Consider the following 115,343-nt stretch of genomic DNA (forward strand, 5'->3'; position numbering starts at 1 on the left):
CTGTAGTAGGTAACCTTGCGGATACCTATTCTTTACCTGCCGCTATGATGACACTCGTACCATTCCTAGTAGTGGGTCTTGGGGCTTCATTGATACTTAAAGATCCTAAAAAATTACAATAAAAAAGGCCGTTGTTTCTAAATTGGAAACAACGGTTTTTTAGTATCAAAATATTTGAATTTTTGCCAAATTATATATTTATACCTTATCTAGTTCTTTCAGTCTATCTTCCATAATAGATATTTTAATCAATGCCCTTTGCTTCTTTAAATCTGCTACAATTCCCAGTAGTATAGCTATGCAAAATGTATTTAACAACAAAAAAACAAAATCAATAATTATTGTATGCTTTAAATATCCTATTACGACAAGGAGAACACTAATCACAAAGAAAATTCCGTAAAACCACCAAGCACGCCCTCCTGGAAGCTCCATAAATAAAGCTACTAACCATCCAGCAAAAGAGACAACAAGAGTAAATAAAGAAATCATAGATAAAAAATCAAAATAAACAGTAGTAATCATAAACTCTTTAGTGGCTGGTCCTAATACAATTACTTGAGTAGCTAAATCTAATCCATAAGTGAAAATTCCCGCACTTATCACACCAAATACAACGGAACTCCATATAAAAGTAAACTTACTGTCTAATTCTGCTCGTCCTTTAATTATTTCCCAGCTCAAATCACGCACTGAAAGATTTTTTATCTCATCGCAAATTTTCAATTTGTATGTACGCCAATATCTTTTATCTGCACTCGGAAATACTTTATGATAAAAATAAACAAACTTTTGGGGAAAGCTAGCTTTTTTAGGTAATAACACACTCATATAAACACACCTCAAACTATCTAGATTATAATTAGAATATCTTATTCTAATATACCTTTATATATCACCAACTATACATCATATTCTTAGTAAGGCTAAGAAAACGACCCCCTTTGCAAAAATTTTTCTGCATCGGGGGTTAATTTATTTTAAAACTTAGTGTTTTAGCATTTCATTCAATATAACTACGTCCGTTTCTTTCATGCCTTGTGCCACAGCACCAATACTGCGGATAGTTTCATCAACGGAGTATGCTACAAGTCCATCGCCTTTTTGGTAGTTTTTGTTAAGGCGAGCTTGTTTATATCCCATAAAGGCGCCATCAAGGGAAATTGCAATTTTACCTGCACAGGATGGTTTCGCACCATCACATACGATACCAGATAAACTTGCAAGACCATTTACAAGAGTGTTCTCGATTATATCTTTACTATCACCCTTCAAGAAGGCAATACCTGCTACACTTACCACACCGGCAGATACAACGCCACAGTATGCAGACAATTTACCAATACCAGATTTAACGTAAAGCGTTAGCAAGTTAGCAAAGACGAGAGCGCGATACAATTCATCTTCACTTTTACCAAGTTCATCGGAAGTCGTAATGATTGGTACAGACACGGTTAAACCTTGATTACCAGAGCCAGAGCAGATAACGACAGGCAATGGGCAACCACTCATACGCGCATCAGAGCCAGCTGCGGCACGAGCCTTACATTTCGTTTCGAGAGATGGATTTTCTTCATCTAACAATAACAATTGTCCAATATTAGATCCATAATCATTGGACAGACCTTCCTTAGAAATTGCAGTATTATACTCAACTTGCTGTTTAATTTGAGGTAGGATACCAGAAATATCACCTGTTAAAGCAAATTCGTAAATGCTATCGAAGGTCATGGCATATTCTGTTTTAGCCGCTTTCTTAATTTCATTGACTGTTTCAGAGACAATCTCACCATCTACTGATACATAGGTTACATTCGTATGGTCATTTTCAATGCGAACAACCGCTGTATGTTCATCTGTTTCTGCAGTGATTTCTATATATAGATTATCTACGCCTTCAGCAAGTGAAACGGTACAGAAGTTAGCATCAAGCAATGTACCAAGCCATTTGCGATCTTCGTCTGTAGCAGATTCCAACACCTCTAGTTCACGCTCTGGATGACCTACAATAGCACCCAGTGTAGTGGCCGCCGTTAGTCCTTTTCGCCCCCCAGAATTTGGAATGACTACAGATTTTACATTTTTGATAATATTCGCGCTGCATCTTGCGTGAATATGGTTAGGAAACTCATCTAAAACAGAGACTGCCTTCGCAGCCGCATAAGCCAATGCAATTGGCTCAGTACAACCGAAGGCAGGACGCATCTCTGACTGTAACAAAGAAATATAATCCATCTTATACTTCCGCAATAATTTCCACTTCTACAATAACGCCTAATGGAAGGTCTTTTACTGCTACACATGAACGAGCTGGTTTAGAAGTGAAATATTTAGCATACACTTCATTAAATGCTTTGAAATCACCAATATCAGCTAAGAAGCAAGTTGTTTTAACAACCTTGGAAAAGTCTGTACCAGCTTCAGTCAATACGGCTTCAATATTTTTGCATACTTGTTCAGTTTGCTCTACAATGCCCCCTTCAACAACTGTACCAGTTGCAGGATTGAGTGGAATTTGACCAGAAGCAAATAATAAACCGCCAATAACTTTAGCTTGAGAGTAAGGGCCTACTGCTGCTGGTGCTTTGTCTGTAGAAATTGTTTTCATGATAAATCTCCTTTTATAAATAAATATAAATTAATATGACTATATTTAAGGTGCGAAACTCATGTTGATGCCTCGATATATATGACTTACCTCAATATATCACATATTACACAAAAGTACGTATATAACCAATTATTTAATTGATTTAAATGCATTATCAAATATTGGTTTGAAATAATCACGTTGTACATCAGTTGTTATACCTACATACAACACTGGTTTTCCTGGCTTCAACACAAATGCAGCATTTGCATAGAGTGGAGTTTGTACATTTCCATCTGCATATAACAAGCGAGAGCTTGCTGCATATGTTTGATATTTTGTACCAGCCACCGGATGTACTTGTTCTGCATTTTCTACGGTTAGAGTTTTAAGTGTTTTAGGCATAATCGTTGCTTTTTGGGAATCACGACTAGACACATTAATAGGTCCATTCAAAGGAACTACTGTTGTGCTAGTGGGAATCTGTTTATTTATTGTTCCTAATAGAAGTTGCTCTGTTACAGGATCAATTTGACCTTTATCAAGAGCGGCCATTGCCGCTATAAACATAGGGTCATTAGCCTTTTCTTTAGCCACTTGTTGCGCTATTTGTTTAACATCTACAGCCACTACGAATGCATCTTTTTGACCAGTTTTATCTGCCCCTTGCAATTGGTATATATCAAAATTAGTACCAAAGTTTTGGAAAAATTCCTTTGCCATCATATTCGCCATCGTAGATTTTGAGGGATTCTGTTGCATTTGTTTCTCTACAAAATCACGTGTATTTGTTTTAGACGCAGAAACAATATTTACATTATTAGGCACTACCATGGATCCTGCAATTGTTTGTACATCCTTAGCAAAACCTACGCCAGATACAGTACCCATTAGGCAAGCTGCACAAGCCAATACTTTCAAAGATTTCATATTATTTACCTCCCTTGAGAGATTGTGTTTGATACATATGATTCAACTCATTAGCCCAATAATCATAGCTAGAGTCATCAGACATTAAAATCTGTAAAGATACACCTTTATCTGTAGGAACAGCATAACCAATTAAGGAATAAGTATTTCTAAAGCCATCATATTTTAGACTACCGCGTAAATCGCCTGTCACAGCTGTACCATAGCGTGTTTGAACAGGTTTATAGGCCACATGCGTTGCATCTAGGCTTACTTGTTTTGCCATAAAGTCTACATAAGAACGGATCTCTTCTATACTTTTAGGAGATGATTTCTTATCTGTGGCAAGCATTTTATCAAAGACACCTATAATTTGAGAAGGTAACTTATCATTTATCGTTTTTAGATCTTTAGCTAATTTAGCACCTTCAATAGTATTGCTCTTCAGGCCTTGTAATTGTTGTTGGGCCGTCTCTTTAGAGTAAGATTCTACATATTTAGAGATAGAATGCTTTAATGCGGCTTTTTCCGCATCTGCCCCCTTCTCTAAAATAGTCTTATTCATACCTATAACTTGATCAATTGCATTTTTAGAATAGTTAATAACAATTAAACCACCTATATGATGTCCTTGTTTATCAGTACCTTGCAATTGATAGAAGGAGTAACCATCAAGAAAGTCCCCCTTCACTGGTTCAACAGCTACACCAGTCTGTGCTTTCACAACATTATTAATAGTATCAACAGCAGATTTATTTGCTACTTTAAGAAATTTATCTTGTTCTTGATTACGCAATCTTGTATCAGTAGAAATATGCATAACTTCTACAGCTTTCACAGTTGGGGAAGTTGTGCCGTACATACCATAACCTAAATCTACCGTATCAGCACATGCCACTGCCCCCATACCCACAGTTAAACAGGTGGCACAAGCCAATGTCATCAACTTTTTATTGAGAGTTCTCATAAGACACCTCACCTTTTTAACAATACACTATGTATAGATTGTTAGATAATCTGTGCAGTATATATTAAGAGTTTAAAGGAGAATCTATACTGCATATATTAATTATTATACTATATCGACATATATAACTGTATAGTATAATTTACAAGCTTACCTTTCTGCTATACAATACATAAATAGACATGTAAAGATGATATATGTATGAGAAATGGAAAGGAGTGCACACTCGGTGTGCTTTTAACATGATACAAGAATTAATTCCCCTCACTAGGCCTCGCACATTAGCTGCTACATTGGGGCCTACCATTTTAGGTGCCGCCTTTAGTTATTATGCATTTGGTGCTGCTCAGGGTACAGGTCTTGCCATTTTCCATACAATGCTCATATTTTTAGCTGTTGTAACAGCCCAAATTGTAGCTAATTTATGGAATGAATATAAAGACTTTAAATCTGGACTCGATGCTGGTCAAAAGGTAGGTAATGCTGGTTCTATCACACGTGGCGTTATAACACCAGAGCTCATTATAACGATGATTAAAGTACTCATGTTTGTACCCATTATTATTGGTCTTTATTTATCTGCTACTATAACTTGGTACTACATCCCGGTAGGCTTCTTATGTATTCTAATTAGTTTCCTTTACTCTGGCGGTCCAAAACCAATTTCTCGAACACCATTTGGGGAAATTTCCTCTGGTATCGCCATGGGTTTTGCTATCGTACTCATTACAGGCTATGCCTGGATACGAGAATTATCCTTAGCCCTGTTAATTCCTGCAATTCCATCTACATTGCTAGTTGGTTCCATCATGTTGACGAATAATATCCGAGATATTCGTAATGATGAAAGCCATGGACGTCACACGTTGCCAATCGTGCTTGGTCGTGAAAGAGCACTCAGCTTAATGAGTATCTCATATATTTTCAATTTTATTTGGATCATTGCTTGGATTATAGTAGGCCATATGACATGGTTCGCCTTATTAGCGTTCCTTGCAGCACCACTAGCTTTCAAAACAATTCATACATTATCTACCAATACAGATGAGTTCCAATTAGATAAGGCTATGGGTACTACCGCTGGAGCCGCTATGATTTATCAACTAATGTGGGCGATTGGACTTATCATGGGCAAATTAATTTAAAAAATGAACATACTTATATTATAGGTTCTCCATAGTTTTTAGTTATGGAGAACCTATAATAATTCCTTCTTGATAGATAGGAAATTATTTAGTACTATAGATTTAATATTTTATATGTAATTATTGTATAAGGAGTGTGTCTAATGAGAAAATTTTTAGCATTAGCAGCTACTGTCATCCTTGGCGGCGCTTTATTAATCGCAGGCTGTGGTAACGACAACAAACAAGCTGCTAGCGATGGCAAACAAGTATTAAAAATTGGGGCAACAGCAGTACCTCACGCAGAAATTTTGGAACAAGTTAAACCAATCTTAGCAAAAGATGGTATCGAATTAAAAATCACAGAATTTACTGATTACAACACACCTAACTTGGCTTTAGGGGACAAAGAGATTGATGCCAACTTCTTCCAACACGTACCTTACATGGAGGAATTCGCAAAAGCTCACAAACTTGACTTAGTATCTGCCGGTGGTGTTCATCTTGAGCCAATGGGTTTATACTCCCGTAAAATCAAAGATTTGAAAGATCTTCCAAAAGGCGCTAAAATCGCTATTCCTAATGACCCTACAAACGGTGGCCGTGCATTATTGTTATTACAAAAACAAGGTCTAATTACATTAAAAGACTCTACAAACATCTTATCTACAGTGCAAGATATTACTGCGAACCCTAACGAATATCAATTCGTAGAATTAGAAGCAGCACAAGTACCTCGTTCCCTTGACGATGTAGCCTTAGCCGCTATCAACACTAACTTTGCATTAAACGCAGGTCTTAACCCTGGCAAAGATGCATTGGCAATTGAAAATAACGATTCCCCTTACGTAAATATCGTAACTGTACTTAAAGGCAATGAAAATGACCCTCGCATCAAAAAATTGATGGCTGCACTTCATAGTCCTGAAATTATCAAATTCATCCAAGAAAAATACCAAGGTGCTATTGTTCCTGCATTCTAAGCATCAAAAAGCTAGCCTCAGCGGCTAGCTTTCTTCATATACTAGTCAAAATTATGTTTAAAGGTGTCTCCATTGAGACGCCTTTTTTATTTAATATTTTATACTATTGTTTTATATAATTATCCCATTTATGGAAACGATACCCTACACCCCAAACAGTATCAATATACTCTTCATTTTGGAATTGTTTATCAATTTTAGCTCTTAATCTATTTATATGAACCATAATTGTTGAAGTTTCTCCTAAAGAGTCTATCCCCCAGATACTTTCAAATACTTCTTCTTTTGTAAATACACGATTAGGGCTAGATGCAAGAAGAACTAAAATGTCATATTCACGTGGAGTCAAATTCACCTCAGTACCACCTAAAAAAACTTGATGAGAATCAAGCAATATCTCTAAGCTACCTGCAGTAATTTTTGCGTCCAACACAACTGTAGGGCTTAGACTATTACGGATGCGATTATAACGCTGAATGTGTGATTTAACACGTGCTACAAGCTCTGCCGGACTAAAAGGTTTAATCATATAATCATCAGCACCAAGTCCTAGCCCCCGAATTTTATCAATATCTTCACGTTTAGCACTGACCATAATAATAGGTATTTCTTTTTCCTTACGAATATCTCGACACACAGAGAATCCATCCTTTTTAGGAATCATAATGTCAAGAATAATTAAGTCATATTCATAATCAAGGGCTGCCTTTAACCCATCAACGCCATTAGTTTGAATGTCTACTTCATAGCCTTCGATTTCTAAATAATCTCGCTCTAACTCATAGATACCCATATCATCTTCAATAATTAAAACTTTTCCCATACTTTTACTCCTTATCCAAAGGAAACTCCATCACAATGGATAGTCCAGGTCCACTATCATTATGTTCAGCATGAATAGAACCATTCATATCTTCAACGATTTGTTTTACAATAGCCAGCCCAATGCCATTACCATTAGCTACCTCTGTACGTGCTTCATCAGTACGGAAAAAAATATCAAACAAACGATTTAACATTTCTGTAGGAACACCTTTCCCATCATCTGAAAAAGTCAGTTTACAGCCATTATCTATCTTAGCTGTAGATATATCAATAGATACAGATTCGCCACGTCTATACTTTATACTATTGGATACAAGATTATCCAAAACACGATAAAACTGTATCCGATCAATTACTATTAAACTATCTTCGGCACTATACGATTCATGTAAAACGATAAGTTCATGATTATTTAAATGTCGCTCTCTAATATACTCTCGAATTAAATCATCTAATGCATATGTATCTCGATTGTAGTGAATTTGTTTTAACTCTAGTTGCGAAAAGTCCGATAGCATATTAACTAAATGTTCAATACGCCCCGCCATATCATAAATCCGCTGCACATAGCGTGCTTGCTTCTCTTCTGTATTTGCAATACCTTCAATAATACCACTAGCATACCCCTTTACCGATGTAAGTGGTGTTGAAATATCATGACAAACCCCTGCTATCATTTCGCGCCTACGCTCTTCATAAAGGTCTTGCTCTTGACGGGCTTTAAGCAATGATTCCTGCATATTATTAAATGCCTCACAAGTAACCCCTAATTCATCGTGATTTCTTACAGCAATTCTTTTTGGCACTATCCCATTTTTGAGATCATCAGCAGCTTGCTTCAAATCTATGACAGGTCTCAAAATATACTCACCTAATCGATTGGATATATATAGGCCTATACCAATGATAATAGCTATTATCATTAAAATACCTATACCAAAAGCGCCTTCCACCATTTTCTTATCCGTTGATTCTGGCCCCATACTTTTAGTCATAAATGGGATTCTACCAGCACCATACACTGTAAGTCCCATATCATAGGAATTCACATAGGTAAATTGGTTGCCTTCCCAGTTCAAATAATGATTAGACTCTAAGCCATTTATCATATTTTTAACGTTCGATAACATTATATTAGGCTCTATATCTGGCGTAGCATAAACTATTTTATTATCTTTGAGAATGACTATATCTAAGCCTTGTGCTTCTAAAACAGCACTACTATCCAAAATATCACTTATTGATGTAGACTCTTTTGAAAGTTTCTTATTTATTTGTTCTAACCCCAATTGAAATACTTGAGACTGAATTGTACTAGGCGCTAGCATCATCCACTGACGATGATTTACAGGATTAGTATAACGAATAACCCCCCATACTATAGATAAGGCGGTAAGTAAAACAATAAAAGGTATGATAATAATTAATAAATTACTAATTATCATCTTTCGCCGTACGCCTAAGCTATTAAACCAGTTAAAAAGCATAGATACCTCCTTTTTAACTATTATACAAACCTATATCTTATCTGTCATGATATAGAAATCAATCTTTTAGAAGATGTAATTTCATCGTTATATTTTCGTAATATTTCTCCTTTATGATGTATTCATACAAGAAAGTCATCAAATAAAAAGGAGATATATATGAATTACGAAATCTTTCAACTTATCAACAGCCTAGCAGGTACATATACGTGGCTAGATACAAGTATGATATACATTGTAAAATACCTTTCAATAGTCTTTGCTTTATTACTGATACTCTTATCTGGATTAGGCCTCTATTTTAAAGATAAAAGACTTATAAAAACCTGCATACATACTATCGCATTTCTTGGTATTACCATGATAGCTCATAGTATCATTGGTTTCATAGTGCAAGAACCAAGACCATTCGTCACACACACAGTAAATCTACTTATTCCTCATGTAGCTGATTCTAGTTTTCCTAGCACCCATGCTATGGCAATGACTGCTATTTCATTACCAATTTTAGCAGTTTATAAGAGACTAGGTTCTATTCTACTAAGTGGAACCATTTTAACAGGTTTTGCGAAAGTCTTTGTTGGTCATCATTATCCTCTAGACGTTATCATGGGTATCCTCATCACATATTTGTTATTTAAAGTCTATCAAAACTATTTATCTTCTAAGATTGATACGCTATTAAATCACCCTAAATATAATATTTTCCGATTACTCATAAATACAAAACTAAGCCTATATCTTATAAAAAAAGCAAACCAACCATTGAGTAAACAATTTAGCATGAAAGGTTAAGGCTATGAAGTATGTCTTAAAAAATAAGAACTATCATATTTTGATAGTCCTTATCTTCTCTGCCATCATTTATTTTATTGGAAATGCATATCTTAGTATTACGGATCCTGTAGAGTCTAATTATGCGCTAACCGCAAAAGAAATGCTTCTAACCAAAAACTATTTATCTCCACAAATTTTTGGTCATTATTGGTATGATAAGCCTATATTTTATTATTGGGAACTCATTGTTGGTTTCAAACTATTTGGCATTACAAACTTTGGCGCTAGATTCTTTTCTAGCCTTTTAGCTCTCTGCAATATTTTTCTAATCTATCGCTTTGTAAAAGCACAAACAAACCACGTTATTGCTCTTGTGAGCGCCATTATCGTATCCGTGTCAGCAGAATATTGGATTATCGCAAAATCTCTTATAACAGATATGACCCTAGGACTATACTTTAATGCTACCTTAATGAGCTTTTACATAGGATACATACATCATAAAACAGGTCAACGAGGTTATAAACGTTACTATCTATTAGCCTATATAGCATCTGCTTTTGCCGTATTGACTAAAGGTCCAATTGGATTCCTATTGCCAGGTCTCATCATATTAGTTTACCTTGCAATCAGACGAGATATTCGAGAATTATTTAGTCTACAGATTATACCTGGACTGTTACTATTTCTAAGCCTCGGTGGTAGTTGGTATTATTATATGTATATCACCCATGGAAATGACTTTATCAATGTCTTTCTAGGTGTCCATAATTGGCTTCGTGCTACAGTGTCTGAGCATCCAAGATTCAATGTTTGGTACTATTACATTCCTATAACAATCATAGCATTATTACCTTGGTCCATTATATTACCGAAGTCAATTTATAGTAATCGCAAGAATTGGTTTACCAATATTCCATTCCATAGCTTTTTAGCTGTCTGGGCTGGTATAGTTATCCTATTTTTCACTTGTATGGCAACTAAGTACTCCACCTATAGTTTTCCTGCTTTAACACCGTTAACTATATTAATAGCTGTTATGTGCTACAAACGTATCAACTTAATTTATAAAACGGCATTCGTTATGGGTATTGCTTATATAGTGCTTACATTTGCAGTAGCAGTACCACAAATGAAGAAAGCCTCAACACCTAGTATTAGCCAATTTATTAGCCAGTCTATTAGTGATGACTCCATTCTTGTACAAGGTAGTGGTAGATATCGCGTTTCACCTACTTACTATAGCGGTCATGAAGTATATCAATTACTCGGCCCCAATGAAGTAGCCCCTGATCCAACTACTATTTCTTGGAACGCTAAAGATGTCATGCCGTTTATATCTATAAATGACTTACCAACAAATAAAAAAATATATCTACTCGTTTATGGTGACGATTATCTTCCAGATACAATAAATTCAGATAATTTGTCTTTGGAATATTCCAATGCTGAAGGTACTATCTATCAATTACATCGTTAGATGAAAAACTAAATGGTAATAACGCTTCAATAGATACTACTTTTATATTGCCCTTCATGTTTCTCATAATGATAATAGGAATGTTAAACTCTCCCATTACCTGACGACAAGCACCACATGGTGCACAAGGCCCTTCCGTATCAGCAACTACGGCAAGAGCCTTAAAATTTGTATGCCCTTCTGATACAGCTTTAAATATAGCGGTTCGTTCTGCACAGTTCGTTAAGCCATAAGAAGCATTTTCTATGTTACACCCTTCATAAATAGTCCCATCCTCACAGAGAATAGCTGCACCTACGCCAAAATGGGAATACGGACTATAAGTTTTCTCACGAGCAACGATGGCGCGATCTATAAGGTTTTGAATTTCCTGTTCTGTCATATGAGTTTCCTTTTCTATCATATGGATCTCCTCATTCCACTATATCAAGAATCGTATCCGCCATGATTGGTGCAGTTTCGCCAAAGGTAATCGCCTCTAAATATGTCTTTGCAGCATTAGAAAGCAAGCTCTCATCAGAAGCATACAAGGTAGCTATACATTCACCTACTGTAACTGAGTCGCCTGTTTTCTTGTGCATCAAGATGCCCGCACTATAATCGATAGGACCATCCTTAACAGTGCGACCGGCTCCAAGCATAACGGATGCAATCCCGCATTGTTCTGTATTCATATGGGTAATATAACCGTCTTGAGGCGCTGTAACATCATAGGTGAATTTGCCAATGGCTAATAGGCTTTCATCATCAATAACTCGGCTGTCGCCATCTTGAGCATCAATCATCATACGCAATCGTTCTAATGCGGCACCAGAGTCGAGTGCCTCTTGCACACGACTGAGAGCCGTTTCATAGTCGCATATATGACTCAATACGAGCATGTGGGCAGCCATGATAATACATTCATGCGTTAAATCTTCTGGACCATGACCTTTCAACGTATCAATAACCTCGCGAATCTCCAACGCATTTCCAATAGCATGGCCTAGCGGTCGATCCATATCCGTCAAAATAGCCTTAACTGAACGGCCATTTTCCTTTCCAATATCTACCATTGCTTTAGCCAATTCACGAGCATCCTCTATGTTTTTCATAAAGGCACCACTGCCAACCTTTACATCTAACAAAATTGCTTGAGCACCAGAAGCCAATTTTTTGCTCATAACAGAGGATGCAATAAGAGGGATACTATCAACAGTTCCCGTCACATCGCGCAAAGCATATAGCTTTTTATCAGCAGGTGCAAGCCCTTCCGACTGACCAATAACAGCAAGACCAATTTTATTAACTTGATTGATAAAAGCATCTTGCTCTAAAGATACCTTTAAATTTGGAATAGATTCCATCTTATCAATAGTGCCACCTGTATGACCAAGTCCACGTCCAGACATCTTAGCCACCTTGCCGCCAGAAGCGGCTACGAGAGGTGCAATAATAAGTGTTGTCTTATCTCCCACGCCGCCTGTACTATGTTTATCTACGGTAATCCCATCAATATTTGACAAGTCTACCATATTACCTGATTGAGCCATAGCCAAGGTCAAAGTTCCTAGTTCGCGAGCATTCATACCATTAAAAACTATGGTCATCAAGAGCGCACTCACTTGGTAATCAGGGATTTCCCCCTTTACATAACCATCTATGACAAAGCGGATTTCCTCATCTGTTAACGGCAAGTTCGCCCTTTTCTTCAGAATAATATCATACATACGCATAGTTACACCGCCATTCTAAGAAACCACCTAAGCATAGCCTAGGTGGTTTTCTATTATACTTCTTCGTTCAAGTGATTCTTTAGTAACTCTACAGCTGCACTGGCTCCAATTCGGCTACAACCTTCTGCAATATAGGCTTTCATATCCGTAATAGAGCGAATACCACCTGCAGCCTTAATCTGTACATTAGGACCAATATGCTTTTTAAAGAGTCTAATATCTTCAAGGCTTGCACCGCCGCTACCAAATCCAGTAGATGTTTTAATATAGTCTGCGCCACCATTTGTAATACATTTACAAAGCGCCACCTTTTCAGAATCTGTAAGATAACAAGTTTCGATAATAACTTTTAAAATTTTATCACCACAAGCCTTCTTAAGCGCCTCAATTTCGCTAGTTACCGCTTCAAAATCACCTTGCTTTACATCTCCAAGATTAATAACCATATCAATTTCAGAAGCGCCCTCTTCAATAGCCTGTTTCGTTTCTGCCACCTTTACCTCTGTTGTTTCATATCCTAAAGGGAAGCCGATAACGGTACATATGTTAAGTTCTGGATATGCTTCATGGGCAGATGCTACAAAATCTGGAGGAATACAAACAGATGCGGTTTTATACCTTATACCATCCTCACAAACTTCTTTAATATCATCCCATGTAGCTGTAGGACGCAATAATGTATGATCTACATAAGCTAATAATTCTTTCCCCAACATAGTACCTCTCCTTACTAAAAGAACGACATTTGTTCTGGTTCTGGCTCTTTATGTAATGCATCTTGAGCAGAGCGATTTTTATCATCAATGAATGGTTCTAACGGTACGCCTGTAGTCTTTAATAAATCTGGTAAACTATTAACGCCTTTCAACTTAGCAGCTTCTAATACAACCTTTGCACAAGTCTCTGCATCATCCAGTGCATAGTGATGTTTAAACTCAACTCCAATATATGCGGCCATTGTATTCAACTTATGATTAACTAAATCAGGCCATACCGCACGTGAAAGTTTAACTGTACATGCATAATCTAGTTCTGGCCAAGGGATTTTATAATAATCTAAAGTAGCACGCAATACGTTCATATCGAATTTCGCATTGTGAGCCACCATAATATTCCCTTTTAAATGGTTTTCATAAATGGCATTCCACAACTCATCAAAGGTCTTTTCATGAAGAACATCCTTCGGTTGGATACCATGAATTTCAATACATTCATCATCAAAACTCATAAACGGAGGCTTGATGAGGCTATATGCCTTTTTGGTAATTTGTCCGTCCTTTACGGTAATAACCGCCAAGGAGCACGCGCTATTTTTAAATTTATTTGCTGTTTCAAAGTCTAATGCAACAAAATCTAACATAGGACTCCTTTCAAAATCTATATATAAGAATTATATTCATTTACTCTACTTATTATAGCATGAAATAGACTATAATCTACTGTTCAAAGGTGACCAATAATCACCTCATTCACACCAATTTTAATTGACAGATAGGCCCTCAGTATGTGAAAATTATTTAGATATGTATGTAGTATGGAGGTTGCAACATGGCAGATGACAGATTAATCGTTGCCCTTGACGTATCCACGATGGATGCAGTGAAAGAAATCGTATTATCCCTCGGTGATTCGGTTAGCTTTTACAAGGTCGGCATGGAGCTATTCTACGCCGAAGGAGCAAAAACAATTCGTTTTTTACAGGAGCAAAACAAACAAGTATTTCTTGATTTGAAATTGCACGACATTCCAAATACCGTAGCCCATGGCGTAGCTTCCTTAACACGTCTCGGTGCTAGTTTAATTACTTTACATGGTCAAGGTGGTCCTGTCATGATGAAAGCTGCTGTTGAGGCAGCTCATGAGAGTGGCAAAGAACTAGGCGTGGAACGCCCAAAATTATTAGCCATCACCGCATTAACTAGCTTTGACGATGAATCTTGGACTGCTATTGGTGGTCAGCTACCAATTTCCGACCAAGTCATTCGCCTTGCAAAACTCGCTAAAGACTGTGGTATGGATGGTGTTGTATGTTCCGCATTAGAAGCCAAAATGATTCGTGAAGCATGTGACGATGACTTCCTCATCGTTACCCCTGGTATTCGCCCTTCCTTTGCAACAACAGACGACCAAAAACGGGTTGCTACACCAGCTAGTGCACTACAAGATGGAGCATCTCGCCTTGTTATCGGTCGACCTATTACACAAGCCGAAAACCCTCGTGAAGCGGTTCGTTTAATTATTGAAGAAATGGAGAAAGTATCCAAATGATGACAGAACAAGAAGTAAAACAATTACTGATCGACACTCAAGCTATTTTAGAAGGTCACTTCCTTTTGACATCTGGTCTCCACAGTCCAATGTACGTTGAAAAATTTAATGTATTACAACATCCAAAATATACAGAAAAACTTTGTAAAGAATTAGCTGAACGCTTCCGCGATCAAAATGTGGAACTTGTTATTGGACCTATGACCGGTGGCATCTTACTTGCTCACGAAGTAGGTAAAGCGCTTGGCACCCGTGCTATCTTCACAGAACGCGAAAAAGGCATTATGACATTACGTCGTGGCTTTAAAATCGAGCCAGGCACAAGAGTACTTATCGTTGAAGATATCGTAACTACTGGTGGTTCTGTACAAGAAGTAGTAAATGTGGTAAACCAATCCGGTGGTGAAATCGTAGGTGTAGGCCTTCTTGTTAACCGTTCTGGGGGTAAAGCAGAATTCGGTGTACCTCACGAAAAGGTACAAGCATTACTTAATCTTGAAGTTCCAACTTATAAACCTGAAGAATGCCCTCTTTGCAAAGACGGCGTAGCTATGACAGAACGTGGCTCTAAACATATCAAATAATTTTTTAACGACCTATATACATGTATAGGTCGTTTTTCATTGAGAAGTTAATAATATATTCCCAAACCATCAAGTACTATCTAATATTTATAAATAGATACAAAAAGAGCTCCTTCGCTAAGGAGCTCTTTTTGTTTGTGTGTAGTTATTGTGTGTAAGAGAGAGATTCTGATACGAATGTATCACATAGAGTGTGTGACTCTATGGTGGCCATGAATGCACTTTCATGACCACGTTCTCTATATCTTATGAGAGAAATGAACTCATAAAGTATCATTAGTTTTGTGTAGTTTGCGGTGCACCTTGATCAGTTTGTTGTTGTGGTGCATTGCCATTAGGTTGTTGAGGTGGTTGGCCTTGCATAGGCATTTGACCTTGCGGAGGCATTTGACCATTTGAGTGCATATGCTGACCACTATTTGGTCCCATACCATCTTGAGGCATCATTTGATTTTGACCATTTTGGTGCATATGTTGGCCATTATTTGGCCCCATACTATCTTGAGGCATCATATGATTATTTCTATCCATCATATGTTTATCCATATACTGATTAGGACCATCATGTCTATGTGGTTTTCTAAACTGTTGTTCATTCGTTTTCATCCATTCACCAAAATTAGGTAAATCATTAACAGCAAAAGATGTACATGCTCCAACAGCACAGATTACTGTTAAAATTGCTGTAATTATAATACGTCTCATAGGTCCTCCTTAATTTAAATTGCGGAAATAACGTTCACGTACGCCACGAAGCTCTGTACCAACAAAGACGCATGTAAGTCCACCAAATAAACCTACACCCCCAAGTGCCACTAAAGTTACAATGGACAATACTGGAAATGCAGTAACATTCTCAAATGGTTGCCATGAGCTACCTAGTAAGAACAAGATAGCCGGTGTAATAATGAATATAAGAGCACCTACAATATAGGATAAGGCACTTCCAATAGAGAGCAAAGTCTTAGATGCTTTTTTAGCCATCCCCGGTAATTGAGGTAAAAGACGCTCTTTATAATCATCAAATCGTGCATAAATTTCCTGCATATTAACGGATTTACTTTCACTACCATCTTGATTCATTGTGTCAGTAATAATACCTGCATCTACGTAGGATGCATATATTTCCTCTGGAGACCCTAAGGATTTAATGATCTCACTATCGGTAAGCCCTTTTTCATAACCTACCGCAAAATGCTCTTCATAAACCTCTATAATACTCTCTACATCTGCAACACGCGCTTTTTTAAATATATTACGCAATGCATCCAAAAAGCTATTTTTGTTCATTATTATCGACTCCTTTCAACAGCATATTGATAACACCAGAAAAATCATCCCATTCTTGACGCATCTTGTTATATGCTGCACGGCCTTCGTTCGTGATATAATAGTATTTCCGTGATGGGCCTGTAGAAGACTCCTTTAAATACGTTTCAACATACTTTTCTTTTTTCAGTCTGTTAAACAATGGATATATCGTTCCTTCAGATATTTCAATATATTCCGAAATGGTGCTTACGATTTCGTATCCGTAACGATCATTTTGTGTTAATAATGCTAGCACCAGCATGTCCATAACACCTTTTTTTAATTGAACTTGCATAGTTCCTCCCTTTTAGGCTGTGCTTGCCTGCCAATGTGAAAGCTCTCTTACGGTCACTATCATGTACTGACAAATACATAATAACATAAGGTACCTCGGAACGCAAGGTACTTTGTAAAAAAATATTGAAATTTAATATATTTTTTCTTATTTCTAATCTATAAACACAGTTAATTTCTGCGTTTATAGGGAAAAATTTTTTCAAAAAAATTTTCTTATTTATGGTATTTTTTATACAAAATCTATTAAAGCACCCTATTATAACTAAAAATCCTCATCTAAAAGATGAGGATTTTCTAACACTACAAAAGAAATTAGTGCATTATTGGAATACTTAATTAAGTTTTATTTACTAGATTCTAATTTGAAGACGCTTCCCCTAATTTAAGCTGTGCACTCTTCATTTTGCCGTTATGAGTATAGGATACCAAAATTGTATCTCCAGGGCTCTTAGCATCAATTTGTTCTTTTAATTCAAGTAATGTAGTAATATCTTTACCATCAATTTGTGCAATCGTATCCCCTTCTACGAGACCAGCTTGTGCAGCAGGACCATTAGGATCAAGTTGAACAACAAGAAGTCCATCACCTTCATAGGTTACATTATTGCGCGCTGCAGTTTGACGGTCTACAGCCCACACCCCAATATAAGGGCGAATGACCTTACCATTTTTAATAATAGAATCAACAATTGTCATCGCAGAATTAATTGGAATAGCAAAGCCCATACCTTCAATTCCCTCTTTAGAGATTTTAGAGCTATTGATACCAATTAACTCACCATCTGCATTAATAAGCGCACCACCTGAGTTACCTGGATTAATGGCTGCATCAGTTTGAATCAATGGGAATCGTTGACCTTGATCATCAATTGTACGTGCTAAGGCACTAATAACACCAGAGGTAACTGAACCTTTAAACTCAAGACCTAAAGGATTGCCAATAGCAATAGCTGGCTCCCCCACTTGCAAGGAGTCAGAGTCACCAATTTTGATAGGTTTAATATCTTTTGGAGGTTTAATTTTTACAACTGCTAAGTCCGTCTGTGAATCTGAACCTATAACAGTCCCCGTCACCGTACTGCCATCAGACAATGATACTGTAACCTCCCCATTTCTAGCCCCTGCTACCACATGTTTATTGGTTACAATATGTCCATCATTATCGATAAGTACACCAGATCCGACACCTTCTCCAGCATAGATTGTACGGTTAAATATATCCTTTTGAAATACTTGTGTTGTAATCCCTACTACAGCTGGCCCAGATTCTTTAGCCGCTTGCACTACATAGGTATTACGCGCTTCAGTAATAGGCTTAGTCTGTTTAGTTTGTTCTCTCACGTTTGTTGGTTGCGTATTAACAGGGCTGCCAAAGAAATAGTATCCTCCGCCTACCCCAATACCCAAAGCAAGAATACACGCAATTACTGTTTTCTTATATTTTGAAAATGTCATGTAGATCTCCTTATATTCTTCTTAATATTCTTCTACATCACCCATAACATCTTAATGATGATTATAAAAGTTAAAATAAGAATCAAATCATAAATCATATAATTATGATACTTTATAAATACGCCACGTCTCACACTAATTCAAATCATCTCAAAATTAATTTTATAAAATTGATTTTGATGAACCTATTATAGTACGCCTGCTTTTACAATGCAAGATATCAATTTATAACTTTTCTTATGAAAGTATAATTATTATAACCGTATATCCTCCACTAGATAAATACCTAGAATCCTGAAAGAAGCTGTATAGAATGTATTCAAATATCTAAAATCTAAAAAACATAAAGGGCATTTACTAGCCGTCGCTAGCAAATGCCCTTTATGCATATAGTTTGAGAGTGTAAGGACTGTTGAGAGAGAGAGTATATGTGATCTAGATAAGCTTTAGAGAGAACTTATTAAGAGAGAGAAGTTAAAATATTACTTATCTAGAGTCATAGTCAGCCTTACTTAAATAAGTATACATGGAATATCTAAACTATCAAAGTAACTATATAAACAATTCTTAAACCTTTGATTATATCTCTATAATAAAATCTCTATAAAGTCATATCTAATCAACAGCCACGAACAACGTGAGTATAATGTGAATGCATATTCTCGATACTAAACGAATTTATACCCTACACCCCACACTGTAATAATATGCTTACTATCGGATGGATTATCCTCAATTTCTTCACGTAAACGATTAATATGAACCGCTACAGTTGCATAATCACCATAGGAGTCAAGTCCCCATACACGAGAATACAATTCTTCTTTGCTAAATACAATATCACGGTTACGCATCAAGAACTCTAACAACTGGAATTCTTTCTTTTTAAGATGAACCTCTTTTTCATTCACCCATACTTTCATCATTTTAGGGTCGAGACGGATTTCACCGGATTGAATAGCGTTTGTTTCCATTGCATCGCGCTCTGTTAAACGTTTATATTGCGCCAACATAGCTTTAATCTTCGCAATCAATACAGATGGAGAGAATGGCTTTTCAATATAATCATCAGCGCCTACGCCTAAGCCACGGATTTTGTCGATATCATCAAGACGCGCAGTTACCATAACGATTGGTACACGAACTTTGTCACGAATTTGACGACAAACTTCAAAGCCATCCATTTCTGGCAACATAACATCAAGGATAATAAGGTCTACAGGAGTATTTAATGCTGCTTCAATGCCATCTGTACCATTAGTCATAATCGTTACATCATAGCCCGCCACCATTAAATAATCACGCTCAATATTGGCAATATCCAAATCGTCTTCAATAATTAAGATATGTTCACTCATGATTCTTCTCCTTGCTTAGGAAACTCTAATATAATACGTAGACCATGTGGCCTTACATTTTCAATCATAACTCGGCCTTCAAAGATTTCCATAATTCGACGGATAATCGACAATCCTAGGCCACTACCTTCTTGAGGATTCGTACGAGACGAATCTACACGATAGAATGGGCGCATCAGACGCTCTAGAGATTCTGGCGGCACACCTGGTCCATCATCACTGATGACACAGTATACAAAATCATCATCACTCGTTACATCTATGACGCAATGACCAATATCGGTCATTTTATACTTAGCACTATTGTTCAACACATTCTGCAAAACACGTTGTAACAATTGTGGGTTAGCATTGATAAAAGGTGTTTCCGTAGCTATACGGGCCTTAATCTCAAGTCCCTTCGATTGATACGGAGCTAAATGATCTTCTACAAAGTCACGTACAAACTGACCTAATTCAATTCGTTCAGATGGACGAGATTCTTTTTTATAGTTCAATGTTGTTATGAGGAATAGTTCCTCTAACATAGAATCTAAATCATTGGCCCGTTTCAAAATAATTCCCATGTATCTTTTTTGTTGCTCTTCCGTTGGTGCAATACCATCACGAACACCTTCAGCATACGCTTTAATAGCCGTCAATGGAGTTCGTATATCATGGGATATACCAGCGAGTAGCTCTTTTTGTTGCTCCTGTTCCATTTCAATTTGACGATTCGCCATTTCTAACGACTTTGTCATATTCTTAACGTGAATCATGATAAATCGTGTAACAAATCGGTTAATAGCAAAAAATGTAACAATAAAGAGCAATATGGAAACTACGATAATATAGAAAGATACGGATTCCATTAAGCTATCACTACCATGAGTAGCACGCCTAATCGCAATATGGTATACATAGGAATGACGTCCATCGTACTTTCTCATTTCATAAACGAAAGTATTATTGGATTGATATACGATGCCCTGTAATTCAGGGTTAACATCAATAAGACCAACAATGGCAGAAGCACTATAGATTTGTGGATTACCGTAGTTATACACCATACTTCCTTGATCAAGTACTTCAACATATACTTCCTTTGGATCAAGTAAGCTATAGCTAGGCTTAACCAAGCTATTAATTAGATCATTTTCTAACCCATAAAAGGTAATGGTTTCAGTTATTCGACTGACACTTTTAAACTGTTGTTCCTGCTCAATACGCAAATAGTAACCGGCATTGGCCAATATGCGCAAACCTGTAAAATATAGCAAAAATAAAATAATTGCTATTAAAATAGGTACAACAAACAGCACAACATTGGATATCCAAATTCGTATTTGTAAATTCACAGGATTACCTCAATATCATAAATAGTAGATACTCTCTATAGTTTACGCTATTTTTATAACTTAACGCAAGTAAAACACGCAAATATCCAACATATTTTTCACTATTCTTTCATACGTAGTTTATAATTGACCGATTATTCAAAGGTATCTCGACCCTTTTAATATCTAATACTTTTCGTAAAAATTATATTTTCACACGCACCCATGTATCTTATGGCGATATGAAAATTGGTAATATCTGATATTTCATAGTTCCTTAGTCTCCCCTTTTAATAGGAACTCGTCTATACTGTTTATAAAAAAGCTAAAATATAAAAAATGAAACAACTATTGAATCTCTTCATTTAATAAAACAAAATATATACTGAATTATACTATTTCTCTATGAGGATAGTTTAAATATGGTCAAAAAAAAGAGGATTCCTAAGAATCCTCTTTTAAAATTTGGATTAACGACGATTTGCATCGAAGAAGTTAATAGCAACTTCTGGGAACATAGCGTAAGTCAATACGTCTTCGTCAGTGATGCCATTGTAGCCTTTAGAAGCTAAATCTTGACGGTAACCTTCCAATTCAGGTTCGATAAGATCTGCTGGACGGCAAGTAATAGGTTGTTCATCACCAATGATAGTTTGACGAATTTCATCAGAAATTGTACCAGGTAATTGACCATATTTACCACGAACAAGATCTTTAACTTCGTTAGGAACCATTTTGTAACGGTCACCCATCATAACGTTCATCATAGCCATTGTACCAACGATTTGGGATGTTGGAGTTACCAATGGAGGGTAACCCAAGTCTTCACGAACGCGTGGCATTTCATCCATAACGTCAAAGAAGCGATCGCCCATACCCATTTCGTTCAATTGGTTTTGAGTATTGGACAACATACCGCCAGGAATTTGGTAACGACGAACAGCAGGGATTACATCACTAGCTGGTTTCAAGTTGAATTCTTCAGCGATTTGTTGTTTTACTTTACGGAAGTGGTCAACTAATGGAATGTATTTATCAAGGTCAAGACCAAGATCCCATTCAGTACCTTTGAACATTTCAATCATAGTTTCAGTAGCTGGTTGGCTAGTTGCATGAGCGAATGGAGAGATAGCAGTATCGATGATATCTACGCCAGCTTTAGCAGCTTCCCAGTATGTAGTACTAGCAAGACCGCAAGTGAAATGGCTATGCAAGTCGATTGGCAATTCGCCAAAACGTTTTTTGAAAGTAGAAACCAAATCATATGCATCAGCAGGTCCTAACAAACCGGACATATCTTTGATACAAAGGGAATCAGTACCCATTTCTACCAAAGTTTCAGCTACTTTCAAGAAGCTTTCAGTTGTGTGAACTGGAGAAATTGTGTATACCATAGCGGATTGAACGTGTGCACCAGCTTTTTTGGAGTACTTAATAGCAGCTTCCATATTGCGTGGGTCATTCAATGCGTCGAAAATACGGATACGGTCGATACCATTTTTTACAGCCGCATTACAGAATGCTTCTACTACGTCGTCGGAGTAGTGTTTATAGCCCAACAAATTTTGACCGCGAAGCAACATTTGCAATGGGGTATTTTTCAAATTAGCTTTCAATTTGCGAAGGCGTTCCCATGGATCTTCATTCAAGAAACGAAGACAGCTGTCATAAGTAGCGCCGCCCCAACATTCAAGAGCTTCATAACCAATATCATCTAAAAGGCCGAGCACTGGCTCCATTTGTTCGTAGCGCATACGTGTTGCCAAAATAGATTGATGACCGTCACGAAGAACGGTTTCGCAAATTCTTAATTTTTTAGCCATGTTAATCCTCCAAATCGAAATAGTCTGTGTATGTAACTTTATACACTCATCAAGCAACTATCTCATACCTATTTTTTTTACGATTTTTTCGATGTCTGCTCACACTAGCCAAACGCGCTAAAATCGTAATACATACTTATATTAGACTACTTATAAAATTCTTTGTCAACAACCACATTATGCTATTTACTCATAATTTCATGTATACAAAGATGATTTTTTCGTGATGAATATCACAAAAAACTGCAGAGGAACTAGAGTTTAGCATGTATGTTTAATCAAATTAATTTTTTTGTAATTGCTCATTTTAATGAGAAACTAAAAATTATATCGTAATAATTTTTAGTTATTATTAAATACTTTTCAAAATATATCGGTATTTATAAATGTAGTAATTCGATAAACATCGGTATGCTTATGAGTTCATCAATTTTATTAATAACTTAGTCGATATTTTTAAATGCATAAACATACAAAAGAACCTGTCCATTTACGGACAGGCTCTGACGTAATCTTTAAAATTTAAGAGTTCCCATTATACGCATTACTTCTCAGGCTTAACCTTTTTAGGCGCAGTTTCAAGGACAATATTTTTACCTTCCCGTTTTACTTGAATAGAAAAGGCCCCTTCTCCTTCTTTAAAATACTCCATCTTGATATCAAGGAGCATTTTACCAATTATAGTCTCTACTTTTTCAGTTAAGAACTCACGGTAAAATGCATCTTCTTTTTGCTTTGGACTTTGGTAAACTACTGGCTTCTTAGCATCTCGCTCCATATTGAGCATAGTATCTTCAAAATTTTCCGTATCCTTAAAATTTTTCATCATATCCGCATCGGATAAACCTTTTTGGATTTTAAACTTTGCCATGTGTATCTCCTATCAATTCAAAAATTGCTTTTTTTACGCGTACTGGTTCAATACCAGACATACAATATTGATCAGGCTTAGGACAACGTCGTTTTCGGCAGCCCAAGCAATCTAATTCATCATTTACGAGCACCTTAAAGGTTCCCGTCAGAGGTCCCCATAATTTAGGATCCGTAGGGCCAAAGAGTGCTACTACAGGCTTATTTAAAGCTAACGCAATATGCAGAGCTCCAGTATCAGCAGTAACTACTACATCACAACTTTCAATTAAAGCCCCTAATTCTTGAAGCGTCGTTTTCCCTAACATATTCAGTACAATTTTATCAATGCCCTCATCTGTTAGCGAGTCCATCAAGGGTTTGTATTGAGTAGCCTCTTTAGGGCCACCTAAACAAACAAAATTTGCTCTATATTGAAGGGATTTAATGAGGGAGTACCATTTTTCCTGAGGCCATTCTTTCGTTGCCCAAGAGGTGCCTAATACAAGCCCAACTCGTAGAGGTGTATCCACCTCCCCACGATTCAAAGAAATGTCGTTATCAATCGTTTTCCACTGTTCTTCTGCCCAACTATGTAAATTTGATGGCACCTGAAAATCCATGTGGTACAGCGTATTAGCACTAGATTCATTTAGTGGAGAACTGCTTTCAACACCGCATTTAGCTATGTTAAGCGATGTATCTAAATTTGCATGTTCAGTAACAGCCTTTGTTAACAACTGAGCTACCTCTACATAGCGCTTAATCATGTGTTCTGTACTAGGCTTCGTTTTATAGTTAGTAAACAACCAATTCAACTCTTTTGTGCCACCAAGGCCAAGTCTAATGGGGGCTCCTGAAGCTAATAGTACTAACCCTGTTATAAGACGTCCTTGTACATCAATGGCTACATCAAATTTATAAGGTTCTAATTTGGCCTTAAGATCCCACCACATGCGCCACATTGTAGGGATATGTAGTTTTTTAGAATGAGCCTCGTATTCATCCCGTTCCCAGGGAATTATCTCATCTACATAGGGATTGTCCTGTAAAAGCTCTACCATACTAGGCGTTACAATCCAATGCAACTTAGCATCAGGATACTGTTTCTTAATCCACCGCGCAGCAGGTGTAGCATGCAAAATATCACCTATGTAACTAAGGCGTACAAATAATATATTCATAGATATCCTTAGGGTACATACTATTATAGGAATAAAGCCTTTATAATGAAAGAACATTATAAAGGCTTTTTCTTAAGATTTCTTTTTACTACTACTATTGGATGATTTAGAAGATGTAGTATCTTCTGTTACCTTAGTAGTTTCTTCACTACCATTCTTAATGATGTTTTTTACATCTGATAATGTCAACTCATTAAATGTAGTAGGGTGGTTGTATTTGTAAACTGGATTGAAGCCTACACCTAGTTTACCAGTGTAAACAGTCAATGCATTATTATCCTCATCAACACGAGCGATATAGATAGTTTTGTCCATATCAACACCGATAAAGCGGAAGCGCCCTTCAGGGTTGATAACACGCCAACCACCTTCAATGCCATTAAACATGAAGACATCCCCAGTTCTCACATTATCGTAGAAGAAGTTATCCTCATCGTAGAATACGCCGATATGACCGATATCAGTAGCTTGCATGTAAACACGACGTGTATCGTAGTTAGCATCGGTACGATAAATACGATATGTATGTTCTTGAACTTTTACCTTCATATAAACCACATTCGTCGCTTCAGAGTACGCAGCATCTACGATTTTACTGCCCCGAGGCAAGTCTTCAAGTTTCGTATCAACCTCATGTTCTGGATCATCCGCATTAAGACGAGCCATGACAACATCTCTGGAGTCATATAAACCCATGATAGCATAGTTACGGTCTGGCATCCAGTTGAAGTAACTAATCGAACGCCCCTTCAAATCAATATTCGTAGGGGTACTTTCATTAGCCTTGTAAATTTTCAAAGAGTTTTCTGTAACAACGGCCATGAATTGACGGTCATAGGATACATATTTAGTGCCTTCCTTCACATCAGGGAAGTTTTTAGTATCATCTTTTGATGCGCCTGCTACGTTAAACTCTGTAGTCGGCGCAAACATATATTGATCAAGGTATAGGTATACCCCACCTTGCAGAAGAATACCTACCGCAAAGGCGCTCAGTACACGCGTAAAAGGTTTCATCTGCCCTCCTATTTCACGATAAACGCCGTTGGGATCATGCGTTCCCCTAACAAATCGGCAGGTTTATTTACGACTTTACCATTTAGGTACAAAGTTGAACTAGAACCGCCATCTAAATTTGCTGCAATGTAGCAACCTTTTTCAAATAGAATATCTTGTACGTCACGCAAGGTAGCCCCAATAGAATACCCTGGTTGGCGACCATCGATTACAAGGAATAGCACTGTGCCATCTTTCTTTTGACCGATAGCAGTACGAGGACCTACGCCCCAGCCACCATCACCTTCGGTAATCATCTTCTTACCATCAACGATAAGAGGCGGACCAAAGGTAATACCTTCCATGGCCTTCATATCACTAAGCTGAGTTTTATCATAGTTACCAGCGATAAGATTACCAGATTTAGAGAAACCTACAAAGTCTACGTCTTCATCAGGGCCTACATCCTTACCGATAACGTACTCACCGTCATGCAAGATGAAACCATATGGCAAACGGCCTGTACCAGTACCATTAGGGTCGTGGAAACCACCGCCATTAATCGCTGCTACAGCATTATTCATTTTTGCAATATTACTTGTAGTATCGCCTTTTTCTTGAATATTAGCCGCTGTACCTACTTGGATACGACGAGGATCAGGAATTTCTAAAATATAGCCTACATAACGAGCAGACTGGATTTTTTCAAGATTTAAAGTCTTATCTTCACGAGCATTAAACTTGAACAAATCTTGGCTTTTAACAACCCCTACAGTCCCCAAAATAGATTGTAACTCGTCTTCATTAAACAACCACGTAATGTAATGAGGATGGCGAGATTGTAAGATAGCACCAATAACGGCGCGCTTTACATTATTAAATGGTCCAAAGAGCACCACGAAGGGTGATGTGACAACGGTAAATAAGAACACCATAATGATGAACTTTACCCAATTCTTTTTGAACAATGTATTTCTCCTTATAAATCAGTGAAATGTTCAGTGCTAATGCGCTCTTCAAAATGCTTGATATCTACCGCATTACCTACCCAAACACGCAAAATATTATATGGATTATCACCCGTATGAGCCCAGCCAGACTTCATAGCCATGCCCATCTTGATACCAGCTTTCTTAGATGCCGAATCGGTGAATTCATTTTTATCTCCATACGGATAGCAGAACCAAGGATTATCCTTAATGCCTACTTCTTTAGCAAGTGCCTCTTGGGCCTTTGTGATATTTTCAATTTGTTTCGCTTCAGACAATTGACCCATTTCTATATGTTGGAAACCATGATTGGAAATAGTGATACCATTTTTATGCATTTCACGCACTTGATCCCAAGTTAAACGCGTACCAATATCGCCAGGATTAATAAAAACAGTCGCTGGGAAACCATATTCTTTCATGATTGGATATACAATAGAATATGTATCTGCATAACCATCATCAAAGGTCAAAACAACTGGTTTTTCAGGCACTGCAGCACCATTTACAACATATTCATACAATTGTTCCATCGTCAATGGATTGTAGCCGTTATCCTTGAGGAACTTCATTTGTTCTCTGAATAAATCCTCCCGAATAACCGCATCATTATCTTTGTCGTCGCCGACTTTATGATACATAAGGACAGGAATGCCCGATGGATGTACCATCTTAACTTCTTTTACAGGCGGTACTGAACTAGTAGGTTCTGTTTTTTGTGAAAGCACGCCACAACCTGCCACAACCATTGCCAATACCAAAAGTAACAGTGTTACCAACGGAATCCGTTTCATAGGTCCTCCTCTATTAGAACACAATTATATACAGAATATTATAACATTTCCATGAAGAATAGTAAAAAGTAACGCTTTATTAGTACTTCATCAATCAATTTTCAGGATCTAGGATACATAGTTTCATCTGGATGCCTATAACACCGGAAAGCCTAAATTCATATAAATCTTCAGTATCAAAAATCATTTAAAACTTCTACGATTATTTAGAGCTATATTGTAATCCGTTCAATAATGCTTTAATATTCTAATTATAATACACATTACTAAAATTATGCTCATCCAATAGACAAAGGATTTCTTATGAAAAAACGCTTAAGCCTTATACAAATGGACGTCCATGTAAACGAAGTGGAATACAATTATGCACGCGTCCAAGAATTACTTTCACAAGCCCTATCAGAAAGTCCTGACATTATCGTCTTGCCCGAAACATGGAATACAGGATTTCATCCATCTAAGGATTTAATCAATATTTCTGACAGAAATGGAGAAAGAACAAAAGCTTTATTAAGTACATTCGCAAAAGAACACAATGTAAACATTGTGGGCGGTTCTGTAGCCGTAGCAAAAGAGGATTTAGTATTTAATACATCCTATGCTTACAACCGTAAAGGCACGCTCGTAGGAGAGTATTCCAAAATGCACGGATTTAGTCCTGCTAAAGAGGACCAATACTTTGCTAGCGGTACACATACCACTCATTTCGAATTGGATGGTATTCCTTGTAGTACGGTTATCTGTTACGATATTCGCTTTCCTGAGCTCGTGAGAATGGCTGCATTATCAAATACAGAGTTATTATTTGTACCTGCTCAATGGCCTACTATGCGTTTACGCCACTGGCAAGTATTAAACGAAGTGCGCGCCATTGAAAACCAACTCTTCTTATGTGCTGTCAACGGCTGTGGTACAGTAGGTCGAGTTCAAAGCACTGGTCACTCCGCCGTATACGACCCATGGGGCACCAATCTACTCGAAATGGACACTAGGGAGGGCATCTCATCTATAGATATCGACCTCACCGTAGTAGAGGATATTCGCAATAAAATCAATATTTTTAGAGATCGCAAACCTGAACTCTACAAGCTATAAAATAAAGGCACATCGTTTTTAACTACCATCTTAAACAATTCATTTATAGATGGTCTGCGCATAAAACAATGTGCCTTTTTATTTTTACTCTACTGTATTAAGAAAATAAATGACTCTAGTTTGCTCTGGATTAACGGCCATGCCTGCAACAGTAAACATATTATATGAATAATCAAATTTAAAGATGTAGAATGTGTACTCTGCGTTAAATGGTCGCTTTACTTCTTTATACGAATAGTAACCTAAATATTTTTTCTGTAAAGTCTTATTTTCATCATTGGACAACACTTTATCAGAACTTAATTTACTAATATCTTGCTCTAAGTCCAAAACCATTTGATTATTCATTTGGTTAGAGAGCTCACGATCAACCTTTCGCTTAATATTCTCATTGCTTAGCGCCATTTTATATTGATACATATTATTGAATATATTAGTTACTTCAATCCATTCTTCTGGCAATATAGTAGACAAGTATTTTCTATAATTCATCTTAACATCTTCGTACGGTTTAATAGAAACACGTTCAGCCTCACCCTTAGTAATAATAACCTTAGCATGATTTTCTGCATCTTGAATATAGGGCTTTAGTTCTGATGGTTTACCCGTAAAAGAAACTTGAATATACCGACCATCTTCAATCGCCTTAGGCGGCTTTAAATGAATATCAACCTGCTTAGCAAAAGAAGGTATTTTCTTTGGAAAACCAGACAAATCATTTACTTTATTTATATCTATATGATTGTAATATTCCTTGTCATTAACAGGGTACTTACTGCTTTCTCTAAAATTAATGGCCTTTACAATTTGTTTTTCAATTTCTTCTCGTGTATAAGGATTTTTAATAAGGTCTCGTTGCGGCACACTTCTTATTGTTCTATTATGTTCCTCAATATGAGCGTGCATACGTGATTCTACCTCTCGATTTAGCAACATTTGTTCATTAAATGTTTTTTTAGCAACAGACATAACAGCATAAGATAATTCTGTTTCACCCGTAACTTTACTTTCCAAATAAGGCATAACTTCTTGAGGTTGTACTCTATCAAGTTGAGTAGTTTTTGCGCCTAATAGCGTTGATACAGATGAGATGGATATCTGCTCAGCATTTATTATTCCTATATTAGCAAACAATGCTGTCGCAACTAGTACAATTCCTTTTAAATTCATTCAAGTCTCCATCAAATAATTATATTAAAAACTGGCTATACATCTCATATAATTAGTCATATACATTAAAACTCAATAAGCTTCCACATATTCTCTGGAACCTGTTCTAGAGGTTTATTTTTCGCAATTGCTTCTTTTAGAATATCAATAGTATCTTGCACATCTTGTTTATCCTTTGTATCAGGATCATGAAGGATGACACGATTTAAAGAATCTTCACCAAATTGTTTTACATATTCTTTTTCTACTTGATTAAGTTCACGGCGTAAATATTTCATAGATAATAACCTCCCAATATATTTAATCTAATATATTAAGAAGTACTTGTCTATAATTCAAATATTTTCTATACACATTTTCAGCTAATAATAAGCAATTTAAATTGTAAATTAATATTTTTATCTCATAAATCATTTACATGAATTCTATAGAAATGGTAGTATTAACAATGCAATAGGATTTAGCTATTAAGAAAGAAAGGTAATAACTATGTTTTCATTTCTACAACCTAAAGAGGCAAAATCATCAGTTCCAGATAGCATGATTATGAATCTATATTATAAATATAGATTGCAATCATTAATTGGTATTTTTATAGGTTATGCTGCGTACTATATTGTTCGTAATAACTTTGCCTTATCAACACACTTTTTATCAGATATCCTCCATATGAGCAAAACAGAAATTGGTTTGCTATCTAGTGGTATGCTTATCGCTTATGGTTTAAGTAAAGGCTTTATGAGTAGTCTTGCGGACAAAGCAAGTCCTGCCAAGTTTATGGCTTTCGGTCTCATTTGCTGTGCAATTATCAATATCTTTATGAGCTTTGCCGATAGTCTCGCCTTCTTCTTAGTTTTAGTAGTACTAAATGGCTTTTTCCAAGGATTTGGTGTAGGACCATCCTTTATCACCTTAGCTAAATGGTACCCAAAACAGGAACGTGGCCGTTATGGAGCTATCTGGAATATTTCACACAATCTCGGTGGTGGTATCGTAGCACCAATCGTAGCCGCCTCATTATATTTCACTACTACAGATCACTGGCAATTAGGGAGTTATGGTGTACCAGCGCTTATTGCAGTTATCATAGCAATTGCCATTTCTTTCTTAATCAAAGAAAGCCCTGAACGTGAAGGCTTACCGCCAACAAGTGAAATCATTGCCGACACAGCTCATAAAGCGCACAGAAGTTCTGAAGCACCGCATATGAGCACAAGAGAAATCTTTGTAAAATACGTATTGAAAAATAAAAACGCTTGGTATGTATCATTAGTTGATACCTTCGTTTACATGATTCGCTTTGGTATGCTTACTTGGCTTCCAATTTATTTATTACAAGTAAAAGGTTTCTCCAAAGCAGAAATGTCTGTTGCTTTTTTATTCTTTGAATGGGCGGCTATTCCTTCTACTATTTTTGCTGGTTATATTTCCGATAAATTCTTTAAAGGTTATCGCATGCCACCTGCAATCATTGCTATAAGCATTATCTTCTTCTGTATATTTGGTTATTGGCAAAGCGAGTCTCTCTTATGGGTTACTTTCTTCGCTGCTATTGTAGGTTGTTTAATCTACATTCCTCAATTCTTAGCTTCAGTACAAACTATGGATATTGTACCACCATTTGCAGTAGGTTCTGCTGTTGGTCTTCGTGGATTCATGAGTTACATTGTTGGTGCAAACTTAGGTACAACACTATTTGGTGTTTTAGCAGATAAATTTGGTTGGAATGCAGGTTTTTATCTTTTATTAGTAGCATGTGTTCTTTGTATAACATTCTGTGTATTGGCTCATTTTGGCGCCAAAGAATTAGATGCTAAAGAAGCTGAACTTGAACAACTTCAACCAGCTGAAGCTAATAGCTAACCCCTAACAAATAAATCCTATAGTAAAAAGGTCGTAATATGTATTAATACATGTTACGACCTTTTATTTACCCCACGAAAGGGACTCCTATATAACCGATGTGTTTTCATCAACGCATAGTTCTGGAAATAATGAAAGCACAAACCACAATGATACCAAGGACTATACTCCCAGCTACTATATAAGGCCATGTAAGTACATCCCGTACATCATTCAATATTTTTATATCAAAGATTGGCATATAAAGTAGTAAGTTCCCCAAAATCCAACCGATTGGTCCTATGAACTTTAGCTTCTTAATCGTATCCATTTTATCTAGAATAGACTCGGTTACCTCTGAATCCTTTTCGACAGATACGTATTCTTTATTAATGTAAAAGCCTTTTGAATATTCCGTTTCAAAAGCCCACTCTTGAACAGAAAACGTAGCAGTACCATCAGCATTTTCATACTCTTTATATTTAGCAGTATCAGTAGTACCTACGTCTACCTCACCCCAAGTGCCCGTTACCATCTCATAACCGCTATCTACGAGTTTCATATCGGCTGGTAGTGCTTTTCCACACAACTTGGAAAACTGGTACGCATCTCGCTTCTTATCCCAACTGAGCCAAAACTCTGCATTATTCTTATGTTTAACTAACTTATACTCATACCCAATTTTTCCATGAGTGTCAATATAGCGTATCTTGCCTAAAATCGTATATAGATCCCTTCGAATACGCAACGTCTCACCATAATTAAAAACCATAATCTTCTCTCATACTGAAAACTACACACATAAATGTATATTACTAATTACTATGATTGTACACATAATATGAAAGTATGCCAATACGGGTATAAAAAAAGGACCTACAGAAAACTGTAAGTCCTTTTGCGCTGGTGCGGTTGGCGGGACTTGAACCCGCACGAGCGTTAGCTCACCACCCCCTCAAGATGGCGTGGCATTTAAAGTTCACACACAAAACTTATAAATACATGATGTCAAAATGATGTCATATATACATTTATATTTCTCGGATAGAATAGTGGAGTCCAAAGAATTTGATAAGCTTCAAAACATTAGATCTACAATATCTCCTTGGGGCAGGAATCAGTAACGATTTATCACTATTAATGTATACCGCCTTTACATTTTCTTTCCAAACAAATTCAGGGAAATGCTCAGCTAATCCCAAAACTTCCCAAGCCTCTCTGTCAACAGCAAGTATCCCTTGACCTAATTCCCTTTGCATGGAACATATTACGTCCCACGCTTCAGCATAGTTCGACACGGGCACTGGGTCCCTCATAAAATGTGGATTACAATTAAGAATTTTCAGCATTACTCCCACCTCCTATTATTACCCTAATTACACCATATTTTTAGATTGTATGCAATAAATTAAATATAAAAAAAAGACCTTACCAAGTTATATCCTGGTAAGGTCTTTTATATAGTCAATCCATGAGTCCACCTGCTCATGCTCAGGAGATGTATGGATCACCTCTCAGTCATCGACGAATTGCACCTGCCAATCCAAATACACCGCTTACCACGGCCCATGTGTCACGTTGCCGTTTAAGGCGCTGTTCGGTTCGTTTGTTGCGTTTGATTTGTTCTGTCAATTCTTCTAATGAGGTCGAGGCTTCGTTCAATTTCGCTTCTTGCGTTGTCAAGAGATTGGAGGCTTTCGTTAATTCTTGCCCCTGTTTCTCGTTGATTGCTTTGAGCGCGTTCAATTCCTTCGTCCGTTCTTCGTTGATAATCTTCAATTCTGTTAATGCTGTTCCCTGCGTTGCGGTTAAGCTGTTGGCTTGCTGCAATGCTTTCTCGGAGTTGTTGATTGAGTTTTCTGCTTTCATCAAGCGCCCTTTGAGTTCGTTCCAACTGCTCACGGGTACGCTGATAGTCGGCTCTTGTGTCGAGGTACCCTCCGATGAGGCTGCATGCGAAATAGATGGAAATAATGCTAAGCACACCACAAATAACACGCTTAAGAGTAAACGCAGATATAACTTTGTTCTTGATAGTTTCATACATGGTAACTCCTTCCTAAATTGTACTACCCCACTGAGCACCCCACCATCGAGCGGTGCCACGTAACCAGTCACCACCACTCCATCGTTCGTCGCCCTCATGGCACACCAAGAGGTCCCATCGGTCAACGTTGGAGTCTGGGCCGTACGTATTATTTGGATAGCCCGTCGGATCTAAATAATAGAGGTCCAATCCGTCCCGATTATCTGCTGCTTCGGCGTGCGTCATCTGATGTTGTAGGTCAAGTGGCACACCTGCATTAATAGTAAGCACCGCCATAATTTGTGTCATAGTGGCCAACTGTTCTTTTGTTGGTGGTTCACTACCTAGGTTATTTTCACTGACTGCATCCCAACACGCTTCAATGGCAATGCCTACAGCGTTACTATTGCGCATATAGGTGTGTTCCTTATAATCGGTTAAGGCCTCTATATCGGTCCACATTGTACCTGCTCGGTCGATGTTGATATGGTAATCTGTGAAGTGCTTACCACCTTTTACCCCTGTCCAATGATAGTACGCCTTTTCAATTTGGCCATAGGCATCTAGCGCTAGGTCTTTTAACTCGTCCATTGTAATTTGTCTAAACATTTATTTCCCCCTCTCGTCATGGTTAATATCATCCTCTAATTGTTGTATGCCAGGTCTGTTCATAGGCAATGTATTTGGTTCCTCAAGCTTATCTGGAATCCCGTTATGGTTCTTATCGATGAACATGCCACACAATCCAACAATGGTCATAAGCACTGATGGTACGAATATATGGTCAATTATAAGAATACCCTTATCGATAAGCTGATTCGCTTCAGGGGATACATACCCCTTAATCGTCGATAGCACATACTGGGCAACGACTAATATCATCGGTACTAGCATGACGAGGACCAATGCCCTCGTTGCTAATACACCTGTTGGCCGTATGCCAGCTATTCGAATGGACTTATATGACCGCTTAATGCGGTTAATAATCGCTAGCTTATCCATTACCCCTCCATGCCTTTATGATTTCAATCGTATATTGAAATATTTTTCCTATATCAATTAGGTCATCTTCAACCATTTCACGTAGGTTTTCAATAATAGACCAACACTCAGCGAAGAATGGTATCAGCATAAATGCATAAGAGAATATATGGTCTAAGAATAGATTGGTGTTTGGTATTGGGATATCAGGTAATGAAATAAATACAATGGATAGTATCATCCATGCCGGATATTGTATGCATAGTTTCTTTAATAGATCACCTCTAAGGCGCTCACTCATTAAATATCTACGCCGTTCACCGGTAGTTTCATCGATATACCTACCTTTTCCCCATCCATACCAGGTCAATGTTGTTAGTAGTGTAATAGGATTATTAGGCCTGTGATTATCTTTGTTATACCGCAACACTTCTGCAGCAATCCGCTGTATTGTGTCCACAAATAACAATGTAGTGGTTAAAATAATCACTACCCCCATACTGACTATATGTTCATGCGATATACCACTGATGAGCATGATTAAAATATCATTAAGAATATCCATTCACTCCCCCATGCCCTTATGATTCTTCATCTAAAGCCATTAAATCATTGTGCACGCATCCTTCTGTTGGACATGTACCGTCATCGTTGAGTACTTCCCAGCAGTACTCACAGAATTCCATAACAGGAACTTTGCTATCACCGATATATTTAGGCATATTATTGCACCTCCTTAATTCGTGCGACCATTTCGTTATTCAACTTGATATATTGAGTGCTAATTGCATTAGTAGGTTTTCCCATAAGTAGCAATCTACGTTGCGCTTCTTCTAGCGTTTTGAAGCGGGGTTCATATTCAGCTTTTATAGCGTTAATCTTATCTTCCTTTGTAGGAACATACGGATCAGGCTCAATAAATTTTCCGTTTACATACAATTTACCGCTCATAAATTCATCTAGCATACTGTCACCATCTGCAGAATACACATATTGTGCATTTGGATAATCGTGTTCAGCTTGCGCCATAATATCATCACGGCTCAACGTGTTATCACACAGGGATGTAATACGCTCCCCTTTGTCATTTAAAATAAATACATATTGATTCATAGTAGCATCCTTTCGGAGGTGAAATTATGCGCCGTTACGCCGTTATACTAAAACGTAGACAACGCAATACCATTACATTAAGGCAACTATTTAACGAGTGGTTGCCTATTCACTCACAAGCTATTACTAAGAGTGTCGTTAAGTCTTACCATATTGCTTTTAAACACATATCCAACATAGCGGATATGCCTATCACGGATATTCATTTTCAGCACCTTCAGAATGTGATTAATTCCATGCACGTAAAAGGACTTTCCTACTCATCATGTAAGAAAGTCCGCACGTTACTTAATCAATTATTTAATTACGCAATCATCAAGGATTACCCTATCACTAATTACGTCATACACTTAACCTTAGGCCCTAATATACCAACGATTAGGAGAAGAGTATTCACTCGCCAACAAATTAACAAATTATGGGAAGTAGATACTTCTTACTCTCATATGATTTTAATACTGCTATACACCGGTCTCCGCATAGGTGAGCTTCTTAATTTACGTAAGCAAGACATCCATAGGCGATCGTCATACCTCATCGTAAGACACGCTAAAACGAAAGCCGGTGAAGGCCGTATCATTCCTATACATCACCGCATCATGCCACTAATAGAGCAAGTATACACCAGCACCGAAGCATATCTATTCACCATCAGTTACACAACATTCCATAAGAATTTCAAGGATATTATGAAACAGTTAAATTGTAAGCATACTATCCACGATACTCGTCATACATTTGCAAGTTTACTTGACTCGGTAGCACCGCCCAACACATTACGTTCTTTACTAGGCCACAAACAAGGCGATATTACCACCAGGGTATACACACATAAGACTATTCGTGAGCTACGAAAAGCCATAGAATTATTAAAATAACTCCCCAGTGGGGAGTGGGTGGTCAAGATAACGTAACTAAGACAGAGGTACGATTTCCTATCAAATTTACAACTTTATTCATGGCGAACGCTATAGATGCGTACTGGTCAGGCTCTGACACGCCTAGGTATTTCGCTAACTCCGTGTCAGAGAGCAACGCAACTAAGGCCGTATTTTCGGCAAGTGATAGATATGCTGCTTCTTATTACTGGTTCGCACTAGGAATAATCTAATTTCCTAGGATAATGAACATAATCTGATCACCGACACCTTTGGATATTAAGCCTTCCCTACGACCATCCAAACAAAACTACCTGTGTCCACTCTGTTGGTTAAGAATCGGATGGTGTTTCTATTAGCTTGAGAAAACCCACTGTTCCAAGTAATAAAACATTCTGATCCAGAAGTAGCAACACTAACAGAGTCATCAGTGGCTAAGGCAATTAGTACAGTGCTGCTAATCGGCAGCGAAATATCTTTATAGTATTTATTGGAATCAAACCAAGTTAATCCCCACTGGATAGTGAAACCATTCGCAAATTTTACGAAACCAGCATTGGCATCGAGTTTAGATGCCACGATAGCACCTTGCCCGATAAGATTTTTTATATCCTTCAATGTAGCAACTGGATTTTCTTGCCAGTTAGTTGCACCGAGGATTTTGGCAATCATAGCTGTAATCGCTGGATGAGATGAAATATCTGTGTTATGTTGTTTAACTGCTTCTGTTAACTGCTCACGTGTTACCAACGCACCCATATTAACAGTTAGCGATACATTTCCTGTATTACTAAATACCATTCCGATTGTTAATTCTTGAGATACAACTACCGATCCACTTTCTGCCGGCATTCTGTCCGGTTCAGGGTCCGTAAGGTATGCATACAATATTTCGCCTTTATCAGGATCTTGTGCAAATAACCCAATTTCAGACATTCGGAAAGCTTCATGTATACCAGTATTAGTTATAACTGTATCAACACTTACAATTTTACCTTCTAGCTTAACTACAAAATTAGTAGTTTCCCACTTAGAGGAGATTACATCAGTTAATGCCAATGGATTCGTTGAATTAACACCACTACCTACTTTGATTTTAGTGAATGTCAGCTTAGTTTTGCCTGCATTCACCTTCGCTTGCAAATTCGCGCCAACATCAGTCATGGTTGCATTTGACCATTCTGCCATATATTCCTCCTATCTAACGCTATTATCTAGCGCTACATTAATCTTCGTTTTCTTAGATTCAACGGTGTAAGACGTTACATGGGTATTCAAATTAATGCGCCATGCATTCGTGAAATCACACTTGATATTCACTTTCCTAGATACACCGCACCATCCGGCAAAATACTTATTGAAGTTAATTCGTCGAATGAATTCAATACCATCTAGCCAGGACCGTACATTTTTAGCCGCATTAATAGCACGTACAAGCTTAGCTATATCTGTTTCGCCTCTTAATGGGGCTGTGATTAGCGTAACCTTGAAATAGTACGGTTTCCCGCCATATTCAAACCATTCTTCGGTTTTTGAATCAGAATATATAGTCTGTACGGCCTTTTCAACAGCATACGGCGTGCCCTTATGGCGGTGAATATCAATTGAGTTCTTCACCATTTCACGTTTAGTCTCTATCGGTAACCCACTATCATAGTCATCCACGTGTAATTGATACGCTAAATGATCAATTACACTCTCTGGTTCAGTATCAATAGACGACCATAATAGCAGAGTATTCGTATTCATAAATTCGGCCAGCATATCATCCCACGTTTTAGCAAGGGACTTAACTGGTTCCCTATCGATTGAGGACGGAAGATGCTCCGCACTAGTATACTTGCTATCAAGTATCATTCTTCCTCACTTCCTGCGAGCGCTACAGCGATTGTATTGGCTACTGCCACGCCGCTTTGTTCTGCAATCGGGGTAAATATAGGTGCCGTTACTTCAACGCGTTTAATTCCGGATACATCCATGAGCATTTGAACCAATCGACTGGGTACTATATCACGGCCCAATTTTGACTTTTGCCATATAACATAGTCATTAACTGCTTTATCTGCCTTAGCTTTTACCACCGTTGCATCGGCGCCTTTTTCAATGTAATACTTAGCGTCGATGTTATATTGCGTAGTAGTAGGTGCTAATACAGTTAGCTTATCAGTCAGAGGCCTACGTTTCTTATCAGATAAATAATCCGTAATAGTCGTGAGCAATTCTTGCCCAGGAAGTCCACCTCCTGCTAATAAGGGATAAATATTAACCTCACCTGGACGTGGAGAAGATACGCCTACATCTGCCACAAGGTGCGACGCGGACTTTGTAAAATACTCATACGCCCCTTCAGGGCCTGCCACAGAGAACGATTCTGGAGCCTCATGAATACGTTCGCGATACGATTCGTCGTCCTCTGTATCAGAACCACCTTCAGATAGAGTTATATTACGCATCGTATCCACATAAGCTATAGGATCAATAATTGTACTTATCTCGCCCGGCTTAAACCCATTGCCTCGCGCCCCGGCAATTTGTGCTTCTGCTTTTACGGATCCATTAAGTTGACCTGGTAGAATAACCAAATCCTCAACAGTAGCAAAATATTCGCCACTTCCAGTTGATATTCTAGTCCACTTTGGAATAATGACAGAGTTCGTGCGCACTGCTGACAATGTTGCTTGAATTGTTGTAGTCGCTTTCGTTGCCTTTAATCGCTCAACAGCAGCAGGAACAGCTCCAACATGGTCCAAGTTATCGCCTTCTGCATAGGCTAATAGATTTTGTTTAGCTGCATAATTTGCATCGTTCAATAATCGGATAATAATTTCCGAAATTACATTTAAAAATAAAGTAACAGGATCGCCCTCTCCCAAGGTTCGCCCTGTTATTGTTGTGTAAATATCAAATACCTTCTGTTGAACGTGTTCTTTATCTGTGTTAAAAAACTCAACATTAGGTAAATCAGATAATCTCATACAGTCACCATCACTTTCGGAATCAACGCCCCATTTTGTGTGGCGGTAAATGATATATCACTAATTTTGGCACGTGGTTCATACCGTTTAATTTGTTGGAATATGTCGTTAGATAGATGAGCTTGCGCCTGATGGATAGGCATATCAATAATGCGACCATCAATACCAAACTCCCTATCTAGTGGCACGCTACCACGAACAGTAGAAATAATCGTTTGCACATTCTGCAAAATCTCAGCGACTTCACTTTCAGGTGCTAGCGATATCCTATTGTCAGTTACTGGTTTAATTTCATACGTTGCTGACATGGCTAGAACCTCCTCAATATCGTATTAACTTTATTGAACTTCTGACCATATTGATTTAGCATGGACTTTTCTTCTACTGTATTATTATCCGAATATTCCTCAAGAGTTAGAGAAACCTCAATAGATTGAGTCTTACCGTATGCATCCGTGAATAAGCTATCCTCGCTCATAGACATGATGACAAAGTAGTTTTGACTAACAGGTTTACCACCGATAATAAACGGTAATACAGCCCCCATATCGCGATAATTTCGCAATTTCTTAACAGTACTATCTGGAGATTGTCCAAGTGATGCAGAAATAAGAATCTTACATGTAATTTGTTCCACATCAGGTCCGCTAAATTGTTTGACAGGCTTTTCTAACATCAAATTGTGCTTTTCCCATCGAGCACTACCTGAACGCGTTACATCCGATACAGTAAGAACATTATCTAATGCGGTATAAAATACTATATCCGCCAAATAACCGATATACATCTATACCTCCTATTCTGGTCCTGATGTTGTAGAACCACCAGACACTACACCGCCATGCACATGATGAACTAAGGAAATACCATTGACCACTACATCCCCACCGCTTGAATTAATTGATAAAGTACCTCCAACATTAAGAGTCATATCTCCAGGAACAGTAAGCACACGTTTACCATTATCCGCACCGCCTGGAGTCGGATCCGCACTACTAAAGAATGTGCCAATAATGAATCCATCGGAAAACCCACGTCCGGACCGATTAGGCAACATAATGCACAATACCTGGTCATCAATAGCCGGCATCCAATAGTCCTTATCATGTGCTGCACCTCGATTAATGACAGATAATGGCGCCGTTACAACACCTTCTCTATCTAGGCGTGTAACAACGGCTTTACCTTCTTCAGGAATTGTACTTGAAACATTTCCAATAAATATCATATCCACTAATGTGGATAATATGTCAGTAGCCATTTAAACACCTCCTTACATCAATCGACGTTGAATAATTGGCCCCTAATGTATGCGTTGCTTTAGTAATTAAATAATTACCATCGAACACCCCAAATCCTTCGAGATTAACCGTAACCGATGCCATAATAAGAGGATTGCCAGGAAAACTAAAAGACATTGTATCGGCTTCTTTATTGGCTTCTCTTAGCTTCTTTTTAGCCAATCTCTTTGCCTCAGCCTTATCTTTAACCTGTTCATTAACCTCTAATACAGCAAGGTACGTGTGACCCTTACGGTCAGGATCTTCGAATGTATCCTCGATAACGGATTTCTTATCCTTATCTGTATATTTCACATGGCATGCTCGATATACTTCACGAGTTTTACTTTTGTACGAATAAGATAAGGCTCTAGTAATAATCAAAGGCGGTTGCTCGCCTTCCTTCGTCTGTACAGGTTGATATTGGCCACCTGGTCTACGAATTATAACTTTAGGCTTCACGTTTTCGTATTTGTAATCATCGAATATAATCAACTGTTCAGTGGATACCTTAAGAGAAAACCCCGCATCATTGCATAGTTTCTGCAAGAATGCGAGGTCTGATTCAGCACTTTGTGATGCATCTTTTAACGGTGGGTCAAAATCCGCATCCCATACTAGCTTTAATTTATTATCTTTTGCTTTCTCGGTAGCAATCGCTTTAAGCGTTGTAGTTTTCCACGATTTGTCTTTCTTTTTCTCCCGCAAGTCAGTACTACCGATAATAGCGACACCTTTGATTTTAACTACATCAGGAAGGCTACTGCCCTCGAATTCATCAATTTCAAATTTGCCGATTGGCAACGTAAATTGTTCATCCCCTAATTTCTCCCATGCTACGGTATTAATTGCCACTTCTAGTAATGACCCTTTCACAGGGTACCAATCGCCGACCCATAGACGGCCCCTATCTTCTAGTGAGATAGCCACGTCATCTACAGTTCCTGAAAGGTTATCTGTGAAAGTTACATCAAGAAGGTATTTACTAATATCGTCGGTGATGTCCTTTGACTCCTTACTCCCCCAATGTTGGTAACCAATCGTACACCATGCCCGCCGTGCTAACTTCGTTTGTGGCGTTAAATCTTTCTTCCATTTCTGGACCTTAGCTAGGCTCTTTTGTAAGCTCATATACTATCGCCTCCATGGTGGTAAGAATTCAGGCAAGGAATCAGCAGGAACATCTGGGCATGTTAACACAACACCAGCGGAAAATATCGCCGTATTACGATGTTTTTGGTTTGCTTCTAACAATAGATTAATGTATCGTTCGTTGCCATACACCTTATAAGCGATTAAATCCCACATATCCCCTTGTATTGTTGTATAACTAGTCATAACTTAACCTCCGTTGTCCGGCGGTATAGCTACGCATCATTTGTTCAAATTCACGCATTTTAGCGTCCAATGCCGACATAATATCATCAGTTGAACCATTACCAGCATTAATAACTGGTGCAAATGTAATCTGTACAGGCGCCCCACTATTACTAGATGAGGATGTCACAGGTACGCTAGGTGCTAATGATACAGTAGGCACTACAGCTGACTGCGCACCACTCACACCTAACATTCGTCCGGCCGTTTGCCATAAATTCATAGCATTAGCACTACCATCAATAGGAACTACAACTTCTGGATAACCAGCTTCCCCTATCCATGATAATTCTGGGGATGTAATAACACCGCCGTTTGCTCTCTTACCAACCTCTCCAGCTGCGGAAACACCAACTGTGAAACCGCCACTAAATTGAGCCTTAATACTCTCCCATGCTCCTGCGATTGCATTAGATACAGCACTCGGAATTTGACTTATCCAGTTTAACACAGCATTATAGGCATCACTCGCCCATTGCTCTGCAGCCGCTACAAACGCCACTCCGGCTTCGGCGCAGGCACTAGGTAATTTTACAAGGAAATCAATAACACCATTAACTAAATTACTAATCCAAGAGGTAGCCGTAGCATACGCTTCAGAAGCAAACGAGATAACTGCCGCTACGAATTCAGCGCCTAAAGTGATCATGTACATAGGCAAATTGATTAAAAAGTTATAAATATCATCGACCATAGCACTAAAAGTAGTTACTGCGAAGTTATAACACTCTGTCGCGAACGATACAACGGCAGATATAACAGCAGTACCAACTTGTACCGCAATCTCTGGCAATCGCAAAATAATGCCTATTATGAATCCTACGGCCATACCAATATATGTTGGTAGGTTTAACCATAGATTTACATAAGCAATTATTGCCACTTTCAATGCATTAAATGCGCTAAGGCCTAATGATAAGAACCCATTAATTACAGCCATAATACCGGATATAATGGCGCTCCATGCGGAACTTAAAGCAGAACATACGCTATCCCATATTGAACTCAATCCAGAACATACACTATCCCAAACAGATGTTAACGTGGCACAGATAGTATCCCAATTAGTTACTAATAGGTATATCACCGCAATAATCGCCATGATAGCGATTACCCATGGACCACCTATTAATGCACCCGCTGCTTTAAATGCACCCGTTGCCGTTTCTACACCTTTAAATGCCGTGGTAATTGTAGTAATACCTGATGCTAGTTTTGTAGCCGTACCATACAGTAAGGCTAATTTCAATCCATTAGTGACTACGGCGGCAATAGCTTCCTTATTATCCTTCATGAAGGTTACAACAGCTTGCAATACCGGTATTAGTGCCGGTAATATTTGCTGAGCAATCGGTATAAAGGCTTGTGCCAACCCTAATGCAACTTGCGTAGCTTCCGCTTTCAAGATGTTCATTTGTAGCCATATTTCATGGAGTGATTTAGGATCTATTCCGACGCCTTTGATTTGTGATGCGGCCGCTTGTGCATCTGCATAGTTCTCAAATACTTTAGTAAGCTCCATGCCTTTTGCACCTAGCGTTTCAAGCATGAATTCTTGTCCCCGGCCTTGTGCTACCGCATTTTGGTAACCTTTAGCCATTGCATCCAACTGTTGATTCATAGGCAATAACTTGCCATTGGCATCGGTTAAGGATACACCAAATTGACTGAGATATCCTTGCAAAGCTTCAGCACTTTTACCGCCACCAGCCAAAGTCTTATCCATTTTAGCGAAAGACTTTGCGGCCGCTTCTACATCAACACCACTTAATGTCATAATCTTCTTAAATTGTGCCGTTTCAGCGGTTGTCATATGTAATTTATTAGACAATTGATAAAGTGCTTCGCCAGCATTTACTACATTATCTATAATGGCACCAATACCAAACCCACCGGCGGCAACCATAGCGAAACTTGCAAGCTTTCCTGTAATACCACTTACCGCAGCACTAGCACCTTGCGCAGCTGATGCAGCACCTGCTAAAGGACTTGCACCACCCATTTTACTGATTGCATTTTGATGCGCCGTCTGACTTGCGATATTAGACCGTAACCGGGCTTGCCGTTGTAACATAGAATTCAGCTTTTGCTCAGCTGCAATTGCTGCGTTCCTATCGCTAACATTACCAGTCTTTTGCGATATAGCTTGTAGTTTTCTATATTGCGCCTGTTGATCTTTGATTACATTAGATAATTTATTGAGTTCCTGAGATGCTTTTGATACGGAGGAAGATAACCCGCCATCGAGTTTACCTTTAATGGCAATCGCCATTTCTAAGACTTTATTGGCCATTATTTTCTCCCTTTCATTGTTTTATTCTCGCGCTCGATACTATCACTAATGAGCCGAACGTGGACTATGAACTCATCCACGTCTAGCTCTCTAATGAAGTAGTCCATCGGTGTGCTAGTGTATTTACTACACGTAATTGCACACTCAGTAAAATACCGTTCTAGGTCTGTTATTTTTCGGAATTGAGCAAAAAATTCTGTACCTCTAAGCACACTCTAGTGAAATCGGCAGCCGGGAGACTATAAATATCATCCACTTTACATCCGCATACAGCAGCTGCTACATGTGCTTGATACGTCATGGATAATGCCGGAACTGTAATAGTTTTATCTTCACCCTTAGCGGACTTTTCGCATTTAATTAATGTGTACCCGCTGATGCCTTCAAATTGTAAGGAATGACCAGCTTTTACTAATTCAATACCTGTTTGTTCATGTGTTTCGTTCATAGTGTTATGTTTACTCATTAGTGATCGTCCTTTCTACAGACTAAATACCGAGTGCAGCACGAACATCGCCAAGGAAGTCGGTGCCATCAGAAATAGAATCTTTATAGGCGTATTTATCGATTTCACGAACTACCTTGCCATCTTGTTCGAGTTTCAAGTATGTAGTTTCGATTGTGTTCGTTGCATCGATAGTATTGCCAGATTCATATGTGCCATTTTCTTTAGATTTAGCACGGCCACGAATAACAGCACGTGTAGGCACGATTACATATTTATCTTTGCCACTATCCCAACATTGGATAGCACCACGTACTTCTAAGCGTACGCCACGACCACCTGTAAGGCGGTGTGTAGTTTCTGTTGGAGTGTTCCAAGTAAGTTTTGTTTCCATAGAGGAGTAGTGTCCAATAACTGGCGCTTCTACTTCACCTGCAATGCCCACACCTTTTACAGTTTGAGTCATTACAGATTCACTAGGTAATTCCACTTTGGCAACACCTAAACAGTTGTCAGAGCCTTCTTCGTATACACGGAAGTCATTAAGTACTTCCGGCACTTGATTGATAGATGCCATGATTAATTACCCCTTTCTATACTGTTTGAAATAGCGTTTTGAAATAAGAAACATCGTATTCAGAAATGCTTTCAATTTCTTGCGCTGGAATTGGAGGTGTACGGTATTTATGGAAGCGAATAATACCATTCAACAAATCTGTTGTAGGGTTTTCTGCTTCTTTGAATTCAATACGACCGCCCAAGATAAAGCCACGAGAAGTAAGACCGTTAAGACGGATTGTTTCACTATCAAGAATTGTCTTGATATTACGAGGCAAGATAGGCATATCCACTTTTTGCCAATAGGTTAAGATGAATGTTTGGTCATCCCAATCATTGAACCGGCGTACACAAATGAATGTATCCTTAACATCAGTTGTGCCAGGATATGCACCTGTATAGTTACCCCAAGATACCCAACCATTGATATTAACGGCCGTCATAATACCTTGAGAGTTCAATAAGTTTGCTTGCGAATGCGTAAGCATTACTTCCTTACCATTAGCTAAGCACAAGCCTGTTATATTCATAGACTTATTGGAAGGGGATAACGTAGGAATATCGCTATTGGATGCATCACATTTGCCAATAATGCCCATGATGTGCGTAGACATATGGAACATATAATCGCCATTGCGAACCATCGGCCAACATACAACTTCAGATTCACCTGTATAACTGTTACCTTTCTTCCATTCGTAGGCATCTGTATATTTAACAACTTGTGTAGTATCGATATCAACTAAAGTAGTCGCACCAAACAAATTATTGATAACACGAGATTTTGCTTTCATCACGGAAGCGACTGTAGGATGTTGAGAGAATCCAGGTGCAGCAATAAGACCAGGTACAATACCGAAATGATGATAGATTGTATCAATCAATTCAAAGCCTGTTGCTTTTTCATTACTATCTACACCGCCGATTACGTTTTTATAATCGAAGTTTTCTACATCGAGTTCATCGTATGTGAGGTCCAATGTACTTGCGGAATCGAACTTACCACCTTTGATAACAGAGATGATTAATTGATTTTTGTCATCAAATGCCGCCGTGTAATCTGTGTTGGCCACACCTGTTTGACCGCCACTAGATACTTGCAATGTGTTAAGCAATACTGCAGCTTTTACAATGCATTTCTTTTCTGTCAATGTAGCAGTTGTTGTAGTGGATTTCTTATGTTTAGCAGGATCCAATACGTTAACAAATACGATTGGAGCTACGCCATACAATTTGAATTGTGCGTACATTGCTTCACACAATGTGAAATGTGTCCAATCTTCAGAATAGCCAAGTTGTTGAACAGCTTCTTCCCAGCTATAACAGATGATTGGCTTATTAATTACTGCGCTAGGGTCTTCTGTAAGGTGTACAGGTGCAGTACCGAACACAATTGGAAGCCCGGCAGTAGTTTGGACAGGAGCAATTACAGAGGTAGCTTGCTCACTTGTTTTGACGCCATGATAAAAGGCCATTTACTTCACTCCTTTATAATTCTTCAATGCGTTAACATAGAATACATTTAATTGTGTGCCTTGTGTTCTCACATCAATCATTGCTTGGTTGAGTTCGTCCAGAGGCACGAATAAATGCATAAAAATAGGGTCTTCCGCTTCCGGCAGTGGTGCACCGTCGCTAAATACCATGAATTGATTTAACCGGCTACTGCGGAACGAAGGCCCAACATATACAACAGGGTTCATCGTTGTCTCCTATTCAATTACTTTATTATCCGTAAATATCTTGTTAAGATTTCTACGAATAACTGGAATGTACACTTCAAATTCAAGATATCCAACCCATTGAGGGTATGGTTGATCATCAGGAATTGTTGTATTAACGGTATTCTCCTTAATTTCATATTTAAGTGCTACTGGATTATCAGATAGTAACCGCTCACGCACTACCTCTAAGAGGTGATATAGTCCGACATGACCTTTTGTTAAGGCCTCGTCATAAGTAGTTACCAATACAGTAATACCTACCGTCGAACTATCCGCATCACTAACAGAATACGGATGCACTACTACGGCTGGACATAACTTGCGCTTATCTTCATTCTTATCCACCCTTGGTAAGAACCCGCTCCATACTCGAATAGGGCTCGTGGCAACATCACTTGTTTCATTTAGCTTGCGCAACTCATCCATGAGATAGGCGGCAATGCCGTCTGATACATCTAATGGTGTCATTAGTTACCTCCTAACGCACGCTCTAATTCGTGATATAGGCGCTTTTCATACATTTCCATGCCTTCTTTTTGCATGGCATTCATAACAGTTTCATTACCAAACATTTGCGGTAAGGCTGGTCCATATATCCCTTTTAATGGGTATCGGTCCTTGCCTTGGCGTTTCATGAATATACCAGATGCACTAACAAAGCCATTTGGTACCTTTGTTTCTGTACCTTTTTTAATAGACACAAACACACCTTTTCGTTTAAGCGATTTAATCTTAAAGTACTTTTGAGCGCTAGTATAACCACCTTTGATACGCATTTCTGTGCCATTATTCAATTTATTAATAGATACACCAGACTTTACGACCGATACACCTTTAATGGCGTAGATATTACATAGTGCTTGCGTACCTGCTTTTCTTGCGGTTGTTGCAGCACGCTTAGATGCGGCTTGGCAAACACGTCGAACTCTATCTTCTTTTAATGTTTCCAGTGCTTTTTCAATTGTTTTCACTGCACTTTTATCAAGTTCTAGCTCAACCATCCGTCAACACCGCCTCTAGCTTCTGCTCTAAGTTCGATAGACACGAGCCCATCTTCTTCCGTTGCACTTTGAACGATGTACACATCATCATCTAATCGGAATACGTTTCCCTGTGATGGAATTTCAGGGATGTCCTTTAATTTGCAATGCACAAATACAGACACCCCGTGTAATCCGTCATTTGATACGTGAGAGCCATTCGACAAGAATGACTCCCTCGCCGTTGGCGATTGGATAATCGCTTTAGCTACTGTGCCATTTAGATTATGCCCTTCGGCGAATTCGTCTTCATTAAGGAATACATCGTCAATATCGCTTTCTAGGTAATCTCTAAATCGCATTATTTTTTCACCGTAACTTCCGCATCAACTTCAGGTAATTCCATTTCTTCTTCTGGTTCATCTGGAACGACTTCCAATGGTTCCGGTACTTCGATAGGATCATCTTCAGCAGATTCAAACTTATCAGATTCAAGCAAGGACAACGCAACCGTTTTCTTTTTGATGTCGACTACTTCGCCTTTGCCATACATCTCGCCTTCATGTGCTAAATAACCCTTTAATACTCTGATTTTCATAAGTAGGTTACCCCCTATTTAGTCTTAATAGTAGCCCAATCGTCGATAGTTTCAGGAATCAATACGCAACGGGAGTATACAGACAATGTTAATTCTTGTGTAGCCTTATTAGCATAGTAGTAAGGTACATAAATGCCTGCATATGTTGTGAATTGATTGTCATCGTTGAGCAATGTTACTGCTGCATGTTGTTGACGGCCACGGCCAGGAACACCTAATACTGCTGCATCATCACCAATAAAGGATTTTACTTTACCTTCATCATCTTGATATGTTTCAAGGTATGCGTACACATCAATATTCAAAGACATGATACGGCCAACATATCGAACTTGTGGAGACAAGTATTCAGGAGCAAAACTGAACATAGACATGTTTTCGCGATTAGGAATTGCTAACATTTTGTTGATGGATGCATTATCAAGAATGTATTTTTCAACGTTTTTACCAACGACTAACACAGTTGGAACGATACCTGCGTTTTCTTGAATTTTTTCGGACGCCATTTTCAAGTCGCCATAAATGTCAGCACCCGCTTGGTCCCAAGTAGTAGTAGGTGTAATGTCTTGTTCAAATTCGAAATCAATTTCATCAACTTGAACTGTTTCACCATCGTCAGCATAGCCTTCGATTTTGCATTTACCAGTAGTAAGCAAATCGGCTGCCATTTTATTTTTACGATTAATAATTGTGCCTTGTAAGTAAGACAAATCTTCAGCTTGCATTTGTGCGGCACGTTGTGCAGGTGTCATTGTAGACACAATGTTTTCAGCAAATGCACGTTGATCAAGTTGTTCTGGGTCAATAACTGTACGAGGGCCCATCATAGGTGCTTCGTATAAAGCAATTTTAGATCCTGCACGTTTAACATTAACGCCAGATGCACCACGAGATACGAAAGGTGCTAATGTGCGACCACGTTTACGAGTTTCTACTGCGATTTTTTTAGAAGTTGCAACTGCTGGAACTTGTGGGAAGAAAGTATCAAGCAAGAAACTTGCCGGAGTTTTCATTCGTTCCACAGCTTGCATCAAGGAAAATGTATCTTTGAAATCAATTGCCATTATATAGTTCCCCCTATTTAATGCTAGTTAAGAATAAGTGAGCGTCCTTGAAGTCCGCTTCATGATCATTAATTTTGTAAGCTTGGTCAACTACCAATACTTCACGATTAAAGCGACCGGAAATGTATACAGTTAATACATTGTGGTCAGTAGTTGCAGTAGTATCAGATACTACGATACCCGCAGGCTTACCACTTGCGATTTTTTGGAATGTACCAGAGTTGTTTTCAAGAACTTGGCCACGTTTATAATCACCGGCTACTACTTTTACATTTTGAGTTAATACAGGTACACCGCCACCACCTAATAGGTAATCAGCTGCGACACCATTTACTTGTTCGAAATATGCCATTATTTACCGCCTTTCTTAGCATTCGCAAATGCTACGACTTCATCAATTGCACTAGCTTTTGCTACTGCATCATTGGTTTCTGGTGTAGATGCACCTTGAGGGGCCACTTTATCCGCACCAGATTCCATTTGATCAATAACTAATTGTCGAATTTGGTCAACTACTTTGTTATCACTTGCAGGAATATCAGATACGGCAGAGATGAAAGGTGTTACTTCATTTACTGTTTTACCTTCTTTAACAGCTACATCAACTAAACGATTGACGACTTCATTATCACCTTTTAACGTATTTAATGCTTCAACGCGTTCGCGTTCTGCTGTTACTGCTGCGTTTTCTGCAGGTTCATTTGTAGAAATACCGAGCAAACCTTTTAAGCTTGCCATGAATTGGTTTTCAGTCATAGGTTTCTCCTTACTTGTTAAAAATTGTTTGATTTTGGCTTCATTTTTGGCCGAGTATTTGCAAGATACTTTGTTTACGATAACCATTCCGTTATTCATAACAGCTTTGTCCGTAATCGCCGTATCTACTTCATCAATTAGGCCGTAGGACTTCGCCTCGTCAGCTGTGAGCCACGTTTCATCATCCATAAGTGTATTTACCTGTTCAGATGTCAAAACGTCACTACGGCTCAAATAAACGTTTGCAATTGTCTGTTTAACACTTGCTAAATAGTTTGCCATTTTAGTTAAGCCGTCCGCATCATAGCTATCACCTAGATATACGGATGGATTGTGAATCATATACAAAGCATTGCTTGGCATAATTACCTTATCCGCAGCACATGCAATAATTGTAGCTGCGCTTGCGCACAATCCATCAATATGTGCTGTTACATTACCTGTGTAAGTTTTAATCATATTGTGAATCGCTTGAGCTGCGAACACGTCACCACCGCCAGAGTTGATGCGCATTGTTAAGTCATTACCATTACAACTAGCCAAATCACTAGCAAATTCACGAGGTGTAATTTCATCACCCCACCAAGAGGTATCAGAAATATCACCATACAAAATCAATTCAGATTGACCGGTACCATCTTGATTTACAAAATTCTTAACAGACCAAAATTTATTCATCCTCTTCACCTCCTTTCGTTGTAGATTTAGAGCCAACCGAAGGATTTACCGCATCAGCTAGCCCCATGCCATATTTCTCCATAAGTTGTTTCTCAAATGCAAGTTGAGCAATATTTTCTTCAAGGTCTGTTCCTGTCATTTCGGCAGCTTCGCGTTCACGAGTGGAAACTCCATTCTCAACTCGAAGTGTACTACCATTCATATCCTTAACAGGGTCAAGGATTGACATAGTAGGCCCAAACCAATCAGCATTGCACCATGCTTTTCGAATCAATGGGTCATCAAAGAAACCCGGCGCTTCAATTCGTCCATTAGCTACTGCTTCCATTAACCATACCTCATAGATAGGTTGGCAAAAGTCACGAGCGAACCACTTGCGTCGTAGTTTATATTCTTCCCAAGCCTGCAACATTGCTGCACGGCTTGCAGAATACGAGGAGTTGAAGTTCTTCATCAATACTTCGTAAGGCTGGTTAAGTGCAGCACCTACTTGTTTGATGAGTTGAGTACTAAATACTTCAAAAGTAGACTGAGCATTGGAAGCATCCACGCTCTTTACATCCACACCTTTCGGTAAGGCATTTAATGTGCCAGGCCCTAAGTTGTACTCTGATACATCAACTACTGGTTCTGTTGGATCATCAACGCCATTATCGGCCAATATATCGTTTAATGATCCTGAGTTAGTAACAGCTTCAGTAAAGAATAATGCAAAATACGATTTAATAATTGCAGATGTAAGCTCTGCGTTTGTGTATCGATACACTTGCTTTAGCGTTTCAATAACTGGCGCTAAATAAGGTACCCCTCTATATTGCTCAGGTCTAGTATCGTTACTAATTTGTAGTACATTCGGAATACTAGTACGCTTTCCGTACGCTTCGACTCTTGCCCATGCAGTCAACAAGCTTGTAATTGGCTCACCAGGGACTTGATTGGATACCCAGTAGGCTACAATTGCGCCGTCAGTATCAATTTCCACACCATTCAATATGCGATTTCCGTTATCCGGATTAAGCGCTTCAACGCCAGTTGGGTCCCCTGTAACATATGTGGAACTGGTAAGTGGATTACTTACTCGATTCCCTTCAATTAACTGAAGTCGTAATGTATATGGCATATCTGGTGTACTTGGTTTACGTCTAAATACCGCAAAACTATCGCCATCTGTGAGATATCCTTGATATGATATGCTTTGCATATCATACAAATTGTTTTTTCTGTAAATATCACAGCCTTTTGATTCTGCCCATAAGTCGAACTCAGCTCGAACCTTGCGAGCCCATGCTCTAGCATCCTCTGCACTGATTCCTAAGATTTGAAATTTAGGTTTAGGGAATACATTAAGGCCTGCACCAACTGTATGAGTAGTGCTTGTATTAATTGCAGCTGTACCGACTGGCGTATTAATGGCTAAATCTGCGGATCTATCACGTAAAGTTGATAAATTCGCACCGATATCGGCCTTATAACCTAGTTTTTTAGGGTTATATCCCTTCAAAGATTTGTTATTATGAGAGGCCCCGCCCTCACTGTATCCGCTATTTTTAGCCCTTGGAGTGCTTATTTTAGCGCTAAATTTCTTGTTTTTTCTCGCCATTTTGCTCTCCTAATCTCTAAAAACTACCCGTTTTGACCTGTTTCCACGCCCATTATCAGTATCCATACCTGGTAATTTAGCGCCTCTTGCTACCAAATCATCAATCATTTTTCTTACTTCTGCTAAATTTGCCCTTGTAAGAGTCCGATTTCCGATAGTATAGCTTTGGCCAGTCAATATTGCTTCCTCAGCTTTGACGTACCACTCTAACCGTACGTCAATTAGCCTTGGCTTATTTGAATAACTAGTTGCCATACATCCTCCTAAATATCTGCTGCTTTACTAGCCCTGCGAATACGTTTCCGCATTTGTTTCTTTTTGGGAGTAGTCACTGTTGTAGTAGAATGTCCTCCACCTTTTACTACTTCCGCCAATCTATCCCAATCAGGATGGATTGAATTCATACACGCTAGGTTATATACACGTAAATCCAATGGTTCATTACGAACCCCTGCAGTAGGCTCCCATATTTCATGTATAACGCCCTTACGTTTTACTTTCTGCTTGTGTTCTGAGATAATTCCCTTGAAATATAGCTCGTCGTATCCTCTAGTGCCTAATAATTCTTCATCCAACGGAAAATGAAAGTACTTAGCACCAGGTTCTTCGATGGCCAATCTGTTCATTACCTGCTGTTTTCCATCATCAACACCCAGCATTACAAGTGGAATTTTGCTTCCAGAAGCTTTACCAATCTTATAATTTAAAGGTATGCCAGGTGTTCCAGCCGTACCTTTAATCGCGAATCGTTGCTTACTAAAGTTTTTCTCACAATATTCATACACTTTTGATGTGTAGTGACCGCCAGAATCGATGAAAGCACGTGCTACTTTAAGGCCTGTACCATTTTTAAAGTGATATATCTTATCAAGCACCGCATCAAGTGCATCCCATGTCGCATTATTATCAGGCTCTCCTAAGATTACGCCCTTACATATTCCCCAACACTCTTCACCATATCCCCAACCTGTAATTTCATACTCTAACCGATTATCTTGCGTATCGACGGCACAGGTTAGCAGTAATACACCATCTGGAAGATCTGCTCCATACTTCTCACGGCGTCTAATGAATTGTTGATAATCTTCGAAGGCACCTTGTTGTGCATATGATTCACCGAAGCGTGTATTCATAACTACCTTTTCACGAGTAGGGTCTCCTTTAGCCTCTAGCCATTCCCTCATGATGTCATTCCAAGTTAGCCATGGCGATGTAAATCCATTTACAAAAAAACTGCGTATGCCATTATGCAACGCAGCAGGGTTTTTTGATATATACTTTTGAGAAACTTTTCGCATTTCATCTTCTGAGAATGTAGACCCGCAGTCAGGGCACCGCCATTTTACATCGCTGACTATTACAATCTTCCGACCTTTAGCGTCCTTATGTTCTTCGGTTTCACATTCCATCTCGGTATGTCGTATCAAATGGTATTCTCCACAATTAGGGCACTCATGTTGCCATTCTTCTTGTGTTCCTGTTTGATACTCTACATCGATTCGTGAACTACCTTCATTCGTTGGTGTAGAAAATAAACCCATGACTCTGTTCCAGAACGTTGTCATACGTTTAGCAGCAAGGTCTACTGGGTCACCCTCTGTGCCAGCGCTATCTGGGAATCGGTCTACTTCGTCCGCAAGTAATACACGTACAGGGCGTGATGCCAACCCAGCCGGACTATTTGCACCACACATGATAAGACGTCCACCAGGAAAAAGTTTAGATAAAATTGTGTTCTTACCATCTCGTGTCTTAGTGCCGTCTTCTGATTTTGTTTCGTAAAATACTTGTGATAGTACTTTCGTATCACGAATCATCGGCGAGATACGAGACTTTGAATAATCTTGAGCCAATTCGATAGTAGGTTGAATCATCATGACCGCGCATGGATCAAGATGAGCGTATCGTCCTAGCACATTATTCATTATGTCCGACTTTCCCACCTGACTGGCACTCTTTACTACTACACGATTGATACCAGGTTGCGTAAAGGCATCCATAATATCCTTTTGGTAGGGTGCTCTACTTGTTTTCCATCGCCCCGGTTCAGCAGAAAGGCCTTGTGATAGCATGCGATAATCGTCAGCCCACTGGCTAACACTGGTTTTTGGTAGTGGTTTTAGACCCATTTTAGAGACGTATTGCCACAATTCTTTTGCCGTTTTCATGCTATCACCTCCTTTTTTGCATTAAAAAAGCGCCTAATTTGGCGCTTTATCGTCGTCTAAATCATCGCTATCCATGAATAATGACGGCGTATATTCACTTAATTCTGATAATTTGTCCTCGATTTCTTGAGTTAACAGGTTATATGCTTCCTCTTTTGTTACATTCTGTAATTGTGGAGCCAGTTTTGTTGGCAATCCTAATAATTGTGTACGCAAATTCACAAGCATTTCTGTCATAACCTGTTCTACAGTATCTGCTGAGTACACTTCGCCGTTCATTTTGGCTAGCTTCAACTCAGCAATCTTGCGTTTCGCACGTTCATTCTTGGCCTTTTCAACCTCGAATATCGCATCATCGGAACTGCTTTCCTCTTCAGCAGAAGATTGGCCCTTATATTTGACATAATTGATAACGGATTTGATAACCAGAATTTGGTTCTTTTCATCCGTTGCTAAAACCCCTTCTTGGAGCAGTTGCGAAACACGTTGACGCGAGAGCCCAAGTGCTTTTGCCAAGTTCGACTGAGAGGCTGTTGCTGTTTTCAAATCATCTGTAATTTTCACTTATCAATCAGCCTCCTTTCATTACCTGTATCACTAGCAAGGCCATAAAAAAATTAAAATCTAGGCAAATTTTGGGGTCTCGGCCACCGCATGCTTTTAATTTTTGCTAGAAGGACCCACAAAAAAATTGCTCAAAAATTTAACAAAACTCGGTATAATTTAAATTTATTTTTTTATTTTTACGACGAGACATACGGAGCTCATCTTCGTGACGGTGCCGTGCTACTTTAATACACTCTTATTCTGCTTATATTTACCGCATTCCTTATGTACCTTTGCAGTTTTTATTTTTACTAAAGAATGTGATGGCGCATACGATTTACACATATGATCAATATGAATGCCATTAGCTTTGCACCAACCCTTAACATTGTTTAAGCATCTTCGTTTCTCACAATACACATCAGTCAATCGTATTCACCTCGTTCCATTCTTCTTTTGCATAACTATATACGTTTTTATCATAGATAATATACTATATCTTGTTATTTTAATTTATAAAAACAATATCTTGTATGAAATATTTGTTCTACTTTATATTTTATAAAATAAATTTAAATTTTTCACAATTCTAACTATTGTTTTTTTACATTTAAGTGATATTATGTTGTTGAGATATTTAGACATATATAAGGATGCTCTGAGTTATTAGCTACAACTCATCTTTCTTAAAAACAAGTTAGCTTGTTCCGTCTATCGAAAAAGACCCCAAAAATTGGGGTCTTTTTCATTTTATATATTAATGCTAGTTTAATATATAATTTGCAGTTATAATGTAAATAGTGCGGGCCCGCCATAAATCTCTTCAGAGAAATTTATGAAAGGAGAGCAGATATATGTCTCAAGTATCTCAAACTGGGTCTAAACGCGGCACAAAGAAATTTGTTGCTTATGTAACAGACCCTAAGACAGGCAAGCGTCGTTATGCTCGTGACTACGGTAAACGCGCATTTGTTATTTACGTTTAGTATATAACTTGCCATTAACTTGCATCCTGTTGCGATCGCACTACATTATAGGATTAGCTACCCTATAGCAAAAAGCCCTTGCCGAAGCAGGGGCTTTTTTGCTTTAGTGTTCTAGGTTTTACTGTGTCGTTGAGAGATAGAGTATTTGTTTTCCTATTAACTCACACTATCATTATAAATTGTCAAGAATGACATGTCCATGACAGTTTTATGACAATTTTGTATTGAGCCCTATCACTCCCCAGAGAAGTACAGATAGTTCTTCTATTCCCCTTGCAACGTACCTATGAATAGTACGCACATCTGGTTTTTCAGGGAATGATTCAGCAATTTCTTCTAATGTTTCGCCATCGATATAATAACGTCGCACACATTCACAGTATTTAAACTGTTTCTCGCTGCACTTTTCCGCATAGATATCTAGCATGTTATTAACGTGTCTCATCATAAGCGCCGTTTTCTCTTTGCTCTTAACAATGGCATTTACCCTTACAATGCTATTGTCATCGAACATATCAGCTAGCAGTTCATTGAGCCATATATCTTCGGCTTGTGTCGAATCCGAGATAGCATTGTCTACATAAGACTGCAGCTGACTGTAATGCTTTAATAACTTGATCGTGTTGTGTCGAAGTTTGCGACCGAGTTGAGCATTTTCTTGTTTGGCTAATTCGTAGTAGGTTTTAGTAGCCACCTCTGTGGCCAACTTAGTGATTTTTTCAATATCATATTCATTCAAAGATGTTTTCTCCTTTATCATTTATTTTGTGCTTTAGTCCGAATTTGTTTATACCAGCTTCATAAAAAATAATTAATATAATTAGTATTTACACTACAATAAGCCTGCCATTGCTATCAACAGGATACGGTTTTGTTTCTAAAACCACATGGCCTTTATTCTCATACCCATATTTCTTCTCCCATTCACGGAATACCTTTGTTAAAGCTACGCTTAGCTCATCAAGATGTTCAGCCTTAACATTTGCTAAATACTCGCAAGCCCATTCAGCTATTTCATCATCAATATCATAATTGATAATGTCTTCAATCACTCGTTCGGCATCAACTTTCGGCGTGTAATAATTAGGATGTCCTATTCTCACAACTCGTTCAAACTCATCTGTGAGCCATATCTCTTTTAAATCAGGTTCCCGCTCCATAAGATCATCGATGGTCTCTTGTATCGTATCTTGTGGCTCACCTGCATTTCCATAGTCATCAACCCAACACCATTTATTCTTATCTTCGATTAGCATTAAGTTCACATCCAATCAATAGTTCTACACGTTCTTTGAAGTTGAGTTTTGGTTCATCTAGATTATGCACGACGCCTTCAATTTCAGCCCCACCAAACATTTCATCATACATTATAACTTCAATGTCTTTGTTTTCTACTCTGCTCAAAGCTTCTTCTAATTCTTTAACAGTCATTTTATACCTCCGCTAATTTTATAATCACAAGAATATTCCCATATTCTTAGTAATATGTAAGATTACATAGTCTTCATCATCCTGAATAATCTCATCAGCCATAGTACCGATGAACTTTCGATTGTCATTTTCTAACACGCCAGCAGCTTGTAACCCATCAAGAATAAACTTCTTAGCGAATGCCACATTATCAGGATCATGCCTAGTTGAAGAGTGCCATTCAAATAATAGGTCTATTTTCCCATTAACCGGTTGTATCTGTTGTAAGAGACATTGTTCTTTAACTTGCTCGGTACACTTCTTTTTCATCGCGGCTGCTGCTATAGTAGAACCGCGTTCACAATCAATGTACTCATTCAATGTTGGGAACCGGTCATGTGTTTTCTTTCTAAACCTGAACTGACATCTTAATAAAAGCTTCATCGGTGTGATTCTCCATTGAATATAGCCACCGCATATTCGCCACGTAGTCGGTCATATATCCTTTGACTATAGTTCTCTTCAGTCCAGGTATCACTATAATTCGTTGTAAGAATGATAGGTTTCATTCGGTTGTAGCGATCAATAATGATACTTTCGACTTTAGATGATACCCAGTCAGATTTTGAATACTCAGCACCAAAATCATCGAGTAATAGCAATGGGATATTTCTAAGCTTCTGTTCATATCTTAGATAGGCCACATTATCTCCTTTAGATAATGTAAGCATGTTGTCTAATAAATTAGGCATAGAAATCATTAAACACCCTTTGTCTAACTCCATGGACTGTTTTAGAATGCTAACCGCAATTGATGTCTTACCTGTGCCAGCTGGGCCCCTTAATATGAGGCCCTTTCCGGTATCAAGATTAGCTTTCAGATTATTAGAATATTCTTTGACCACAGCATAAGCTTCGGCGTTCTCTTTAGGAAAACTACCATGCTTGCGTAACCAGTCAAAATCCATATCATAATATCTCTTAGGAATTCCAACTGCAGCATAGGTGGAATTAATATTTGTTTGAATGACTACTGGTTTATCATAGATTGGATAAAAGAACTCATTTTTTACCGTGGACTCTTTCATACTCCGCTTGCCAGTCGACTTGCTCGTCCTTTCTCGAATTTTTTCGAGACACGCTTCTAGCATTACTGTTACATTTGCTTGCTCCAAAATCCTTTTGCACCTCCTGCTTTAGATTCCCTGCCGTGACAGTTTCAACATACTTGATACTATTGCCACCGTTATCCGCTGTGGTATTAATAGCAACAATGACTCGTTCTTTGCCATATGATTCAACTAGATCATCTAACCGCTCTTTAATAGTAGGTGATACAACTCCAATCGATTTCATATACAATTCGTAAATGGGTTTATTTTTTACTTCTTCATTTTCAAACATAGATAGAAGATTTTCATCTTCACGCGCGCGCGTATCTCTCTCTATATTATTTTCTTTTCTTTTCTTTTCTTTTATTAGTTGATTTTGTTGAACATGTGTTAAATTTTGTTGAACATGTGTTAAATTTTGTTTTTTTGCTTTGCGAGACTCCGCACTTTTAAGGCCCGCCAACCTACGTTTTTCGCGGATAGTTTCCTCTTTCACTTTTTTAAACTCAAATCTTCGAATTAAGCTGGGTGACCAAAAATATTCGTCATCACAGTCCAATAATTCGTAGTCATGAATCAACAAATAAATTAACAAAAATGAACAAAATGAACACATTGAATTTTGTTCCAACACGTGTTGATTTTTGTTGAACACTTGTTGAACACTTGTTAAAATTTGTTCATTATTCATCCTTAACTCATTATCCAGAGCAACGAATGTATATTTTTTTAGTGGCAATTTATAGTCATCTGCTGCGGCTAATTTTTCAATCAATATCCACCACCAGGCATATGAAATCATTCCTAATTCTGAAATCATAGCAGCGATTTTAGGATCATTGCTCGCATTGATATCATGACTAAAGTAGTATGATTGGTTTTTCGCCATTTCTATCACTCTTCACTGTCGTTAAATAAATTATCCTGGGCTCGACGTCCCATAATAAACCTTACGCACTCATCGATTAAGTCTTGAACAGAGATAGCAAATGTAGAGTCTCCATATTCAACATTTAACCAGTCCGTTTTAAATTTAAATTCGTTAGGAGTGTTCATGTCAGACACGATACCTTCAACACCAACCTGGTTAATAAGACCTTCAATGTCACCATACTTAAATTTAAATGTATTTACCAAAAATGGAATTTTAAATTCTTCCAAGAATTCAAAGTTCTTTTTCACAATAGACTGCAGTTTACTGAATGCTTGCAGAAGTTCAGGACGTGGATCATCTTTTGATTTAAGTGTAAAAATATCAGTAAGGCCTGTGGCAGATGGTTTCTGATAGGCAATGCTGATATCGTTATCTTTAATTTGGATTGATTTAATAATCATAAGGAGCTCCTTTCTTGTTCTACGATTACTAATTTACCAGTAGCAGCTTGAACAGCTTGTTTAAATATTTCTGCATCTGAGTTGCTGTCAGATAAATGTAGTAGCCGTATGTCTTGACACTTAGTTAGGTCCATCGATTTGAGGAATTTAATAACGTTTTCTAGTGAAAAGTGAGATTGAATTAATCGTTCCATTCGTTTTTCGTCTAAATAACCAGCATCTACTTGTTGGTTTAAGATTTCATAGGAATGGTTACATTCAACCATGATATGATCAACATCTTTGAACGTATATCGGCAGTAATAGGTATCTGTAATGTAGAGGAGTTTTTCCTCGCCATCAGAAATTAAAAAGCCAACATTAGGAACGTCATGTTCTAATTCAAAAGGCAAAATACTGAAATTGCCTATCGTAAATTGAACCTTAGGTGTAATATATATGACTTTATGGTTCCCTGTTACATATAATGCATCTGCAGTATCTTTTAGCATATATACACGATGACCTAGCTTTAATAGATCATTTACGGCCTTGCTATGGTCTCCATGTTGATGTGTGAGCAACGTGCCACATAGGTGTAGAAAGTTAAAGCGACAATACCGTTGAATTTCTTTAAATGATAATCCTGCATCCAGTAGCAGTTCATCACCATTGGTTGAGGTTTTGATTCGGTAGCAGTTCCCTTTCGAGCTACTACCGAATGCTTGAATACTAATCACAATTAATCACCAAACATATTGACTGCTTCGCCAGTTTCAGGATTAACAAACTCACTGGCAGGACCAGGTTCTATGTCAATGGCTTCAGAATTTGCATTATTAGCGATGGTTTCTGCCACATCTGATTGAACATCGATAGTTTCACCTTCGAAATCAGGGGTGAGTTCGCCATTATTATCACGAATGACGGCGCCATCTGCAGAGATTGCATTAGCCATGTTCTGCATTTCGACTGATAGAATTCCATATTTACTTAACAAACGTTTGAGTACTGTTTTGATGGCCATTGCATCAAAGTCAGTTTTCCAAAGACCAAAACCCCTTTTGTATGTTTGGGAATACTTTATAGCGTGTGCTTCAGCATCTTCTTTGGACATATATAAATACTTTTCAAAGCCATTAATGAGTTTGAAATAAGCGATGTAGCCAACTACATTATCACCAGTTCGCTCACCCAATTCGAATTCGCCTGTAAGTTTATTATGGTGTTTAATTTCGCCTTCGTATATTTCACTAGCATTAATGGTCTTATATTGACCTGTGCGCATGGCCAACTGAATATATCCTTTGTAACCCATTTGAAATTGAGCTTCATTAATTTTCTTCTTGCTATTGTAAAAAGGAACAATATAAGCAAACCCAAGGTTTTGGTTAATTGGAAGATCTAAAGTGGCTGCCATCACACCTGCAGTAATAACTGTAGTAGGGTCAGCTTTAGATAAAAGTTCATTATTGTTAGATACAGAAATCAAACTAGATACAAAGGCTGCTGATTTTTTACCCAAGATTTCATTAAAACGTTTCTTTACCGACTCACTAGACACCATAGTTTTAAGCGATGGTGTTTGAGTTTGTGCTTTTGTTACTTCACCCATTATGTACCTCCTATGCCGTTTTATCGGCATCTACTAATTCAATTAACGGAAAAACTCCATTTTGCTTTAACAAATCGTATATAAATAGCCGGCCTTTTTGAGTCCAATATGTATGCATATGTGCTTTTTCTACATCATCAATAAATGTTTTGCTTGATGTATACCCTTTATCTGCATATTTAGCATATAGAAACCAAACACCGCTTTGTTTAAATTGCACTTTTTTATCGGCTAGAAATTTATTAAGCCAAGTTCCGCTTTTCCCATAGTCTTTAGCAATTTGAGTAATGCTTAGCAACTCTTTATTTTGCAAAATAACATCGTAATAATTGGCTTTCGGCTGCAACTCTGCTAATTGTTGATCTTTCATAGAGATAGACAACTTATAGTTCTCTATCGTTCTATTAGCGACTTGCAAGGCTCTTGCCATTACTTTTTCGGGAGAATTCCAATTCCTCTCAACTTGAATAAAATATTCTCGAGCTTGTCGGCCTTTTTCATTTCGAGATAGCATGCATAATTGCTTCGCCATATCAATTGTAAGTTCATGGTCAGTGATAATGCGTTTAACCTCTCGATTGCCTTCAATTTGAACTCGCTCTTTTTTGAGCGGGTTGAAATCTATACCAACTTCAAAACCATATTCACACATTCGAGGGAACCAATCTTTATATTCTGTTCCAATTTCTAAAAACATATGTAAATCTCTACCACTTACATATTGAGCATTTTCTACAACATTGATAGGTACTAATTGCATTCTTCATACTCACTTTCTTTTAAATGGTCATAATATACTGATTTGTTAACTAATTTAATTGCTTTTTTTAGCGAAGATAACGATTCTCCTACAGTTAGCTCGTGCTCAGACAAAATAGTATAAATGTATGCTGCCATTTCATCTGTACTCATAATTACTTTATGATTATTTGCCATACTTACACCTCCTTAACCACAAGTTGTGGCTCTGATTCGTCAACGATCAATTTAATTGTTTGACTATTAACAGGGATAAAGTCAGTAACAGCTTCCGCGTTATCGATAAACACTGGAGCATTAACTTTATAATAGCTAGTTAATGCATTGATAATGTCTAATCCGACATTAATTCTCGCAGCATTATTCATGCTACGGTATGGCACCCCTTTATAGGTTGTTTCGCAACATTCTTCAACGTTTCCATTTAGCATAACGTTGAACATTTTAAAACGAGCCAATTTAAACCTTGCGTTAATGCTTTCTTCTAACATGTTAACTTTGGCTTTTACGAACTCATCCATAAGATATGATGCCTCATCGAGTTCATTCTTTTCGGTAACAAGTTTTTGCTGTTGGTTTTCCAATTCAATAACACGATTTTCAATATCATCAATCAATTTGAATTTATTCAATTCAGTCTCGAGATTTGCTTTTTTAGATTTCAAAGAGGATATTTCGTCCTCAAGTCTTGCAAGTTCTTCGGTATCTGCACCTGGTTCCTCTTCAATCTCAAGCAAGAATAATTGTGCTTTTAAGTCAGCATATGTAGGATCATCTTCGACATTAGGTTCAGAATACGCTTCATATTCTTCACGTTTAATATCTCGCTCCTTGCTTTGTAGGGTAATGTCATCTATTAATCCGTCAGCTTTCAACGCCATCGTTTTCTGCTGCTCTTCATAATTTCCTTTTAACTTAGCAGCACTATCGATAAGGCCTTTCCATTCTTCAAGCTTTTTAGATTTATTAGCATTAAATTCTGCCTCGAGTTTTTCCTGCTTATCCGCCGGCAATTGCTGCCCGCAAGTAGGGCAAGCCTCTTTACTAAACTGCTGAGAGTTAAATGTGTCGAATTCAGATGTTAGAGTTTCGATGCGTTTGGCTTCTCGCCCAATTTCTTTATCAAGCTCGTTGCTTCTATCCATGCATCTATCTCTTTCAGCTTCAGTCGCCTTTAATTTAGATAGTGCCGTTTCGTATTCGCTGCGCAAATGTTGTTTGCGTTTATGGTAATCGGATAGTATGTCTGAACGTCTGACGTCTAATTGACGATTAATGTCACGAATTTTAGACTGTTTTTCTGTAGCGCTAAAACCGTTTTTAATAATGGCCTTTTGTTTTTCAACATCATCAATGCCAGTTGATAAAGTTTTAATATCACTGATTAGTTTATCTTTATCAGCCATAACTTCAGGTTTATTTCGCACAGCTTCATCAATACGAACCGGAATCATATCAAGTTCTTTATTAATAGCTGTTTTCTTGCTAGCGATAACTTTGCGTTGATCATCAACCGTCCGACCATCTAATAACTCAGCTAAACGTTTTAAATCTTCACAACTATTAATTACAGCAGCATCGTCAATATCCCCGCACATTTCCAAGAGTAATTTGCGACGATTTTGCCAGGAATACGTTTCGTTAAAGTACAATGGATTTGTAATCAATTTGAAGATGTTTTCATCAACCAGAGAATTTACAATCTCTTTGTATTCTTTTTCTTTCTTAGGTACACCATCGACAAAATAGTCTGTCGTATGACCTGTTAAGGTAACATCCCCACCACGAGGGGATGAATACTTTTCACGATATACTCGCTGTAATTCAATCGTCCCGCCGTCATCTAATGTAAAGGTCCCAGTTACTTCGTGATTGACTTTATGGATAGGTTCACCCCCATCCAATGTTTTGATTTCGAAATCAGCCCTATCCAGGCTATCTTTGCCGAATAGTAACCAACACACTGAGTCAAATACAGTCGTTTTGCCGGTGGCATTATCACCACGGATTACGACATCGCCATTAAGATTCATTTTAAAGGACTTTAGTCCTTTAAAATTTAGTAATTCTAATTTTGTGAGTTTCATATCATTCTCCTATACAACAGTGGCGTCCACATCGATGGTATGCGGCTCAATCTGTAATTGATTGGCCCATTGCATAACTGTCGAGTGAATTTTATTATTTTGTTTTAGCTGCGTATTCGCAAACAACTTCGCTTGCACTAAATGATTGAATTTGGGTTGTCCTTTTCTTATCTTTCCCCCTGTGGCCAGTTCTAAGCAGGCCACAGGATTCATATCATCATCAGTGACAACTACAATCGCCGTCTGTCCTTGCATGACACGACCACGATAAGAGCCCACACAATTTTTTAATTGTTTTCCAACCGTCATCAAATCAGCTGCAGTCTTAGGAACCATGAAGTGCATTCCGTTCACGTCAGCCTGTAATTGAGGTTGAGCAGGCAATATTACATCTCCGTACTCTTGCTTGTTAAACAAATTGATAAGTTCATCGTGGAACTGTTTTAGCTTGAATCGCTTTTCCCATAAAACATCCTGGTATTTTGGTCCTAGTTTTACGTACATATCAACGCAATCTGCTATATCACGGATATCCTCACCAAGTAACCACCGCAATATAGCAGGTTCATCGAAGCGTTCGATTAGTTTTTGCCACATATCTCTAGAATGAGGTGTATTTAGCTTCATAGCCTTACGAAAATCGTTAGCGTTATGAATCTTGCCAGTATATGGGCAAGCACTTTCATAGCTGCGTTGTAGTGTAAGAATAGTACGTCTGCAGTTTTCGTCGCTGAAAAGATTGAGGATATCAGACATATATACGCTTAACGGATCATCAACCATACACTTTCGTAATGCCCTGCTATTAGGTGATTTATACGACTGTCTAAGCGCCGCTTGAAAGTTCATCCCCTTTCTTGTAGCTGTTAACACATCCTCTTCGAAGGGAATGTGTGTGTATCGATATAAACTATAAGCATTGGTCCAATATACATACTGTCTTATTAGACTCACAATGCTAGGCATATCTGGCGCCGATAATTTCAAAATCATGTTAAGTAACATTGTGAAATGATAGCCGTTTTCTTCAGTGGCACTAGGTGACACATATATATCCTTAGCCCCATAGCCATATGTTTCTTTCAATCGTTTTTCAAACATAACTCTTAAAGCTTTAAATGTTTTATTTAAAAACTTTCGATTAAAGTCTGTCATGGCATATGAATCACCAAAGAATTTAAGCACAGGCATAATCTCGTTCTCACGAATATAATCAACAGTGAGTTCGTGGCGAACTTTAAATCTATCAATGTATGTAGCTTTACGTTTTTTAAAGTCGAATCGCAATGTTTCCGTGCACATTCCGTGGTCATTTTTTCTACCATCAAAGAAAAGCTGTATACCTTGGTACCTAATCTTTAAATCTAAAAAATATTTATAGTTGATAACTTCTACATAGGCTGTCACAGGATATACTTTCTCATCATTAATGGAATAGCAAATCTTATGATCGTAGGGATTGGATGATAGATGGCAGTTTGGACAAGTATAATATTTAGCACCAGTTACATATCCATTGTGATAGGAATACTTACGCTGCCAGCTACCGCCAAATGTAAATCCACAATCGAGATGACAAATAGTTGTATACTCCGCACCGTAAAGGACCTCTAGGATTACGCTATCGAACATTTTGTGAATATAGGTACTGGATACAATCTCCACAGTGAATTCCCCCTTTAATCACCAAACATAGCGAATAGATCTTCTGTTTCCTTCTCTTCAACAGATGCAGGCTCTACTTTTACCGCTGGTGCTGGTTCTTCTTTAGGTTTAGACTTTTTAGTCGTAGCCTTTGTTTTCTTGCTTTTAGTTTCAGCTTTCTCCGCCTCAGGCTCTGCCTTTTGTTTCTTAGTAGGTTCTACGATTTCATAAGCTTTTACAATAGCATTGGACGCTTTCATGACATCCTCTGTATATGTGATACCCTCCTGGTACTCTTCAGCGTTACCCGGGTCCATTTCAATTGCTTTATGTAATATATCTAACGACCTCTTACATATGTCTGCTTGGCTTTTAAATTGTTGCTTAGCCATATTTAAGCCTCCTCTGCCATGATAGATTTCAAGTCAGTGATAAGATCATCTGTCAAAGAGTCACTAGACGGACGAGTAACACCATGTTTACCGAAAACAGCAATCGCCTTTTTAGCCTTTACACCATCCTCGCCCATCCATGCACGGAATTCTTTATAAAAGGCTTTTTTATCTACAGGTTCAGCGGCAACGTCTAACTCTGTATCTACTGGAGCCTGTTCTTCGACTTTTGTTGCTTCAGCAGGTTCAGGTTCTGCTACAGGTTTAATCGTTTCTTCTTTTTCAACTTTTATTGGGTTGCCTTCTAAGTCCGTTACATGAATGTCTTGTTCTACTTTAGCAACTTTGTTTGGTGCTTTTTCTTCTTTGACTTCAGCTTTTTCAGATTTTGTCGTTTTAGTTTCAACTGTAGGTACTACAGTCTCTACATCAATAGTTTCACAAGCGGTTTCAACATGCGTTTTATCGTCATGACAATTGCCACAACATTGATGATTAAGAATATAATGCCATTCCGCAATCTGAAGCGCCAAATCTTCGGTATTATTAAAGTTAATAGTTAATACGTTTTTGTTTTCCATGATAGTTTCTCCTTTAGAATTTAAACAGTAATTCATCATCAACTAATTTCCCTTCAACAATTTTAGGGATTCCAATTTCCTGGAGTTTACGAATTACGCTACGACTTTTGGATATATAAATAGTATTTCTTTCAATTTGTACTGCTGTTGGTTTAATTACATATGGCTCCGTTGCAAGCGCAGGGGCCACACAAATAACTTTATTATTAATATCTATACCAACCTTGAAATATTCCGGCCCTTTTAACTTTCTGTAAGCCGGCATTGAAAGCTTGATATAGCTATTTGTGGTCACTATCGCTACCTTTTGTAAGGACTCGTGCTTGCCTTTGTTGTCTGTAAAGAAATTAAAGTCAAATGCATTTACAGTAGTTTTATGTTTTATTGCTTTTATTTCAGGCATTTTATCTCCTTATCTGGTATAATTTACATAGGATATTTTTTATCTGTGCTCGTTACTCATTGCCGTGAGTGCGAGCATTTTTACTTTTACGGCGAATATGTTCATCGTGGCAATGCTTGCACACCCTAATAGCCTTTCGATTTATCTCGTCATAAATGTAGTTATGAGTGTGTGGAATTAACCTAACTCCACATTTAGTACATGTTCGAACCGGACGTCTCATCGTATTAGCATCCAAATTAACCAACCGTAGAACATAATACTGGCCGCCGTTAATACTAAAATAAATAACGCTCCGATTACATCAATATCTTCCATAATGTTCATCCTCCTTAAATGATTTATAAAGAATAGCTACTGCTGATACAGTGCACAAAAGCAACAGTAGCATAGTCGATGAATGTAACTCATATCCTTGTACATCTGAGCCTTCTAAAATTCCAAAACATGTGCCCAGCATTATGCCTGCTAATTTTTTCATTTTTTTCACTCTCCTATTCTTGCTTGGCATCGTTTCCCTAGCCATGCATTAAACGAATCTAAATGAATCAATCGTTTGCCACCTCGGGCCCCTATCTTCATCGACGGAAAATCAAAGTCAGCTGCCCATTGCCGAATCACATCTTGAGGGACGCTTGCTAGTTCAGCAGCTTCAGCGACTGTTATGCATAATTTATTCCTGTCCACAATAATCCTCCTTTATATCTTTTTATAGATATTCATAAAATTTTCATGAATATTTTGTGTATTCTTAAATAATTGTTTGTATAATCACCTTGAAAGGATGTGAAAATATGGATTTTATTTCTATAATTATTTCATTGGCTGCTTTATTACTTTCTCTACTATCCTATTTACGAGAAAGAAGATTAATAACTGTTGATTTTGATGCCAATTGCTTTGCACTAGATGTTACAAAAATATAGAAGCCCATAATAATGTTTTTGAAAATTCAACTAATCAATATGCAATTTTTACAACCGCAATCATTGTGAATGCCAGCACTACCAATAGTTCTTATTTTGATTTACGAGCCTATAACCCTAAAACAAATGAAAACCTTTTTCTTTGCACTTTATCTAGCGTTCCATGGCTAAGAGACCATCCATCTTTATTAATTAGTCCATTTGGGCCAAAGGCCTTAGAAAATTTTATTATTGATCTTCCTAAATCACGCTGCGGTCCAATTACATCAGGCAGCTGTTTAGAGTTACCTATCTTGGTTATCCTTAATAAAAATATTTCTATTAAAGAGGGAATCTGCATTGAATTTAAAATTCCTCAATATGCTTGGCTACCATGGCATCGCTCTCCTTTATCAACATCTAATAGAAAAAAATTTAAGCTCTATAAAGTCCATTACAATTTATCTAATTTTCATAAAATTTTAAGCGCCCAAAATGCTATGGATACGCCTAATGAAACAGAGGAAACCACTACAGCAATAAATGGTAAGTAGTCCCAAAAATCACCCCCTGTTGGCTCAACTCTTATAAATTTATTTTGATAATTAAATTGTTCTCCATTTTCTTTTGTATAAATCCCCCCTACAGGGTTCTTCATCTCCTCACCTCCTTCATCTGTTTATTAGTATTACTTCCCTCACCTCCGCGTTTGCTATAATGGATATAGAAAGGAGGTGAGTGGAATGAAAAAACGTTATTTTATTACTTATGATTTGAATAAAGCGGGACAAGATTATGAAAATGTTATCCAAGCAATCAAATCGGCAAGTGATGGAGCTTGGTGTACATATTGGAAATCGTCCTATTTAATTAGATCTAATTATCAATCAGCCCAAGAAGTATCTGACAAAATAACCAAATATCTAGATAGCAATGATAGTTTACTGGTCATAGAAGTAATAAATAATACCCAAGGTTGGTTACCAAAGGATGCTTGGAAATATATCAACGAAACTATTTTTTCAGGTTAGGACCACTTGTTGATTTTTCGTAATATTTCCGATTACTGTCTTCAGGAAACCATTGATTACTAGAGCTCTGTTCACAGCAGAGCTCTTTTTGCATTAATGCCTGAATTTCTTCAGCAGTACCTTCTATAATGATTTTCATCGCAATCTCCTTTCTGTGTTAATAAATTGTTCGCATATCGCGCCTTTTGTCGCAAGTAAAGCGCGCTTTACTTTTAAATTAAAAAAATAATGTAGGAACAGGAACATTAAGAGCTTCTGATAGTGCATCCATTGTGTCAGAGCGGATAAACTTAAGCTTTCCGGCTTCAATATTAACAATAGTAGTCCTAGAAATACCAGATATCCTAGAAAGCTCTTCTTGAGTTATATTTTTATTAATCCTACATTCTCTAAGCTTATTCATACGTCCTCCTTTCTTCATTTCAGTTGTCAAGCCCGCTTGACAGATTCAGTATACTTTATCAAAAAACAATTGTCAAGCATGCTTTACAAAAATGTTTTTATAATGTAAACTTTACTTATCAAGAAAGGAGGATTCTACGATGTCATTAGGAGAAGCCATAAAAAAATATAGAGAAGATAATAATTTAACATTAGAAGAACTATCAGCAAAAACCGGTTTGACTAAACAATACTTGTCAATGCTAGAAAATAATAAAAATTCTAGAACAAAGAAACCAATTATTCCTTCTATTAGAACTTTAAACAAATTAGCGGACGGGATGAATATGTCGTTAGATGAATTATTAACTGATCCAGATGAACAAGATCAACTCGGCGAACGTGCACTTGAATTCTTCGCTGATGTAGGCGATAAATCTAGAGCAAATAATAAAACTGAAGAGGAATATTACCTAGATAAAGAAGCTGCTGAATTCGCTGAGTACTTACGCACACGCCCAGGGGCCCGTATGCTATTCTCTGCAGCAAAAGATATTAGTAAGGAGGACATGGAGAAAGCAGTTGAATATATAGAACTATTAAAATTAAAAAATAAATAGCATATAAGGGAGTGTGTTAATTTGGTAGTTAATGTAATTTACTGTGATTTACCACATGCCAACGCTGTGTCGGAGGAATGTGAAGATATAGATACTCATAATATCTATATAAACAAAAACCTCTCTCATGATCGCATGAGGGAGGAAATAAAGCATGAATTAATGCATATTATTAACGATGACTTCTATTTAGACGAACACGTTAATCTAGTAGAACAAATGGTCCGTCGAACATGTATTAACGATGCCGAATTGGAGAATATAGATTTCTACCATCATTATGTATCAGTATTATAAAGGATTATATAAAAGGGAGATTTCAAAATGAAAAAATTGTTAGTATTGTTTTAATCAACTATGTATTTTAAGAATACGGAATTGCGTTTATGTAATTTGAAAATTGCAAATATGCGTGATAATATAATTATAACAGTACCCATCACGCTTAGGGTTGATTATTCAACAACTGCGCACCAGGATGGGTCTTTTTTTTTATACCTAAGAAAGATATTATTTTATGCCTACTAATATAAAGCAGCCTACAACTATCGAACAACAAATAGAACAATTAAAATCTAGAGGCATGCTTATTCATGATGAATTAGACATCCATCAATGGCTAAGTACTGTCGGGTATTATCGGTTGAGCGGATATTGGTGGATGTACGAAGAACGATACCCATCATGTTCTCCTAGAAATCATAAATTTAAAGAAGGCACATCATGGGACCAAGTGAAGCATACCTATATTTTTGACCAAAAATTTAGACGATTGATTTCAACTGGTATAGAAAAAATAGAAGTTGCTGTAAAAGCTTCATGGGCACAGTATTTAGCAACGCATTATAATACTTCTCATCCGCACGAAGATTCTTCTATATTCAAAAGGGACGTCTGTGAAAGATCAGAAGTTCAAGGTGTGAAAACAGCTTTTGATTTACTTGTACAGTCATATAAAAAAAGTAAAGAACCATTCGCTCTCCATTACAAAACGAAATACCCTACCATTAATACACCACCTATCTGGGTATCTTCTTTACTATTAACGTTAGGAGAATTATTAAATTGGATGAAGGGAATAAAAAAAAGACAGGATAAAAAGGCTATATTTGCTAATTTCCCATTTGATTATAAGCCAATGCAATCTGTGTTAAATAATTTAAGATGGGTAAGAAATGTTTGTGCTCATAATGGCAGGCTTTGGAATAAAAGAACTCCATTTGTGTTTGTCCCAATAAAAGATATCGATTCAAGGCTTATAAAATCAAGTTCTAACAATAATGAATTAGATAGTAAGATTTATAATACGATAATTGCTATGGCTGAAATACTAAAAACAATAGACCCTGATTATCCTTTTATATATTTTATAAAGGATTTAATTATTCATAGTAAATACATTAATCCTAAGTTAATGGGTTTTCCTGATGATTGGGAGGTTATACCCGAATGGAAAAATCCTTCCCCATTACCACGACATGTAATAGCAAAAAAAGAAAAAAGAAATAAGCGTCGATCTAAAAGGAAATAAAAATAAGCCCTCACCACAGTGAGGGCTACTAAAAATTGCATACTTTAGAGGTGCTTCATTTTTACTCCAATATCATTATACCACATAAAACCTCTAAGGTTTGTTTTGTTATACCTATTTTAAGCCCAGGAGGTTATTTTTATGGCTAAAAAACGATCCGACGGTCGCTACCAGGTATCAAAGGTGATAAATGGCAAACGCAAATACTTTTACGGCAGTACCAGGAAAGCTGCTACGGAAGCTATGGAGAAATACGTAAATGCTAATCAATCATGTGCCAATTTCGATGATACTATCTCATTAAACACCTGGATTAATATATGGTTGAATCTAAAGGAAAAGACTATAACCCCTGCCACATATCAAAGCTATACAGGAATTATCAATCGCTATATCAGAGATAAAATCGGCGGCGTAAAGTTAGCCGAAATTAAACCTAATACATTACGGTATGTATTTGAATCAATGGATGGATTGTCATCAAGAACTATATCCTACACCATGACAATTCTAGGATCCATATTAGAGCAGGCTGTAAAAGATGACATTATTCCTAAAAACTATATGAAAAACATAGACCGGCCAAAGCAGGTTAAGGTTCGACATATGGTAACGTTATCTGCAGATGAGGTTAAAGACTTCTTATCGAATATATCGAACACAGAACATCATGCACTCTTTAAATTAGCATTTGCAACAGGTATGCGACGGTCTGAATTATTAGGCTTAAGATGGTCAGACATTGACTTCAAAAAATCAACTATATCCATTTCACAAACTGCCCTCAAAATCGGATCTACTGCAGTTATATCCAATACAACTAAGACCACATCCTCAAAACGGATAATTGCCATTGATACGGAAACACTCCATGAGCTTATGAAGCATAAAACGGTCATAGATAAGCGCAGAATCAAGACGATGAACTGGATTAATAATAATTTAGTATTTCCTGGCATTAAAGGTGCTCCTCGCTGCCCTGATGAAGTCAGCAAGTTATGTAAGAAATACGCCAATTTAATCGGTAAGCCAACTTTTACTATGCACGGTACAAGACATACTCACGCCACACTTCTCATTGAAAATGGGGCAAATATGAAAGCCATACAAGAACGCCTAGGCCATGCTTCGTTTCAAGAAACAATGGACACCTATTCACACGTCACTCCTAAAATGGAAGATGACATCGTGGAACGCATCGCTAAAATATTCTGATGTCAAAATGATGTCAAACCCCATAAGACTTTATGATGTCAAACAAAAATAAGGGCTTACAGAATTACCTGTAAGCCCTTATTTTATTAGCTTGGTGCGGTTGGCGGGACTTGAACCCGCACGAGCGTTAGCTCACCACCCCCTCAAGATGGCGTGCGACACACGGATTTTCAGTCCGTTGCTCTACCAACTGAGCTACCGAGGCATGATTTTTTGTAAAAAAAAATGGCGACCCCGATCAGATTTGAACTGACGATCTTCGCCGTGACAGGGCGACATGTTAACCGCTACACCACGGGGCCGCGTATCAACTCGCGTTGACTACTTGTACATAATATCATGGATTTTAGAGCAATGCAACTATTTTTTTTAAAAATATTATTACAAATCTATGAAAATAATTGATTATATTTGATAATCGTTATTTTATAGCTTTTATAAAAGTATCTCTATATTATATTACAGGAATCCACCCTTTATCGTCATAATTCGTCAGTTTTCGCAATAGTACAATTTTCTCTATAAGCTATAATAGGTATACCCTTTACTAGAAATCATCCTATTCTTTACTCAATATGCTACAATATGTATATATTCAATATGAAAATGCCTCTATAGAAACATGAAAGGATTCGCTATGAATAAGTTCAATTCAAAAGGTATTATTATCGCTCTTATCATAGCTATTGTAGGAGCGATGGCCGCAGCATGGTACTTCTTATGGTATGTACCACATACACCAGCCTACACATTAAAAATCATTCACCAAGCAGTACAAGATAAAGATGCAGACGAAGCATTACGCCACGTAGATATAAAATCCATTGTAAAAAACATTGTAGAACGAGAAGGCAATAAATATGTCGATACATCTACCCCACTTGGTAAAGCTACAATAGCAGCTACCAAAACATTTGGACCAGCTCTTATCGAAGACGTAATACGGACATATATCGAAGATCCTGACAGTTTTAAATCTGAATCACCTACCAATAATACCACTACAGCAAATGATGATAATAAGTCTATGGTAGATCGTCTTGTAGAAGGTCGCCTATTTAAGGAACATGATGTAGAGGTTAAAAACCTAAAGTCAGAAGATAATGGTGATAAGGCTACTGTGACTGTAACAATACAAAATAATAAAAAGAATATGACAAAAGATATAAAAGTTTTGATGCGTCATTTAGGAGATGGAACATGGGTTATTTACGATATTCCTGATATTGAAGACCTATATACCATCACCAGAAAATAAATATCTTCGTCTTTTCTAACATTTTAAATTGCAGATCTTAGAAAATATAAAAAAGAGTTATGTCGTTTTTCTAGATAAGCTATTTACATTATAAAACCAACAAAGGACAGTATCTACCGAAAAGTATATACTGTCCTTTTATTATCCTATAATCTTAACAATCGTAAGTTCTCATGTAAGACGAAATTATACATAAATTAATTAGCAAATATAACTAAATCCTTTAAAAATGGGATTTTATCTATCAAAATCTACAATAGCCAAGGTTACCGTCACTTGTGAGATAAGGCGTTGTGCATCATCTATCATATCAAAGCGCCACACATGGGATGTCTTACCTTTTACTAGTAAAGTTCCTAACGCTGTTAAGGATCCTTCACACTTTACAGGGCGTAGATGGTTAGCAGTTACAGATTGTCCTACACCAAATTTATGAGAACCTACCAGTTCATTACTCATCATACCTGCAATAATTTCTGCAAAAGCTAATGTAGCACCACCGTTTAAATAACCTTGTGGTTGTTTGTGAAACTCAGTTAAATTCATTTTTGCAATACATGTGTTATCACTCGTCATACGAGGAGCATCAATTTGTAAGGATTCAATTAAATTCATAGTGTTCGTTTCTCCACACAATACGCCTCTAGTCTATCATCAAAGACTGTTACACCTAGTCCATCTCCATCGGGAACATGCATAACACCATCTTTAAATGTTAAATCTGGGAAAATAAGATCTTGTCCAAAATATCTATTTGAGTCAGATAAATCCCCTGCCATATAGGAATCTCCTAATGCGGATAGCTGGACATGAAGCATTTTAGAAACCCCTGACTCTACCATGCTACCAATCCAATATGGAATATGACGTTCTCTACATAGATTAATAGCCGCTTTTGTTGGAATAAGACCACCCATTCGCCCTACTTTTACATTCAACACATCGATTAAGTCATATTCAATAGCATAGGACAGATCATCATATCCTAAAATGGACTCATCTAAACAAATTGGCGTATAGATTTTCCAATCGTCATCATTAAGACATTCCCACTTCCAATCTCTATAAGATTGAAGGTTTGCCATCGCAAAGGGCTCTTCAATACAAGCTAGACCTAAATCATCATACTGACGCACCTTATCGATTTCTTGATACGAATAGCTTCGATTTGCATCAGCCGCTAAAACTAAATCCGGATAATGTTTGCGAACTAAAGCTACTCGTTCATAACCATCTACAGGATTTACCTTTAATTTAATCCGCTTACAACCACTTGTAACATGGCACTCTACAATATCGAGTAATTTGTCTATTGGTACATCACCGACAACGACACCACTTTCAATAGTATCTTGTAAAGCTTGTCCCATAATATAAGAAACAGAGTTTACACCTATTCGTTCGCAATGAAGATGAATGAGTGCATTTTCTAGAGCCGCAATGGCCATAGGCATATTATCTCGATTGAGCCAAAACTGTAATTGTCGTACATAGGTCATGAGCGGTTTGGGCCGCATCAAGCGCAGATTAAAGATATAATCATCTACTAAGGTTTTCCAACAGGTTTCTACTGTCTCAAATGTATAGAATGGCTCTGTGAAAGCTACGCATTCCCCATACCCTACATAACCTTGTTGATCCTCGATACGGATTACGATGGTTTCCCGCTCTTTTACCTCCCCCTTGGCGGTCTTGAAGTTAAAGTTCAGCGGCAATTTAAGGCGATATGTAGTTATACTTTTAAAGTTTAAAATATCATTCATAAGCGCCTCAGTTTTCTAATTTCAATTCATTGCGCAATATTTTGCCAGTTCCATTTCGAGGCAATGCGGTTAATACTTTTACATATTTCGGAACCTTATATTTCGCTAAAGAATTAGCCATAAAGTCTATAATTTCATCTGTAGTCATGCTTTCACCATCATGAAAGGCTACAAAGAGCGCTGGCACTTCTCCCCATTTAGTATCTGGTATAGGAACAACCGCACATTCTTTCACTGCTGGTAATGTATACACTAAATCCTCTAGTTCCTTAGGGTAAATATTTTCACCCCCAGAAATAATGAGGTCCTTACGGCGGTTCAAAATATACACAAAGCCATCCTCATCAATGTAACCAATATCATCTGTATTAAAGTCTCCATCGATAGCTTCCTTGTTGATATAACCAGACATAACCATCGGGCCAGTCAAATGAATTTCGCCTACCCCATCTGTATCAGGGTTATCAATACGAACCTGCATGCCAGGCAATGGCTTACCTACAGATTCTCGTTTATGAGAATACTCCAATATCGAGAAGGTCACGCTTTGACTAAAGGTTTCCGTCATACCGTAGGTCTTATAGATAGGCAGCGATTTCTTTTCACAAGCTTCGATGAGAGCCATGGGAATGAATTCTCCACCGAGCAATATAACACGTAATGCATGGTGCGTAATATGTGGCTCTAATTGAGTCAAAATAGTGGGCACTAAAGACATCATATTGATTTGCTCAGATTCTATGAGTTTTAGAACTTGAGCTTCATCATATTTAGGCAAAATAGTGACAGCCGTCCCGTTGTAAAGAGACCTCATCAAGATAGATAAACCACTTACATGAAACAGAGGCAGTACCATTAGCCAATTATCCTGCTCCATTTTTCCTAGTACCTCTTGAGAAGCTTGTACATGAGCTTTAATTTGCCCCCATCGAAGCGGTACAGACTTAAATTGCCCCGTAGTAGCGCTCGTACTCATGATAGCAGCTATGTCTGCGTCCGCAAAGATCCAATCAAAGGAATCCTCGCCCGCTAAATCCGATAGAATACTTTCTAAAGTTTCAAACTCAATTGTAACAATTGAATTAGCAGCCTCCGAACCAACGGAATGAGATAACTGATTTTCAATAGAATCTGATGCTATAGGTTCAACTATATTTAATACTTGAGTTTCGATAGTATCGGGCAATTGATTACGTCGTTCTTTACTATGTAATACGGCGGTAACACCTAATTGATCCAATTGGTTCGCTATTTCCTTTGGCTTAAGATGTACATTGAGTAGAAGTACCTCTTTATGAACTAGCATAGCAGCCAACACATACATTGCCATGGTCACAGAGTTATCGGATAAGATAGCCACACGAGATGCATCTAAAGGCACTAAATTACGAGCTACATGGAGTACGCCACGGTATATATCGTTATAGGTGTATTCATTTATGCATATACGATTAGGGTAGTGCTGTGCACCATAACGTAACCACTCCATCGTTTCACCTCGTATCTAAACCTAATCACTAATAAGTAATCACTAATTACCAATAAGTAATAAGCAATAAATAAATAGTAAGTAACAACTAAAAAGTAAGTAATTACTAAAATGTAATAATTGAAATATGATAAGTAAAGAGATATTACAAGAAAGGCGCCTCATGTAGAGGCGCACTTGTCGTTTTAACAGTTAATATAATCCGTAATATAGGACTGTATCGACTCCCGATTAAGGGAATTTAGGGAATTGTTTGAAGTTAGGTTTCCGTTTTTCTTTGAACGCGTCGCGACCTTCTTTTGCTTCATCAATTGTATAGTACATCAATGTAGCGTCCCCTGCGAATTGTTGTAAACCTGCAAGGCCATCTGTGTCGGCATTAAAGGCACCTTTCAACATGCGCAAAGCCATTGGAGATAATTCAAGGATTTCGCTACACCATTGAACTGTTTCTTCTTCCAATTTGTCGAATGGTACCACAGTATTAACCATGCCCATTTCATACGCTTGAGCTGCTGTGTATTGACGGCACAAGAACCATACTTCACGAGCGCGTTTGTGACCGATCATGCGAGCCAAGTAACCTGCACCATAGCCAGCGTCGAAGGAACCTACACGAGGACCAGTTTGACCGAATTTAGCATTTTCAGAAGCGATTGTAAGGTCACATACGATGTGCAACACATGACCACCACCGATAGCATAGCCATTAACCATTGCAATAACAGGTTTAGGGATAACGCGAATCAAGCGTTGTAAATCGAGAACGTTCAAGCGAGGCACATTGTCTTCACCTACATAACCACCGTGACCACGTACGCTTTGGTCACCGCCGGAGCAGAACGCTTCTTTATCTTCGCCTTTGCCGTGGTTAGCACCAGTCAATACGATTACGCCTACTTCGTTATCTTCACGAGCTACTGTGAAAGCATCAATTAACTCCATTACCGTTTTAGGACGAAACGCGTTGCGTACCTCTGGACGGTTAATAGTAATCTTTGCAATGCCATTATATGTTTCGTAAATTACATCTTCATAATTACGATCCAATACTTTCCAATCAATTTTGCTCATGGACTTAACCTTTCTTCTGTAAAAAATCTAATACCGCTTGTTCAAAAATCTGCGGTTTCTCTATATGTACATTATGCCCCGCCCCTTCGACGATGACATGATTAAAACTTGGCAACTTGCCAAATACATCTCTTCCTATTGTAGTATATTTTGTATCTAATGCGCCACTCACATATAAACCATTAACAGAGAATTTTTCTAATTTATCGCCTACATAAGGCATTACGCCCTGCCCTGAGCCACGCAATGTACAGGCTAAGGCGTACGTACTATTATTGGATCGACGTAGATAGATTAATTCCTCTACCCCTTCTGAAAGTTGTTTTTGACTTTCAAAAATAGGAACCTCTGCCCATCGTGTAGCAAACCAAGCACCATCATGTTCTTCGATATGAACTGCTAAGTCTTCATCCGACTTACGGCGTTCTGCTCGCTCAGCATCAGAAGCGATGCCCACCGAGCCACTTTCAAGAATGAGACCTTTGATTTCACTTTCATACTCCAACGCATAGGAAAGTGCAATACGAGCACCCATGGAATAGCCCATGAGGTAATAGCTTTCACCAACCATATGATAGATAACTGTATGCAAGTCCTCTATCATTTGAGGAATGGTATAGGCCTTATCCTCATCAGGAATATCTGAATCACCATGGCCGATCAAATCGATACGGACCACGCGATACCCTGGCAGATTAATAGAATCCCAAGTATAGCTCGATTCAGAAAAACCATGAAAACATACAATGGGTTCACCTTCTCCAACCACAGTCAAACCGTAGCGGTACTCGCCCAAGTCAAAATACATACGCTGAGCTGGATTACATAAAGCATTATCTACAATACTGCAAAAATACTGACTCATAGTAATGCCTCCATATCAACTGAAACTTTTGTATATTTCTTATGTAACTGTCGACTATATTCCCGGTTTGTAGGTATTTCAATGATATGAACACCAGATTCCTTGCCAACTTTAGCTAATACATGACTCAATTCATCAGGACTAGAGATTTTAGTGTGCCCACAGCCATAGAGTTTAGCGACCCCACCATAATCTAAACCTTGTGACGTAGAGAACAAGTAATCAAAATGCTTCGTTCCCTTTTGTGGTAAGTATTCAAAAATGCCGCCTCCATCGTTATTATGCAAAATAATCGTCAAATTTAGATTATGCGTTTTAGCGACCGCTAAGCCGTTTAGATCATGGAATAAAGACAAATCACCCGTTACGAGATATGTAGGCTGACCATTTGCGGCAAGACCTAGTGCAGTTGAAACGGTACCATCAATACCATTAACACCACGATTTCCGTAAAGAACGGCATCGGACTCCCCAGAGAACCAGAAGTAATCAAAGTCGCGAATGGTCATACTATTTGCCACTAGCACTTGGCTATTATCAGGAATATGCTGTTGCAACTCGCGTATCGTGCGACCTTCAAAAGAACTTGGTTCTTCTATGGCTGTACTTAGTTGAGCTTTACCAGCTACGTCTAAACGTTGCCATCTATTAAGATATGCATTAGATTCGTTCTTTACAGCGAACAAATGCGTAAACATATCGATGCTTGCTTGCATATGCATGGTGGTTTTCCCCATTGGATTCATCGAGTCCATCGTGGGATTTATCTCAATATATTCCACATTATCCCAACTTGCCACCATTTGCTGTACCCGTTTCGATACAACGATTTGGCCAAACTGAATCACGCAATCTGGCTTTAGTACAGGCCATAGGTCTTTATCCGCTAAAAACGCATCATACGTAGAAATGACAACATCAGAGAAATGTTTTTTCTGAATCATATCTGTATCATTATTAAGATTGCTAGCAACATCATGATTGGCAACAATAGCACCAGTCTTATGACAGCGTCTTACATTGGACAATGGATCCGCCAAGATAGGAGCTTGTAAATTCTCCGCAAAGGAATGAATAGACTCAACTTCATCTACATTAATTTGTGGACCAGCTAAAATAAGGACTCTCTTATACTGTGCAAGCAATAGACTTCTATTCTGATAGCTAAACACATCACCGTAATTAGGTTTAAATACTTTGTAAGGGCTACGTCCCGCTTCAAAGTGCTTACGGTCCAGTTCAGGCACTAATGGCTCAAAGAGAGGTATATTGATATGCACGGGTCCTTTTTTAGTATCCATAGCTTTCATATACGCCTTGCGCGCTACTTGTCGTGGATATGTGTAATAATGTTCCTTTTGAGGCACCGCTAATTCTTCATAATAGTTTACAGCTGTACCAAAGATTTTTTGTTGATCTACTGTTTGTGGAGCCCCTGTATGTAGCAAGGTATAAGGTCTATCGGCAGACAATACAATAAGAGGTACCCCACTATATTGAGCCTCTAAAATAGCGGGCAAATAATGAGCCACTGCGGAACCGGATGTACAAACTAACACAGTTGGTTCTTTATGAGCCTTTGCAATGCCAAGCGCCATAAAGCTAGCAGAGCGCTCATCTATATTCATATATGTTTCAAAGCCTTCATACTCCGTGAAAAGCATAGCCATCGTCGTAGAACGAGAACCAGGGCTAAACACAGCATGCCGGACTCCGAGTTGGTAAAACTCATCTACCAAGGCAGCAATATATTCGTTCATTATATTCCCTTTCAACAACTTCTAAGGGTTTGGAAATTTATTATAACGCATCCAAAATGGTGCGCATTTTATTATTAGTTTCTGCGTACTCTTCATCCGCATCAGAATCGGCTACGACGCCACATCCTGCATAGGCATAAAGAACCTTATCCATAATGAGGGCAGATCGAATAGCAACGATGACAATGCCGTCCCCCATGTCTTTCATAAAGCCAAAAGGTGCTGCATACATGCCGCGCTCATGAGTTTCGTACTTTTGTAACAATGTCAACGCCTTTTCTCGCGGTTCACCACCGAGAGCCGGTGTAGGATGGAGCAACTTTGCCCATTCCACGAGGGATTTTGTGCTATCCTTTGCAGTAATAATGGTGCGCAAATGATAGAGATGCGCCAGCTCCATGATACCCGTTTCACCTATTATAACCTCCGGAGTAATAGATTTCATGATATCCACAATACGGTCACGGACGATATTATGTTCAAAGAGATTTTTCTTATCCGTTAACAGTTGTTCCTTAGTCCACGCATTTGGTCCATGTTTAGGCGCTGTCCCCGCCAAGGCATAGCTGAGAATTTCACTACCTCGATGGCGAACTAGAATCTCTGGCGATGCACCCACAAAGGTGCGTCCATCCTTTTCGTAACCAAAGATAAAGCAATTTGGATTATTATCTACTAAATTTGCTAAAATACTTGCCACATTATATGATGTTTCGCTAGTGAACTGTACCTCTCGAGAAGAAACGACCTTCGTCATTTCACCGCTACTAATACCATCAGCGATAGCGTTCATCAAACTATCCCAAACCGCCTTATCATCACTGGTTTCCTTGTAGTTATGGCGAACTCGAGGCACCTCGAAATCCGTAATAGGGACGCTTTCACCAGCGTACAAGTAGAAAGACTCCCCATTTTCTACGATGTAGTAATGGGTGAAAGCAATCATTTCATGACCCATGCCAGCCCATTTAGGGTCCTTAGAGTTCTCAAAAAAAGTATCTCCATAAAACACGTAAGCGTAATTATGGCGATCTTCATCATCTTTGACCGTCGCCAAACGTTTAGCTCCTACAACGATGCGGTCACTTTGACGATCCACCCAAAATACGCGTTCTTCGTTTGGAAAATTCAGCCAAAAGGCTACCGGACTATTCAGTTCTAACGGTTCTTTATTATATATCATAGTTGTATATCGCTATTAAGAAATAAAATAGACTATAGTAAAAACACCTAACGTGTAGAAGATTTACTTCTACACGTCAGGCGTCATCAATAAGTTTCCAAATTTTTGAGATGAGCCTAACGCCATCACACGTCGATGGGCCCTCTTTATATCTAATTTATTATATCATAGGTAACAGTTAAAAGGTAGAAAAGAAAACCTCTACACCGCATGCGTCGTGCATGAATGTAGAGGTTTTCTTTATATTCAAAATGTTGTTACTTTATTTAAAAGCCTTAGCCCCAATATCTGTACGATATTGCATGCCTTCAAAGTCGATATGCTCTATACGTCCATAGGCTCTATCAAGTGCCGTTCTAAGGTCTTTGCCAAGTCCGACAACACCGAGCACACGACCGCCATTAGTGACATAATTTTCACCAACAAGCTTTGTACCAGAGTGGAATACAATGGTTGTGTCATATTGTTTAATATCCCCACTGATGACATCGCCCTTTGATGAAGTTTCAGGATAACCCTTAGAAGCAAGGATAACGCAGGCCGCCGAGGAGTCTTTCCATTTCACCATATCAGCTGTTAATGTGCCCGTAGCACAGGCCATCATGATTTGACCTAAATCACTATCTAGTAGAGGCAATACAACTTGCGTTTCAGGGTCTCCAAATCGTGCATTGAACTCTACCACCTTAGGACCTTCGTCAGTAATCATAAGCCCAGCGTAGAGGCAGCCCACATATGGCATACCTTCCTTTTCCATAGCCGCTACCATAGGCTCCAAGATAGTTTTCATCGCTTCGTCCCGCAATGCATCCGTAAGAACTGGTGCCGGTGCATAAGTCCCCATGCCACCAGTATTAGCCCCTTTATCCCCATCAAAGATGCGTTTATGATCTTGAGAGGCAATCATGGGAACAACGGTCTTGCCATCTACAAAGGCTAATAAACTAGCCTCTTCACCTTCCATAAACTCTTCAATAACAACGGTGCTGCCTGCATCTCCGAATCGATTACCGCTGAGCATATCTTCCACAGCTGCATTCGCTTCGTCGACGGTCATAGCTACTACAACACCCTTCCCTGCCGCCAAACCGTCAGCTTTAACAACGATAGGAGCTCCTGTTTGAGCGATAAAAGTTTTCGCTTCATCTACCTTGTGGAATACACCATACGCAGCAGTTGGAATGTTGTATTTTTTCATGAGATTCTTGGCAAACACCTTTGAGCCCTCTAATTGAGCGGCGGCTTTAGATGGACCAAAAACAGGAATACCCACCTTATTGAGTACATCTGCTAAACCTGCTACCAAAGGAGCCTCAGGCCCAACAACAACTAAATCAACTTGATTATCTTTCAAAAAGCTAATTAAATGATCGCTTTGTTGCCAATCGATGCCAACTAGCTCTGCACAATCTGACATAGCCGCGCTACCAGGAATAGCATATACCTTTGTTACGCTAGGGCTGATGGACAATCGCCACGCCAATGCATGTTCACGGCCGCCGCTACCGATTACACATACTTTCATAAGTCCTCCATCGGCGCCTAAACGCCATCAAATTCATAATAATATAAACACATAACGGGCTTACTCCAAACATCAATAATTGTTGACCATACAATAGATATTTTACCCTGATAGTGTTTAACAATCCGCTAAAAGTTCTTAACCAATTAATGCTTAAAGTGACGAATATTTGTAAATACCATGGCAATGCCCGCTTCGTCAGCCGCTTTGATAGATTCTTCATCGCGAATAGAGCCACCTGGTTGAATAATAGCTGCAATGCCATGTTTTGCCGCTGTTTCTACGGTATCGCCAAAGGGGAAGAATGCATCGGATGCCAAAACAGCACCTTTTGCGGCTTCCCCGGCTTGTTCAAGGGCAATTTTTGCAGAGCCTACGCGATTCATTTGACCGGCCCCAACTCCAAGGGTACGCTTTTCATTAGAAATCAAAATAGCATTGGACTTTACATGTTTTACGAGTTTCCATGCAAATTCAAGGGCTTTCCATTGTTCCTCTGTCGGTTGTACCTTCGTAACAACTTTATAATTGGCGCGGTCTTCTACGAGATCGTCTTCTGTTTGCACTAATAAACCACCAGACACCTTTTTCACTGTCACTTGGCCAGATTCCGGCTTAGATAGCTCGATGAGGCGAATATTTTTCTTTGCTTCAAGGATTTCTAATGCTTCTTTTGTGAAAGCAGGTGCCATAATAACTTCTAAGAAAATTTTGCTCATTTCCTCCGCTGTACTTACATCTACTTCACGATTTAAGGCTACGATGCCACCAAAGGCAGATACGGAATCAGCTTCGTACGCATTTACATAGGCATCATGTAATGTAGATGCAGTAGCGGCACCACATGGGTTCGTATGCTTAATTATACATGCAGCTGGATTAGTAAACTCCCATACCATATTCCATGCCGCTTCCATGTCTACAATATTGTTATAGGAAAGCTCTTTGCCATGTAGTTGTTTCAAAGCCCCCATGCCATGAGCTGTACCAATTTCTTTGTAGAACGCTGCTTGTTGATGCGGATTTTCGCCATATCTAAGATTTGTTACCTTTTCATAAGCGCTCAAATACTCAGGAGGTGTAGGACCTTCATGCAAGATTCCACTCATATAATTAGCGATAGCCACATCGTAAGCCGCTGTATGAGCAAAGGCTTCTTTAGCAAGACCAAAGCGATATTCCTTAGTCAATTTTCCTTGGTCTTTGAGCATCTCCAAGATTTCATCGTAATGATTTGGATTTACTACGATACCTACGTACGCATGATTTTTTGCTGCAGAACGAACCATTGTTGGCCCACCGATATCGATATTTTCAATAGCTTCCTCCAAGGATACATTTGGTTTTGCAATGGTTTCACGGAATGGATAAAGATTGACCACCACAAGATCAATTGGCTCAATACCATGATCAGCCATAGCTTGTTTATGTTCCGTATTATCGCGAATAGCTAAAATACCTCCATGTACCTTTGGATGCAACGTTTTTACGCGGCCATCCATCATTTCTGGAAAACCCGTTAAAGACTCAACAGCCTTTGCAGAAATGCCTGCATCGGTAATCGCTTTAAGGGTACCACCTGTAGAATAAATGGTTACACCTAAATTAGCTAAACCTTTTGCAAAGTCTACAATACCCGTTTTATCAGAAACACTTAGTAGTGCATTTTTAATCATGTAACCTCTCCATTTGCTTTCGCATATCAATCTTTTATGTAAACCGTACGACCTTTTATAGTGAGCTTATCCTCACAAAATAGTCGTAACGCCTCTTTATATGTTTTATGTTCTATAGGTAATAATCTATCACTCAGGGTATCCTCTGTATCCTCCGGTAATAAAGGAACCGTATTCTGCATAATGATAGGCCCCGTATCCATTCCGGCATCAACAAAGTGTACCGTACAACCGGTTACCTTTACGCCCGCATCAATAGCTTGTTGATGTCCATGTAGTCCCGGAAAGGATGGCAACAAGGCAGGATGGATATTTAAAATTCTATGCTCATAGTGCTCAATCAATGGAGCCCCTACAATGCGCATATATCCAGCCAAAACGATACCATCTACCTTATAGGGCTCTAACGCATCTAACTGGGCTTGTTCAAAGCTAGCTTTAGAATCATAGTCGCTACGCTCGATGACAATGAGTGGAATATTCCAAGGTTTAGAACGTTCAACAATCCCTGCATCACCGTGATCTGTAATGATAACTACAAACTCACCATTAATATATCCTTCTTGCATGGCTTTATAAAGGGCTTCCCCATTGGAGCCTCTACCACTTGCAAATAGAGCTAGACGCTTTTTAGCTACGGAACTAGTCATTAAATACCGCCCCTTTTACAACAACTGGACCTTCACCGCTAACGATATGACCAATTTCATATACCGCTTCATTACGACTTTCAAGATTTGCCTTTACTCGATCCACATCCGCAGCATCCACTATAAGAATCATGCCGATACCCATGTTAAAAGTACGGTACATTTCATGCCAATCTACATTGCCCCATTCTTGTATTTGTTCGAATACAGGAAGGCGAGGCCATGTGTCACAATCGACCTCTGCCGTTACTCCCGTCGGTAAGACGCGAGGAATATTTTCATAGAAGCCCCCTCCCGTAATATGAACCATACCTTTAATTAGATTTTCTTTAATCAAAGGCAAAACAGCCTTAGGGTATAAGCGCGTTGGTGTTAATAATTCTTCTCCCAGTGTTTTGCCGAATTCAGGAATATTTTGATCAATGGAGAAACCTTTATGATCGAATACAATTTTACGAACTAAAGAGAAGCCGTTGGAATGTACTCCAGAAGATGGCAAGCCCAAAATCACATCACCAGCTTTAATACTTTTACCAGTAATCAATTTAGGACGATCTACGATACCAACGGCAAAACCAGCTACATCATAATCCTCATCATCGTAGAAGCCTGCCATCTCAGCAGTTTCACCGCCTAGTAAAGCGCAGCCTGATTCTTCGCACGCCTCAGCTACACCACGTACGATATCCGCCACTTTTACAGGCTCTAGTTTGCCAACCGCAATATAATCAAGGAAGAATAAAGGTGTAGCACCTTGTACGAGGATATCATTAACACTCATAGCTACACAGTCTTGACCGATAGTATCATGTTTATCCATCATAATAGCGAGACGTAATTTGGTGCCCACCCCATCTGTACCAGATACGAGCATAGGATCAGACATAGCATGACCAGCTAAGGAATAGAGTCCCCCAAAACCACCTAAATCACCAACAACACCCGGTATATACGTGCGTTTAACAGATTCTTTCATCAGTTCTACGGCGCGATTACCTGCATCGATATCAACACCTGCATCACGATAGGTTAAACTAGTTTTATTCGAGCACATATTTGACCCCTTCCTCTTGGTCCGCAGGAACCGCTACACTATAATCACCATTGAAACATGCAAAACATAAATCATCTGGCTTTACATCAGATACAGCACGACATAGGCCTTCACGAGACAAGTAATGTAATTTATCAGCCTTGATAAAATCTTTAATTTCATCCACTGTATGAGTAGCTGCTATAAGTTCTTTACGCACCGATGTATCAATGCCATAGTGACAGGAATACTCAATAGTTGGAGAACTAATACACATATAAATCTCTTTAGCACCAGCCTCTTTTAGCATTTTTACAATGATACCACTCGTAGTACCGCGCACAATAGAATCATCAATAAGGACGATACGCTTACCTCCAACAATATGTGGCAATGCATTTAGCTTCATACGAACAGCTAATTCTCGTTCCTCTTGATTTGGTTTAATAAAGGTACGACCGCTATAACGGTTCTTAACTAAACCTTCTGCAAAAGGGATACCCGATGCACGAGCATAACCTAATGCAGCTGTTGTACCGGAATCCGGAATGGACATTACGATGTCCGCATCATACTTAGTTTCGTTATATAGTTCGCGGCCCATATTTAGCCGAGATTGATATACGGATTGACCATCGATATGACTATCGCCACGTGCAAAATAAATGTATTCAAAGACGCAAAGTTTTTTATCGATTTTTTCTGGTTCCGCATAGATTGTACTACGCACACCAGAGTCATCGATGATAACCATTTCACCAGGATCTATATGACGAATAAACTCTGCCTTAATCGCATCAAAAGCACAGCTTTCACTAGAGAGCACATAACCATTTTCAGTTTTACCTAAACAAAGTGGTCTAAATCCTTGAGGGTCTCGTACACCTACTAAAGAGTCGTTCGTAGTAATGACTAAAGAGAACGCCCCTTCAATTTGACGCGCCGCATCGGCAATCCGTTCCGCTTGTGTTTCTGCTTTAGAACGGGCTATCAAGTTTACGATAACCTCAGAATCCATCGTCGTTTGAAAGATGGAACCATCGGCTTCAAGACGTTTTCGAATAGATAAGGCATTCGTTAAGTTTCCATTGTGAGCCACCGCAATTTGACCGCCTTGGTAGTGAATAACCAAAGGCTGGATATTACGCGGATTATTGGAACCGGTCGTAGAGTACCGCACATGACCAGTCCCCATATAGCTTGGCAAAGATGGTAATTCTTTGATAGCCTCGGTCAACAAGCCCATGCCTTTTTTCAGTTCTACATCATGACCATCGGTAACAGCAATGCCCGCACTTTCTTGACCACGATGTTGGAGAGCAAATAGCCCCCAATATACATAGCGTGCTACATCAACGGTCCTATCATAGATGCCGAACACACCACACTCTTCGTGCCATTTATCAAAAACAGAATCGTAGTTCATCTTCCCCCCTATTAGGCACGCTCACCTGTAAGACGGAATAACATTTCCTTATATGCTTCTTCAATATTACCAAGATCTCGACGGAAACGGTCTTTGTCGAGTTTTTCACCAGTTGTAGCATCCCAGAAACGGCATGTATCAGGAGAAATTTCATCACCCAATAAAACTTCACCATTATGGGTACCAAATTCTACCTTGAAATCTACAAGGGTCACATTTTTAGTAGCCAAAAATTTCTTCAATATATCATTTACCTTTAAAGTAATTGTAGAAATTACATCAAGTTGTTCTTGAGTAGCCCAACCAAGTGCTGTGATTTGGGATTCATTGGCAAATGGATCGCCTAGTTCATCGTTTTTATAGCAGAATTCAAGAATTGGATGTTTAAGTGGTGTACCTTCTTCAATGCCAAAGCGTTTAGCCATAGAGCCAGCCGCAATATTACGAACGATAACTTCAAGAGGAACTATTTTCAATGTAAGTACTGTTTGGTTGCGATCATCTTCACGACGAACGAAATGAGTTGGTACGCCTTCTTTTTTCAACAATTCAAAGAAGAAAGAGGAAATTTTGTTATTCAACACGCCTTTACCAAGGATGGTGTCATGTTTTTCACCATTAAATGCAGTGGCATCATCTTTGTAATGAACGATGTACTCATCTTTGTTATCTGTTGCATATACTTGTTTTGCTTTGCCTTCGTACAATAATGTTAATTTTTCCAAATCGATGTTAGCCATGATCTTTCTCCTTTATCATAAATTAATGATACAAACTATGTAATAGATATCTAAATAAACTGTTTTTCTTAACCAATATTTAATCGCCGATGATTTATATGATTAAATATGAATAGCACCTTGTAATTCTGCATTGTCTGCTAAGACTTTTTCAGCCATATCTTTACGATATTGTTGATATTGTTCTTTCAGGTCTTTATTGAAAGCTGCTCCAATTTGTACTGCAAAGAGCGCTGCATTTTTAGCACCATCTACAGCCATAGTTGCTACAGGCATGCCAGATGGCATTTGTACAATAGCAAGTAGAGAATCAATACCTTTTAATGCGGTTGCATTAAGTGGGATGCCGATAACAGGTAGTGTAGTGAAGCTCGCCACCACACCAGGTAGGTGAGCCGCTGCGCCTGCACCAGCAATAAAAGCAATAGCCCCTTCATCTTCAAGTCGTGTAACAAAATTCTTTACAGCCTCTGGGGTACGATGAGCTGAGGCAATAACCATTTCATAGGGAATGTTAAATTCATCAAGTACGGCAGATGCTTTTTTCATTGTGTCTAGGTCAGACTTGCTGCCCATGATAATACCGACCTTCATAGATCCTCCTAATAAAAAAGCCCAGCCGAAACAGACTGGGACAAATGCGCACAAGTAGCCTCCGTAGACTTGCTTTGAATTTGTTGATTTGCATAGTTCACGGCGCTACCTCCTTCTTGTACTCAAATTGTAACACCTAACATTTACAAAATCAATACTATTTTCGAATATTTTTTTATTAAATATTTTTATCATTCGTTATATTCCGAACTATCACAAAAAGGTAGATTGCATCATATAAATTAAGCTTAAATAAATCTGCAAAATAGAATACTATCTTTGCAATCTTATAACAGCATAAATTTATTCTATCAATCATAATATTTGTATGGTTTTACTTATCCATATAAAAAAGCGGATAACCCGGTTAAAAACAGGTTATCCGCTTTTCATAATTCCGAACATTAGACCACTTAACTTGTATCTATTATTGATTAGTGAGTACCACTTTCAAAGGCAGCTCTCAATTCACCTACAGATTCAGGAATATAATCTACAATAGAAGACATCAACGCATACATCAATGCCGGCTCGAACGCATCATCACCACACATATATACACAATCCAAGTATAAACTAGAATCTTGTTCATCAATATATAGTTTGTAATTTTTATACGTCGCATTATCCCGATTGATCAAGGCATTCAAAGCGTTCATATTTTGTGCCGTTACCTTTTCAGGGCCCAACACTAAACGAATCACGCTATAAATACTGTTATCGAGAATGACAAACAAAGGCATATCCCATAATGGGGATTTGATATAAGAACGATATACTACTGTACCGTCTTCATCATCAAAATCCTTGCGTTCAAAAGATATGATTTCTTCTTCTTTCAAGAACTTATCAAATAATAAGGATTTAGGATTCATAACAACCTCTATTAAGCTAAACCAGCTACTTTAAGAATATCTTTATGTACAGCATCTAAATGCGGTTGAATTACTTCGAGCAAAAGATTTACTACTACGGTAGGATCAAATTGTTCATTTAAACATGGCATAGACACATCCATATAAATATTATTGTCTTCAACGCTCACATAATATTTTGACACTTTATAATCTTGATTTAACGTGTTAAGCTCTTTCAACACGGCAGGAATCACTTTTTCATCAATAGATGTTGTTGTGATAGCAATGCGTGCATAAGTGAACGCGGAGTCGTCTACAACGATGAACACAGGTAGGCTATGATCATGAACATCCAAACGACCATGATATACAACTGTATTAAGATCGTCTGTCATTTCTTCCTTAGTAAACCAAGTGTTACCGCCTTTGTTAAGATCAGCAACGAGTAAGTCGAATTTTTCTGCTTTTTTATTCATAATTCCCTCAAACAATAATCAGACTAATTAGTCTTCGATAAACACACAACCATTATCTTTGAATTCTTTAATGCGAACTAAAGACTCTACACGGTAGCCCGCATTTTCGAGGCGTTCACGACCAGGTTGGAAGGATTTCTCGATAGCAATCGCCATTCCTACCACTTCATCACCTGCGTCTTGAACCAATTTAGCAAGGCCCATAGCAGCCTCGCCAGATGCCAAGAAGTCATCAATAATCAACACTTTTTCACCAGCTGGCAAGAATTTTTTAGAAATAGTGATATCATAATTCTCTTCTTTTGTATAAGAGTACACAACACTATGATATACATCATCTACCATAAGGATGGATTTTTTCTTACGCGCAAATACCAATGGCACGTCTAGTTCAAGCGCGGCCATCAACGCCAACGCAATACCAGATGCTTCGATGGTAACAATACGTTGTACACCTGCATCACGGTAACGATCCGCGATTTCTTTACCAATTGCCTTAAACAATTGTGGATCGATTTGATGGTTTAAGAAACCATCTACTTTTAGCACCCGATTATTGAGGACAATCCCTTCTTCACGAATGCGTTCTTTTAATAATTCCATGTGCTCATACCTCCGCATAACTATCTTTAAATTTTAACGTAAACAACCCCTTAGGGTCAACCTATATCTAGTAAAAGTCTTATAATACAACCCATAAATATCATTGCCAATATGACTTAAATATTTCGTATATGAATTATATAACTCAACTGCTTTATAAGAATATAATATAGCACGGCAAAACTTACACTAATATATAAAAAGACACACTCTAAGAAAGTTTCCTAAAGTATGTCTTTAAACATGCCTTTTTCTTATAAAATTTTATCTCGAGTACTTTCACGATTAACTAGCAAGGAAGTAAATCTCGCAGCCCCTTCAGATTGAGGAACCAAGCGTGAGCGCACAAGCACAATGTCCCGTGTTGGTACCGGAATATCTGTATCGATGCGCACAATCGTCCCTTCTTGCATTTTTTGTTGCACCACATGATTAGGCAACATGGAAATACCCATATTGATTTCTACAAGGTCTAGTAATACATCGACGCTACCTAATTCAAAGCGAGGCTTACGACAAGCGCCATGAGTCACATCGTCAAAGAATGTACGACTAGCAGAGCCTTTATGCAAGAGCAAAATAGGCTCGTTAAGAAGGCGCCCTTGATCAAAGAATCCCGCCCCTTTATAGTCAGGACCGCCAACAAAGACGTCTTGAATTGTAGCTAGCGTAGTTACCTCTAACTGAGGATTATCTCTCAATCCCTCATAATCATTAACCACGGCTAATTGCGCCTCTTTATTGAGTACCAATTCTACACAATCAGGAGACGGACGATTGATAATATGTAAGCCGATTTCACTTTCTTGTAATTGCCATTTATGGAAATAAGGCAATAAGAAATGGCGACACAAAGTATCTGTGGCAGCCAAATTTAAACTTTCATAAGCTTGGCTAACACGTTCTTGTAATTGGGTAACTCCATTATCAAGAATGGAGAAAGCTTTAGCTACCGTATCAAACAACTCTTTGCCTTCTGGCGTGAACCCTACAGATTTTGTAGTACGCACGAAGAGGGGCATATTAAGTTCCCCTTCTAATTGTTTAATACTTTGACTAATGGCGGATTGGGACACGCCTAATTCTTTTGCGGCACGGGAAAAAGATAAATATAAGCCTACCCCTAAAAAGGTTCTATATAAATCTGCAGATACTGCCATTTTATTCACCTCTGTTATATACTAATAGTAACGTCTTACTTTTAAATATACATATCATTACTCTATTATAAGTATAGACTCTCAATATATAATGAATATGTAGAAATCTTCATGAAAGTTAGGTCTTATGACCTTCATGAACCTTTCATATTTATTAGTACTTCTAATCTTTTTATTAGTAAGATTATCTTTACTTATAAGTCTAGACCGACTATACTTAATTTGTCAATATCCCATAGGGAATTATATACATTACAGGAGGCTACAATGGCTATACAACGATTATTCGTAACAAAACGAGAATCTTTCAACCAAGAAGCACAACGCATGTTACATACCTTACAACAGGAATTATCTATTCCTGCTACAAGTGTAACTATCTATGAACGATACGACATCGAACATTTAGATGCAAAAGATTTAGAGTCTGCAAAAAATCTAATTTTCTCTGAACCTCCTGTAGATACAGTATTAGAAGAAGTCCCAAGTGTTCAAGGCTTTATATTTGCTGTTGAATATGTGCCAGGTCAATACGATCAACGTGCTGACAGTGCAGAGCAATGTATTTCTATGCTCACCCTTACATCCGGCCACATCGTACGTTGCGCTCGCGTATACGCTATCGAAGGCACCTTTACAAAAGAACAAGAAAATACTATCAAGGCCTACTACATTAACCCTGTTGATTCACGCGAAGCGAGCCTTGATGTACCAAATACATTAGCTCTCGATTTAGAAGATCCAAAGCCAGTGGCAACAATCGATGGCTTTACTACAATGAGCGATACTGATTTAGAAGCGCTCATCAAAAAATACGGCCTTGCTATGACATTAGCAGACCTTCAAATGATTAGACAACAATACGCAGAGGTAGAACACCGCGATCCTACAATTACAGAAATTCGCCTCTTCGATACATATTGGTCTGACCACTGCCGTCACACTACCTTTATGACGGAATTGACGGATATCACTATTGAAGACAGTCGCTTCACAGGCTCTATAAAGGAAGCCCTCGAAGAATATATGGAAGGCCGTACCGAGCTCTACAAGACTAAGAAAAAAGCTCGCTCCCTCATGGACATGGCTACATTAGCTGTAAAAGAATTACGCCACGCTGGCGGCCTAACAAATCTCGATGAATCCGATGAAATCAATGCATGTACCATCATCGTACCTATCGATGTAAACGGCAAAACCGAAGAATGGTTGTTATTGTTTAAAAACGAAACCCATAACCACCCTACCGAAATCGAACCATTTGGTGGCGCAGCTACCTGTTTAGGTGGCTGTATTCGCGACCCATTGAGTGGCCGCGCTTACGTATACCAAGCTATGCGCATCACAGGCTCTGGCGATCCACATACAAGTCTTGAAGATACATTAGAAGGAAAACTACCACAAAAGAAAATCACCCAAGAAGCGGCTCGAGGCTATTCCTCTTATGGCAACCAAATTGGCCTTGCTACAGGCGAAGTAAAAGAATATTACCATCCTGCCTACGTAGCGAAACGCATGGAAATTGGTGCTGTTATCGGTGCCGCACCTCGCAACCAAGTTCGCCGCGAAGAGCCGACTACCGGTGATGTTGTAGTATTACTGGGCGGTAAAACTGGTCGTGATGGCTGTGGCGGCGCTACAGGTTCCTCTAAAGAACATACTGTTGATTCTCTATCCTCATGCGGTGCAGAGGTTCAAAAAGGCAACGCCCTCACAGAACGAAAAATTCAACGTTTATTCCGTCGTGGCGAAGTAACGACACTTATCAAACGTTGTAATGACTTCGGTGCAGGCGGTGTATCTGTCGCCATCGGTGAATTAACTGACGGTTTATCAATCAATCTTGACTTAGTTCCTAAAAAATACGCTGGCCTCGACGGTACAGAGTTAGCCATTTCTGAATCACAAGAGCGCATGGCCTGTGTCATCGCCGCTTCTGATGTAGAAGCGTTCAAAGCATACTGCGACGAAGAAAACTTGGAATGCACAGTTGTAGCTAAGGTAACTGATACAAATCGCCTTGTTATGAACTGGAATGGCAAAACAATTGTAGATATTAGCCGCGACTTTTTAAATACAAATGGTGCTAGCCAACAACAAGAAGCTATCGTAAAAGCTCCTGCAGATCGCTCCTACTTCTTACGCGGTTCTGCTAATGCAGATAACTTCAAAGAAAAATGGCTCGCAGCTGTATCCGATTTAAATGCAGCCTCCCAACAAGGCTTAGCAGAACGCTTTGACAGCACTGTGGGTGCTAATACGGTGCTCATGCCATTCGGTGGTAAGTTCCAAAAAACACCTACCCAAGGCATGGTGGCTAAATTACCTGTTCTAAACGGTGAAACTACAACAGCTAGTATCATGACTCATGGCTTTGTACCCGAGTTATCTGCATGGAGCCCTTATCATGGTGCACAATATGCAGTGCTTTTATCTGTAGCAAAATTAGTAGCTCTTAGCGGTCGCCGTGAAGATGCATACTTAACATTACAAGAATATTTCGAACGCCTCAACTCTAAAGAATCTTGGGGTAAACCAGTAGCTGCACTTCTCGGTGCTTATAAGGCACAAAAAGAACTTGAAATCGGCGCTATCGGCGGCAAGGACTCTATGAGCGGTACATTTATGGATCTTACCGTTCCGCCTACACTCGTATCCTTTGCGGTTGGTACAGCTCATGTAGATAATATTGTGAGCCAAGACCTTAAAGGCGTAGATCACCGTCTCGTATTCTTCGATGTACCTCGTACATACGATGACACCCCTGATTGGGATCGATTCAAAGAAAACTGCGATACACTACAAGAACAAATTGAAAAAGGTCGCGTTTACTCTGCCTATGTAGTTGATCAATGCGGCATTCCTGAAGCAGTCACTAAAATGGCCCTTGGCAACAATATTGGTGTTAAATTCGATAAATACGCTGAACGTGGTATCTTCCAACCAGCCCTTGGTTCCTTCATCGTTGAAGTAGATATTACGGCTGTTAATTATCTTTTAGAGTTACCTGATGTGAAAGTTATCGGTGTAACCCAAGCCACACCTGTTATCGAATGGGAGGGACAATCTGTTTCTCTCAAAGAAATACAAGCTGCTTATGAAGCACCTCTAAACGATATCTTCCCTATGCATGCACCAAACGGCTTTGGTGAAGCAGTCGCTTATATTCATGATCAACACGCTAAACCTCGCAGCGCCTCCCTAGGTGCCAAACCAAAAGTTCTTATTCCAGTATTCCCTGGCACAAACTGCGAATTTGACTCTGCTCGCGCCTTCGAACGGGCTGGTGCAGAAACAGATATCGTGCTTATCCGCAACCAAACTCCAGAACAATTAAAAGAATCTATCGACGTAATCAAAGCTAAATTAGCAGAGTCTCAAATTCTTATGTTCCCAGGAGGTTTCAGTGCTGGTGATGAGCCAGATGGTTCTGGTAAATTCATAGCCACCCTCTTCCGCAACCCATACCTTGCAGAAGGTTTAGAAAACCTCTTGTACAAACAAGATGGTCTTGTATTAGGTATTTGTAACGGCTTCCAAGCGCTCATCAAGTTAGGCTTATTACCTGGTGGACATATTGAAACGTTAACTGCAGATCATCCTACATTGACATACAATACCATTGGTCGTCACTTATCTCGCATGGTTAATACGAAAGTTATTTCCACTAAATCTCCTTGGATGAGCGATGCCAAGGCAGGTGAAATTTACACGGTACCAATTTCCCACGGCGAAGGTCGCTTTATAGCTTCTCCTCAACAAGTGTTGGAGTTCAATAAAACTGGCCAAATCGCTACACAATATGTAGACTTTGATGGTATCGCCTCCATGGATAGTCGCTTCAATCCAAATCAATCTGTAGCCGCTATCGAAGGTATTTATAGCCCTGATGGTCGCGTATTCGGCAAAATGGCACACTCCGAACGCTGTGGTGCAGGCATTAGCAAAAATATTCCTGGACAACTAGAAATGCCAATTTTTACATCTGGTGTAAAATACTTCAAATAATTGATTACTATGAACTTTTTTGTGAAAGCCTACTTCTTCAAGTAGGCTTTTTCAATATTGATTTTTTTCGAAAATATTAGTATTATAAATTGATACTATATTTACAAACATGAGTTCTCATGTAAAGCTATACATACCTAGTGTGGGTTAAGAAAGGATTTTATTATGCATTGTGCTCAGAAAATGACTCATAATATCTACTGGATTGGTAGTAATGACTGGACAACAGAACGTTTCGAAAACTTATTTCCTATTCCAAATGGTGTTAGCTATAACAGCTATTTCATCGACGATGAAAAGACTTGTGTCGTAGACTCTGTAGATGCTGAAATTCGTGAAGAGTACTTCGACAACTTGACTCACCTCTTAAATGGTCGTGAACTCGATTACATCGTCGTAAACCATATGGAACCTGATCATTGCCAAACATTATTGGAAACATTGGAACGTTATCCAAATTGTAAAATGGTAGGTAATGCTACAACATTCCGCATGTTTGAGCAATTCTATAATACTCCAAAACCAGAACAATACCATCAAATTAAAGAAGGCGATGAAATCTGTTTAGGTAAACATACATTGGTTTCTTACACTATGCCTATGGTTCACTGGCCTGAAGTAACTTGTACATACGAAAAATCTACAGGCACATTGTTCTCTGCAGATGCTTTTGGTACATTCGGTACAGTTAATGGTAATATCTTTGCTGACCAAACCGATTTCGTAGCTACATACGAAGAAGAAGCCCGTCGTTACTATACAAATATTGTTGGTAAATACGGACCTCAAGTACAAAATGCGCTTCGTAAAATTTCTAATCTTGATATCAAACGCATTGCTCCACTTCATGGTCCAATCTGGCGCACCCCTGAATCTATCCAATATATCACGCACAAATACTTACATTGGTCCAGCTATACTGCTGAGAAAAAAGGTGTTGTTATCGCTTTTGGTTCCATGTACGGCAATACTCGTGCTATTGCTCAACAATTAGCTAAACAACTATCCAAACGTGGCGTTACAGATATCAAAATTTACGATGTTTCCAAAACTAATGCTTCTTACATCATCTCCGATGCTTGGAAATATACGAACTTGGTAACTATCGCACCTACATATAACTTGAATCTATACCTTACTATGGAAAACTTTATCCATGAATTAAAAGCCCTTAACTTCCAAAACCATAAAGTATCCATCATCGGTAACCACTCTTGGGCTTCCGCTGCGATGAAAACAATGGTTTCCCATTTCGAAAATGATTTCAAAGACATTGAAATCGTTTCCGAACCACTAGATATCAAATCCTCTTTGAAAGAAGAAGATCTTCCATTAATTGAAAAAATGGCAGACGATATCAAAGCGTCCATTGAAGCTGCTGAAATTAAAGACGTATTCTAATACAAGAGCCGCCTATTTAGGCGGCTTTTCTTTTTATATACCACATTTTATACGCCTAAAACCAAGCTATGATTTTTGGTTTATATCCATTTATTGAGATCAAATACTATATTTTAAAAGCCTTGTAAATATGCAATAATTCTACTATTTTTTTGCTTGACATAAATCTAACTTTTTCATATACTATACAAGTACCTGTTACACAACAGAATACATGGAGAGGTGTCCGAGCGGCTGAAGGAGCATGATTGGAAATCATGTGTGCGGTTATCCCGTACCCAGGGTTCAAATCCCTGTCTCTCCGCCATAGTAAAAGCAGTGCTTTCGCACTGCTTTTTTATTTGCATATAAAGAAAAAGCTATTCGAATTATACTCGAATAGCTTTTTGTATATCACACTATATTAGTTGTGAATTTTCTTTGCAATATCACCGATAATTTCAGGTGTTGTTCTACAACAGCCACCAATGATTTCAGCTCCAGCTTTTCGCCATACCTCAACGTAGTCTACAAATGATGCAGCATCGCCATACCAAGTTTTAGTTTTACTATCATAGCTTTCACCAAGATTAGGATATACAGCAATCGGTTTATCTGTAACAGTACGAATATCTTTTATCAATGATTCTACATATTCCGGTCTGGTACAATTAATGCCAATCCCTGTAATAGGATGTACCTTATCAATCATTTGTGCACATTTAATAATGGTTTCGCCACTAGAAACATGGTGCCCATCTTTACAGGAAAAAGCAATCCATGCAGGAATACCTTTGGATGTAAACGGATCAGACATAGCTCTCGCAATAGCGATCGCTTCAGCATAAGACGGTATGGTTTCAAAGGATAATATATCTGGATTTTCTTCACAGAATAACGCTAATCGAGGAATATGGAATACCTCTAGATATTCTGTTTGTACATCAGGATACCCACGGTATTCAGAACCATCCGCCAAGAAAGCGCCATAAGGACCTACAGAGGCTGCCACCAACGGTTTAGGTAAAGCACCTTCAGAAAAATATTTAACCCCCTCAGGAGTCTCTTCACCGAGCTTAATACCACGCAATGTAAGCGCCCCATTCGCCTTTGCTTCTAAAAACTCATTACGAGCTTGCACGGCTAAATAAACAGATAGTTTAACGAGCTCTATCGCTTCTTCCGTGCCATAACCTAAACCTTTAAATCCTGCTACTGTCGCTTGATAGCCAGAGCTTTGAATGATATCGGCACCCGCAGCTAAATAAGAAATATGTATTTTCTTAATGATATCTGGCTGATCCATGAGAACCTTAGCAGACCACAACTTATGTTGAATATCACAGCCATAACGCTCTAATTCGGTCCCTAAAGCTCCATCTAAGACGAGGGCGCCCTTTTCCTTAATAATATCTAAAAATGCACTTCGTTTAGCCATCATACCACCCATTCTATACATACCTCTTATAACACGAGGCTTACCTAGCATATTATATCAAATAATACATTCTGGTACTATCTACAAACTATCTTAATACCTCTGCTGGAGGCTCCTTACCAAACCATTTCTTATAAATTTCTGCATATTTACCGTTTGCTTTGATCTTAGCCAAACCATCATTGATTTTGTTAAGCAATTCTGTATTGCCTTTTTTCACAGCAATACCTAGTGGTGCCGCATCATAGTCCTCTCCAGTAACCTTTGCGATACCTTTGCCCTTACCATTAACATAATATTCGTTTACTGGTGTATCATTGATAACTACATCGACGCCTTTATTTTGCAATTCTAAGAACGCATCGACAATTATATTAAACTGATGTACATCGGCATTGGGAATCTTGCTAGCAATCTCTGCACCAGTAGAGCCGATGGATACACCAATGCGTTTACCTTCTAGATCCTTAAAGCTATTAATATTGGTGTTATCTATGTTCACAACGAGACCATTACCTGCAATATAGTACGGTTTACTAAAATCAACGGATTTTGCTCGTTCTTCAGAAATAGTCATATCCGAAATAGCGATGTCGATGGTATTACTTTGTAATGCTGGTAAAAGCGCATCAAAGTTTAGATTTTGAATATCTGCTTCTATACCCTCTTCATTTGCAATCGCATTGATAATATCAATATCAAATCCAGCTAATTTACCACTATCTTTGTCTTTAAAACCAAATGGTGCATAGGTCGCATCAGTACCTACGCGCCATGCCTTCTGACTATTCCCCTCCTGACCACAGCCTGCGATTAATAAACTACTAGCAATGGTGAAAGCCCCTAATAGAGCTGCTATTTTCTTAAATTTCATATTATTATCCTTACTTCTCTCTGTTCTATCTAGAAACAGAGTTCTTCTTAATCAACTAATATATCTATACTTACACTTATGAGCATAATAAAAATAATACCTCTAAAGGTATTATAGTTTTATGATAACATTCGATATAGTACGGGTCAATAAATCCAACTATACCAATAGGTATTGAATTGATATAGTTTTTAGCTATATCGAAAATAACATTCCTAAGTATATAAAAAGACCGCCTTTACCAAGCATAGATGAAACTTGATAAAGGCGGTCATCTCCAAAATGGAGGATTCCTGGTTATTTATAGAATAAATAAGCTATTCAATTCATTTAGGATATATAGTATGTAATTTATTTAGCATGTTTAGCTTTTATATACATAGCTACCTTGTACAAGAACGTACAGAGTAATAAATACATTACGATACTGAGATATGTCGCTTCAGGTGTTTCTACCCAAGCTTGAGCAAATACATCAACACCTGCAATACGAAGCACTGCACTAAACAAGGAGCCAATAGCACCACCAGCTACGAGACCAGAGGCAATTGTACTACCTTTGGAGAAGCGAAGATCTGCCAATTCTTTGTCTTTTGTACTATTTTGTACAAGATACGCAATCAAACCTCCGATAAGTAATGGTGTATTAATTTCCATTGGCAAGTATGTGCCCAAGGCAAATGCCAACGGTGGAACTCTTACCATCCACAAGATAATTGCAAATAATGCACCAGCCATGTATAGAGGCCATTGAGCACTACCACCAGTCATCATTGGCTCAATGATGGCAGCCATAGCGTTCGCTTGAGGTGCATTTAATGCGTGATCTCCTACAAATCCATAAGCATCGTTCAAAAGAATCATAACACCTACAGAAAGTACGGCACAAAGAATAGTACCAACGATTTGCCATTGTTCCATTTTCTTAGGTGTAGCACCTGTCATATGTGCCACCTTAAGCTCAGACATGAAGTTACCAGCCATCCCAATAGTAGTACCAATAAAGGATGCCATCATGAGGACTGCTATCATACCGACCTTACCAGTCATACCTGCTGCGGTTAAGCATACAGCGGAGATAATAATCATAAAGATTGTCATACCTGAAACCGGTTCTGTACCTGTATAAGCGATGGAGCTAATCCCCACTACAGACAATAGGAAGGACATAATAAGAACGATTAAGAACGCTACAATTGTTTGTCCGAAGCTTTCAGCATACATAAAATGGAAATATGCTGCAAATAAAACTGTACATAACAAGATACCAGCACCAATCCAAGATGTAGGTACGTCACGTTGTGTACGAAGCAAATTAACATCTACAGTTTTAGAACTAAAGATGTCAAGCACTGCATTTTTAACAACATTTGCTACCACTTTAGACATTGTAATTAGACCGATGATGCCTGCCATAGCGAGCATGCCGATACCAATATGACGAACATAATCAAGGAATACCTTGCGAATTGGGGCCTCCCCTAATGGAACTGCATGGCCGCCAATTTGCATGATATGTTCAGGCGCTAAATAGTACACAATCGGAATACATACAAACCAAGAGAAGAAAGAACCGGCTGCAATAATAGCCGCATAGCGAAGGCCCGTGAAATAACCAAGGCCAAGCAATGCTGCATCAGTATCTACCGCTGCAGTTAGCTTAGTTTGATCTGCAAGAGCTGCCCCCCACTTAAAGGTAGCAGTGCGAATAACCTCTTGCCACCACCCCAAACTATTAAGAATAAAGTCATACACGAGAGCAATTAAACCAGAGCCAAGCATAAGTTTTGCTTTGCTACCTTCATTACTCATCAATACTTCCGCTGCAGCACGACCACTTGGGAACGGATACACATAGTGCATTTCCTCAACGAAATAGCGACGGAACATAACGCATAATAAAACACCTAAAACGCCGCCAAGAATGATAGGAATCGCCATTTGTACAAAGGATACATCTGTTACATTCCAGATGTAAAGGGCTGGCAAAAAGAACATAGCCCCTGCTAATGTGTTCGTACTAGAACTAGCGATAGCTTGAATGTGTACCGTTTCGGCAAAAGCATTTTGTCGCTTTAAAATAACTGCTGTACCCATAGCAAGTACAGATACTGGTGCAAAAGCATCTACTGTTTGACCGATTTTCAAACATAAATAGCCAACAGCCAGTGTGAAAACTGCCGCATAGAACAAGCCCCAGAAGACTACATATGAGTTAATCTCTACGTAATCTTTCTTAGGATCTAACACCGGTTCTATGGGTGGAATGGAACGAACCTCGTCCGACATAGTAAAACCTCCTCACAGAAAAAGTACAAACGTATAACTATTCACCTTTATACTAACACGGTACTACACATGGTTCAATGGTTTTCTATGCACTATGCGAATAAAACAATACACCCCCTATAAATAATTATTTTGCATTTTTGGCGTCCCTGTTCTACAATGAAAGTATATTAAGAATCTCTATTATGTAACGGTATCGTATACTGCCCTGTATAACACGTATGTTTACTTACGAGGAGGCTCATTATGGAATCAATGGTCGAACGTTTTGTACGCTATACGAGCATAAATACACGGTCTAATGAGGAAAGTACAACCATTCCTAGTACTCAAACTCAAGTAGACTTTGCTACGAATGTGCTCGTCCCAGATTTAAAAGCAATAGGATTAGATGAGGTTATTTATAATCGTGAAAATGGTTTTGTCATCGGCACATTAAATGCTAACACTGATGAGAAAACTCCTTCCATCGGCTTCATTGCCCATATGGATACAGCTGATTATAACGCAGAAAATATTAAGCCTCGTATCGTAGAAAACTATGATGGTAGTGATATTTGCCTTAACGAAGAACATCAAATCTTCACCCGTCGTACAGATTTTCCTAACCTAAAAAATTACATTGGCAAGTCCTTAGTTGTAACCGATGGTCTAACACTTCTTGGTGGTGATGACAAGGCTGGCATCTGTGAAATCATGGAAGCCCTCGCCTATCTCGTATCTCACCCAGAAATCAAACATGGTAAAATCATGTGTGCTTTCGGTCCAGATGAAGAAATCGGTACTGGTGCTGACCACTTCGATGTTAAACAATTTCCTGTAGACTATGCTTACACTATCGATGGTGAAAGCCTAGGCCAACTCGAATATGAAACCTTTAATGCAGCTGGCGGTACCGTTACCCTGAAAGGTGTTTCTGTTCACACAGGTACTGCCAAAGGCATTATGATCAACTGTGCTAAACTAGCTATGCAATTTGACGCTTTATTACCAGGAGCAGCTGTTCCTGAGCACACATGTGGTCGCCAAGGTTTCTTTATGCTCATGAGCATGGAAACACAAGTAGATACCGGCAAAATGAACTATATTATCCGCGACCATAATAAGGAATTGTTCGAAGCAAAAAAAGCATTCTTCTTACAAGCAGGTCAAACATTGAATGAAATATATGGGCGTGAAGTATGTGAGGTCTCTGTAAAAGACCAATACTATAACATGTACGATATCATCAAAGACAATATGGAATGCGTAAACGTAGCCAAAGCAGCAATGAAAAAAGCTGGAATTACACCTATTTGTGATCCTATTCGCGGTGGCACAGATGGATCCAAAATCTCCTTCATGGGCATTCCTACACCAAATATTTTTACAGGCGTAGAAAATCTACATGGTCGTCATGAATTCGCATGTATCGATGATATGAAAAAAGCTGTTGAAGTTATCGTTAATATTGTAAATATTGAAAAATAATAATATTAGCAAAGCAGTACTAGATAACCAAAAAGGACTATACGAGCCTAGGCTCGTATAGTCCTTTTATTTTACATTTTACGCAAGCTTACCATTATGTTTGCGATTCCTAATTTCTTCTTCTTCAGCGCGAGCTTTCAACGAGAGGTCTCTCTCAGTCCCCACATAACGGCCATATAATAAATAATAGGCAACCAGCGCAAGGAGCGCAACAACAACAGTTACATGGAACATACTAGCATAACCTACAACCTCTTTAACGGCACCTAAAATATAGGGGCCAAAGCCAAGCCCCATATCCAAGGCAATGAAGTATGTAGATGTGGCAACACCAATACGATGAACAGGTACTATCTTAACAGTAACAGCTTGTCCGTTGGACATAAATGTACCATATCCAAGGCCAACAAACACAGCCGATAAAAGCACAAGCCATGTGGAGTGAGCGATGGATAATAAGAAAATACCAAGTGCTAAGGATACAAAACAAGGATAAAGAACGAAGTTTTCCCCTTTCATATCGAAAACAATGCCAAGCAATGGCCTTGTTATAGTAATAACGACGGCATATACAACAAAGAAGAAAGTGCCCGCCATAATAAGATCTAGATCTTTTGTGTAAGCCGCCATAAAGCCAATAACGCCAGAGTAGGCAAAGCCGACTAAAATGGAAACAAGACTGATTGAATTCATCCGTGGTTCAATATAGTCCGAAATTCTAATGCCCTTATGTCCTTCAGATTCGATACCAAGTTTAGGTTCATTAAATTTCATGATTACAGAGCCAATACCGCAAAGGATGATAAGTACAACACAGAATGCAATGATAAAATCATAACCAAGACTATGAAGCATCAATATACCTAAGAATGGTCCTACTGCAGCGGCAAGAGAAGTAGATAAGCCATAATAGTTAATCCCTTCCCCTCGACGTGACGTAGGAATAATAGCAGCTATGATAGTACTTGTAGCAGTAGATGTAATACCATAAGCAAAACCATTTAAGAAGCGAACACTATCAAGCATTAGTAAATTAGGTGTGTAGAAATACATAGCTGTTGAAATCAAGTAAATCAATAACCCTAAATAGAGCATCTTACGACATCCTAGGATACTGATAAACCGCCCTGCCAACAAACGGGCTACAACGGTGCCAATAATATATATACCAACAGCAAGTCCCGCTTGACTAGCCGTAGCATGAAGATTATCTTTTGCTACAACCGCAATAATAACGATTAATAAATAATAAATCAAAAATACTAAGAAATTAATCAAAGTATCAAGGACAAAGGATTTTGTCCACAAGGCCTCCTTAGCCTTATCCATATTATCAACTCCATTTTTTAAATTATTGTCAACCAGTTTGCGACAACGATTAATTATAAACCTCTCATTATAAAAAACAAGAATTAATATATTATATATCTTATCAATTTTATTTATAACAAACTACATATTCACAATAAACAAGCATTAATCTCCATTTTAATATCTCATATATTTTTACGATATAAAAACACCTTCAATAGCGACAGATGAGACCAAAAGACTCAAAGCCAACTATTAAAGGTGCTACTTTAAATATTTATTTTGTTTTTAGACCACAAGCTTTGAAGAAATTCTTGTACGCTTCAGCCTTTTTCGGTAGACTCAACGGATAGGCACGTGATGTAGATGGCAAACGTGTCAATGTCAATTCCCGACCATTAAATACAAAAGGAATTGTTTCACCAGTTTTAGGTAATTTAACCTTTTCTGGTAAAAGGCTCAATAAAATCTCCGTAGCCTTGCCGCCTGTTGTACCAATATGCTTACAGTCAGGGATTTGCTCCAGTACGTCCGCAAGTGGAACTGGTTCAACGACCTTAAGAAATGCATCAGATGCATTCCCTTTTTCGCGAATAGCTTTCAAAACAGTAGGACAAGATGCAATTCCAGCTTCAGACAAAAAGGCTTTGATCTTCTCAGGATCCATCGCTTTTTCCTCACCATTTCTAAAATGATCTTTTTCATCAAAGAATACGAGGCCAAATACACGCCACATATCATTTTGGAAATTTGGATAATGGAATTCCATAGCACGTTTTGATTGTTCTGGAGGAAATGTGCCCATCATCATGACTGTCGCCTTCTTTGGTAAGAATGGAGGGAATGGTCTTGTTTCAATTGTTTCTGCCATATAGCATCAACTCCTTTCACATTCTAATATGAACTTAATTTTCAATACAATATATGAGATATATCACACATTATAATCCAATTAGCTCCTAGGTGAAAGCAACTAAAGAACTCATTAAAATATATCAATAGACTTACATTATCTATTATTATTGGCCAATTGGTTGAGAAACTAAGGTATTAATATGATCGAAACCAACTGGTGTCGGAGATACGAGATACAAGCAAATTACAGCAGCCACGGCAAAACCGATTGCTAAATAAGAGAAACTGCCATTACGAGGAAATTCATACATACCAAAGAGGCGTATCCCTATAGCAGCACCAATAGCTGTAATCAAAGACGGTATAGAAAAAATGTTATAAAAACCGAATACTACCATAAGGCCTGCATAGCCACCTACTACAGTAACCATAGGCAACATGCGATCCATTGGATTTGGAATAGATCGCGTAAGTGCAGCTGGATAATATGAAGCCTCTATGCCAAACATGCCTAAGAATATATTAAAACCAGCCCAAATGCTATCCCATATGTTTCTAAAAGCATCTCTATGCTTGCCGGCATACCATGCAAAGTCTGTAATGATTAAAATGGCTAAGCCTACACAGACAAAGTAGAATTCACTAGGAATTTTAGGACCTATATAAGCACCTACAGCTGTTACAACAGCACTCAAAATCGATGCTACTATTACGCGCTGTAAACGAGGTCGTTTATTTTCAGGAATGCGTTTATACACAGTAGCCAATAACTCTAAAACAAAGCAAGCCATAAAAACAGCAATGCCTGCAGCAGGAACAAAGAACGCGCTTACCAAACTCAAAATGAAGGGAATGCACAAGCGCCATTTAGGGAATAAGACAAGATCTTTATAATCTAAACGAATATCTTGTGTTTCCATAGTGAAGTTGTTGTACACCACAAAGAGCAACATAAAGGCGATTACGTCAACCGCAGTTGCACCCCAAATCAATAAAGTTGGTACTACAACCATAGATAAGGCTACCCCAGAAAGGCGAGATAAACCAGCAGCCACTAAGCCCAGTAATAAAAACGGTGTTAAAGCAGATATAATTTCGAGCATAATATTCCTCCCATCATTGTATAAATTTAAGTATATAGTATCTACCACACTACATCAAGGAGAGATATATTTTTTCATAGCTAGACGCTTTCGCACAGCAGAGGTAGAGCAACCCATCGCCTGTGCAATCTTTGCAACTCCATAACCTTGAGCACGGAGTTTTTTAATCTTATTTTCGTCTAGATCAAGAGTATTTGCCCTTATTTCTATACCTTGCTCTCGCAAATACATTGCCACTGTAGAACCACGTATCCCATAAGCCAGTCCAATGTCATCTGTACTCATGTGATGATGAATATATAAATAAGCCATCTCCTCTACACGCATAGGCTTTCGAACTTTAGGAAGTAAGCAATTTCCCATATGCCGCAATACATGGTGAACTTTCCATCGCGATATACCATACATACGAGCAATGGCATCTGTACTATTTCCACTTTTATAAGCCCTACATATACGTACTACATCTATAGAGACGTTTTTATTTGATTGCTGACAAGCCAATCCATATTCTTTCAAGCGATTCGCTATCGTCGTAATAGACACATCATAACGCTTTGCTAATGAATGGAGCGACCACTTACCGGTCTCATACAAAGCTTGTACATGGACCATATTGATTTCTTTCTTCAGAGGCCTCCGTTCGATATCGTACGCTTTCATACGGCGCATGATGGTATCAACACTACATTGAAAATAATCCGCCACATCGCGAACGCTCCATTGTTTCTCTATATATAATTGCTGCAACAGCTGTTTTGGTATAACACGCACATTTCGATACATAATTTTGCCCTTCCTTATAAACGAACTCCTTCCCCTATTATTGTGAAAGTTTCACTAAGAAAAAACAATAAAAAAGAGGTTCCTAATAGTCACATAGGTGACCAATAGGAACCTCTTTCAATATGTAATTATATGCCCCACATTATGATATGTGACAGTATGGTTGCTATACCACATCAGTGCACAATCCATTATTATTTATGTTCCAATAAAACCATAATTAGTTTATACACTTATAAATAGATTACTTCATTAACGGTATCTACGTTCAAGAGCTTTAGGTTTACTTAAAATGATGGACCATTTCATGCCCTCTTTTAAAGCATGATTAGATTTACGACCGCGAGTTGAAGTCGCAGCTAGAGCAGTAGGCGCAGTTGTAATGCCTACATTTTCAATAAGAACTTGCCCCTCTTTAGCTGCTTTATCTCGTTTAAACTCAGCTAGTCTTTCACTTAAGGTCGGCCCCGTAACAGCTTCTCTATCTAAGCGAGTCTTACTGGTAGTATAACTCGGATTGCTACTGGAACTTTTCATTGATAAGGCTTCAATATCTCGTTGAGCTGCTGCAGCCTCTTCATTGAAATGTATGTCCTCCATAGTTTTCGATGGTGCTTCTGGTTGCTGATTTACAATCGGTTTATCTTCATAAGAGTCCCGATAAAAGTCATCAACCTTAGACAAATCATCCATAGACGGTTCATCTACCTTGCGTTCTATGGAGATGCCATATTCGCGCTCCATATCTTCCCAAGTTCCGCCACCAGAGCTTTCATACTCATCATACTCTTCAGACTCTTCAGTATTCTTATTTTTTATAATGGAAAAAGCAATGTACGCTATGATACCTAAAACAAAGATTGGATTATGCGAAAAGATGGATAGCACTGAAGACAAAATAGAGTCCATAGCTACTCCTATTCACCATCTGCTAAGTTTTCACGCATTTTAGTGTCTGCAATAATATTGTTCATATTGTAGTAATCCATAACGCCAAGATTACCATTTCTGAAAGCTTCTGCCAATGCTTTAGGGACTTCAGCTTGTGCTTCCACAACCTTAGCTTGCATGTCTTGTGTTTTAGCACGCATTTCTTGTTCTGTAGCAACAGCCATTGCACGACGTTCTTCCGCACGAGCTTGAGCGATTTTCTTATCCGCTTCCGCTTGGTCAGTTTGCAATTGAGCGCCAATGTTACGTCCCACGTCTACGTCAGCGATATCGATGGACAAGATTTCGAATGCAGTACCCGCATCAAGGCCTTTACCCAATACAGTACGGGAAATGTGATCTGGATTTTCCAATACATCTGTATGTTCTTCAGAGGAACCTACAGTCGTTACGATACCTTCACCTACACGGGCAATAATTGTGGCTTCACCAGCACCCCCAACGAGGCGATCGATATTCGCACGTACAGTAACACGAGCACGAACTTTCAATTCAATACCATTTTTTGCTACCGCAGAAATAATTGGAGTTTCAATCACTTTAGGATTAACGGACATTTGAACCGCTTCCAATACATCACGACCGGCGAGGTCGATAGCTGCGGAACGTTCAAAGGTCAACGGAATAGATGCCCGTTCAGCGGCAATCAAAGCATCTACAACGCGGTCAACGTCACCACCTGCGAGGTAATGAGCTTCCAACTGATTTACATTCACATCAAGACCTGCTTTATTAGCTTTAATCAAAGGCATTACGATTTGAGATGGATTTACACGACGTAAGCGCATGCCTACAAGTGTAAAGATACCAACGTTAACGCCCGCTGCTAGAGCAGATACCCAAAGTCCTAATGGCACAACATATAAGAATACCATAATACCAATCAGCAAAATGGGAATCAAAATTAAAATACCTACATCCATAATAACCTCCATTATTTACAACGATGTTGTGAAAGCTTAATCACGCTTTCTAACAATATTGCGGCCACCTACAACGCGAAGCACCACAATAGGTGAACCGGCATCGATGAAGTCACCTTCGGTTACAACATCTACCAAATTACCATTAATTTTAGCAATACCTGCAGGGCGCAGTGTTGTATGAGCTACGCCTTCCTTGCCAGCCAAATCTTCTAATACATCATTAGATACATAACCAGCTTTTGTCGTAGATCGTTGCCCTAAGGTAAACAATTTGCCTATCCAAGTCTTTTCAAAGTGATTAAAGAACACGATGATAATGACAATTAACAAGGCTGTTAATCCTAGCACGGCATACAATGCTACTGTGCCTTCCCCAAGAGCTACATAAACGCCCCACAGGAATGCGCAATAACCGATAAGACCTAAAATACCGCCTGGTACTACGAGTTCTACCGCCATCAAGGCAACGCCGATAGCCATCCATATCAAAAACTCCATAGGGCCTCCTCTCTTAAATTAATTTTATACAACTGATATGTTCATTATACAATATTGAGGATAAATTATAAAGACACTAAATAAAAACGACTACTTGCGCAGGTACAACCTGATTCAGTAGTCGTTTATTATACTGAGTACAAATCAATTTACTTTATGATCTCAAGGTTATATTCCAAGATTTTAAAGAGCCATGATATTATACTTCTGTTTTTTTCAATTGGTCATTGCCAACGCCTGTTTTTTGAAGGATTAACAAGCTAATGCTCATAGCCATACCTACTACAGTGGCAAGACCCATCCCTTTTAATACAACAGGACCAACTGCGAGTTCTGCACCGCTAAGACCTACCACAAGGATAACGGATGTAAGAATCATATTAACAGGATTTGTGTAGTCTACTTTACGTTCTACAAGCATACGCAAGCCAGATGCTGCGATGATACCGAACAATAAAATAGATACACCACCCATAACAGGTACCGGAATAGCATGAATAAGAGCTGCTACTTTACCTACAAAGGACACAATCATCGCTAAAACTGCAGCACCACCGATTACCCATACGCTGAAGCAACGAGTAATTGCAAGTACGCCGATGTTTTCACCATACGTCGTATTTGGTGTCGCACCAAAGAAACCAGAAAGAATATTTGCAAGGCCATCACCAAGCAAGGATCTTTGTAGACCAGGCTCTTTCATCAAGTCTCTGGCAACGATGTTACTAGTTACAACCAAGTGACCAACGTGCTCAGCAAATACTACAAATAGTGCTGGCATAATCATGATAATTGCATTGATATCAAATACAGGCATGCCGTAGAACTGAGGCAATGAAAGCCAAGGAGCAGCTTCTACACCAGAGAAGTCAACAACTCCCATCACAGCAGACAATACATAACCAGAGACAACACCAATAAGAACAGGAATAACAGCTAAGAAACCACGGAACACAACAGTTCCAAGCAAGGTAACAACTAAGGAAAACATGGAGATAATAACAGCTTGGCTATGGCTCATGCCTAAATCTTGATTGCCGATAAGGCCAGACATACTCATCGCTACTGGCGCTAATTCTAAGCCGATAATAGCTACGATAGCACCCATAGCAGCTGGTGGGAATAATTTATCAATCCAACGCGTACCAATATAACGAACGAGAATAGATAAAATAACAAAAGATAGACCAAATACAACGAAGGCCCCTTTTGCAGATTCATAACCAAGACCTGCAGATAACACACCTGCTACAGGCGCAATAAAGGCAAAGCTAGAACCAAGATATGCAGGGATCTTGCCCTTACACACAAATAAGTACAATAATGTACCAATACCATTCATAAACAATGCCGTTGCTGGGTCTACTTTTAATAAATACGGTACTAATACAGTAGAGCCAAACATGGCAAATAAATGTTGAAAACTAAGTGGTAACATTCGGCCCCATGATGGGCGTTCTTGAATATCAATATAATCTTTCATCGTTTCTCCTCACACACAATATAACGATGCTAAGTTCATATAGTACAGTCCTTAAATATACTCTATGAATTTACACAAACAGATTCATCTTATGATACATAAGTTAGATATTAACGTTCAAATTTAGTCTGTCTACGAGTCGACTTTTTAGAAGGCTGTGGTTTAAACGGTCCAGGCATATTTGTCTTATTAGTACGCTTTGGAGCGGCAGGCTTGAAACGACTTTGTGTTTCTTCACGCAAAGATGGTAATGGTTCAGCTGTACCAACTGGTTTTACCCCTTCTACATTGCGACGACCTATGCTCGCTAATAAACCGATAGCCATGAAATTCATCAATAATGAAGAGCCGCCATAACTAACAAACGGTAATGGTACCCCTGTTACAGGCATGATACCACATACCATGGCGATGTTAAACAAGGCCTGACCACTGATAAGCAATGTTATTCCCATTGCTAACCATTTCCCGAATTCATCACGAGCCTTATTAGAAATGCGGAACCCAAAATAGGTAAAAGCTGCAATCAGAACGACAACAAACACTGCACCAATGAAGCCCATTTCTTGCGCCCATACAGCAAAAGCAAAGTCCGTATGTGCTTCTGGTAAGTAAAAATACTTTGATGTACCTTGCATAAAGCCTTCGCCTAAAATGCCACCAGAACCTACAGCCAACAAGCCTTGAACGGTTTGATACCCCATATCCTGTGCATGAGGCCAAGGATCAAACCAAGATTGAATACGTTCCCAACGATATGGCGACATACGAGCTGCAATAAAGCCAAGAAATCCAGCTATCGCAAAAGCTCCGCCGAAGAATTTTCCATCAAAACCCGCTAAATAGATGAGCACAAATGAAAAGCCAAAAATCAATACGGTAGTGCCCATATCTGGTTGCAAGATTGTTAACCCTGCAAATATAGTTGGCCATATTAACATCGGCAACATATAACTTATACGTTCACTAAAATAACCTTGTAAATTAATGAGAGGGTTAATATGCCTTGGTTTTCCCCATTTTCGCATAGTACTCAATTTAGCTGCTGTCCATATCAAGGCCGCTAATTTCGCAAATTCTGAAGGTTGAATCGATACAGGACCAATAACAATCCAACGACGCGCACCATTAATGACAGCACCAATCACAAGAACCAAAATCATACCAATTAATGTAACAATCATAATTCTTTGCAACATGTGAGGCTTCTGTAACTGACGGTAATCATAACGATACAAAATAACGCCTACCGCCATAGACAAAAGCAAGAATGTCATGTGCTTTAAAAAGTAGCCTAATAATCCTGTATTTTCATAGATAGAGCTGATATAAGTAGCACTAAAGATATTTACACTACCTATAATTGTAATGAGAAGAATAGGTAAGAGCATACCTTGTAAGTCATTTTTAAAGAGTGAGCCCCACCGACTATCCCCCTTATTCGGTGTTTCCATGTTAAGCCTCCTTTTGTACTTTTGGCTTAATTGCTTCTAAGCGGAAAATAGGTTGACCTTTTTCACTAAATTTTTCTTCATATTCAGTCTTTACATTTGGAAGATCCGTACTATGTAAATCATACGTTACATTTTTAAGCTCCCAACCGCATTCTTTGAATTCTTCGAGAG

At 38.5% G+C, this 115,343-nt stretch carries 129 protein-coding genes and 2 tRNA genes (2 of these 131 cut by a window edge); 23 read left to right on the forward strand and 108 right to left on the reverse strand.

All coding sequences use genetic code 11. From position 1 onward, the window contains the following. Window positions 1-122, forward strand: partial view of an MFS transporter gene (locus E7A03_RS03240; RefSeq protein WP_101928969.1) — the final stretch only. The gene continues 1,066 nt to the left of window position 1, outside the view; only the last 122 of its 1,188 coding nucleotides appear in the window; the start codon falls outside the window, past its left edge; its stop codon occupies window positions 120-122. A gap of 76 nt (window positions 123-198) precedes the next feature. On the opposite strand, the gene E7A03_RS03245 is transcribed toward E7A03_RS03240, so the two are convergent. From E7A03_RS03245 to E7A03_RS03265, 5 genes are all read right to left on the reverse strand, one after another. After that, the gene (locus E7A03_RS03245; RefSeq protein ID WP_004698339.1) at window positions 199-831 is read right to left on the reverse strand and encodes a hypothetical protein; all 633 of its coding nucleotides are present in this window, start codon (window positions 829-831) and stop codon (window positions 199-201) included. 156 nt (window positions 832-987) lie between these two features. Further along, complete coding sequence (locus E7A03_RS03250) at window positions 988-2,235, reverse strand: L-cysteine desulfidase family protein (RefSeq protein WP_021147809.1); 1,248 nt, start codon at window positions 2,233-2,235, stop codon at window positions 988-990. 1 nt (window position 2,236) lies between these two features. Further along, a complete protein-coding gene (locus tag E7A03_RS03255) occupies window positions 2,237-2,608 on the reverse strand; it encodes a RidA family protein (protein WP_021147808.1) in 372 nt (123 codons plus the stop codon). Between the two features lie 132 nt (window positions 2,609-2,740). Then, entirely contained in the window at window positions 2,741-3,520 is a 780-nt protein-coding gene (locus tag E7A03_RS03260) for a hypothetical protein (RefSeq protein WP_021147807.1), read from the reverse strand. 1 nt (window position 3,521) lies between these two features. Beyond that, the gene (locus E7A03_RS03265; RefSeq protein ID WP_021147806.1) at window positions 3,522-4,466 is read right to left on the reverse strand and encodes a hypothetical protein; all 945 of its coding nucleotides are present in this window, start codon (window positions 4,464-4,466) and stop codon (window positions 3,522-3,524) included. A gap of 242 nt (window positions 4,467-4,708) precedes the next feature. Here E7A03_RS03265 and menA point away from each other — a divergent pair, with 242 nt between their 5' ends. Further along, window positions 4,709-5,611, forward strand: coding sequence for a 1,4-dihydroxy-2-naphthoate octaprenyltransferase (gene menA / locus E7A03_RS03270; protein ID WP_021147805.1), 903 nt, complete (start codon window positions 4,709-4,711; stop codon window positions 5,609-5,611). Between the two features lie 143 nt (window positions 5,612-5,754). After that, window positions 5,755-6,573, forward strand: coding sequence for a MetQ/NlpA family ABC transporter substrate-binding protein (locus tag E7A03_RS03275; protein WP_004698373.1), 819 nt, complete (start codon window positions 5,755-5,757; stop codon window positions 6,571-6,573). A 103-nt stretch (window positions 6,574-6,676) separates the two neighbouring features. Here E7A03_RS03275 and E7A03_RS03280 read toward each other — a convergent pair whose 3' ends face one another. Both E7A03_RS03280 and E7A03_RS03285 read right to left on the reverse strand, forming a co-directional pair. Further along, window positions 6,677-7,396 carry a response regulator transcription factor gene (locus E7A03_RS03280; protein WP_021147804.1) on the reverse strand — a complete coding sequence of 240 codons (720 nt, stop codon included), beginning with the start codon at window positions 7,394-7,396 and terminating at the stop codon, window positions 6,677-6,679. A 4-nt stretch (window positions 7,397-7,400) separates the two neighbouring features. Next, window positions 7,401-8,885, reverse strand: a complete 1,485-nt coding sequence (locus E7A03_RS03285; RefSeq protein WP_021147803.1) for a HAMP domain-containing sensor histidine kinase — start codon at window positions 8,883-8,885, stop codon at window positions 7,401-7,403. Window positions 8,886-9,044: 159 nt separating this feature from the next. Here E7A03_RS03285 and E7A03_RS03290 point away from each other — a divergent pair, with 159 nt between their 5' ends. Both E7A03_RS03290 and E7A03_RS03295 read left to right on the forward strand, forming a co-directional pair. Next, window positions 9,045-9,680, forward strand: a complete 636-nt coding sequence (locus tag E7A03_RS03290) for a phosphatase PAP2 family protein (RefSeq protein WP_021147802.1) — start codon at window positions 9,045-9,047, stop codon at window positions 9,678-9,680. A 4-nt stretch (window positions 9,681-9,684) separates the two neighbouring features. Further along, on the forward strand, window positions 9,685-11,142 hold the full coding sequence (locus tag E7A03_RS03295) for an ArnT family glycosyltransferase (protein ID WP_021147801.1): 1,458 nt from the start codon (window positions 9,685-9,687) through the stop codon (window positions 11,140-11,142). On the opposite strand, the gene E7A03_RS03300 is transcribed toward E7A03_RS03295, so the two are convergent. Genes E7A03_RS03300 through E7A03_RS03315 form a run of 4 tightly spaced genes read right to left on the reverse strand, consistent with a single transcriptional unit; the run spans window position 11,120 to window position 14,217 of the window. Further along, a complete protein-coding gene (locus E7A03_RS03300) occupies window positions 11,120-11,545 on the reverse strand; it encodes a cytidine deaminase (protein WP_174892240.1) in 426 nt (141 codons plus the stop codon). The two genes, E7A03_RS03295 and E7A03_RS03300, sit on opposite strands and share 23 nt — an antisense overlap. A 10-nt stretch (window positions 11,546-11,555) precedes the next feature. Continuing rightward, entirely contained in the window at window positions 11,556-12,857 is a 1,302-nt protein-coding gene (locus E7A03_RS03305) for a pyrimidine-nucleoside phosphorylase (RefSeq protein ID WP_021147799.1), read from the reverse strand. 53 nt (window positions 12,858-12,910) lie between these two features. Next, on the reverse strand, window positions 12,911-13,573 hold the full coding sequence (deoC, locus tag E7A03_RS03310) for a deoxyribose-phosphate aldolase (RefSeq protein WP_004698377.1): 663 nt from the start codon (window positions 13,571-13,573) through the stop codon (window positions 12,911-12,913). A 14-nt stretch (window positions 13,574-13,587) separates the two neighbouring features. Further along, window positions 13,588-14,217, reverse strand: a complete 630-nt coding sequence (locus E7A03_RS03315; RefSeq protein ID WP_008715623.1) for a 3'-5' exonuclease — start codon at window positions 14,215-14,217, stop codon at window positions 13,588-13,590. Between the two features lie 188 nt (window positions 14,218-14,405). Here E7A03_RS03315 and pyrF point away from each other — a divergent pair, with 188 nt between their 5' ends. Further along, window positions 14,406-15,125: an orotidine-5'-phosphate decarboxylase gene (gene pyrF, locus E7A03_RS03320; protein ID WP_008715622.1), complete on the forward strand. Its 720-nt coding sequence runs from the start codon at window positions 14,406-14,408 to the stop codon at window positions 15,123-15,125. Further along, window positions 15,122-15,709, forward strand: a complete 588-nt coding sequence (pyrE, locus tag E7A03_RS03325) for an orotate phosphoribosyltransferase (protein WP_004698369.1) — start codon at window positions 15,122-15,124, stop codon at window positions 15,707-15,709. The genes pyrF and pyrE overlap by 4 nt, the downstream gene beginning before the upstream one ends. A gap of 276 nt (window positions 15,710-15,985) precedes the next feature. Here pyrE and E7A03_RS03330 read toward each other — a convergent pair whose 3' ends face one another. The 12 genes from E7A03_RS03330 to E7A03_RS03385 form a co-directional block, all read right to left on the reverse strand. Next, window positions 15,986-16,414 (reverse strand): hypothetical protein, encoded by a 429-nt coding sequence (locus E7A03_RS03330; protein ID WP_024061348.1) that lies wholly within the window; start codon window positions 16,412-16,414, stop codon window positions 15,986-15,988. Window positions 16,415-16,423: 9 nt separating this feature from the next. Further along, the gene (locus E7A03_RS03335; RefSeq protein ID WP_024061349.1) at window positions 16,424-16,999 is read right to left on the reverse strand and encodes a DUF1700 domain-containing protein; all 576 of its coding nucleotides are present in this window, start codon (window positions 16,997-16,999) and stop codon (window positions 16,424-16,426) included. Next, entirely contained in the window at window positions 16,986-17,315 is a 330-nt protein-coding gene (locus E7A03_RS03340; RefSeq protein ID WP_287509461.1) for a PadR family transcriptional regulator, read from the reverse strand. Before E7A03_RS03340 ends, E7A03_RS03335 begins: the two co-directional genes overlap by 14 nt. A 359-nt stretch (window positions 17,316-17,674) precedes the next feature. Beyond that, window positions 17,675-18,772, reverse strand: a complete 1,098-nt coding sequence (locus tag E7A03_RS03345; RefSeq protein WP_024061350.1) for a S1C family serine protease — start codon at window positions 18,770-18,772, stop codon at window positions 17,675-17,677. A gap of 668 nt (window positions 18,773-19,440) precedes the next feature. Next, a complete protein-coding gene (locus tag E7A03_RS03350) occupies window positions 19,441-20,130 on the reverse strand; it encodes a response regulator transcription factor (protein ID WP_004693664.1) in 690 nt (229 codons plus the stop codon). Beyond that, window positions 20,127-21,389 carry a sensor histidine kinase gene (locus E7A03_RS03355; protein WP_229039642.1) on the reverse strand — a complete coding sequence of 421 codons (1,263 nt, stop codon included), beginning with the start codon at window positions 21,387-21,389 and terminating at the stop codon, window positions 20,127-20,129. Before E7A03_RS03355 ends, E7A03_RS03350 begins: the two co-directional genes overlap by 4 nt. 527 nt (window positions 21,390-21,916) lie before the next feature. Then, window positions 21,917-23,269 (reverse strand): pyruvate carboxylase subunit B, encoded by a 1,353-nt coding sequence (locus E7A03_RS03360; protein WP_008602782.1) that lies wholly within the window; start codon window positions 23,267-23,269, stop codon window positions 21,917-21,919. A gap of 544 nt (window positions 23,270-23,813) precedes the next feature. Then, window positions 23,814-24,140 (reverse strand): hypothetical protein, encoded by a 327-nt coding sequence (locus tag E7A03_RS03365; RefSeq protein ID WP_101928968.1) that lies wholly within the window; start codon window positions 24,138-24,140, stop codon window positions 23,814-23,816. Continuing rightward, window positions 24,127-25,302, reverse strand: coding sequence for a glycosyltransferase family 9 protein (locus tag E7A03_RS03370; RefSeq protein ID WP_101928967.1), 1,176 nt, complete (start codon window positions 25,300-25,302; stop codon window positions 24,127-24,129). The genes E7A03_RS03365 and E7A03_RS03370 overlap by 14 nt, the downstream gene beginning before the upstream one ends. A 72-nt stretch (window positions 25,303-25,374) precedes the next feature. Then, entirely contained in the window at window positions 25,375-26,319 is a 945-nt protein-coding gene (locus E7A03_RS03375; RefSeq protein WP_101928966.1) for a hypothetical protein, read from the reverse strand. 8 nt (window positions 26,320-26,327) lie between these two features. Then, window positions 26,328-27,266: a phosphodiester glycosidase family protein gene (locus tag E7A03_RS03380; RefSeq protein ID WP_004693677.1), complete on the reverse strand. Its 939-nt coding sequence runs from the start codon at window positions 27,264-27,266 to the stop codon at window positions 26,328-26,330. A gap of 11 nt (window positions 27,267-27,277) precedes the next feature. Beyond that, window positions 27,278-28,081: a polysaccharide deacetylase family protein gene (locus E7A03_RS03385; protein WP_101928965.1), complete on the reverse strand. Its 804-nt coding sequence runs from the start codon at window positions 28,079-28,081 to the stop codon at window positions 27,278-27,280. A 303-nt stretch (window positions 28,082-28,384) separates the two neighbouring features. Between E7A03_RS03385 and E7A03_RS03390 the strand changes: the two genes are divergently transcribed. Next, window positions 28,385-29,176 (forward strand): carbon-nitrogen family hydrolase, encoded by a 792-nt coding sequence (locus tag E7A03_RS03390; RefSeq protein ID WP_012863950.1) that lies wholly within the window; start codon window positions 28,385-28,387, stop codon window positions 29,174-29,176. An 84-nt stretch (window positions 29,177-29,260) separates the two neighbouring features. On the opposite strand, the gene E7A03_RS03395 is transcribed toward E7A03_RS03390, so the two are convergent. Beyond that, window positions 29,261-30,346, reverse strand: a complete 1,086-nt coding sequence (locus E7A03_RS03395) for a hypothetical protein (protein ID WP_101928964.1) — start codon at window positions 30,344-30,346, stop codon at window positions 29,261-29,263. Window positions 30,347-30,411: 65 nt separating this feature from the next. Beyond that, window positions 30,412-30,624: a hypothetical protein gene (locus E7A03_RS03400; RefSeq protein ID WP_101928963.1), complete on the reverse strand. Its 213-nt coding sequence runs from the start codon at window positions 30,622-30,624 to the stop codon at window positions 30,412-30,414. A 211-nt stretch (window positions 30,625-30,835) separates the two neighbouring features. On the opposite strand from E7A03_RS03400, the gene pgtP reads away from it, so the two are divergent. After that, window positions 30,836-32,209, forward strand: a complete 1,374-nt coding sequence (gene pgtP / locus E7A03_RS03405) for a phosphoglycerate transporter PgtP (protein WP_316073686.1) — start codon at window positions 30,836-30,838, stop codon at window positions 32,207-32,209. A gap of 109 nt (window positions 32,210-32,318) precedes the next feature. Here pgtP and E7A03_RS03410 read toward each other — a convergent pair whose 3' ends face one another. From E7A03_RS03410 to E7A03_RS03440, 7 genes are all read right to left on the reverse strand, one after another. After that, window positions 32,319-32,960 carry a DUF4178 domain-containing protein gene (locus E7A03_RS03410; protein ID WP_004693691.1) on the reverse strand — a complete coding sequence of 214 codons (642 nt, stop codon included), beginning with the start codon at window positions 32,958-32,960 and terminating at the stop codon, window positions 32,319-32,321. A 746-nt stretch (window positions 32,961-33,706) separates the two neighbouring features. Then, window positions 33,707-34,231 (reverse strand): hypothetical protein, encoded by a 525-nt coding sequence (locus E7A03_RS03415; RefSeq protein ID WP_287509462.1) that lies wholly within the window; start codon window positions 34,229-34,231, stop codon window positions 33,707-33,709. A 16-nt stretch (window positions 34,232-34,247) separates the two neighbouring features. Further along, complete coding sequence (locus E7A03_RS03420) at window positions 34,248-34,823, reverse strand: N-acetylmuramoyl-L-alanine amidase (protein ID WP_077708170.1); 576 nt, start codon at window positions 34,821-34,823, stop codon at window positions 34,248-34,250. After that, window positions 34,824-35,216 carry a hypothetical protein gene (locus tag E7A03_RS03425; RefSeq protein WP_278470796.1) on the reverse strand — a complete coding sequence of 131 codons (393 nt, stop codon included), beginning with the start codon at window positions 35,214-35,216 and terminating at the stop codon, window positions 34,824-34,826. It lies immediately after the preceding gene. After that, complete coding sequence (locus E7A03_RS03430) at window positions 35,209-35,760, reverse strand: hypothetical protein (protein WP_077708168.1); 552 nt, start codon at window positions 35,758-35,760, stop codon at window positions 35,209-35,211. The genes E7A03_RS03425 and E7A03_RS03430 overlap by 8 nt, the downstream gene beginning before the upstream one ends. 16 nt (window positions 35,761-35,776) lie before the next feature. Beyond that, window positions 35,777-35,917, reverse strand: a complete 141-nt coding sequence (locus tag E7A03_RS03435; protein WP_174892239.1) for a hypothetical protein — start codon at window positions 35,915-35,917, stop codon at window positions 35,777-35,779. A gap of 1 nt (window position 35,918) precedes the next feature. Beyond that, window positions 35,919-36,308 (reverse strand): hypothetical protein, encoded by a 390-nt coding sequence (locus E7A03_RS03440; RefSeq protein WP_077708167.1) that lies wholly within the window; start codon window positions 36,306-36,308, stop codon window positions 35,919-35,921. A gap of 26 nt (window positions 36,309-36,334) precedes the next feature. Here E7A03_RS03440 and E7A03_RS03445 point away from each other — a divergent pair, with 26 nt between their 5' ends. After that, on the forward strand, window positions 36,335-37,186 hold the full coding sequence (locus E7A03_RS03445; RefSeq protein WP_287509463.1) for a tyrosine-type recombinase/integrase: 852 nt from the start codon (window positions 36,335-36,337) through the stop codon (window positions 37,184-37,186). Between the two features lie 14 nt (window positions 37,187-37,200). Next, the gene (locus E7A03_RS03450) at window positions 37,201-37,419 is read left to right on the forward strand and encodes a gp53-like domain-containing protein (protein WP_316073691.1); all 219 of its coding nucleotides are present in this window, start codon (window positions 37,201-37,203) and stop codon (window positions 37,417-37,419) included. 46 nt (window positions 37,420-37,465) lie between these two features. Here the strand turns inward: E7A03_RS03450 and E7A03_RS03455 are convergent, their stop codons facing one another. The 24 genes from E7A03_RS03455 to E7A03_RS03570 all read right to left on the reverse strand — a co-directional run bounded on the left by E7A03_RS03455 (window position 37,466) and on the right by E7A03_RS03570 (window position 56,246). After that, window positions 37,466-38,374 carry a hypothetical protein gene (locus E7A03_RS03455; RefSeq protein WP_316073693.1) on the reverse strand — a complete coding sequence of 303 codons (909 nt, stop codon included), beginning with the start codon at window positions 38,372-38,374 and terminating at the stop codon, window positions 37,466-37,468. Window positions 38,375-38,383: 9 nt separating this feature from the next. Continuing rightward, on the reverse strand, window positions 38,384-39,043 hold the full coding sequence (locus E7A03_RS03460) for a phage tail protein I (protein ID WP_287509465.1): 660 nt from the start codon (window positions 39,041-39,043) through the stop codon (window positions 38,384-38,386). Then, window positions 39,040-40,161 carry a baseplate assembly protein gene (locus E7A03_RS03465; protein WP_077708163.1) on the reverse strand — a complete coding sequence of 374 codons (1,122 nt, stop codon included), beginning with the start codon at window positions 40,159-40,161 and terminating at the stop codon, window positions 39,040-39,042. Before E7A03_RS03465 ends, E7A03_RS03460 begins: the two co-directional genes overlap by 4 nt. Next, window positions 40,158-40,469, reverse strand: coding sequence for a GPW/gp25 family protein (locus tag E7A03_RS03470; RefSeq protein WP_077708162.1), 312 nt, complete (start codon window positions 40,467-40,469; stop codon window positions 40,158-40,160). The genes E7A03_RS03465 and E7A03_RS03470 overlap by 4 nt, the downstream gene beginning before the upstream one ends. 2 nt (window positions 40,470-40,471) lie before the next feature. Further along, window positions 40,472-40,948, reverse strand: coding sequence for a phage tail protein (locus tag E7A03_RS03475; RefSeq protein WP_077708161.1), 477 nt, complete (start codon window positions 40,946-40,948; stop codon window positions 40,472-40,474). Window positions 40,949-40,957: 9 nt separating this feature from the next. Then, a complete protein-coding gene (locus tag E7A03_RS03480; RefSeq protein ID WP_077708160.1) occupies window positions 40,958-41,422 on the reverse strand; it encodes a baseplate assembly protein in 465 nt (154 codons plus the stop codon). After that, the gene (locus E7A03_RS03485; RefSeq protein ID WP_077708159.1) at window positions 41,412-42,572 is read right to left on the reverse strand and encodes a phage late control D family protein; all 1,161 of its coding nucleotides are present in this window, start codon (window positions 42,570-42,572) and stop codon (window positions 41,412-41,414) included. Before E7A03_RS03485 ends, E7A03_RS03480 begins: the two co-directional genes overlap by 11 nt. 3 nt (window positions 42,573-42,575) lie before the next feature. Beyond that, entirely contained in the window at window positions 42,576-42,779 is a 204-nt protein-coding gene (locus E7A03_RS03490; protein ID WP_060924349.1) for a tail protein X, read from the reverse strand. Continuing rightward, window positions 42,772-45,111, reverse strand: a complete 2,340-nt coding sequence (locus tag E7A03_RS03495; RefSeq protein ID WP_287509471.1) for a phage tail tape measure protein — start codon at window positions 45,109-45,111, stop codon at window positions 42,772-42,774. Before E7A03_RS03495 ends, E7A03_RS03490 begins: the two co-directional genes overlap by 8 nt. Window positions 45,112-45,280: 169 nt before the next feature. Then, window positions 45,281-45,577, reverse strand: a complete 297-nt coding sequence (locus tag E7A03_RS03500; RefSeq protein ID WP_077708157.1) for a hypothetical protein — start codon at window positions 45,575-45,577, stop codon at window positions 45,281-45,283. Between the two features lie 22 nt (window positions 45,578-45,599). After that, the gene (locus E7A03_RS03505) at window positions 45,600-46,133 is read right to left on the reverse strand and encodes a phage major tail tube protein (protein ID WP_038125816.1); all 534 of its coding nucleotides are present in this window, start codon (window positions 46,131-46,133) and stop codon (window positions 45,600-45,602) included. Window positions 46,134-46,149: 16 nt separating this feature from the next. Next, window positions 46,150-47,589: a phage tail sheath family protein gene (locus tag E7A03_RS03510; protein WP_077708156.1), complete on the reverse strand. Its 1,440-nt coding sequence runs from the start codon at window positions 47,587-47,589 to the stop codon at window positions 46,150-46,152. Beyond that, window positions 47,590-47,817: a hypothetical protein gene (locus E7A03_RS03515; protein ID WP_077708155.1), complete on the reverse strand. Its 228-nt coding sequence runs from the start codon at window positions 47,815-47,817 to the stop codon at window positions 47,590-47,592. A 9-nt stretch (window positions 47,818-47,826) separates the two neighbouring features. After that, on the reverse strand, window positions 47,827-48,306 hold the full coding sequence (locus E7A03_RS03520) for a hypothetical protein (protein WP_287509474.1): 480 nt from the start codon (window positions 48,304-48,306) through the stop codon (window positions 47,827-47,829). Beyond that, complete coding sequence (locus tag E7A03_RS03525; protein WP_287509476.1) at window positions 48,306-48,839, reverse strand: hypothetical protein; 534 nt, start codon at window positions 48,837-48,839, stop codon at window positions 48,306-48,308. Before E7A03_RS03525 ends, E7A03_RS03520 begins: the two co-directional genes overlap by 1 nt. Then, window positions 48,827-49,180, reverse strand: coding sequence for a hypothetical protein (locus tag E7A03_RS03530; protein ID WP_077708647.1), 354 nt, complete (start codon window positions 49,178-49,180; stop codon window positions 48,827-48,829). The genes E7A03_RS03525 and E7A03_RS03530 overlap by 13 nt, the downstream gene beginning before the upstream one ends. After that, window positions 49,180-49,416 carry a hypothetical protein gene (locus tag E7A03_RS03535; protein ID WP_278622130.1) on the reverse strand — a complete coding sequence of 79 codons (237 nt, stop codon included), beginning with the start codon at window positions 49,414-49,416 and terminating at the stop codon, window positions 49,180-49,182. The genes E7A03_RS03530 and E7A03_RS03535 overlap by 1 nt, the downstream gene beginning before the upstream one ends. A gap of 14 nt (window positions 49,417-49,430) precedes the next feature. Further along, window positions 49,431-50,480 carry a major capsid protein gene (locus E7A03_RS03540; RefSeq protein ID WP_077708151.1) on the reverse strand — a complete coding sequence of 350 codons (1,050 nt, stop codon included), beginning with the start codon at window positions 50,478-50,480 and terminating at the stop codon, window positions 49,431-49,433. Between the two features lie 13 nt (window positions 50,481-50,493). Further along, complete coding sequence (locus E7A03_RS03545; protein ID WP_287507509.1) at window positions 50,494-50,832, reverse strand: hypothetical protein; 339 nt, start codon at window positions 50,830-50,832, stop codon at window positions 50,494-50,496. Next, window positions 50,832-51,914: a head maturation protease, ClpP-related gene (locus E7A03_RS03550; RefSeq protein WP_287509479.1), complete on the reverse strand. Its 1,083-nt coding sequence runs from the start codon at window positions 51,912-51,914 to the stop codon at window positions 50,832-50,834. The genes E7A03_RS03545 and E7A03_RS03550 overlap by 1 nt, the downstream gene beginning before the upstream one ends. Beyond that, window positions 51,907-53,514 (reverse strand): phage portal protein, encoded by a 1,608-nt coding sequence (locus E7A03_RS03555; RefSeq protein WP_287509481.1) that lies wholly within the window; start codon window positions 53,512-53,514, stop codon window positions 51,907-51,909. The genes E7A03_RS03550 and E7A03_RS03555 overlap by 8 nt, the downstream gene beginning before the upstream one ends. Window positions 53,515-53,523: 9 nt before the next feature. Beyond that, window positions 53,524-53,769 (reverse strand): DUF6148 family protein, encoded by a 246-nt coding sequence (locus E7A03_RS03560; protein WP_008715540.1) that lies wholly within the window; start codon window positions 53,767-53,769, stop codon window positions 53,524-53,526. Window positions 53,770-53,777: 8 nt separating this feature from the next. Beyond that, window positions 53,778-55,682 (reverse strand): phage terminase large subunit family protein, encoded by a 1,905-nt coding sequence (locus E7A03_RS03565; protein WP_008715538.1) that lies wholly within the window; start codon window positions 55,680-55,682, stop codon window positions 53,778-53,780. Window positions 55,683-55,715: 33 nt separating this feature from the next. Next, window positions 55,716-56,246 (reverse strand): hypothetical protein, encoded by a 531-nt coding sequence (locus E7A03_RS03570; protein ID WP_278622136.1) that lies wholly within the window; start codon window positions 56,244-56,246, stop codon window positions 55,716-55,718. Window positions 56,247-57,082: 836 nt separating this feature from the next. Between E7A03_RS03570 and E7A03_RS03575 the strand changes: the two genes are divergently transcribed. Continuing rightward, window positions 57,083-57,214, forward strand: coding sequence for a hypothetical protein (locus tag E7A03_RS03575; RefSeq protein WP_316073696.1), 132 nt, complete (start codon window positions 57,083-57,085; stop codon window positions 57,212-57,214). A gap of 208 nt (window positions 57,215-57,422) precedes the next feature. Here the strand turns inward: E7A03_RS03575 and E7A03_RS03580 are convergent, their stop codons facing one another. The 18 genes from E7A03_RS03580 to E7A03_RS03665 all read right to left on the reverse strand — a co-directional run bounded on the left by E7A03_RS03580 (window position 57,423) and on the right by E7A03_RS03665 (window position 69,218). Further along, window positions 57,423-57,953, reverse strand: coding sequence for a hypothetical protein (locus E7A03_RS03580; RefSeq protein ID WP_008715533.1), 531 nt, complete (start codon window positions 57,951-57,953; stop codon window positions 57,423-57,425). 88 nt (window positions 57,954-58,041) lie between these two features. After that, window positions 58,042-58,470, reverse strand: coding sequence for a hypothetical protein (locus E7A03_RS03585; protein WP_316073697.1), 429 nt, complete (start codon window positions 58,468-58,470; stop codon window positions 58,042-58,044). Then, on the reverse strand, window positions 58,454-58,645 hold the full coding sequence (locus E7A03_RS03590) for a hypothetical protein (RefSeq protein ID WP_316073698.1): 192 nt from the start codon (window positions 58,643-58,645) through the stop codon (window positions 58,454-58,456). Before E7A03_RS03590 ends, E7A03_RS03585 begins: the two co-directional genes overlap by 17 nt. A 24-nt stretch (window positions 58,646-58,669) precedes the next feature. After that, complete coding sequence (locus E7A03_RS03595; RefSeq protein WP_316073699.1) at window positions 58,670-59,068, reverse strand: RusA family crossover junction endodeoxyribonuclease; 399 nt, start codon at window positions 59,066-59,068, stop codon at window positions 58,670-58,672. Next, window positions 59,065-59,712: an ATP-binding protein gene (locus tag E7A03_RS03600; RefSeq protein ID WP_316073700.1), complete on the reverse strand. Its 648-nt coding sequence runs from the start codon at window positions 59,710-59,712 to the stop codon at window positions 59,065-59,067. Before E7A03_RS03600 ends, E7A03_RS03595 begins: the two co-directional genes overlap by 4 nt. Continuing rightward, on the reverse strand, window positions 59,687-60,625 hold the full coding sequence (locus tag E7A03_RS03605) for a Lin1244/Lin1753 domain-containing protein (RefSeq protein WP_316073701.1): 939 nt from the start codon (window positions 60,623-60,625) through the stop codon (window positions 59,687-59,689). The genes E7A03_RS03600 and E7A03_RS03605 overlap by 26 nt, the downstream gene beginning before the upstream one ends. A gap of 5 nt (window positions 60,626-60,630) precedes the next feature. Next, a complete protein-coding gene (locus tag E7A03_RS03610) occupies window positions 60,631-61,071 on the reverse strand; it encodes a hypothetical protein (RefSeq protein WP_316073702.1) in 441 nt (146 codons plus the stop codon). Then, window positions 61,068-61,790 (reverse strand): MBL fold metallo-hydrolase, encoded by a 723-nt coding sequence (locus tag E7A03_RS03615; RefSeq protein WP_316073703.1) that lies wholly within the window; start codon window positions 61,788-61,790, stop codon window positions 61,068-61,070. Before E7A03_RS03615 ends, E7A03_RS03610 begins: the two co-directional genes overlap by 4 nt. Window positions 61,791-61,792: 2 nt before the next feature. Beyond that, window positions 61,793-62,695 (reverse strand): recombinase RecT, encoded by a 903-nt coding sequence (locus E7A03_RS03620; protein ID WP_287509491.1) that lies wholly within the window; start codon window positions 62,693-62,695, stop codon window positions 61,793-61,795. After that, entirely contained in the window at window positions 62,676-63,425 is a 750-nt protein-coding gene (locus E7A03_RS03625) for a phage antirepressor KilAC domain-containing protein (RefSeq protein ID WP_174892209.1), read from the reverse strand. The genes E7A03_RS03620 and E7A03_RS03625 overlap by 20 nt, the downstream gene beginning before the upstream one ends. Beyond that, entirely contained in the window at window positions 63,416-63,601 is a 186-nt protein-coding gene (locus E7A03_RS03630; protein ID WP_174892208.1) for a hypothetical protein, read from the reverse strand. Before E7A03_RS03630 ends, E7A03_RS03625 begins: the two co-directional genes overlap by 10 nt. Window positions 63,602-63,603: 2 nt before the next feature. Further along, window positions 63,604-65,511, reverse strand: a complete 1,908-nt coding sequence (locus E7A03_RS03635) for an AAA family ATPase (RefSeq protein ID WP_287509494.1) — start codon at window positions 65,509-65,511, stop codon at window positions 63,604-63,606. Window positions 65,512-65,520: 9 nt separating this feature from the next. Beyond that, window positions 65,521-67,176, reverse strand: coding sequence for a PcfJ domain-containing protein (locus E7A03_RS03640; RefSeq protein WP_287509496.1), 1,656 nt, complete (start codon window positions 67,174-67,176; stop codon window positions 65,521-65,523). Window positions 67,177-67,190: 14 nt separating this feature from the next. Beyond that, window positions 67,191-67,547: a hypothetical protein gene (locus E7A03_RS03645; protein ID WP_287509498.1), complete on the reverse strand. Its 357-nt coding sequence runs from the start codon at window positions 67,545-67,547 to the stop codon at window positions 67,191-67,193. Between the two features lie 2 nt (window positions 67,548-67,549). Continuing rightward, window positions 67,550-68,128, reverse strand: coding sequence for a choline-binding protein A (locus E7A03_RS03650; RefSeq protein ID WP_287509500.1), 579 nt, complete (start codon window positions 68,126-68,128; stop codon window positions 67,550-67,552). A 13-nt stretch (window positions 68,129-68,141) separates the two neighbouring features. Continuing rightward, on the reverse strand, window positions 68,142-68,531 hold the full coding sequence (locus tag E7A03_RS03655; protein ID WP_287509502.1) for a hypothetical protein: 390 nt from the start codon (window positions 68,529-68,531) through the stop codon (window positions 68,142-68,144). Window positions 68,532-68,835: 304 nt separating this feature from the next. Continuing rightward, on the reverse strand, window positions 68,836-69,012 hold the full coding sequence (locus E7A03_RS03660) for a hypothetical protein (RefSeq protein ID WP_278622153.1): 177 nt from the start codon (window positions 69,010-69,012) through the stop codon (window positions 68,836-68,838). Window positions 69,013-69,017: 5 nt separating this feature from the next. Further along, window positions 69,018-69,218 carry a helix-turn-helix domain-containing protein gene (locus tag E7A03_RS03665; RefSeq protein WP_008715497.1) on the reverse strand — a complete coding sequence of 67 codons (201 nt, stop codon included), beginning with the start codon at window positions 69,216-69,218 and terminating at the stop codon, window positions 69,018-69,020. Window positions 69,219-69,522: 304 nt separating this feature from the next. Between E7A03_RS03665 and E7A03_RS03670 the strand changes: the two genes are divergently transcribed. Continuing rightward, on the forward strand, window positions 69,523-69,990 hold the full coding sequence (locus E7A03_RS03670; protein WP_316073706.1) for a hypothetical protein: 468 nt from the start codon (window positions 69,523-69,525) through the stop codon (window positions 69,988-69,990). Window positions 69,991-70,179: 189 nt separating this feature from the next. Further along, on the forward strand, window positions 70,180-70,467 hold the full coding sequence (locus tag E7A03_RS03675) for a hypothetical protein (RefSeq protein ID WP_287509507.1): 288 nt from the start codon (window positions 70,180-70,182) through the stop codon (window positions 70,465-70,467). Here the strand turns inward: E7A03_RS03675 and E7A03_RS03680 are convergent. Together E7A03_RS03680 and E7A03_RS03685 are read right to left on the reverse strand one after the other, a co-directional pair. Next, window positions 70,451-70,606 carry a hypothetical protein gene (locus tag E7A03_RS03680; protein ID WP_287509509.1) on the reverse strand — a complete coding sequence of 52 codons (156 nt, stop codon included), beginning with the start codon at window positions 70,604-70,606 and terminating at the stop codon, window positions 70,451-70,453. The two genes, E7A03_RS03675 and E7A03_RS03680, sit on opposite strands and share 17 nt — an antisense overlap. A 78-nt stretch (window positions 70,607-70,684) precedes the next feature. Continuing rightward, a complete protein-coding gene (locus E7A03_RS03685; protein WP_287509511.1) occupies window positions 70,685-70,870 on the reverse strand; it encodes a helix-turn-helix transcriptional regulator in 186 nt (61 codons plus the stop codon). A 139-nt stretch (window positions 70,871-71,009) separates the two neighbouring features. Here E7A03_RS03685 and E7A03_RS03690 point away from each other — a divergent pair, with 139 nt between their 5' ends. From E7A03_RS03690 to E7A03_RS03705, 4 genes are all read left to right on the forward strand, one after another. Further along, entirely contained in the window at window positions 71,010-71,468 is a 459-nt protein-coding gene (locus E7A03_RS03690; protein WP_316073707.1) for a helix-turn-helix domain-containing protein, read from the forward strand. Between the two features lie 21 nt (window positions 71,469-71,489). Further along, window positions 71,490-71,765: an ImmA/IrrE family metallo-endopeptidase gene (locus E7A03_RS03695; protein WP_287509514.1), complete on the forward strand. Its 276-nt coding sequence runs from the start codon at window positions 71,490-71,492 to the stop codon at window positions 71,763-71,765. 220 nt (window positions 71,766-71,985) lie between these two features. Continuing rightward, the gene (locus tag E7A03_RS03700; RefSeq protein WP_287509516.1) at window positions 71,986-72,999 is read left to right on the forward strand and encodes an Abi family protein; all 1,014 of its coding nucleotides are present in this window, start codon (window positions 71,986-71,988) and stop codon (window positions 72,997-72,999) included. A 141-nt stretch (window positions 73,000-73,140) separates the two neighbouring features. Further along, window positions 73,141-74,214 carry a tyrosine-type recombinase/integrase gene (locus E7A03_RS03705; RefSeq protein WP_287509517.1) on the forward strand — a complete coding sequence of 358 codons (1,074 nt, stop codon included), beginning with the start codon at window positions 73,141-73,143 and terminating at the stop codon, window positions 74,212-74,214. Between the two features lie 226 nt (window positions 74,215-74,440). On the opposite strand, the gene E7A03_RS03710 is transcribed toward E7A03_RS03705, so the two are convergent. Further along, window positions 74,441-74,516: transfer RNA gene (locus E7A03_RS03710), tRNA-Asp, on the reverse strand. Between the two features lie 335 nt (window positions 74,517-74,851). On the opposite strand from E7A03_RS03710, the gene E7A03_RS03715 reads away from it, so the two are divergent. Beyond that, entirely contained in the window at window positions 74,852-75,472 is a 621-nt protein-coding gene (locus E7A03_RS03715; protein ID WP_021147783.1) for a DUF2939 domain-containing protein, read from the forward strand. A gap of 237 nt (window positions 75,473-75,709) precedes the next feature. On the opposite strand, the gene E7A03_RS03720 is transcribed toward E7A03_RS03715, so the two are convergent. From E7A03_RS03720 to E7A03_RS03805, 18 genes are all read right to left on the reverse strand, one after another. Then, complete coding sequence (locus E7A03_RS03720; protein ID WP_004697993.1) at window positions 75,710-76,087, reverse strand: PaaI family thioesterase; 378 nt, start codon at window positions 76,085-76,087, stop codon at window positions 75,710-75,712. Beyond that, a complete protein-coding gene (menC, locus tag E7A03_RS03725) occupies window positions 76,084-77,235 on the reverse strand; it encodes an o-succinylbenzoate synthase (RefSeq protein ID WP_012863940.1) in 1,152 nt (383 codons plus the stop codon). Before menC ends, E7A03_RS03720 begins: the two co-directional genes overlap by 4 nt. Window positions 77,236-77,242: 7 nt before the next feature. Continuing rightward, a complete protein-coding gene (gene menE, locus E7A03_RS03730; RefSeq protein WP_101928961.1) occupies window positions 77,243-78,724 on the reverse strand; it encodes an o-succinylbenzoate--CoA ligase in 1,482 nt (493 codons plus the stop codon). A 231-nt stretch (window positions 78,725-78,955) separates the two neighbouring features. Continuing rightward, window positions 78,956-79,798, reverse strand: a complete 843-nt coding sequence (menB, locus tag E7A03_RS03735) for a 1,4-dihydroxy-2-naphthoyl-CoA synthase (protein WP_021147779.1) — start codon at window positions 79,796-79,798, stop codon at window positions 78,956-78,958. Window positions 79,799-79,802: 4 nt separating this feature from the next. Beyond that, complete coding sequence (gene menH / locus E7A03_RS03740) at window positions 79,803-80,663, reverse strand: 2-succinyl-6-hydroxy-2,4-cyclohexadiene-1-carboxylate synthase (protein WP_021147778.1); 861 nt, start codon at window positions 80,661-80,663, stop codon at window positions 79,803-79,805. Beyond that, window positions 80,660-82,423, reverse strand: coding sequence for a 2-succinyl-5-enolpyruvyl-6-hydroxy-3-cyclohexene-1-carboxylic-acid synthase (menD, locus tag E7A03_RS03745; RefSeq protein WP_021147777.1), 1,764 nt, complete (start codon window positions 82,421-82,423; stop codon window positions 80,660-80,662). Before menD ends, menH begins: the two co-directional genes overlap by 4 nt. 40 nt (window positions 82,424-82,463) lie before the next feature. Beyond that, window positions 82,464-83,606, reverse strand: a complete 1,143-nt coding sequence (locus E7A03_RS03750) for an isochorismate synthase (RefSeq protein WP_021147776.1) — start codon at window positions 83,604-83,606, stop codon at window positions 82,464-82,466. Between the two features lie 262 nt (window positions 83,607-83,868). After that, window positions 83,869-85,131, reverse strand: a complete 1,263-nt coding sequence (gene purD / locus E7A03_RS03755) for a phosphoribosylamine--glycine ligase (protein ID WP_278618501.1) — start codon at window positions 85,129-85,131, stop codon at window positions 83,869-83,871. Window positions 85,132-85,277: 146 nt separating this feature from the next. After that, window positions 85,278-86,807 carry a bifunctional phosphoribosylaminoimidazolecarboxamide formyltransferase/IMP cyclohydrolase gene (gene purH / locus E7A03_RS03760; protein ID WP_287501496.1) on the reverse strand — a complete coding sequence of 510 codons (1,530 nt, stop codon included), beginning with the start codon at window positions 86,805-86,807 and terminating at the stop codon, window positions 85,278-85,280. 26 nt (window positions 86,808-86,833) lie between these two features. Further along, the gene (gene purN / locus E7A03_RS03765; protein ID WP_287501497.1) at window positions 86,834-87,457 is read right to left on the reverse strand and encodes a phosphoribosylglycinamide formyltransferase; all 624 of its coding nucleotides are present in this window, start codon (window positions 87,455-87,457) and stop codon (window positions 86,834-86,836) included. Further along, entirely contained in the window at window positions 87,450-88,511 is a 1,062-nt protein-coding gene (gene purM / locus E7A03_RS03770; RefSeq protein ID WP_316059489.1) for a phosphoribosylformylglycinamidine cyclo-ligase, read from the reverse strand. The genes purN and purM overlap by 8 nt, the downstream gene beginning before the upstream one ends. After that, window positions 88,498-89,916 carry an amidophosphoribosyltransferase gene (gene purF / locus E7A03_RS03775; RefSeq protein ID WP_077708109.1) on the reverse strand — a complete coding sequence of 473 codons (1,419 nt, stop codon included), beginning with the start codon at window positions 89,914-89,916 and terminating at the stop codon, window positions 88,498-88,500. Before purF ends, purM begins: the two co-directional genes overlap by 14 nt. Before the next feature lie 11 nt (window positions 89,917-89,927). Continuing rightward, entirely contained in the window at window positions 89,928-90,656 is a 729-nt protein-coding gene (gene purC, locus E7A03_RS03780) for a phosphoribosylaminoimidazolesuccinocarboxamide synthase (RefSeq protein WP_008715457.1), read from the reverse strand. 102 nt (window positions 90,657-90,758) lie between these two features. Next, the gene (gene purE, locus E7A03_RS03785) at window positions 90,759-91,250 is read right to left on the reverse strand and encodes a 5-(carboxyamino)imidazole ribonucleotide mutase (protein WP_008715455.1); all 492 of its coding nucleotides are present in this window, start codon (window positions 91,248-91,250) and stop codon (window positions 90,759-90,761) included. Window positions 91,251-91,684: 434 nt separating this feature from the next. Next, window positions 91,685-92,125 (reverse strand): hypothetical protein, encoded by a 441-nt coding sequence (locus tag E7A03_RS03790; RefSeq protein ID WP_287501826.1) that lies wholly within the window; start codon window positions 92,123-92,125, stop codon window positions 91,685-91,687. An 11-nt stretch (window positions 92,126-92,136) separates the two neighbouring features. Beyond that, window positions 92,137-92,583 carry a hypothetical protein gene (locus E7A03_RS03795; RefSeq protein WP_012863927.1) on the reverse strand — a complete coding sequence of 149 codons (447 nt, stop codon included), beginning with the start codon at window positions 92,581-92,583 and terminating at the stop codon, window positions 92,137-92,139. A gap of 27 nt (window positions 92,584-92,610) precedes the next feature. Further along, on the reverse strand, window positions 92,611-93,186 hold the full coding sequence (locus tag E7A03_RS03800) for a xanthine phosphoribosyltransferase (protein WP_004693737.1): 576 nt from the start codon (window positions 93,184-93,186) through the stop codon (window positions 92,611-92,613). A 254-nt stretch (window positions 93,187-93,440) separates the two neighbouring features. After that, a complete protein-coding gene (locus tag E7A03_RS03805; protein ID WP_012863926.1) occupies window positions 93,441-94,346 on the reverse strand; it encodes a LysR family transcriptional regulator in 906 nt (301 codons plus the stop codon). A 267-nt stretch (window positions 94,347-94,613) separates the two neighbouring features. Here E7A03_RS03805 and E7A03_RS03810 point away from each other — a divergent pair, with 267 nt between their 5' ends. The 3 genes from E7A03_RS03810 (at window position 94,614) to E7A03_RS03820 (ending at window position 100,062) form a co-directional block, all read left to right on the forward strand. Next, window positions 94,614-98,354: a phosphoribosylformylglycinamidine synthase gene (locus E7A03_RS03810; RefSeq protein WP_316059488.1), complete on the forward strand. Its 3,741-nt coding sequence runs from the start codon at window positions 94,614-94,616 to the stop codon at window positions 98,352-98,354. A gap of 165 nt (window positions 98,355-98,519) precedes the next feature. Next, window positions 98,520-99,755, forward strand: a complete 1,236-nt coding sequence (locus E7A03_RS03815) for an FprA family A-type flavoprotein (protein ID WP_156697149.1) — start codon at window positions 98,520-98,522, stop codon at window positions 99,753-99,755. A gap of 216 nt (window positions 99,756-99,971) precedes the next feature. Continuing rightward, window positions 99,972-100,062: transfer RNA gene (locus E7A03_RS03820), tRNA-Ser, on the forward strand. A gap of 96 nt (window positions 100,063-100,158) precedes the next feature. On the opposite strand, the gene mmuM is transcribed toward E7A03_RS03820, so the two are convergent. The 3 genes from mmuM to E7A03_RS03835 all read right to left on the reverse strand — a co-directional run bounded on the left by mmuM (window position 100,159) and on the right by E7A03_RS03835 (window position 104,335). Then, window positions 100,159-101,172, reverse strand: coding sequence for a homocysteine S-methyltransferase (gene mmuM, locus E7A03_RS03825; RefSeq protein WP_316073806.1), 1,014 nt, complete (start codon window positions 101,170-101,172; stop codon window positions 100,159-100,161). Between the two features lie 88 nt (window positions 101,173-101,260). Then, window positions 101,261-102,046 (reverse strand): basic amino acid ABC transporter substrate-binding protein, encoded by a 786-nt coding sequence (locus E7A03_RS03830; RefSeq protein ID WP_004693747.1) that lies wholly within the window; start codon window positions 102,044-102,046, stop codon window positions 101,261-101,263. 351 nt (window positions 102,047-102,397) lie between these two features. Beyond that, window positions 102,398-104,335, reverse strand: coding sequence for an OPT family oligopeptide transporter (locus E7A03_RS03835; protein WP_004697976.1), 1,938 nt, complete (start codon window positions 104,333-104,335; stop codon window positions 102,398-102,400). A 246-nt stretch (window positions 104,336-104,581) separates the two neighbouring features. On the opposite strand from E7A03_RS03835, the gene pepT reads away from it, so the two are divergent. Continuing rightward, complete coding sequence (gene pepT / locus E7A03_RS03840) at window positions 104,582-105,805, forward strand: peptidase T (RefSeq protein ID WP_156697147.1); 1,224 nt, start codon at window positions 104,582-104,584, stop codon at window positions 105,803-105,805. Between the two features lie 78 nt (window positions 105,806-105,883). Here the strand turns inward: pepT and E7A03_RS03845 are convergent, their stop codons facing one another. The 10 genes from E7A03_RS03845 to trmB form a co-directional block, all read right to left on the reverse strand. Next, window positions 105,884-107,170, reverse strand: coding sequence for an MFS transporter (locus E7A03_RS03845; protein WP_332057514.1), 1,287 nt, complete (start codon window positions 107,168-107,170; stop codon window positions 105,884-105,886). A 223-nt stretch (window positions 107,171-107,393) separates the two neighbouring features. Continuing rightward, entirely contained in the window at window positions 107,394-107,987 is a 594-nt protein-coding gene (locus tag E7A03_RS03850; protein WP_008602839.1) for a DNA glycosylase, read from the reverse strand. A 148-nt stretch (window positions 107,988-108,135) separates the two neighbouring features. Continuing rightward, on the reverse strand, window positions 108,136-109,074 hold the full coding sequence (locus E7A03_RS03855) for a hypothetical protein (protein ID WP_156697146.1): 939 nt from the start codon (window positions 109,072-109,074) through the stop codon (window positions 108,136-108,138). 54 nt (window positions 109,075-109,128) lie between these two features. Next, window positions 109,129-109,860 carry a sortase gene (locus E7A03_RS03860; RefSeq protein ID WP_156697145.1) on the reverse strand — a complete coding sequence of 244 codons (732 nt, stop codon included), beginning with the start codon at window positions 109,858-109,860 and terminating at the stop codon, window positions 109,129-109,131. A gap of 252 nt (window positions 109,861-110,112) precedes the next feature. After that, window positions 110,113-110,769, reverse strand: coding sequence for a hypothetical protein (locus tag E7A03_RS03865; protein ID WP_156697144.1), 657 nt, complete (start codon window positions 110,767-110,769; stop codon window positions 110,113-110,115). A gap of 8 nt (window positions 110,770-110,777) precedes the next feature. Next, on the reverse strand, window positions 110,778-111,734 hold the full coding sequence (gene floA, locus E7A03_RS03870) for a flotillin-like protein FloA (protein WP_004693762.1): 957 nt from the start codon (window positions 111,732-111,734) through the stop codon (window positions 110,778-110,780). A gap of 36 nt (window positions 111,735-111,770) precedes the next feature. Beyond that, complete coding sequence (locus E7A03_RS03875) at window positions 111,771-112,235, reverse strand: NfeD family protein (protein ID WP_012863916.1); 465 nt, start codon at window positions 112,233-112,235, stop codon at window positions 111,771-111,773. A gap of 199 nt (window positions 112,236-112,434) precedes the next feature. Further along, entirely contained in the window at window positions 112,435-113,718 is a 1,284-nt protein-coding gene (uraA, locus tag E7A03_RS03880) for a uracil permease (protein WP_156697143.1), read from the reverse strand. A 110-nt stretch (window positions 113,719-113,828) separates the two neighbouring features. Continuing rightward, window positions 113,829-115,172 (reverse strand): FtsW/RodA/SpoVE family cell cycle protein, encoded by a 1,344-nt coding sequence (locus E7A03_RS03885; protein ID WP_012863914.1) that lies wholly within the window; start codon window positions 115,170-115,172, stop codon window positions 113,829-113,831. 1 nt (window position 115,173) lies between these two features. After that, window positions 115,174-115,343, reverse strand: partial view of a tRNA (guanosine(46)-N7)-methyltransferase TrmB gene (trmB, locus tag E7A03_RS03890; RefSeq protein WP_004697974.1) — the 3' end only. 490 nt of this gene lie beyond the right edge of the window; the window shows 170 of its 660 coding nt (coding positions 491-660); its start codon lies beyond the right edge, outside the window — the gene reads right to left on this strand; its stop codon occupies window positions 115,174-115,176.

Source organism: Veillonella parvula (genome assembly GCF_032472435.1).
In the GTDB taxonomy this organism is placed as follows: Bacteria; Bacillota; Negativicutes; order Veillonellales; family Veillonellaceae; genus Veillonella; species Veillonella parvula_N.

Bases quoted from the DNA above. Each gene is read 5' to 3' on its own strand.
- E7A03_RS03635 (WP_287509494.1), bottom strand. From the start codon at position 65,511: ATGAAACTCACAAAATTAGAATTACTAAATTTTAAAGGACTAAAGTCC.
- purN (WP_287501497.1), bottom strand. From the start codon at position 87,457: ATGACTAGTTCCGTAGCTAAAAAGCGTCTAGCTCTATTTGCAAGTGGT.
- E7A03_RS03835 (WP_004697976.1), bottom strand. From the start codon at position 104,335: ATGTCGGACGAGGTTCGTTCCATTCCACCCATAGAACCGGTGTTAGAT.
- E7A03_RS03790 (WP_287501826.1), bottom strand. From the start codon at position 92,125: ATGAATCCTAAATCCTTATTATTTGATAAGTTCTTGAAAGAAGAAGAA.
- E7A03_RS03575 (WP_316073696.1), top strand. From the start codon at position 57,083: ATGTCTCAAGTATCTCAAACTGGGTCTAAACGCGGCACAAAGAAATTT.
- E7A03_RS03395 (WP_101928964.1), bottom strand. From the start codon at position 30,346: ATGAATTTAAAAGGAATTGTACTAGTTGCGACAGCATTGTTTGCTAAT.
- E7A03_RS03415 (WP_287509462.1), bottom strand. From the start codon at position 34,231: ATGAAACTATCAAGAACAAAGTTATATCTGCGTTTACTCTTAAGCGTG.
- E7A03_RS03720 (WP_004697993.1), bottom strand. From the start codon at position 76,087: ATGAATTTAATTGAATCCTTACAAATTGATGCTCCTCGTATGACGAGT.
- E7A03_RS03295 (WP_021147801.1), top strand. From the start codon at position 9,685: ATGAAGTATGTCTTAAAAAATAAGAACTATCATATTTTGATAGTCCTT.
- E7A03_RS03850 (WP_008602839.1), bottom strand. From the start codon at position 107,987: ATGGCAGAAACAATTGAAACAAGACCATTCCCTCCATTCTTACCAAAG.
- E7A03_RS03460 (WP_287509465.1), bottom strand. From the start codon at position 39,043: ATGATACTTGATAGCAAGTATACTAGTGCGGAGCATCTTCCGTCCTCA.
- E7A03_RS03500 (WP_077708157.1), bottom strand. From the start codon at position 45,577: ATGAGTAAACATAACACTATGAACGAAACACATGAACAAACAGGTATT.
- E7A03_RS03335 (WP_024061349.1), bottom strand. From the start codon at position 16,999: ATGAACAAAAATAGCTTTTTGGATGCATTGCGTAATATATTTAAAAAA.
- pgtP (WP_316073686.1), top strand. From the start codon at position 30,836: ATGTTTTCATTTCTACAACCTAAAGAGGCAAAATCATCAGTTCCAGAT.
- E7A03_RS03390 (WP_012863950.1), top strand. From the start codon at position 28,385: ATGAAAAAACGCTTAAGCCTTATACAAATGGACGTCCATGTAAACGAA.
- E7A03_RS03625 (WP_174892209.1), bottom strand. From the start codon at position 63,425: ATGCAATTAGTACCTATCAATGTTGTAGAAAATGCTCAATATGTAAGT.
- E7A03_RS03650 (WP_287509500.1), bottom strand. From the start codon at position 68,128: ATGGAAAACAAAAACGTATTAACTATTAACTTTAATAATACCGAAGAT.
- E7A03_RS03515 (WP_077708155.1), bottom strand. From the start codon at position 47,817: ATGAACCCTGTTGTATATGTTGGGCCTTCGTTCCGCAGTAGCCGGTTA.
- E7A03_RS03860 (WP_156697145.1), bottom strand. From the start codon at position 109,860: ATGTATCGAAATGTGCGTGTTATACCAAAACAGCTGTTGCAGCAATTA.
- E7A03_RS03370 (WP_101928967.1), bottom strand. From the start codon at position 25,302: ATGAATATATTATTTGTACGCCTTAGTTACATAGGTGATATTTTGCAT.
- E7A03_RS03830 (WP_004693747.1), bottom strand. From the start codon at position 102,046: ATGAAATTTAAGAAAATAGCAGCTCTATTAGGGGCTTTCACCATTGCT.
- purC (WP_008715457.1), bottom strand. From the start codon at position 90,656: ATGGCTAACATCGATTTGGAAAAATTAACATTATTGTACGAAGGCAAA.
- E7A03_RS03245 (WP_004698339.1), bottom strand. From the start codon at position 831: ATGAGTGTGTTATTACCTAAAAAAGCTAGCTTTCCCCAAAAGTTTGTT.
- menD (WP_021147777.1), bottom strand. From the start codon at position 82,423: ATGAACGAATATATTGCTGCCTTGGTAGATGAGTTTTACCAACTCGGA.
- E7A03_RS03445 (WP_287509463.1), top strand. From the start codon at position 36,335: ATGCGCCGTTACGCCGTTATACTAAAACGTAGACAACGCAATACCATT.
- E7A03_RS03275 (WP_004698373.1), top strand. From the start codon at position 5,755: ATGAGAAAATTTTTAGCATTAGCAGCTACTGTCATCCTTGGCGGCGCT.
- E7A03_RS03600 (WP_316073700.1), bottom strand. From the start codon at position 59,712: ATGAAAGAGTCCACGGTAAAAAATGAGTTCTTTTATCCAATCTATGAT.
- E7A03_RS03530 (WP_077708647.1), bottom strand. From the start codon at position 49,180: ATGCGATTTAGAGATTACCTAGAAAGCGATATTGACGATGTATTCCTT.
- E7A03_RS03470 (WP_077708162.1), bottom strand. From the start codon at position 40,469: ATGTCAGCAACGTATGAAATTAAACCAGTAACTGACAATAGGATATCG.
- E7A03_RS03360 (WP_008602782.1), bottom strand. From the start codon at position 23,269: ATGGCTAAAAAATTAAGAATTTGCGAAACCGTTCTTCGTGACGGTCAT.
- E7A03_RS03705 (WP_287509517.1), top strand. From the start codon at position 73,141: ATGGCTAAAAAACGATCCGACGGTCGCTACCAGGTATCAAAGGTGATA.
- E7A03_RS03440 (WP_077708167.1), bottom strand. From the start codon at position 36,308: ATGAATCAATATGTATTTATTTTAAATGACAAAGGGGAGCGTATTACA.
- uraA (WP_156697143.1), bottom strand. From the start codon at position 113,718: ATGAAAGATTATATTGATATTCAAGAACGCCCATCATGGGGCCGAATG.
- E7A03_RS03455 (WP_316073693.1), bottom strand. From the start codon at position 38,374: ATGGCAGAATGGTCAAATGCAACCATGACTGATGTTGGCGCGAATTTG.
- menH (WP_021147778.1), bottom strand. From the start codon at position 80,663: ATGAGTCAGTATTTTTGCAGTATTGTAGATAATGCTTTATGTAATCCA.
- E7A03_RS03250 (WP_021147809.1), bottom strand. From the start codon at position 2,235: ATGGATTATATTTCTTTGTTACAGTCAGAGATGCGTCCTGCCTTCGGT.
- E7A03_RS03555 (WP_287509481.1), bottom strand. From the start codon at position 53,514: ATGGCGAGAAAAAACAAGAAATTTAGCGCTAAAATAAGCACTCCAAGG.
- E7A03_RS03560 (WP_008715540.1), bottom strand. From the start codon at position 53,769: ATGGCAACTAGTTATTCAAATAAGCCAAGGCTAATTGACGTACGGTTA.
- E7A03_RS03810 (WP_316059488.1), top strand. From the start codon at position 94,614: ATGGCTATACAACGATTATTCGTAACAAAACGAGAATCTTTCAACCAA.
- floA (WP_004693762.1), bottom strand. From the start codon at position 111,734: ATGGATGTAGGTATTTTAATTTTGATTCCCATTTTGCTGATTGGTATT.
- E7A03_RS03525 (WP_287509476.1), bottom strand. From the start codon at position 48,839: ATGGTTGAGCTAGAACTTGATAAAAGTGCAGTGAAAACAATTGAAAAA.
- mmuM (WP_316073806.1), bottom strand. From the start codon at position 101,172: ATGGCTAAACGAAGTGCATTTTTAGATATTATTAAGGAAAAGGGCGCC.
- E7A03_RS03855 (WP_156697146.1), bottom strand. From the start codon at position 109,074: ATGCTCGAAATTATATCTGCTTTAACACCGTTTTTATTACTGGGCTTA.
- E7A03_RS03520 (WP_287509474.1), bottom strand. From the start codon at position 48,306: ATGACACCATTAGATGTATCAGACGGCATTGCCGCCTATCTCATGGAT.
- E7A03_RS03485 (WP_077708159.1), bottom strand. From the start codon at position 42,572: ATGAGCTTACAAAAGAGCCTAGCTAAGGTCCAGAAATGGAAGAAAGAT.
- menE (WP_101928961.1), bottom strand. From the start codon at position 78,724: ATGGAGTGGTTACGTTATGGTGCACAGCACTACCCTAATCGTATATGC.
- E7A03_RS03660 (WP_278622153.1), bottom strand. From the start codon at position 69,012: ATGAAAAAATTAGCAGGCATAATGCTGGGCACATGTTTTGGAATTTTA.
- E7A03_RS03410 (WP_004693691.1), bottom strand. From the start codon at position 32,960: ATGGTTTTTAATTATGGTGAGACGTTGCGTATTCGAAGGGATCTATAT.
- E7A03_RS03475 (WP_077708161.1), bottom strand. From the start codon at position 40,948: ATGTATATCGGTTATTTGGCGGATATAGTATTTTATACCGCATTAGAT.
- E7A03_RS03280 (WP_021147804.1), bottom strand. From the start codon at position 7,396: ATGGGAAAAGTTTTAATTATTGAAGATGATATGGGTATCTATGAGTTA.
- purM (WP_316059489.1), bottom strand. From the start codon at position 88,511: ATGTGCTCGAATAAAACTAGTTTAACCTATCGTGATGCAGGTGTTGAT.
- purD (WP_278618501.1), bottom strand. From the start codon at position 85,131: ATGAAAGTATGTGTAATCGGTAGCGGCGGCCGTGAACATGCATTGGCG.
- E7A03_RS03495 (WP_287509471.1), bottom strand. From the start codon at position 45,111: ATGGCCAATAAAGTCTTAGAAATGGCGATTGCCATTAAAGGTAAACTC.
- E7A03_RS03565 (WP_008715538.1), bottom strand. From the start codon at position 55,682: ATGAAAACGGCAAAAGAATTGTGGCAATACGTCTCTAAAATGGGTCTA.
- E7A03_RS03590 (WP_316073698.1), bottom strand. From the start codon at position 58,645: ATGACTGTTAAAGAATTAGAAGAAGCTTTGAGCAGAGTAGAAAACAAA.
- purF (WP_077708109.1), bottom strand. From the start codon at position 89,916: ATGAACTACGATTCTGTTTTTGATAAATGGCACGAAGAGTGTGGTGTG.
- E7A03_RS03420 (WP_077708170.1), bottom strand. From the start codon at position 34,823: ATGTTTAGACAAATTACAATGGACGAGTTAAAAGACCTAGCGCTAGAT.
- E7A03_RS03465 (WP_077708163.1), bottom strand. From the start codon at position 40,161: ATGAGATTATCTGATTTACCTAATGTTGAGTTTTTTAACACAGATAAA.
- E7A03_RS03510 (WP_077708156.1), bottom strand. From the start codon at position 47,589: ATGGCCTTTTATCATGGCGTCAAAACAAGTGAGCAAGCTACCTCTGTA.
- E7A03_RS03545 (WP_287507509.1), bottom strand. From the start codon at position 50,832: ATGGCATATTTCGAACAAGTAAATGGTGTCGCAGCTGATTACCTATTA.
- E7A03_RS03490 (WP_060924349.1), bottom strand. From the start codon at position 42,779: ATGACTAGTTATACAACAATACAAGGGGATATGTGGGATTTAATCGCT.
- E7A03_RS03330 (WP_024061348.1), bottom strand. From the start codon at position 16,414: ATGAGACGTATTATAATTACAGCAATTTTAACAGTAATCTGTGCTGTT.
- E7A03_RS03690 (WP_316073707.1), top strand. From the start codon at position 71,010: ATGTCATTAGGAGAAGCCATAAAAAAATATAGAGAAGATAATAATTTA.
- E7A03_RS03680 (WP_287509509.1), bottom strand. From the start codon at position 70,606: ATGAAAATCATTATAGAAGGTACTGCTGAAGAAATTCAGGCATTAATG.
- E7A03_RS03285 (WP_021147803.1), bottom strand. From the start codon at position 8,885: ATGCTTTTTAACTGGTTTAATAGCTTAGGCGTACGGCGAAAGATGATA.
- E7A03_RS03750 (WP_021147776.1), bottom strand. From the start codon at position 83,606: ATGATATATAATAAAGAACCGTTAGAACTGAATAGTCCGGTAGCCTTT.
- E7A03_RS03435 (WP_174892239.1), bottom strand. From the start codon at position 35,917: ATGCCTAAATATATCGGTGATAGCAAAGTTCCTGTTATGGAATTCTGT.
- E7A03_RS03815 (WP_156697149.1), top strand. From the start codon at position 98,520: ATGCATTGTGCTCAGAAAATGACTCATAATATCTACTGGATTGGTAGT.
- E7A03_RS03645 (WP_287509498.1), bottom strand. From the start codon at position 67,547: ATGGCTAAGCAACAATTTAAAAGCCAAGCAGACATATGTAAGAGGTCG.
- E7A03_RS03540 (WP_077708151.1), bottom strand. From the start codon at position 50,480: ATGGCAATTGATTTCAAAGATACATTTTCCTTGATGCAAGCTGTGGAA.
- E7A03_RS03315 (WP_008715623.1), bottom strand. From the start codon at position 14,217: ATGTTAGATTTTGTTGCATTAGACTTTGAAACAGCAAATAAATTTAAA.
- E7A03_RS03365 (WP_101928968.1), bottom strand. From the start codon at position 24,140: ATGGCAAAGTTTAAAATCCAAAAAGGTTTATCCGATGCGGATATGATG.
- E7A03_RS03630 (WP_174892208.1), bottom strand. From the start codon at position 63,601: ATGGCAAATAATCATAAAGTAATTATGAGTACAGATGAAATGGCAGCA.
- E7A03_RS03375 (WP_101928966.1), bottom strand. From the start codon at position 26,319: ATGAAACCTTTTACGCGTGTACTGAGCGCCTTTGCGGTAGGTATTCTT.
- E7A03_RS03290 (WP_021147802.1), top strand. From the start codon at position 9,045: ATGAATTACGAAATCTTTCAACTTATCAACAGCCTAGCAGGTACATAT.
- purE (WP_008715455.1), bottom strand. From the start codon at position 91,250: ATGAAGGTCGGTATTATCATGGGCAGCAAGTCTGACCTAGACACAATG.
- pyrE (WP_004698369.1), top strand. From the start codon at position 15,122: ATGATGACAGAACAAGAAGTAAAACAATTACTGATCGACACTCAAGCT.
- E7A03_RS03300 (WP_174892240.1), bottom strand. From the start codon at position 11,545: ATGATAGAAAAGGAAACTCATATGACAGAACAGGAAATTCAAAACCTT.
- E7A03_RS03605 (WP_316073701.1), bottom strand. From the start codon at position 60,625: ATGGCGAAAAACCAATCATACTACTTTAGTCATGATATCAATGCGAGC.
- E7A03_RS03340 (WP_287509461.1), bottom strand. From the start codon at position 17,315: ATGCAAGTTCAATTAAAAAAAGGTGTTATGGACATGCTGGTGCTAGCA.
- menB (WP_021147779.1), bottom strand. From the start codon at position 79,798: ATGAGCAAAATTGATTGGAAAGTATTGGATCGTAATTATGAAGATGTA.
- E7A03_RS03795 (WP_012863927.1), bottom strand. From the start codon at position 92,583: ATGAATAAAAAAGCAGAAAAATTCGACTTACTCGTTGCTGATCTTAAC.
- pyrF (WP_008715622.1), top strand. From the start codon at position 14,406: ATGGCAGATGACAGATTAATCGTTGCCCTTGACGTATCCACGATGGAT.
- E7A03_RS03655 (WP_287509502.1), bottom strand. From the start codon at position 68,531: ATGCCTGAAATAAAAGCAATAAAACATAAAACTACTGTAAATGCATTT.
- E7A03_RS03425 (WP_278470796.1), bottom strand. From the start codon at position 35,216: ATGGATAAGCTAGCGATTATTAACCGCATTAAGCGGTCATATAAGTCC.
- E7A03_RS03260 (WP_021147807.1), bottom strand. From the start codon at position 3,520: ATGAAATCTTTGAAAGTATTGGCTTGTGCAGCTTGCCTAATGGGTACT.
- E7A03_RS03350 (WP_004693664.1), bottom strand. From the start codon at position 20,130: ATGAGTGAACATATCTTAATTATTGAAGACGATTTGGATATTGCCAAT.
- E7A03_RS03535 (WP_278622130.1), bottom strand. From the start codon at position 49,416: ATGAAAATCAGAGTATTAAAGGGTTATTTAGCACATGAAGGCGAGATG.
- E7A03_RS03685 (WP_287509511.1), bottom strand. From the start codon at position 70,870: ATGAATAAGCTTAGAGAATGTAGGATTAATAAAAATATAACTCAAGAA.
- E7A03_RS03385 (WP_101928965.1), bottom strand. From the start codon at position 28,081: ATGAAACGGATTCCGTTGGTAACACTGTTACTTTTGGTATTGGCAATG.
- E7A03_RS03550 (WP_287509479.1), bottom strand. From the start codon at position 51,914: ATGAATAAATTTTGGTCTGTTAAGAATTTTGTAAATCAAGATGGTACC.
- E7A03_RS03885 (WP_012863914.1), bottom strand. From the start codon at position 115,172: ATGGAAACACCGAATAAGGGGGATAGTCGGTGGGGCTCACTCTTTAAA.
- E7A03_RS03620 (WP_287509491.1), bottom strand. From the start codon at position 62,695: ATGCCGATAAAACGGCATAGGAGGTACATAATGGGTGAAGTAACAAAA.
- E7A03_RS03585 (WP_316073697.1), bottom strand. From the start codon at position 58,470: ATGCTAATCGAAGATAAGAATAAATGGTGTTGGGTTGATGACTATGGA.
- E7A03_RS03595 (WP_316073699.1), bottom strand. From the start codon at position 59,068: ATGAAGCTTTTATTAAGATGTCAGTTCAGGTTTAGAAAGAAAACACAT.
- E7A03_RS03480 (WP_077708160.1), bottom strand. From the start codon at position 41,422: ATGGCTACTGACATATTATCCACATTAGTGGATATGATATTTATTGGA.
- menC (WP_012863940.1), bottom strand. From the start codon at position 77,235: ATGAATGATATTTTAAACTTTAAAAGTATAACTACATATCGCCTTAAA.
- E7A03_RS03700 (WP_287509516.1), top strand. From the start codon at position 71,986: ATGCCTACTAATATAAAGCAGCCTACAACTATCGAACAACAAATAGAA.
- deoC (WP_004698377.1), bottom strand. From the start codon at position 13,573: ATGTTGGGGAAAGAATTATTAGCTTATGTAGATCATACATTATTGCGT.
- E7A03_RS03675 (WP_287509507.1), top strand. From the start codon at position 70,180: ATGAAAAAACGTTATTTTATTACTTATGATTTGAATAAAGCGGGACAA.
- purH (WP_287501496.1), bottom strand. From the start codon at position 86,807: ATGATTAAAAATGCACTACTAAGTGTTTCTGATAAAACGGGTATTGTA.
- menA (WP_021147805.1), top strand. From the start codon at position 4,709: ATGATACAAGAATTAATTCCCCTCACTAGGCCTCGCACATTAGCTGCT.
- E7A03_RS03265 (WP_021147806.1), bottom strand. From the start codon at position 4,466: ATGAGAACTCTCAATAAAAAGTTGATGACATTGGCTTGTGCCACCTGT.
- E7A03_RS03715 (WP_021147783.1), top strand. From the start codon at position 74,852: ATGAATAAGTTCAATTCAAAAGGTATTATTATCGCTCTTATCATAGCT.
- pepT (WP_156697147.1), top strand. From the start codon at position 104,582: ATGGAATCAATGGTCGAACGTTTTGTACGCTATACGAGCATAAATACA.
- E7A03_RS03805 (WP_012863926.1), bottom strand. From the start codon at position 94,346: ATGGCAGTATCTGCAGATTTATATAGAACCTTTTTAGGGGTAGGCTTA.
- E7A03_RS03800 (WP_004693737.1), bottom strand. From the start codon at position 93,186: ATGGAATTATTAAAAGAACGCATTCGTGAAGAAGGGATTGTCCTCAAT.
- E7A03_RS03255 (WP_021147808.1), bottom strand. From the start codon at position 2,608: ATGAAAACAATTTCTACAGACAAAGCACCAGCAGCAGTAGGCCCTTAC.
- E7A03_RS03430 (WP_077708168.1), bottom strand. From the start codon at position 35,760: ATGGATATTCTTAATGATATTTTAATCATGCTCATCAGTGGTATATCG.
- E7A03_RS03505 (WP_038125816.1), bottom strand. From the start codon at position 46,133: ATGGCATCTATCAATCAAGTGCCGGAAGTACTTAATGACTTCCGTGTA.
- E7A03_RS03875 (WP_012863916.1), bottom strand. From the start codon at position 112,235: ATGGAGTTTTTGATATGGATGGCTATCGGCGTTGCCTTGATGGCGGTA.
- E7A03_RS03305 (WP_021147799.1), bottom strand. From the start codon at position 12,857: ATGCGTATGTATGATATTATTCTGAAGAAAAGGGCGAACTTGCCGTTA.
- E7A03_RS03865 (WP_156697144.1), bottom strand. From the start codon at position 110,769: ATGGACTCTATTTTGTCTTCAGTGCTATCCATCTTTTCGCATAATCCA.
- E7A03_RS03610 (WP_316073702.1), bottom strand. From the start codon at position 61,071: ATGATTATTAAATCAATCCAAATTAAAGATAACGATATCAGCATTGCC.
- E7A03_RS03345 (WP_024061350.1), bottom strand. From the start codon at position 18,772: ATGACATTTTCAAAATATAAGAAAACAGTAATTGCGTGTATTCTTGCT.
- E7A03_RS03400 (WP_101928963.1), bottom strand. From the start codon at position 30,624: ATGAAATATTTACGCCGTGAACTTAATCAAGTAGAAAAAGAATATGTA.